The sequence below is a fragment of the Nonomuraea endophytica genome (assembly GCF_014203235.1).
In the GTDB taxonomy this organism is placed as follows: domain Bacteria; phylum Actinomycetota; class Actinomycetes; order Streptosporangiales; family Streptosporangiaceae; genus Nonomuraea; species Nonomuraea endophytica.
Window position 1 is genome coordinate 1 of sequence record NZ_JACHIN010000012.1, and the last position, 112,185, is coordinate 112,185.

Genomic DNA, 112,185 nt, shown 5'->3' on the forward strand with positions numbered 1-112,185 from the left:
CGTAGCCATGAGCACTGTGTTACAAGATCGCGACCCGCGCCAATACACCCGACCCGGTCGTCACGTTCAGTAACAGCTCCCCATTGATCGCGCCAGAGCCCAATAACGAGATCGTCCACAGGCAGCAACCCATTAAGAATCGGGGTTGCCCCGTAAGTGCTCTTATGTCTACCTCGCCGGGAGCCTTCGATTACTCTCCGTTACTTTGGGGCGTACCTCGCCGACCCGAGCGGCGAGCCCTCTACACCAACTCCGGTGGCCACCCGCAGCGGGCGACAGGGAACTGGGCGCCGGTGGGCGGCCAGTCCGTCGCCTACACCAGCGGTCACGTCACCTACTCGTGGGTGGAGAAGCGCGGCTGACCGGCGTCCTCCTCCTGAGGCTCCGCCACACCGCCGCCTGACCCAGACGCCCGGACATAAGCGGACGAATGTGCTTGCCTGCGGCCCCGTAATGAGAATCGACCCGGCCAACCTGCTGGACCAGCTGAGCGCGCTCGTGCCCAAGGCCCACGAGAAGGGAGCCGGGTTGGGTCGGACCGGGGCGCCCTGCCGTGATTGCTCACGGTGGATTGCCCGGCCCGCCCGCCGCACCCGGCGTGCTGCTGTGAGCGGTGCCAGCAGGGTCGCTTCTGCTCGGCATAGTCGACGGGCCTGTGTTGCCGGCTATGGCTTTGGCGGCAGGTCCAAGGCGCGGGCGATGGCGGTGGCGACTGCGCCGGCGTGGTCGGGCAGATGCGATGTGGCCCAGTCGGAGGCCAGGTCCAGGAAGTCGGTCAGGTCTTTTTCTGCTCCGGCGAGGAGCTGACGTAGGTCTGCCACGTTCATCTCGATCGAGGGGCTGTTGTTCTGCTCGGTGTCGACGGTCAAGCGGACGGTGTCGTCGATGCGTTCAACACCTGGCGCCGGATCGTGGCCGAACGAGACGACTGCGCCGTCGATGGCGAGGAACCAGTCGCGCCATTCCTCCAGACCGCTGCAGCATCCGGGTAGCACGATGACGCCGGTGCTGGTGTCCGTGACGCGCAGGCCACCGGAGGCGAAGAGGTCCTCCATCGTGAGCAGCCCGTGCAGGGAGGCTTCGAGTGGGTCGGCGGGGCGGGGTGGCTCGTCGGCGGTGGGGTCGACGTTGTTGCAGTCGGCTATGCGCATCACTGCGGTGCCGACTTCGGCTGGGCTGAGCTGACCGTTGAGCGGGAGGTAGCCGTATGACTCGACCTCGGCGACCGGCCAGAGTGAGAAGCCGTCAAAAGCGTAGACCTCCAGGACGGGCTGCATCACGATCACCTGTGCAGTCTTCCTCAAGTCGCATCGATCCATCTCGCTTGACGACGCGCTGATCAGCCTATGCCCCTGGCGAGGAGCCGGTCCTTCGTGATTACAGGCGGTCGGGGAACGCGAGGATCTTGGCGCTGGGCTGGTAGCGGCCAGACAGGGCGGAGGCTGGAAGCGGGTCTGGTGGTGGGGGGCCTTTGCGGGTGGCCTGGTGGTAGTACTGGCACCAGCACGGCGGCGCCCGTAGCCCCCGCCGAAGCAGTGCACTGCAGAGGGACTACGCCGACGGTTCAGGGCAGCAGGGCGCGCCCGACGTGTTCTCGCCATCACCTGGAGCGAAACAGCAGATCCTCCGTGGCCCGTGCGGCACGTGCTGACTCAGGCGTCGCCCTGCGGTTGGTCTCCGGTTGCTGGAGGTGTGCTTCGAAGGCTTCCTGGAGGGCCGGGAGCATGTTGCCTTTGTTGCTGCTATTGGTGCGTAGCCGCAGAGGGGTCGACACAGCAGATTGGTCAGGGCTTACTAAAGCTCGAGATCAGCCTGAAGGAGGAGCGGTGTACAGACCGATGCGTTACCTCATCGCGCCGCTGGCGGCGGCGCTCATCCTGCCCATCGCTGCGTCGCCGGCTGCAGCCGACAACGTCGAGGTCACACTCGGGGGTTTGGGGTACGGGGGGGTGTCCAACTACAACCGGACCGTCTATGCGTGCGACACGGCGCCGGGCGATGGCAGGGTTATCAGCACTCAGTACAGACTGAGCACCTCCGGCAGCGGGGAAGTGGTCGATGTCAGCGGCCCCGCGTGCGGGACCAAACAGACGCCCCGCAACGTCCGGCAGATCCGGGTCTGCCAAACCTGGACAGGTCCCACGAGCTGTACCGCTTGGCATTCGGCCTGACGAATACCAAGCCTGGACGACCCGACTTGGGCCTGTGTGCCCAAGCCAGGTCAGCGGAAGTCGGCCAACCCGGGCAGGCGCTGCGCAGGGGCGCTCGGTCGCGAGCGCCTGCGACGTAGGCGCGACGTGGATGTGCTGGCCTGTACGGCATGGGCGTGGTGCTGGTGTTGATGGGCGCGAGCGGGTCGGGGAAGTCGACGCTGGCGAAGGCCTTGGCCACGGCGACGGGCGCTCCGGTCGTCTCCTATGACCAGCACCAGCGCCCGAGGCCGGGAGACGACGGCGTGCAGGCGGTGAGCGCGCAGGCGCTCGCCTCGGCCTGGCGCGAGCTGGCCGCCTGCTGCGCCTGCGGGGGAGTGGTGATCGTGGACGGGACCCACTGCCAGCGAAGCCGGCGCGTCACCGTCCGGGCCATCGCGGCCGCACACCACCTGCCCACCGTCGTCATCGCCCTCACACCTCCCTTGGAGGTGTGTCTGCGGCGGCAAGGGCAGCGTGGCCGTCGCGTCCCGGCGGCCGACGTCGCCCGCCAGCACGCCGCGGTACTGGCCGCTCTGCCCGTCCTGGCGCAGGAGGGACACGCGGCCGTGCTGTTCGCCTCCGCGCGTGAACGATCTTCCCGTCCATGACGTCTCGGCTGCCACAGTGGACCGATGGAACAGCCAGCGTTGTAGGCGGCGCTGCTGGAGCGGCTGGGCGCCGAGGCCGCGCAACTGGCCTGGCCAGAAGAGCCGGTCCGGCCGGGCGAGCAGGTGAGCGTGCTGTTCGCCGGCGAAGTCGGCGACGACGACTTCACCGCCCAGATCACCGTCCGCCGCGGAGCACGGCTGGTACGCCAGCGCGTCTACGCCGGGTGGGATGGCGTCTCGTTCCTGCTGCGCTGGGTCGACAACATCCTCGAGTAAACCCCGGCCAGGCTGGGGCGTCAGGGCAGCAGGGCGCGGCCGACGTGTTCGATCGCCCGCTGCAGCGCGGCCAGGCGGGCGAGCTCGGCGCGGTGCACCTCCAGCACGGCGGCGATGGCCTTGGGCGGGACTGGGGCGTGCCGATCCCGCTCGACGGCTGGAGCGAGCAGGCCAACAAGCGGCTCTACGTCTGGTTCGACGCGGTCATCGGCTACCTCAGCGCGAGCATCGAGTGGGCCAGGCGCAGCGGCGACCCCGACGCGTGGCGCCAGTGGTGGCAAAATCCGGACGCCACCTTCAGGAAGTCCGGGAACGGCTCCTGCCACGCGACCGCGTTGCCGTACTCGGGCAGCCCGCTGGTCTGCTGCAGCAGCGTCCGCACCGTGAGCTTCCGCCCATCGATGCCGGCCCCATCCCCGCTGCCTTCGCAGCGCCCCCGGCAGATAGCGCTCCACCGGAGCGTCCAGCGATCCGCTTCCGCTCGACCAGCCGCAGCACGGTTGCCGCCATGATCGGCTTGGTCATGCTGGCGACCCGGAACCGCCCCTCAGCCCCGACCATCGCCTCCCCGATACGCAGAGTGACGGCCTCCCCGCCGGGACTCCGCGGCTTTGGCGGCGGCAAGCAGTTTCGTCATGTCCCCAATCTGCTGGGAAGATCGCCCACGATCAGTCACGCGCACTCGCCTCTCCCGGTGGGGTATTCCCTACCGGTCGTCGATCCGGATGATCCCTTGATCACGCTCACAAACTTGGGTAAAGGGAGAGAGTGGCCAACGTCGGCAGACGACTCCAGGGACTTGGCGGCGCGTTATCCGCGGACGCATGGGACATGCTAATCAGAGCTGGTGCGGCTCGGTCCTACGCGGCCGGGGAGGTGCTGATGCGGCAGGGCGAGGCGGGCGCGTTCGTCCTGTGCCTCACGTCAGGCAGGGTCAAGGTGACCCGCTGCGAACCGGACGGAGCGGAGCTGCTCCTCGCCATACGCGGGCCGGGCGAGGTAGTGGGCGCGATCGCGGTCATCGACGGAGGCCCGCGATCGGCGACAGTGACGGCCCTTCGGTACTGCGTCGCCTACGCGCTGCCCGCGACGCGGTTTCATGCGATCGTGGACAGCTGCCGCCTCACCGATCGGCTCATCCGCCACGTCCTCGACCGCCTCAGGGAAGGCGAAGACCTTCGCAGCGAGCTGGCACAGCTCTCCGCCAAGCGCCGGGTGATAGCCGTGCTCCTCCGCTTCGCCGCCTGCGACGAGTCAGCGACGCAGGCGGTGGAGATCAGCCAGGACGAACTGGCGGGCGCCGTCGGCCTGTCACGCGCGGCAGTGGCGGCTGAGCTGTCAGAGCTGCGCCAGGCCGGGCTGGTCGCCACTGGTCGCCGTCGCCTGGAACTTCTGGACACAAACGCGCTCCGGCGAATCCTCGTGGAACGCTGACGCGAAACATCCGGCCTGTGTCTGATTCCGGATGGTTCGCTCGCTCAATCTCCGTAATCGTGAAGGAGAACACAACGAGAGTGAGGGACACATGAAACTGCCGCCCTACAGGGCCCTTCTGGCCGTGGACATCGTCAAGTTCAGCCGCGCCAAGGGAATCTACCTCGGAGATATGCGAGAGCAGGTTCCCCGGGTCCTGGAACGTGCCATGAGCCTGTCCGGGCTCCAGGAGGCATGGGATTCACGCCGATTCCCCGCCAGCGCGGGAGACGACTACGTCTTCGGCACCGACCCGACGTGGTTGCCGCTCCTGATCTCTCCCCTGATGGGAAGCCTTCAGACCGTGCTCGAAGAGGTGGATCACGAACTGGCCGCGCGCGATCGGGACCTGCGGTTGCGTTTACGTGCCGCGCTCCACGTCGGTCCCGTCCACGATTCCGGCGATGAATGGCGCGACCGTATCGGCGAGCCGACGGTCACGACCTTCCGCCTGCTCAGTTCGACCGTGATCAGCGACGCGCTGGCACGTTCCCATCCGGGGGTGACCCAGATCGCGCTCATCGTTTCGCAGCGGGTGTTCGACGACGTCATTCGGCCGGGTTACGCGACGCTGCATCCCAGCGAGTTCACCCCGGTGACGGCCGAGGTTCCCGGAAAGGACTTCGCCGAGCCCGCGTGGCTGTATGTCCCGCGTCCCTCACGGCGAGAGGGCCGCGACGATGACACCGCCGCATCGGCGGCCTCCGGCGAGGAGAAGGCAGACCGGCCGAGCGCGGAGAGCGGCCCGCTAGCGGTCTTTCACGGACCGGTCGGTCAAAGCAATAGCGCTCACGAAATGCACGTGAGTCAAACGCTGCCCCCTGACTTCTTCGGCAAAGAGCCCAAGCGAGGTCACGATGACTGAGAACCCGGCGCGTACCGCGTTTTATGCTCCCGTAGCCCAGGCGAACATCGCGGACCGCATGTACCTGAACAGCTCCGCGATTCAATCCCACGCGCTCAACGAGAAAGAGATCGCGCGGCAGCGAGAACTGTTCGTGCGGACGCCGGTCATGGACGGCCTGGCCGATCGTCTCAAGGCGCACGGCGTAATCGCCTTGGTGGGCCCGAAAGGCAGCGGCAGGCGGATCACAGCCATCAACCTGCTGGCCGAGATCGGACTCAAGCCGCGTGAAGTCCCCCTCGACGAGGAGGACGCGGGTGAACTTCTCGGGCCGCCGGACATGGGGTACATCGTCTACGCCGACGATCTGGCGAACAAGCCCAAGCCCTTGCGCGACTGTATTAGTTCGGCGCGTAAGCGCGGTCTGCTGGTTTTCATCCGCGTCACTCCGGACGTTTGGCGTCGTATCGCCGTTGACGGAGTCCAGGAGATATCCGTGACTCCCGCGCCTGCCCTTCGCATCTTCGATCGGCACCTGGCCTGTACGTTCGGAGACGCGAAGGCTCGCGACTGGAGCGACAGCCCGGGCATCGTCGACTGCCTGCGGTCCGCCGGTCCCCGTGACGCCGTACGGCTCGCCGGACTGGCCGAGGAGGCCATGGCGAAGGCGCATGGTCTCCAGGAGCTGCCGGTGCACGAGGTGCTGCAGGCGTACAAGAACTGGGAAGAGGAGCTGGAACACATATTCTCCGCCCAGTCGGACGACGAGCACCGGGAGGGCAGGAATCGAGCTCTGCGCCTTGCCGCGGCGATACTGGAAGGGAGCAGCCCAGCGTCGGTGTTCGTGGCGGCCAGAGAACTCTCTAGCCTCCTCGACCTCGACGCGGAAGCGGGACACGGCCTGGTCGGCCCGAGCACCAGAAAACGCCTGGAGGACATCTCCGCGCGCTGCGACGACGGCCCCGTCGTATTCTCACGCACCGCATTCGCGTCCGCCACGCTCGACTTCGTCTGGACCCATTGGCCGCAACTCCACGACGATCTCCGGCAGTGGTTCCGCCAAGTCGCGCAGAAGCTCCCGGGCGACGGATCACTGATCGCGGACCGGGTGGCCGATCTCGCCATCCGGCAGCGCCATTTCGGGATGGTGCACTCACTGGCGACCGGTTACCTGGACGACTCGGGAACGTTTGACCTCGGCGTCGCGCTCGTGACCCGGGTGGCCATGAGCGACGAACTCGGCCGAACCGCTCGTCGCCTGCTGTACGACTGGTCCCGCGACACTCCGTCCCGGCATTCCGCCGTAGTGGTCGCCTGTTCGGGCCCGCTGGCCGAAGCGTTTCCCCGCATGGCTCTCACTAGGCTCAAGCACGTGGCCATCACCAATGACCCCGGCATCCAGAGGAAGCTGGTGGATGCACTGACAGACCTGGCCGGCAAGCCGCAGCTGCGTCGCGATGTCCTCGACGAACTCGTCCAATGGCTGAATCCGGATGCACCAGAACAGCGTCGCGCCGTAGCCGCCGAGGCCCTGCTGAGCATCCTGCGGCTCTGTGAGCCGGACGATGGCCGTCTCCTGATGGTGGCGGACTCCGATCCCGGATGGAGGCAGGTGCTTTCCGCCGCGTGGAGAGCACTGCTGAAGAGCCCGGCGTCGGAGAAGGACGTGGTGACGGGCGTGGGGCAGTGGCTGGAGACGGCGGCTCAGGCGGATGCGCCTGTCTCCACGGTGGTCGCCGTCCTGGGTTCTGTTCCTCGCAGCGCCATCGACGAGAGCGTGCTCTTCCGCGCCATATACGCCTGGGTTCGTGAGACGCCGGGGGAAGCAGTGGTCTCCCGGGAAACGATCTTCAAGGAGGTCATCGACAGCATCGTGGCAGGCAGTGGATCTGCCACCAGAGAGTCCATGTCCGTCGCGCTCATGATGGAGAACGGTGCCGATGATTAGCGGCTTCTGGCGACGGAGTCTCCGATGGCGAGGCAGTCACGCGGATGAGTACTCCTATCGGACCCGTCTTCCCAGCGAACTCCAGGGCGCCTACTTCGACGCGACCATCGAAGTCCACGGTCTGTTCGATCGCGAACGGCCCGCGCAAGAGGCAAAGGTGTACAGAAGGCTGGAGGAGCGAGCGTCCGCCATGAGCCTCGCGTTCTCGGTGCTCGAACTGGACAGAGCCGCCGCGGCCATCACCATCGAACTGAACGGCGAGCCGATCACGTCCATGCCGGACCTTCATGTGCGACTCGACAGCGTCCGGGTACGGCTATCGGCCGGCCCGGGAGCGGTTGAGGTGGCCCGATCGCACGAGGAGGCCATCCAGGAGACGGTGCTTGCCGAGGTGCGCAATCGGGAGAAGGCCCGGCGTCTCAGCTTCTTACGCGAACACTTCCTGGCGAGCCCGTCGATGGCCCGGCTCTGGTGGCTGAACGACGACCCAGGCCGCCTGATTGAACTCGCCAAGATCTGCGGCAAGAACGAACAGGACCCCTTTGAAACCGTGGTGAGGCTCCTCGGCGACGCGCCGGAGGCGGTGTCGGCGTCGGCGCGAAACGAGACCGCCGCCATTCTCGAGATTTTCGTCCGGGAGCTCCCAGCGGAAGCGAAGAAGTACCTTGTCTCCCAGCTCGCCCAGGTCCTCGGCAACTACGAGCGCCCGGACCTGGCCGAGCAAATGCTGGCCACCATGCACGTTAACGGGGCGTCATGACGAACACCATTCCCCCGCAGGCGGCCGCGGTCCTCGAACACACAAGAGAGGAACTCGGACGTGCCGACTCCAAGGCAGGAATCCTCCTGGCAGTGAACGGGATCGGCGTCGGCGCCGTACTGAACCGAGCCGCGTCCAGCGGCGCTCTTCCGTTCCATGTCCCTTTCCTTCTCGCAGTCTTCTGGTGGGTGGCGGTCATGGCGGTAATCGTCAGTTCAGGCTTCCTGATCGCGGCGATCAAGCCACGTGTAGACCGAGGCTACGCATCAAGAGCCGGGCGCATCGCGTATTTCGGCGACGTCCGAGAGTTGTCGGGTCCGGACGACCTTGCCAAGAAGTTGCGTAGGGGCCAGAACGACTGGCTTGACGCACTCGCCGACCAGATCTGGCACGTCAGTCACCTGTGCCAGATCAAATATCAGCACATCAACAGGGGCCTGTGGTTAATGGCGTCCGGCTGGGCTATTTTCGTAGGTGTGACGCTCGTGACCCTTGCGACACGACACTAGGTGGGCAGGTGAAATCACCCGCCCACTGGCCTCGCCGGATGCCGCCTTTAATCCGTAGGTTCCGGGTTCGAGCCCCGGGCGCCCTGCCCTTTGACCTGCAGATTCACCCACCTCTTGATCCAAGAATCAAGAGGTGGGTCATGTCTGGGACGCGCCGACACCACGGGGCCTTTCCGGTGAAGTGCTCAGCGTGGGGGTCGGTTCGTGGGGCGATGCCGGAGCTGAATCGTCCGCTTCTGGAGCCTGTGACCTGCTCTTCGCGCTGTGGTCAGGACCAGGCGTGCTGTTGCCTCAGACGCCGCGTGATGAAGTTCAGTCAGCACCGAGGTGTATGTGTCGGAGGTCAACACGTTGCTGGCGTGCCCGAGCTGGCTCTGGACCGTACGTAGGTCCACGCGCGCGCGGCCAACGCTGTAGAGGCAGCGCTGTGCCGCAGATCGTGCGGCCGCACTGGAGGTAGCCCGCTGGCCGCCACCAGGCGCCGGAACCGGTAGGTCAAGTAGTCCGGTCGTATCGGCTGGCCATCCTTGCGAGTGAACACCCAGCCGGCGGCGTCGAGCCCATGCAGGTGCTGGCTCCGCTGGTGACTGCGCAGGAGGCGGATCGTGTCGGCCGGGCGAGCCCGGCTGTGGACGATTCTCACCGAGCTGACGAGTCTGGTGATTGCGACGAGGAAAGAATGGCGCTGGCTGTGCCATAACAACTCAAGCGTTCCTGGTTTGTGCGTGGCTGCCGGATGAATGCAAAGGTATACGGCTTGGTGCCGCAGCTCTTGCTGAGGCTTCGCGAAGGTTACGCTGCGTGTCCATCTCGTCTGCGATCCGGTCTTGTCTGATGATCGTCCGCGGGTTACGCTGCGCCTGCCTAGTTATGACTCTGAACCATCGGGTGTACGAGTGCGGTCGCTTTGGGTGGGGCAGGGTGTCGTTACTTCCTACTTAAGACGCTCGTTCATTGTTGAGTTCGGAGTGTGACTACGCATGCGCCGGTATTCGTCATGGATTCGATCCCGCTGGGCTGTAGCCGGGCTGGCTGTGATGGCTCTACCGGGCTTGTTAGGCATGGAAGCCAGGCAAGCCATTGCGAATACGGCGGCGAAATCTGTTTCCTACGCTGGGACAAGTGAAACTCCGGCCCAGTTACGCGGTAGCGCAGCGGGCTTATCGCCGTTGACATCGCGTGAGGCGACCACAACTTCTGCGGTGGGGGATCCTGGCGCGGGGTGGCGGTCGAACCCGCAGGTACCCCAGGACGCGGTGCCGCTGGAGAAGCGCACCGATCCCCCGCAACTGAGCACCCCGCCTTCGGCGGGCGACGGGTTGCTTCCGGGGGTGGCGCGGGCGGAGGCGGCCGACGCGCGGGCAGCCGTCATGTCGATGACGTTGGTGGATGTGTATCCGCAGTCAGGCATGTTGGTGGACTCGTTGCGGCCAGTGTTGCGGGCGTGGGCGCAGGGGGCGTCGGCGTTGTCGTATCAGTTCGAGCTATGCGCTGTGGAAACAATGTCAGGCGCGACCTGCACGAACTCGGGGTACTTGGCCGGTAACAAGAACGCGTGGACCGTGCCAGCGGGCAAGCTGGTGTGGGGCAAGCAGTACTGGTGGCGGGTCACCGTCCGTGACACGGCGATGGTGACCGCCACCTCGCCCACGTTGACGTTCACCACGGGTGTGCGGCAGCCGACGGTCACCTCCGGGCTGGCTACCCAGGGGCCGGGCGGGCGGGAGTTCGATCCCCGTACCGGCAACTACACCACGACGGTGACGGATGTGTCGGTGCCCACGGCCGGGCTGCCGCTTCAGGTGTAGCGCACCTACAACAGCATGGACCCGCGCACCAGCGGCATGTTCGGCGCTGGCTGGTCGACCAGTTGGGACATGAAGATCCTTGCTGAGGAGCGCGGCGGCCGGACGTCGGCGGTGTTCACCGCGGCTGATGGGCGTCAGGCGCGGTTTGCTGACTTCGGCGGCACCGGGACGTTTCAGCCTCCGCCGGGGATGCAGGCCAGCCTGGTGCGGGTCCCGGCGTTGTGCTACGCACCCCCTGGCGTGTCGTGCCCGGCCGGGGGTGCGGCGACGTGGTGGCATCTGATGGACAAAACGGCCACCAAGTACATCTTCGATGACCTGGGCCGCCTGCGCCGCCTGATCGACAGCCGAGGCCGCCAGCAGGACGTCTCCTACGGTCCGGACGGCCTGCTCGCCAAGGTGACCGCCACCGGCGGCCGTTCGCTGACCTTCACCTGGTCCGGGGGTCGGGTGGCGGAGGTGGCCACCGATCCCCTTGATGGCGCGCCGTTGACGTGGACCTACACCTACGACGCCGGACGGCTGACGCGGGTGTGCACACCCGCCGCAGCGCCGAACTGCGCGGACTACAGCTATGGGAGCGGCTCGCAGTATCGCAGCCGGGTGCTGGATGCCGACCCGTTCGCCTACTGGCGGCTGGGCGAGGCCACGGGGACGGCTGCGGCGGATCAGACGCATGCCGAGCGCGAGGCCACCTACCAGTCGGTGACGTTGGGCGAGCCGGGCGCGCTGGCGGCCACGCCGGACACGGCGGCGAAGTTCACCACCGGGTCGGTGGTGAAGCTGCCGGGCAACATTGTGCCGCACCTGGGTGACCGGGTGTCGGTGGAGCTGTGGTTCAAGACCGCCGGTTCCGGTGTCCTGACCGCGGCAGGTACGCAGGAGACGAACGGGGCGGCGCATGGGCCGATGCTGTATGTCGGCACCGACGGCAAACTGCGCGGCGCGCTGGGCGCGGTCAGTAGCCCGATCACCTCGGCCGCGCCGGTCAACGACAATGCCTGGCATCACGCGGTCCTGACCGTTTCCGGTGCTGATCAGGCCCTGTATCTGGACGGCCAGCGGGTGGGTACCACGACCGGGACGGTGGCGGTGTGGCGGCAGTTCGCCAGCATCGGCAACGGCGTGGTCGATCCCGCCGTCTCTCCGGCGGGCCCGGCTACCAAGCAGGCGTTCCCGCTGCAGGGGGCGATCGATGAGGTCGCCCTGTACGGTCAGCCGTTGACCGAGGGGGAGATCGCCGACCACTTCGCCGCCCGCGCGGGCGGCGCGCACCAGTTGAGCGGCGTCAAGCTGCCGTCCGGACGCATCTGGGCGGCCAACACCTACGATCCGGTCACCGACCGGCTGGCCACCCACACCGACAGCAACGGCGGCACCTGGAAGGTCGGCCCGCTGGCTGTGGAGGTGCAGTCCGGTGAGTCCACGGTGACGGTCACCGACCCGGCCACCGAGACGTTGAAGTTCTACTACGACGCCTGGCGCGGCTACCGCGAGGTCGGCGAGGTCGACCAGCTCGGGCACACTACCTGGTACAACTACGACCAGGCCGGATACCTCCAAACCACCACCGACCGCAACAACATCGACACCCGCCGCTACCACGACGCGCGCGGCAACGTAATTGCCCGCTGGTACTGCCGCACCAGCACTGAATGCGCGGTCGAGCACTGGTCGTACTACCTCAACGCCAGCGACCCGTTCGACCCGCGCAACGACCGCATGCTCGCCCACCGTGACGGCCGCTCCGCCAGCGAGACCGACAACACCTTCGCCACCACGCGGACCTACAACACTTACGGCGAGCAGACCAAGCAGACCACCCCCCGCCACTTCGGACTTTCCGAACGGACGCTCGACGACGATCGCCTACACCGACGGCACCGAGCAGGCGATCGGCGGCGGCACCACCCCACCCGGTCTGATCGCCTCGCAAACCGACGCGCGGAACAGCACGTGGACTTACCGCTACACCAACGACGGCGATCTGGCCGAGCAGACCAGCCCTCTGGGCATGGTCGCCAAGCTCGGCTACGACACCCTCGGCCGCTTGAGTTCCAAGGGCGAGGTGTCTCAGGCTCATCCTGATGGCGTCACGACCACGTACACCTATGACCAGCTCGGACGACCGCTGACGCAGACCGAGCCGGGGATCAAGAACGAGGTCACCGGAGTCACCCACACCAAACGCGTCACCTTGGCCTATGACGCGGACGGAAACAAACTCAGCGAGAAGGTGGCCGACCTGACCGGCGGCGACGCCACCCGCGAAACCATCTACACCTACAACGGCCACGGCAAGACCGAGACCATCACCGGGCCAGAGGGCGGCATCGTCCGCCAGACCTGGAACGCGCACGGCCAGCCGGCGACGATCACCGACGCGCGCGGCACCGTGAGCGTCAACGGCTACAGCAAGCGCGCCGAGCTGATCTCGCGGACGGTGCAGGGCTGGACCGGCAGCCCGGTCAACCCGCAGCCGGCCCAGAACGTGGTCCTGGAATCGCTGTCCTACGATCCGGGCGGTCGGCTGGCCGCCCGGGTGGATGCGATGAACCGCAAGACCACCTACACCTACTGGGACGACAACCGGCCGTCGCAGACCATCGCCGACGACGCCAAACTGAACAGCTCGACCACCCCCCGTGACGTCGTACTGGATGCCCGCGAGTACGACCCGGTCGGCAGCTTGACCAAGCAGGTCACCGGCGGAGGCATCACCACCACCGTCTTCGACTACGACGCTGCCAGCCGCCTGATCACCCAGGTCGTCGACCCGGCAGCGCTGGAGCGCGTCACGGCCTTCACCTACGACGCCAACGGCAACACCCTCAAGGCCACCCGCGCTGGTGCCGGAACCGCTCGCACCGAAAGCACCGAATACGCCTACAACAAGCTCAACCAGCCGACCCGGGAAACCGTCGAGAACGGCGCCCAGGACCTGGTCTCCACCCTCACCTACGACGACCGCGGCCTCACCACTGCTGTCACCGATCCGCGCGGCAACGTCTCCGGCGCGACGGCGGCCGACTTCACCACCACCATGCGCTACGACGCACTCGGGCGCCTCGTTGACGCCACCGGACCGCAGGTGACAGTCGAGAAGGCCGGAACCAGCACGTCTGCGAAGCCGACCACCAGGATCGGCTACGACACCTTCGGCACCGAGACGCACAAGACCGATGCAGAGGGCCGCACGGTCACCTCGGTCTTCGACAAGGCGGGCCGTCTGACCAGCCAGATCGCACCTTCCTACACACCGCCCGGCGGCACCGCTGTCACGCCCGCCACCTCCCACACGTATGACGCGTCCGGTCAACTGATCAAGACCACCGATCCGCGCGGCAATGTCCGCTCCGTGGACTACGACCAGCTCGGCCGCCAGGTGCGCATCACCGACCCCGCACCCGCCGGTCAGCCAGCCGGGCAGAGCGTCATCGAATACGACCTGGCCGGGGAGAAACTGGCAACGGTCGACCCGACCGGGGCGCGGACCGAGGCGACCTACGACGACCTGGGCCGGACCATCACCACCACCCAGGTGGAGCGCAAGCCGACCGCCGCCGCGTACACGACGCGCCTGGAGTACAACGACGCCGGAGTGCTCACCAAGCAGATCGCGCCCGGCAACCGGACCACCGGCTTCGTGCCGAACGCGGCCGGTGAGGTCGTCAGCCAGACCGACCCGGCATTGAACAAGACTGTGCTGGCTTACGACTTGGCAGGCCGTCTGATCAAGACGACTGACCCCGAGGGCAATGCCGCAGTCGCCGAGTACGACCTGGCCGGCCGCCAGATCGCGGCCAAGGATCTGAACGCGAGCGGTGCTGTGGTGCGCAGCGCCAGCACCACCTACGACGGCGCGAACAACCCGATCAGCGCGACCTCACCCGAAGGGCGCGTCGCCAAGCAGACCTACGACGCCCTCAACCGGGTGACCTCCCTTATCGAACCGGTCACGGCCAGCGAGTCGATCACCACCACCTTCGGCTACGACGCCTCAGGCGCCCGCACCCGGCTCACCGACGGCCGCGGCAACGCCACCTGGACCAGCTACAACAGCCTCGGCCTGGCCGAGACGGTCACCGAACCGTCCACCGCAGCTCATCCGAACCTGGCCGACCGCACCTGGATCAGCATCTACGACCAGGCCGGCAACTCGATCGCCGCGCAGTTGCCCGGCGGGGTACGCATCGACCGCACCTTCGACCACCTCAACCGCCTGACCAAAGAGACGGGCACAGGCGGAGGGGCAGCCACCGCCGAGCGCACCATCAGCTACGACCTGGCCGGCCGCGCCACGGCCATGGGCAACCTCAGCGTGGACTACAACGACCGCGGCCTGCCCCTGGGCATCAAAAGGGACACCGTCCAGCAGACCAGCTACGTCTATGACGAACTCGGCAACCCCGCCCAGCGCGTCGACGCAGCCGGCACCGCGACCTTCACCTGGGACAACGTCGGCAGACTTGCCACAGCCGTGGATCCAGTCACCGGCCGCACCCTCACGTATGGCTACGACAAGTCCAGCCGACTCAAAACAACGACCGGCAAGACCAGCACCGGCGCGGTCAGCGACAGCCAGACGCACACCTACGACGCCGTCGACCGGCTCGAAACGCAGACGTTGAAGAACGGCACCGGCACCCAGCTGGCGAAGATCACCTATGGGTGGGACAAGGACGACAACCTCACCACCAAGACCACCGCAGGCACCGCCGGAGCAGGCACCAACACCTACACCTACGACCACGCAGGCCGCCTGACCTCCTGGACCGCCCCCGGTGGCACCAAGACCGACTACGGATGGGACGCCTCCGGCAACCGCACCAAAGCCGGCACCAAGACGTTCACCTACGACGAACGCAACCGCCTTATGAGCGGTGACGGTGTGGATTACACCTACACCCCGCGGGGCACCCAGGCCACCGAAACAAAGGCAGGCGCCACCACCCAGCTGACGTTCGACGCATTCGACCGGCTCATCGCCGACGGCGACAGCCTCTACAACTACGACGCCCTCGACCGCGTCACCTCCCGCACCCGCGGCACCGCCAAACAGACCTTCGCCTACTCCGGCCTCGGCAACGACCTGGCCACCATCGCCGACACCAGCGGCGGTATCCAAGCCAAGTACGGCCGCGACCCCTTCGGTGAACTGCTCGGCCTGCAAGAAGGCACCAGCCCGGCCGTAGGCGCCTTCACCGACCTGCACCGCGACCTGGTCGCCACCTTCACCACCACCGCTCTGGCCACCAGCACCGCCTACGACCCCTTCGGCGCCGTCACCACCCAAACGGGCCCCAAGCCCAACCTCGGCTACCAGAGCGAATACACCGACCCCGACACCGGCAAAACCAACATGCACGCCCGCTGGTACCAGCCCGGAACCGGCACCTTCACCAGCCGCGACACTGCCACGCTCAATCCCAGCCCCTCCGTCCAGGCCAACCGCTACACCTACGCCAACGCCTCCCCGCTCACCGGCATCGACCCCACCGGCCACGCCAGCGAATCCACCGGCCTCGAATACGGCTACTCTGGCAACCCTTGTGGCATCTCAAGTCCCATTCAACGCTGCGGCGGGCACGCGGGGAACGGCCAGATCATGCCCATCGGCGGTAGCGTCGGCAGTGATGGTGGGGCTACGGCCTGCAGCGGCGCGGCTCTTGACATCTGCGGCGCTGCTGACTTCAGCAGCGTCATGGAGATAGACCCCGAGTGGTACTACGCGAACTTCGTCGAGCCCACCCTCCCTTCCTTCGACGAGGAGGAGGCTAGGCGCATCGGCGCGATGACGAACGGCATGCCGGCCCCCCCAGGTTTCTGGGACAAGAGTGCGAAGGAGCGTGCGGAGTTCACGGCCCTCGCTTCGTGGGTGAACTTCCTCAATCCGTCAATCACAGAAGAAGAACTGCTCGGCACCACTACCCAGGCTGCAGCCGGAGCCCTCTCGCGCCCGGGCCAGTCAGCAAAGCGCCCGTCCTACTGGGACGCTTTCATATTCTTGCAGAACCACAAGAAGCAGATAGAAAGGGCCGCCAACTTCTACAAGGTCGACAAGATCTACCTCACTGCCGTTCTCATCTACGAGCTGAATCGCCTCGAGACGAAGATGTACGCCATCTCGCCGTACGTGGCGACAGGGATCACTAGCGCGACGAAAGGCAAGAACGGCTCGTACGGGTTGGCGCAGCTTGAGCCATCCAAGTTAAAACTTGCTCATATGCATGTCTTCAAGAAGGGAATCAGCACACAGGAGGCCATTCGCTGGGTGATTAAAGATCCCTTCGGTGCGGCTGCCGCGTACATGAAATATCTGAAGGACACGGTTAAAGTGACCTTCAAGGACGGCTCGAGTCGTGGTATAACATGGGCGGAAACCGCAGTAGCCTACTGCGGTTGTTCGGGAGTGACCATCCAAGCGAGCAACGGCAAGTTCGTGGACACGAAATTCACGGACTGGATCAGCTCCGGAGCTGATCGACCGCGGACGACGGATGGCGAGGAGGCACGCACACGCTGGCGGGCCATGCATGGTGGTTGGGCCGAGACAGCGGCCCTGAAGCTCTGGTACTGATTGACTCCTGATGCACGGCCTTAGGTGAAAGGGGTAGCGACCTCATGACGGTAGGTGCTGTCGTCAAGAACGTGGCGATCGCCTTATGCGTGTCGGTTCTAACCGCGGGCTGCGGCGCCTTAGGCAAGCAAACGATTAGAGCCGACGCGGGTGCCGTCCGCGAGGTATACGAGATTGGCCGTACAGTCGGGCAGACCTTCGAGGATCCCATTTACGGCAACGTCGTTCAGATCGATGACATCCTGGTCATGGACGTCGGTGCCGACTCCTTCAAGGAAGGCATGGGCCTGGCAAGCGATCGGCTCAAAAGGCTGGGCTGGGCTCTGGAATCCGAGGGTGACTGGTTGACAACCATGGCGTCCACCCGCTGGAAGGACGTGTATTTGACCGTCCGCCCGTTCGAAACTGGGGACAAGCCCGGTCTCGAACTGCAGAACCGTGCGGCAGAGCAGCTCAAGCTGACTCCCCCTGACCGGGGTAAGTACGTCGTCGTAACGGTCTCGCGAGCGCCCTCATAACGGCCGACTACATAGCTATCTGGGGCCGGAGGCAGGCGTTGCCAGAAGCAGGTTAGCCGACGACTCATGGCGGATCCCCAGGGAAACTCATGGCGGGACGTCAAAGGAGCCCGGGTTCTCGGTCACAAACGGCAGGCCAGGGCTCTCTCATCACCTCCACGGTCGTCTCTGTGCCTGTGCGGTGCCAAAACCGGTATCACGCGCCTGACCTGTGGCTTGGCGTCGTCTATGCAGCTCGGCGGTTGTACCGCTTCAAAACTCGTACACATGGTCGAGCTGGTGTTTCTTTGGGTCGGCTAGGCTGCTTGATGGAGGCGAAGCGGGGCAATGGTCCAGTTCGTGGCGATCGCAGGCTAGTTGGCTACCCGCGCCGATGATTCCACGCGCCTACGTCTGGCTGGACGAGATGCCTCTCAACCGCGCGGGCAAGATCGATCGTCGAGCGCTCGCCAAGATGCTCGATCCCGTACTTCCCCACCCGGACGCAACACGCAACCCTCACGTTGTGCCATTCACTGGCACGGGCAGGACGGATACGGGAAACTGTCCCAATGCCTGCTGAGTACACCCAAAGTGACCAGTTCCGTGGTGCCCGCATCCACCAGTGCGACCTCTCCGGCCTCGAGATTCGCGATTGCGACGTCACCGGCCTGAAGATCGTGGACTGCTATGGGGGCAACGTCTCCCTCGGTGGCGGCTTCGAGCGTGTTGTTGTCAACGACGTCGACGTGACCGCCTACGTCGAGGCCGAGCTCGACCGGCTGCATCCCAACCGGGTGCTGGCTCGTGAGGCCACGTCCGCCGCCGACTACCGGGCCGCTTGGGATGCCATCGAGAAGCAATGGGAGGAGACGCTCGAACGCGCCAGGCACCTACCCGAGGCGAAGCTGCACGAGCAGGTCGACGGCGAGTGGTCGTTCGTCGAGACGCAGCGGCATCTGCTGATGGCCGGCGATGCCTGGATCGGCAACGCGGTGCTCGAGGAGGACGCGCCGTACCACCCGTTGGGCCTTCCCGGCGGCGGGATGCCGGCCGAAGCATCGGCGAAGCTCGGGTTCACCCTCGATGCCACCCCGACGCTCGACGAGGTACTCGCGCCGCGGCTAGCCCGCATGGCCACGATGCGCCGAGCCGTCGACAAGCTCACCGAGGCCGAGCTCGACCGGGTATGTGGTCGCAAGCCGGCCGACCCCTACCCGGACAAGGACTACGTCGTACGCCGCTGCCTCAGCGTCGTGCTCAAGGAAGAGGCCGAGCATCACCGGTACGCGGTCCGCGACCTCACCGTGCTCGAGGCCGGTGCCCGAACCGAGTGAAGGCGCGTCCCGGCAATGGACGGCGATCTCGCGATCCTGCGCTTGACCAGCCCATCTTGCTGTCGGAGCCCCTCATCGCACCCGCGCTGCCCAGCCAGGGCGCGGTGCCGACCGGCGAGGTAGTCGCGACCGGTTACGGAAAGACCAGCAATGCGGGCTTCCCCAACGAACGACGCGAGGTCTTACCTGGATAGGCGGCAACGTGGGGAGGTAGCCGGCGGTTCATCCACCTGCCTTCAGCCGGAACGCGAGGCGGCGGGGCGCCTGCACGCGATAGCTGTCCGTCACCAGCTCGGCAACCTCGACCCAGTCCGTCTCGTCGTCCAGCACCATTCCCACGACATTCACACCCCAGTCGGCCCTGAAGAACGGAGGGCCGGCATGCGTTAGCGCGGCCAACTCCCCGGGCGGCGCCCGGAAGGTCATCAGGATGGCCGGATCGTCCAGATCGATGTACGCCGACCCCCTCTCGTCGGTGGTGTAGACGTGCAGGAACGTCCCCCGGCGAATCCGCCACCGCAAGCCGATCCACGCCGGCTCCTCGTACGCTTCGGGCAGCTCCCTGCAGATCACCCGGAGCCGGCCCACAACGGCGGGTGGAACGTCCGCGATGTCGCTCATCTGTACCTCCCGCGCCCATCCTGCCCGCCGGGTAGGACATCAGCACATCAGAGTCTCCGGGGTTGGCGGGGCCGCGCCGACGTTCATAGGACTATCGGGAAGGCGCTACCTCCCTCACTGGTGCACCATCGTCGTGTCGGTAGTTGAGACTGCTGATGCACCCGAGGTGCCGCCGGGTTACCGCCAACCTCCCTCGACCAGCAGGTCCGGCACGAGTTCTGCGGGATCCGGCGGTCCTCCGGGGCGTGCTGACCGCCGACAGGGCTGAGCGCCCTTGAGCGCCGAACAGTGAGGTGACTGGCTGCCGCGTCCCGGTACCGAAAGAGGGTGCCTCCCCACTGGGCTAGCAGCGAGGAGGCTGTTATGCAGTATGCCCCCACCACGTCCCTGCCAGCGTGCGCCCCGAACGATGTCACCGCGGGACTCGACTGGGCCAGCGCCGATCACGCCGTCTGCGTGGTCGATACGGCCGGAACGGTCACCACCCGCTTCACCCTCAACCACACCGATGCCGGGTTGAAGGACCTCACCCACCGCCTGAGCAAGGCCGGAGCGGCTGAGGTCGCCATCGAACGCGGCGACGGCCCCGTGGTCGAGGCCCTGCTCGCCGCCGGACTGACCGTCGTGGTGATCAGCCCAACCAGGTCAAGAACCTGCGCAGCCGGTACGGCTCCGTCGGCAACAAAGACGACCGGTTCGACGCGTACGTGCTGGCCGATACCCTGCGTACCGATCGTTCCCGGCTTCGTCCCCTGGCGCCCGACAGCCCGGCCACAGCCACCCTGCGGGCCACCGTCCGTACCTGACGCGACCTGGTCACCCACCGCGTCGCACTGTGCAACCAACTGCGCGCGCACCTGGCCACGGCCCTCCCCGGCGCCCTCGGCCTGTTCGCCGATCTCGACAGCCCGATCAGCCTGGCCTTCCTGGCCCGCTTCGACTGCCAAGACCGCACCGACCGGCTGACGCAGCGCCGTCTTACCGCCTGGCTCAAGAGCGTGGGCTACACCGGCCGCAAGGACCATGCCGTACTCCTGGCCCACCTCAAGAACGCCCCCCGCGGCGCGACAGGTGACGACGGAGCAGCCCGCGCCCATGCCACCCGTGCCATGCTCGCCGTCCTGACCAGCCTGGTCGAGCAGATCAAGGCCCTGGACGCGCAGATCAGCGAACAACTCACGCTGCACACCGACGCCCAAGTGTTCACCTCGCTGCCCCGCTCAGGCACCATCCGGGCAGCCCGGCTGCTGGCCGAGATAGGCGACTGCCGCGCCCGCTTCCCCGACCCGTCCTCGCTGGCCTGCCTCGCCGGCGTGGCGCCCTCCACCCGCCAGTCCGGCAAGCACAAGGCCGTCAGCTTCCGCTGGGCAGTCAACAAACAGCTGCGCGACGCGGTCTGCGACTTCGCGGCCGACTCCCGCCGCGCCAACCCGTGGGCCGCCAAGCTGTGCGACGACGCAATCGCCCGCGGCAAGGACCACCCACACGCCACCCTCGTTGGGCGGCTCATCCCCTCCCGAAGCCCTCTCCTTCCCGCTGCGGGGGAATGGGGAAGGGGAAAGGGGGAGGTAGGTTAGCGCACGGCTGGCCTACCTCCCCCTTTTTGGTTAGCTGCTTGCGGCTCCCCAGCTGGTGGGCAGGTGGATGGCCATCCCACCGGCCTCGCCGGATGCCGCACCCTTCGCTCCCGCACATGTGCCCCGGCGAGTCGGCGGTACCGGCCGGGGCGCGGGTGCGAGTGTGCGGTCAAGAAACCGGCGGTCGGCCCGACGCTCCCAGCCCAGCCGAGGCCAGCGACGCCTGCGGCCATCCGATGTGATCTGCTGTATTCATGGACATCGCCACCGCGCTTGTCACCGGCGCCAGCCGGGGCATCGGCAAGGAGATCGCACGGGAACTCGCCCGGCAGGGCCTGACGGTCTATGTCACGGCACGCAGCGCCGAGAGCGCTGCCGCGGTCGCGGCCGAGATCGGCGGAGACGCCCGGCCATTGCGCCTGGATGTGACCGACCCCGACAGTGTCGCCGCAGCTGCGAGCCAAGTCGAGGTGCTCGACGTCCTGGTCAACAACGCCGGGGTGGCAGGGGACCCTACGCCGGCACAAGACGAAGACCTCGATACGTTTCGCCGAATCTACGAGACCAACGTATTCGGGCCGGTCACCGTCACCAACGCGCTGGTGCCGACCCTACGTCGATCAGCGCACCCGAGGATCGTCAACATCTCCAGCGGGTCGGCGTCGCTGACCTGGGCGACCGGTCCGATGGCGAAGTTCAACGGTGTCTCGGCCTCCTATCGCTCCTCCAAGGCAGCGCTCAACGCGTTGACCGTGCTTTATGCCCAGAGCCTCGCCGACGATGGAATCAAGGTCAACGCGTTCGCTCCCGGATTTACCCGCACCGACCTGAACTCCGCAACCTCGGCCGCCGGCGGCGCCCCCGATCAGGCGGCCGTAGCCGCAGTGCGCCTTGCGCTGCTGCCCGATGACGGACCCACCGGAACGTTCGTGAACTGGGAAGGAACGACAGTGCCCTGGTAGGGCGCGGACCCACACCTCCGACGCCGCGGCCCACAGCTCCCAGCAGGCCTTCTGGTGGGCGGTCATCTGCTCACCGCACTGACCGCACCACGTGATCTTGCTCATGGCCGCCGAAACCAGGCTGCGCACTCCGAGCTCACCGCCCTGGCCTCCGGCGACCTGCACCGGGGATCTCCTCCGAGGTTGTGAGGCTCCCGCACGAGACGACCGCAGACTCCGTCCCGGGCCTGGACATCACCGACCTGGACCACGCCAACGAACGCGCCCGGATCACCGCGAAAGGCCACGTCGTCCGCTAGGTGCACTCCCGCCTCACCCACCTCGGCGAAGACGGCTGGTCCGCCGCCATGCTCATGGGACTGTCCGGCCACACCAACCTGCGCAGCCTCGGCATCTACACCAACCCCAGCCCCGAAGTTGTCGCCGCCGCCCTCGCCCAACACGACCCAGGCCGATGCCACCGGTAACCCCGGACCACCACGCGCATCCTAACGACCAATGGCGGTAACGCGGACCCCGACAGCCCGCTAACGCCACTGGCGGCAGGGTTGCTGCTCAAGCCCCGCGTCGTAGCCGTAGCCGTCACCGTTCAGCCTGCCGTCGGCCGTGTAGGCATATGTCGTGATCTCGGCGGCCGAGTCGTCGGCCGCCGGGCAGTTCTCCTCCGACGCCTGTACGGCCAGCCGTACCCGATTGCTCGAGCCGTCGTAGCCGTAACGGCGCAGCGTGCACAGCGGGAACGCCATCTCCGGCGCCGAGGAGAGCTGACCGGCCCTCCCGTAGCCGAGCTGCCGTTCATACCGTCCTTGGTGTAGATCCGGGGCGAAGTTCTGCCCGCGCTCGTCGTAGGCGGACCGCACGTGCAGCCCGCCGGGCAGGTCGCCTTCGATCTGGCGGCCTTCGGCGTCGCATGCGAACCTTGGGCGTCTTCATGATCTCTATTGCGCCCGCCGGGATACGGCACGTTCGTACAAGCTCTGACCGCGATCACGTCGCATTCTTGACACACGCGCAGAAACTCGAACTCTTCGAGGAAGGCGTTGTCCATGAGGAATGCGATCAAGGCAGCCGGTGCCGGCGCCGCCTCGGTGGTCATGGTGGCCATCTCCGTCGCTCCGCTAATGCCGATTCGGCGTGGGGACGGGAGTACAAGAACTGCAGCAACTACGTCGTGTTCGACCGCGAGGGCGGGCGCATGTTCGGGATCGGCATGATGAGCTGCAGCAAGCCGCAGGCGATCATGCGGCCGGAGATCGTCGTCTGGTACCGCAACAAGGCGTCCTACAAGGTCGAGGGCTGCGCCAAGGCCGGTCGGGGACCGACCTACTGCCAGACCGACAAGCTGTACGTGCCCTACGAGCCGGGCTACCGCTACCAGGCGTACAACGCCGGCACGACCAACTTCGACCACGTCTGGCCGACCTGGACCCACGCCCGCGTCTACGTGACCCGCTGATCATGGTTTTTGAACGTTTCGGAGAAGGGTGTGGCATGAGGCTCTTATCCATCGCCATCGCGGTAGTCCTCGTCTCTTTCGGCTCGGCGCCCGCCTCGGCCGCCGAGCCCCCCACCGTCTCGGCGGCGGAGGCGTACGAGCAGATCGAGAAGAACGTCGCGGACGGAGTCGGCGGGCGGCAACTGGCCGGCGGGGTCACGGTCTACGAATCCGATCCGTTCTTCTTCCACGTACGCGCGTACGCCGACTCGTACTGCCTGGACAACTTCGCCAACGGCGGCGGGGCGAACAACTCACCGGTCGGCATCTGGATCTGCAACGACGGCATCACCCAGCAGTGGCGGTGGCGGTACTACAGCTCCAGCGCCTCCTACCCGTGGGAGCTCGTCAACGTCGCCTCCGGACGCTGCCTCGACTACCCCGAATCCGCCAAGAGCAACCTGGGCTGGCAGTTCAACGTCTACGACTGCAAGGACGGCGACGCGGCCGGCCAGACCCTCAGGCGCTACAACAACGGCTCCAGTTTCGTCGTGACCTCTCCGGTGAGCCAGTGGTACGCCTGCCTGGACGGGTACTCCTCGCGCTGGACAGGCAGCGGCAGCCCGGTCGGATTGTGGCGATGCGACCCGAACAACCCCAACGACTACCAGCGCTGGTACTGACCCGGCACCGCGTCGTCCACCGGCAGCCCGCGCGCCACCGCCGTCGCGAAGGTGAGCACGGCCAGGTCGATGCCGCCGAACCCGGAGTGGTCGCCCTGGTATGCCGCCTCGTCAACGTCAGCAGCCACGCCGGGTCGCCGACCCTCACCGGCGACCCGGACAGGCCCTTCGCCGCGCTGCTGCCGTCGGCCGCGTACACGCCGTCGAAGGCCGCGCTGAGCGCGCTGACCGTCCAATGCGCCAACGAACTTCGTAAGGAGCACATCCTCGTCAACGCCGTCGCCCCCGGGTGATTCGAATGACGAGAAGTGCCCCCAGAAGACGCGCGCCCCGTCGGCGAATTGCGGCCCCACTTGGCGATCTTGGTGCCTTTGATCAGGGAAGATTCTTGGCCTCCCCGACATGACGGCTTGGGGGTTCAGAGATCGGATCGGCAGACTCCAGTCATGGCCGTCACGCAACAGCTCGCTCGAGTGTCAGCCGTCGAACTCGCCAAGGTTCGCCCGATGCCCGAGAGGCTGGAGCGGATCCTGTCGTTCGAGGCATGCGAACCGGACGACTACTTGAGGTGACGGTAAGAAGTGCGTTATACGCCCCAAACGGGCAACATCACCGTTGGACGCCCTCGGCTGACCAACGTGGGAGCCGGGCAGAAGGGGCCCCTCAGCACACGGCCGCACCCGAGCGGCCATCCCCTTCACTCCCAGCTCCCCCGATTCCCCTCTTCTAGCCGGGGATGTTGTCGTCGTTGCGGACCCACGCGTAGTTTCCGCCTTGGCCCCAGGCGCCGACGGCCCTCAGCCGCAGGCCGCTGCCGCGCCCGCCCCAGGTGTTGAGGCTGTTGTCCTCCCAGATGTCGGTGTCGCATTTGCGCCATTGGCCGACGAGCCATGCGCTGCCGATCCCGCACTCCATCAGCTTGATGTAGCGCCATTTGGTGCGGTCCCAGGCGTAGACCCAGGCTCTGGCCGCCGCCCAGCTCTGGCTGTCCGTCTTGGTGATGTAGAGGCCGTCGCCCACCTTCTCCCAGCAGGCGAGTGCGCCGTTGCCCGCGTGGCACTCGAAGTCGGCGCTGGCGAAGTCGGGTCCGGTGGGGTGCCTGACGCCGGTGAGGTATTCGGTTTCCCCGCTGGACCAGGGTTCACCCTCGGGGCCGGGATCGCCCGGCGGCGGGGACTCCCTGTCCAGGGCTTGCGCGGGGACGACGCGCGCGGGGGCGGCCTGTGCCGGGGCGGTGAACGCGGGGGCGAGCGTGAAGGTCAGCACGAGGGCGAGGCCGGAGGCGGCTAAGCGTCGCCGGCGGGCGAGGTGATCCATGTGAGCTCCCTCCGTTGATCACCTTGATCAACATTGTGAGCCTATGAATCGGCGGGCAGCGTGTCGTCTGCCGCGCGGTTGATTTCCGGCCTCGTCGTCACCCTTTCGCGGTACATCCTTACGCGGTATGCGGCAGGTGTCCTGGCCACCAGCCGTGATGCTGCCGTTTGGGCCGTGTGGCGTACTTCTGTCACCCCCACGAGCGCTTCCAGGGCCTGCAGGCCTCCGCCGCCGCCCACTCCGAACTGCTGTCGGCCAGCCTTGACGACACCACCAACGCCATGAAACTCGTCCAGGCCCAACTCGTCACCCTGCTGGCCCAAGCCGAGTAGCCAGGAGGCCCAGAGCGAGCGCCAAGTCGAGGATCAGGTCTTGTGCGCGATTTGGTCCAAGGTCTGGTCAAAGGCGATCACCCACGCCAGATGCTCTCCAGCGGTGTAGCTGTCCACCTTTCCCATGGCGGTGTTGCTGATGGGGGTCAGCAACGACAGTCTCCCGGCTACATGAGCGGTCGCGTAGGCGATCGCCGAGTCGAACCAGTCCGGCGGCGCGGTCGCGCGCTGTTGGGCGTCGCAGTAGGAGGAGGCCATCCGGTGTAGGTCTTGAGCCTTGATGGGGTTGTTCGAGCCAGCTTCGAGAGCGGCGCGTAGGACCGCACGTACATACAGGTGGGGGCTGCGCCAGCGCATCATCAACTGGGGTGTGCCGGCCAGCCACCGCGTCACCTGATGGGGGGCCTTTCGTCGTGCTGCCCTCAGCCGAGGGTCTGTCAGGGCCTGTGCCCGGGACACCTCCGCTGCGCTGAATGAGTCGCTGACGTGCATGGTCTCGGTTGCGGAAGGTGCAGCAACGGGCCGGGCTTTCCCTGAACCAGCCGGCCAGGCAGACCGAGGGCGAGGAGGCGCTCATGAGCCCGAACGCCCGAAGGGCATCGAGGTCGAGGCGATCATCCTCAACACCACCCCCACTCTGCTATCCGGCACCCATGGGCGCCCGCCGCGCCAGGACCCTGCGGTGGGTGATCCGCCAGCCGCGGTTCCCGCGCGCGATCGTGTCCTCGTAGGTCGCGCTTCCGCATGTGCCGTCCGCCATGATGCCGATGCCCTTGGACAGCGCACGTACGTGATCGTCGGCTACCTCGGTGAGGATGACGTTGGTTACGTGATGGCCGACCGGATTGCCCTCGCCCAGCGCGAGCGCCGCCTCGCGGATCGCGGTCAGCCCCTGCACGACCCCGAAGCCGAAATCGCTGACGTCGTAGACGACGTCGGCGGTGAACAGCTGGTCCAGCTGGTCGAGTTTGCCACCGTCGATGAGGTGACCGTGCATCAAGATCAGCTCGGTGACGGCGATACGGTCGTCGGCGGTAAATGCCATGAGTATCCTCCAGGAGCACGAACTGGGGACATCCCCGTTTGCGTCCTCGACAGTAACCGGGGATGTCCCCATTTACAACCTGGAGCGAGCTCATGGCACCCAGAGCGGATGCGGCAAGGAACGCCGAGTCGCTGATCTCGGCGGCGAGGGAGCTCTTCGACGAGCAGGGGTCCGACGTGGCGCTGGACGACATCGCGCGACGCGCGGGGGTAGGCAACGCCACCCTCTATCGCCACTTCCCCACGCGCGGAGACCTGCTCGTCGCCGTCTACGCCGAGGAGGTGGCCGAGCTGTGCGAGCAGGGCAAGACGCTGTTGCACAAGCCCTCGGCGGCCGACGCGCTCTTCGACTGGCTGGATTGCTTTGTCGTCCACGTCGCGACCAAACGCGCCCTCGCCATGGGCGCCACGGACGGTAGGCGGACGGAACTGTTCGACCGCTGGCACGAGGCGATGAGGTCGGCCGCCTTGGGCCTCCTGCTTCGCGCGCAGCAGGAGGGCGCCATCCGTTCCGATCTCGACGTGGCTGACCTGCTGGCCCTTACGAGGGCGGTGGCTATGACCGGCGCCGGCCCCGGCCACGCGCAGCGCCTCCTACGGATCCTGCGACACGGCCTGCAGGTCTAGTCGCTGCGGCCCGACAGCGCCCGTGAGATCACGGTAGGCGAGTACCCCGTCCTCCTCGCGAGCCGCGCCTGTGCCGGCCCGGGGATCTCGCGCAGCGGGATGTCGCGTCGTGACAGCAGGCGGTGCAGCGTCGTCTTGGGCACGGCGCGCGTCTCGTCGGGGTGCTCTTTGCGGCGTTCGGCCTCGCCCGGCACCGATGGCGCTCCCCACCGCTTCACGCTGAGGCACCAGGTCGGCCAGGAGGAGACGGCGGCCCGGTCGCGGTTGAAGGTCGCGGCCGCGTACCCGCCCCACAGCTCCGTCAGTGCCTGGCCGATCTCGTCGTCGGCGACGTCGTCCAGCAGCCGCTCCCGGCCGAGCGCGGTGATGGTGCGGTCGATAGCTGAGGCGTAGGCGCGGTGGGTGTTCGGGTTCGCGATCCGGGCCGAGGCGAGGAAGGCCTCCACCGCGGCGGCCAGATCGACGCCGTCGCCGCGCAGCGCGGCCACCTTCCGCGCGCCGGCGGCGCTCACGCCGGGCACCGCCGCCCGGCGCTGTATCCGAGCGCGGCTGGCGGTGCTCGCGTGAAGCGAAACAGACAGAGGTGGCGGTGACGGTGAGGACGTACCAGCGGGTGGCGGGCGCCGAGCACGAGACACGGAAGGTGGAGCTGAAGCGCCGGTACCTGGACGGAGAGTCGATGCGGTCGCTGTCGATCTCAACGGGTCGTTCGTGCGGGTTCGTTCACCGGCTGTTGGAGGAGGCCGGGGGCGCCGCTGCGGCCGGGGGCGGGGCGTGGACGTCGTCCGCGTGAGTTTGTGGGGCCCCACGGATACCGTGCCCGCCCCGCATGTGAGTGATTGTCCGCCCCGGTCAAAGCTGGGATAGCGGCTCTTGCCGGTAGGTTCTCGGCGGGCTTCAGAGCGGTGGTTGCGTTGTGCAGGGTGTTGGCAGACTCGCCAGAATCATTGCCGGATCAGCCGGTGACGGTGACGATGGCCCACGCCGATTGCGGCCAGATGAAGTCCTGATTGATGGTTCCCGCGTTCTGCGCCGTGTAGCGATAACCGGCTTGATATGGGACATAGAGCATCGGGGTTGCGCAGTAACTGACGGATGTACAGAGGTTGCCCTTGAAGTAGAACTTGTTGCGGTAGCCGACCGTGATCTCTGGGCGCAGGACGCTTCTGACCTGGTCGCACACCAGGACGCCCTGCCCGGCCATGCGCCCGGAGCCGTCGCGGGCGTAGTCGAAGATGACGTGGTTCCTGCAGCCCTTGAACACTTCGCCCCAATCGTGAGCCGCGTAGGCGGGGGATGCGGTCACGGCCACCGCAGTGATCGCGGCTAAGCCGGCGGCGAGTGCTTTCAGCCTTCTTCTCATGCTTTTTCCCTCTCTTGCGGGACTTTCTTGAGTCGCGGCCCCGCGCGCTGACTTGTTACAACCAAATTGCGTTACCAACGCCGTCAAGGCTTGTACGAACGTGTCGAGTTCGGGTGTGGCGCCAATGCCGGCCTGTGGGTGGCTTCGCCGGCAGGTGCATTCTTGGTGTCGCGTGATCGAGTGGCGATCTGGTGCGCCGTGCGTGTTGGTCCGTATCAAGATCGCTAATATAGGGGGTCCCGGTAGTAATGGCGGAAATCCAACGGATTTAACCTTGGCCTGCGGTAACTCGTTCCTTTGGGCAGGTCGAAGGGGCAGGCGGTCCATCCTGGGTTCGCATCGGACGCGAGTTTCACGCATCTGATGCCGAACTCAGGGATGCTCGCGGCGAAGATTCTTCAGCGAGGGTGAACCCGAGGGCGAAGGACATGCAAGCTGGTTTCGGCTCGAACACGGCAGGATAGATCGGGCACGATAACGATCACCGGTACGTTTCCCCAGGTCGCAGTGCTCGAGATCAGCCATATGTCAACCGGCCGCCCCTGCTCGGCGTACCTGGGCAGGGCCCGGGACAGACGGCGACGGCAGAGGAACCGTCGTGCATGGACCGGAGCTGGGGACACCAAGATCAAGGACTGAATCGTGCCGGGATAGCCTGACTTCCGGCGTGGGCCCGGCCCCCGGGGGCGGCGTGGCAACTGCCGCACGCCCCCCGGGGGCTGTGCGCCGGCCTGGGCCACCGACCGGTGGCCGTCCCGGGAGACGTAGGGGAGACATGCGATTTCTGGAGCGGGAACGCGCCACCGTGGCGAAGCTGCTGCCGGGGCTGGAGGAGGGCCTGCGGGCGTTACCCCTCATGGAGTGACAATCCCGGCCTCCAGCTCTTCCGCAGCAGCGGAGGCCCCGGACTGCTGGTGCCGCCGCGCTACGACGAAGGGCCGGGGACCACCGCCGTGGACGCCCTGCGGGTGCAGCGCGCACTGGGCGGCCGGGTACCGTCTCTGGCCGTGGCCGCCGCCTGGCACCACTTCTCGATGGTCACCCTGCTCCGCATGCCCGCCTCCTCCGACTACAAGCAAAGGAGGGTGCTCGGGGGTGAGCAGCCGAGGAAGCACCGTCGGGAGGGAGCGGGTCAACGCCGCCAAGAACGCGCCCGATCGGCCCAGTCCGGCTTCGGTGGGACGGCCCGGCGTTTCAAGACGGCCTCCTCGTGCCGGAGCATCATGAGCTCGACATCCTTGGATGCCTGATCACGCCCCAGCGCACCGCCCGAATCAAGGTCAGATGAACCGACGCGAGCCCCGATCTTGCCTACCCAGTTCGCTGGTCAAACCCGCAGATCGGGCAGTACAGGGATCTCGGTTGAGTGGGCAAGTCGTACCATAAGGCCGTGCACGCCGTTATTCGTTCCCTGTGGAATGAACCGCGTCCCCCGGATCCGCCCGCGCGAGTGCCGCGTGACTGGGTGCTTGTGGGCGTGCTCGTGCCGGTCGCGCTGCTCGAAGGTTTCCTCCGCCCCGACCTGCCCCACCGGGTCGTCGCCGTGACGCTCACCATCGTCCTGCTGCCCACGTTGCTGTGGCGGCGGACGCATCCGCTGCGGATGCTTCTGATCGTCTTCGCCGCTACGGCACTCGCGCCGCTGCTGACCGGTGGCGTGCCCTCGGAGGCCTACTCCCTGGCCTACCTGCTGATTCTCGTGTACGCGCTGGCCCGCTGGGGATCGGGGCGCGAGATCGCGATCGGACTGGCCGCCATGATCGCGGTGGTCGGGCTTTCGACCGCCTTCGGCCGCATGGTGCCTTCCGACGTGGTCGGCTCGTTCGCCGTGATGTCGGCGGCCACCACGCTCGGCATCGCCCTGCGCTACCGGGCCAGGGCCCGCTCGCGTGAGCTGGACCAGGTCAAGCTGCTCGAACGCGCCCAGCTCGCCCGCGACCTGCACGACACCGTGGCCCATCATGTCTCGGCCATGGCGATCCGCGCGCAGGCCGGGCTGGCCACCTCCGCGTCGCGGCCGGACGCGGCTACCGACGCGCTGAAGGTGATCGAGGAGGAGGCGGCTCGGGCGCTGGCCGAGATGAACAGCATGGTCCGCGTGCTGCGCCAAAACCAGCCGCCCGGACTGGCGCCCGGACTGGCGTCCGAACTGGCGCCTGAACTGGCGCCCGGACGTGGGGTCGCCGATCTCGCGGAGCTGGCCACGCGGGGCTCTGCCGTACCGGCTGTGAAGGTGAATCTGTCCGGCGATCTTGGCGAACTGCCGGCGTCGGTCGGGGCGGCGCTCTACCGGATGGCGCAGGAGTCGGTCACCAACGCCAGGCGGCACGCGCGCCACGTCGGCCTGATCGAGGTGAGTGTCAGCGCGGAGGAGGACTGTGTACGGCTGAGCGTGACCGACGACGGCTCACCACCGGCCGCCCCCGGGCTCGGCTCCGGCTACGGCATCATCGGCATGATCGAACGTGCCGAGCTGCTCGGCGGCACCTGCCAGGCTGGTCCCGGTCCCGAGCACGGGTGGACGGTCACCGCCGTTCTCCCCCGGGCGGGGAGGCGGTCGTGAGCGTGCGGGTGCTCGTCGCCGACGACCAGGAGATCGTCCTCACCGGCCTCACGATGATCCTCGACGCCCAGCCCGGCATCGAGGTCATCGGCCAGGCCGGCGACGGCAGGCGCGCGGTCGAGCTGGCCCGCCGCCTGCGTCCCGACGTCTGCCTGTTCGACATCCGCATGCCCGGCCTCGACGGCATCCAGGCGACCCGTTCCCTGGCCGGGCCGGACGTCGCCGACCCGCTGGCGGTGGTCGTCATCACCACCTTCGACCTCGACGAGTACGTCTATGCCGCGCTGCGCGCCGGGGCCAAGGGCTTCCTGCTCAAGAACGCGGGCGCGGCCCTGCTCTCGCAGGCCGTCCACGCCGCCGCCAGCGGCGACGCGCTCATCGCGCCCAGTGTCACCGCGCGGCTGCTCGGCGTCTTCTCCCGCACCGGGCCCGCCTCTCCGCCCGTGCGGCCGATCGAGACGCTGACGGAGCGGGAGGAGCAGATCTTGCTGACCGTGGCGCGCGGACGTACCAACGGCGAGATCGCCGACGAGCTGCACATTTCGCTCAGCACGGTCAAGTCGCACATCGCCAGCCTCATGGCCAAGCTCGGCGCCCGCAACCGCGTCGAGATCGCCATGTGGGCCTACGAGACCAACCGCGTCTAGGGCCTGTGGATGACCCACTCGGCGACCGCCAGATTGATCAGCCAGCCCGCGGCCATCAGCAACGCCTTGGGAAGCTGTCCAGGCGTGCCGGCGATCAGAAACCACGGCATCAACGTGAACGCCTGCGTGCCCGCGCCCAGGCCGATCGCGTAGGCGCGCATCATCCAGGCCCGGTGGGCGGCGATGTCACGGCGCCGGATGGCGAGCAGGCCGAGGGCCAGCGAGGCGGCCATGGCCGTACCGAAGATCACGCGAAAGACGCCCAGCAGCGTGCCGTCGGTCTCGGGCAGCGGGCTGAACAGCGTCATCCACATCCCGGCGAGCGCCGCCACCAGCCCCGCGGGCACCAGCACCCGCCCGGCGGCGCGATGCCAGCCGGGACGGCTGCGCCGCAGACCGGGCGCGAACTGGAAGGCGCCGACCACGGTATAGACGGTCGCGCCCGCTATGTGCAGGCTCACCGGAAGCGGCGCGGCGAAGAAGCGCGCGTTGTCCGGCGTGATCGCCGCCCCCACGGACAGCTCGGTCATGCGGATCGCGCCCGCGACGATCGGAACGGCACTGAGCGCCAGCAGCGCGGCCGGGATGGTACGACTCCTCATACCACCGATCGTGGCGAGCCGAGCCGCGCCCGGCATCGCGCCTGAGGCTCCCTTGGAGGCGTCCTATCAGCCGCCAATCAGGCGTACTTTCGGCTGATGAGCGGCGCGAGCGCTGTTCTTACCCTGACGAGTGTGATGAGAGCATTCCTCCTGAGCTCGTACGGCTCGGCCGACGCGCTACGTCTCACCCGGATCCAGAAGCCCGAACCCGCTGCCGGCGAAGTCCTGGTCAAGGTGCACGCCACCTCGGTCCAGCCCTACGACTGGCACCTGATGCGCGGCCAGCCGTACATCGCCCGCCTGATGGGTGGCGGCCCCGGCCTGCGCCGGCCGAAGATCTCCATCCTCGGCGCCGACGTCGCCGGCACGGTCGAGTCGGCCGGCGATGGCGTCACCGCCTTCCAGCCGGGCGACGAGGTCTACGCCATGCCCAAGCGGGGCGGCTTCGGCGAGTACACCTGCGTGCCCGCCGGCGAGCTGGTCCCCAAACCCCGCAACCTCTCCTTCTCCCAGGCCGCCGCGGTCCCCATGGCGGCCAACACCGCCCTGATCGCCCTGCGCGACTGCTACCCCGGCCAGAACGTCCTCATCAACGGAGCCTCCGGCGGCGTCGGCACCTTCGCCGTCCAGATCGCCAGGGCGCTCGGCGCGAAGGTCACGGCCGTCTGCGGTCCCCGCAACCTCGCCATGGTCGCCGCACTCGGCGCGGATGAGGTCGTCGACCGTACTCGTGAGGACTTCACCCAGCGCCGTCAGCGCTACGACCTCCTGCTGGACATCGCCGGTGGTCCCTCCACCGCCGCCTGCCGCCGCGCCCTGACCCCCAAGGGCGCGCACGTGCTGGTCGGGGGCCCGGGCGGCCGCTGGCTCAGCCCGGCGGGCCGGATGCTCGCCACGATGCTCGCCGGGCCGTTCGTCTCCCAGCGGGTCGCGGTGGCCGACGTGGTCCGCTGCACCGACAACCACCGCAACCTGACCACGCTGACCACCCTGCTCGAATCCGGCCAGATCACTCCGGTGATCGATCGCAGCTACCCGTTCGAGGAGATCCCGGACGCGATCCGCTACCAGGAGCAGGGCCGCTCAGCGGGCAAGGTCGTCATCACGTTCGGGGATTCGTGATCTGTGAGCGCCGTTTCGCGGGTCGCGGCCGGGTGCGTCCAGACGCAGTGGTTTGGCGCCATCCACCGAACGGCTGATTCGAGGTTCAGCCGCGGGCGGCCCGTGGTGTGGCCGCGCGGTCGATTCGGGAAAAGCGGCGGATCGCGATGCTTTTGCCATGGCAATCATCGAAGTCACCGACCTCCGCAAGAGCTACGGACAGCTGAGCGTGCTGGAGGGTGTGTCGTTCTCCGTGGCGGAGGGCGAGATCTTCGGCATCCTGGGCCCCAACGGCGCAGGCAAGACCACCACCGTGGAATGCGTGGAAGGGCTGCGCAAGCCCGACGGCGGCACGATCAGGGTGCTCGGCCTCGACCCGGCCACCGACGGCCGGGCGCTGCGTGAGCAGGTCGGCGTTCAGCTCCAGCACACCCAGCTGCCCGACACGATCAAGGTGTGGGAGGCCCTGGACCTCTACGCCGCCTTCTACTCCCGGCCGCGCGACTGGCGGGAGCTGCTGGAGCAGTGGGGGCTGGCCGACAAGCGCAACGCCCGCTTCGGCAAGCTGTCCGGCGGCCAGAAGCAGCGGCTGTTCATCGCCCTCGCGCTGATCGGCAACCCGCGGGTGGCGTTCCTCGACGAGCTGACCACCGGCCTGGACCCGCAGGCCCGCCGAACCACCTGGGAACTGATCAAGCAGGTGCGCGACAGCGGTGTCACCGTGGTGCTGGTCAGCCACTTCATGGACGAGGTCGAAGAGCTGTGCGACCGGGTCGCCGTGGTGGACCGGGGCCGGGTCGTGGCGCTGGACACTCCGGCCGGCCTGGTCGACGGGCTCGACGCCGCCCACGAGATCCGCTTCACCCTGATGGCCGCCTGCGACCCGGTGGCGTTGCTGGCCGACCTGCCCGGCGTCGCGGAGGTCACCGTGACCGCCGACCGCGTGGTCGTCAGCGGCCGGGGCGACTTCGCCACCGCCGTCACCGCCCAGCTCGCCCGCCACCACGTGCTCGTCAGCGACCTGCGCATCGACAAGCGCACCCTAGACGACGCCTTCGTCGCCCTGACCGGCCGCTCCCTCTGACTCCGACTCTGATTCCGCGAAGGGCTTCCGCCATGACCGCTCTCACCAAGCTCGCCACCGTCGAGGTCAAGCTGCTGGCCCGTGAGCCGGGCTCGATCGTCTCGATGCTCATCCCCCTGTTCGTTCTGCTGGTGTTCGGCAGCTCGATCCAGCCCGGTGACACCACGCTGCTGCCGATGACGCTGGCCATGTCGGTCGGCCTGGTGGGCTTGTACCTGCTGCCGACCACCCTGGCCTCCTATCGCGAGCGCGGGATCCTGCGCCGGATGTCCACGACGCCGGTCCGGCCGTACACGCTGCTGGTCGTGCAGTTGACCTTGCAGTTGGTGCTCGTGGTCATCGCCTGCGCGTTGCTGGTGTCGGTCGCGGGCAGCGTGATCGGCGCCCACGTTCCCGGTGCCGCGCTGCCGCTGGCGGCGGCGCTCACGCTCGGTGTCGCGGCGATGTTCTCCGTCGGCCTGCTCATCGCCGCCCTGGCCAAGACCGGCCGTTCCGCCAACGGCGTCGGGGTTCTGCTGTACTTCCCGATGGCCTACCTGGCCGGTCTGATCCAGCCTGTCGATCAGATGCCCGCCTTGGTGGCGAGGATTGGCGAATACACTCCTCTGGGTGCTTTCAGGCAGGTGCTCGGGCAGGTCTGGACGGGCCAGTCGCCGAGCCTGACGCTACTGGTCGTCCTGGCGGGATATGCCGTGCTCATCGGTACGGCGGCGGCCAAGTTCTTCAGGTGGGAGTAGGGCATGACGACGGCGGATGGGCGCCTGGAGCGGTGGGAGCGGCTGGTCGCCCGCCAGCTTGAGGCCGCGCCGTACCTCTTGCTGGTGGTCTCCGCGGTCCTGGCCTGGCAGAACGAGTCGCAGGGGCGGATGCTGACGCTGGGCCTGGCGGCGCTGGCCGCCGTCTGGATCGCGGTGATGTCCCGCTTCAGGGCCGTCTACGTGATCGGGCTGGTCATCCTGATCGGGGTGCTCTGCACCCGCAGCATATGGTTCGCGAGCTTCTTCGCCTTCACCGGCTACCTGCACTCCTGGAGCCACCTGCGGGGGCTGTGGCGGTTCGCCGGGGTGACCGCGACCGCCGCGATCAGCGTCACCGCCTACCAGGGCGGGCTCCCGCAGAGCGCCGGAGACGTCATCTCCTTCCTGTTCTTCACCGCCGCGATCGTCGCGGCGGTCGGGCTGTTCAGCTTCGTCGGCGAGGTCACCACCGAGCGCAGCGCCGAACGCAAGCGCATGGTGGCGCAGCTGGAGGAGACGATGCGGGAGAACGCAGGCCTGCACGCCCAGCTGCTGGTCCAGGCCAGGGAAGCGGGCGTGTTCGACGAGCGGCAGCGCATGGCCGGCGAGATCCACGACACCATCGCCCAGGGCCTGACCGGTGTGGTCACCCAGCTTCAGGCCGCCGTACACGCCCGCGAGAGCGACACCGACTGGCAGCGGCACGTCGGCAACGCCATGACCCTGGCTCGCGAGAGCCTGGCGGAGGCTCGCCGCACCATCCACGCCGTCGGGCCCGCGCAGCTGGAGTCCACGCCGCTGCCGGAAGCGCTGGACGAGCTCACCGCCCGCTGGGCCGCCCTGCACGAACTGCGCGCCGACTTCACCGCCACCGGTACGGCCCGGCCGTTGCATCCCGAGGTAGAGGAGACCCTGCTGCGCACCGCCCAGGAGGCGCTGGCCAACATCGCCAAGCATGCCGGGGCCGCCAGGGTCGGGCTCACCCTGTCGTACATGAACGACACCGTCACCCTCGACGTGCGCGACGACGGCTCGGGCTTCGACCCGCTGCTCGCCGCCGACGGCGGCGGCTTCGGACTGACCGCGATGCGCAAGCGGGTCACCCGCCTGGCGGGCACGCTGGAGATCGAGTCGGAGTACGGCGGCGGCACGGCCGTGTCGGCCAGCGTGCCGGCCATCACACGGAGGGACACAGGTGTCTGACACCCCGATCAGGCTGCTGATCGCCGACGACCACGTCATCGTGCGGGACGGGATCCGCGGCATGTTCACCGGCGACCCCGGCTTCGAGGTGCTCGGCGAAGCCGGCGACGGGGCGCAGGCCGTGCAACTCGCCCGCACCCTCGACCCTGACGTGGTGCTCATGGACCTGCGGATGCCCGTGATGGACGGCGTCACGGCCATCAAGGAGCTGGCCAGGATCGGGGCGCGTGCCCGGGTGCTGGTGCTGACCACGTACGACACGGACAAGGACGTCCTGCCCGCCATCGAGGCCGGGGCCACCGGGTATCTGCTCAAGGACGCCGGGCGTGACGACCTCATCCGGGCGGTGCGCTCGGCCGCCCGCGGTGAGGCCGTGTTGTCACCGTCTGTCGCCACCCGGCTGCTGGGTCGGGTGCGGGCTCCGGCCGATCCGTTGAGCGCCCGGGAGCTGGAGATCCTCCGCCTCATCGCCGACGGCGCGACCAATCGTGAGGCCGCCGCGCAGCTGTTCATCAGCGAGGCGACGGTCAAGAGCCATGTGCTGCACATCTACGCCAAGCTCGGGGTCAACGACCGGGCCGCCGCTGTGGCGGTCGCCTTCCGGCGGGGGTTGCTCTCCGTCGACGGCGCTTAGCCTGAGGCGCAGCCCATGTGACAAGCTCGGGGGATGCTGCGACTCACCGACTTCATCATCGACTGTCCGGACACGATGAAGCTGGCGGCCTTCTACTCCGAGGTGACGGGTCGCCCGGTCAAGGAGGGCAGCCACGAGAACTGGGCCGGTATCCAGTTCGGCGAGATCGAGCTGGCCTTCATCCGGGTGGATGACTACCGCGCCCCGCAGTGGCCCGACGGCGAGCACCCCAAGCAGTTCCACCTCGACTTCGAAGTCGACGACATCGAGGCCGAACAGGGCCGCGTCCTGGCACTCGGCGCGTCCCTGCAGCAGGACTCCATCGGCTCCGACGGCTACGGCTGGCGCGTCTACACCGACCCCGTCGGCCACCCCTTCTGCCTCTGCCACAACAAGGGTGTCGTCTGGACCGACCAGGGCCTCATCTGGCCCAAGCGCGGCTAGGCCCGGCGATCACTGACGCAGTTGGGGCACAGTCTGGAACACGTGCGGCTTAGGTGCGAAGGGGATCAGGAGAGCGCCCGCGGTGGTGGCGTTTACGGGGCGAGAATGGTGATGGGCACGTGACCGCGATCACCTCCCGCCTCCCGTTTCACGATCCGCTCACCAAGGTCATGGCCTTGGGGATCGGCCTGATCATCGTCGGCGTCCTGTTCGTCGAACTGGGCGCTGCCCACTGACGGGCCGCCACCATCCCAACCGTCCGTTCTCGGCGGGCCGCAGCTTGAGCATCGCGCGGGACATGGCCGTCGCTTGTCCGGTACGGCAGGCCGCCCGCCGCCTGGTGCGCCGCGGCGAAACCCTGCTCAACCGTCAAGCGCCCGGGGGTACTCGGTATCCGCCCGCGACGGTCTCGACCAGCGCCGGGTCTCCTCCGGCCTTGCGCAGCGCGGTGTTCCTGCGCTGCGTTGGAGGATCCGCGGCCTAGGCGGTGATATGGCGCGTGCCGGCTTGCTCGCCGACCCGCGGCTCGTATGCCGTCTGCGGGAGCAGGTCCTCCTGGCGGGCCGTGCGTACCTTCTTGTCCACGCGTGCGGCCAGCCGGATTCCCGCCGCCGCGGCGACGCCCAGGAGGGCCACGATCTCGAACAGGCCCAGCCTGAGCAGGTCGGCGCGTTCGAAGGCGAGGGTGCCGAGGTGGTGGATGAGGAAGCCGGTCGTGAACAGCCACGCCATCAACGCGGCCGCCGGCGCGGCGAACGCGCGGCGCGCGAGCCAGGCGAAGCAGAACACCACCCACGCCATCGCACCGACTCTCGCCGCCGTGTCGTGGAACACGAGCGCCGTCACGGCGCTGGCGAGCACCATGGTGCAGAATCCGCCGGCCAGCAGGAACGAGAGGGGTGTCTTGCTCGTCTCCATTCCTTGATTGAAACCCGATCCGTGGCCATTGCCCCGGCCGGTCTACAGATCTGTGCGGGCAAGGCCCCAAACTCTGGCACCTTCGCCAGGCCGGCAAGCGCCGTGGAGCACGAGCGCCTGTGCCGAATCCGGGAAACCCCACGACGTCATCGCTGTCTTACCCGATGGGGCTCACTTCGCCGACGGCGCCTGCCCCAAGGGAGCAGTGCGGCGGGCGTACGAGCGGGCGCGGTCTTCCGGGAGCCCTGGCCGGCGGGTGGTGCCCTCCATGCGGGTCACCGTACAACCTGATCGGACAGGTGGTCGGCTACTCCGGGCCGGGCTCGCCGAGCAACCGGCGCAGGACCTCCTCGTCGCCCGCGTCCAGTTCGCTCACGAAGCGACGCAGCACATTGGCGTGGTCGGCTTCGGCATTCAGCAGGGCACTCATCCGCTGGGCGACCATCCCGGCCGCATCCACCAGGGCGCCGTAGCGGTAGGAGCGGCCTTCTCGGCGCCGCGTGACGGCCTGCTTCTTGTGCAGGCGTACCAGCGTGGTCACCACCGCGCTGTAGGACAGCCCGCCCTCGGGTGCGATCAGGTCCCGGACCTGTCCGGGGGTGAGCGAGCGACCGGCCGCCCGCAAGGTCGTCAAGATTGCCGCCTCAAGCTCTCCCGGCCGTCGACGGGCACCGCGATCAGGGGTTTCGCTCCGAGCGGCGCGCTCGTCCCCGTCGCTGTCCATCGCAACCACCCTATCGGGATCCATCGGATCTCATGGCAGGCTGAAACCACGCCATAACCCCCGGGGAGCGACAGAATGTTCGATCACTTCGTGTGGTCGGTGGTGGTCAGCCCGCCGCTGATCGTCCTGGCCGCCTTCGCCGTCGCCGGCAGGCTCGCGCCCGCGCTGGCCGCGCGCGTGCTGGCCTGGTCGGCCGCGATCGTGGCGGCGGCCGGCATGGCGAACCTGGCGGTGTTCGCCATGAAGGCGGTTGCCGAGGTGCCCGCGGTGGCCCAGGCCATGGGCTGGTCGGCTGCGGTCGTGCGCGACGACACTGCTCGGGTCCCCTGGGTGTCGTGGGGTTCACTGGTGTTGCTGATCGTCGCGACCGCGGCGGCGGGATGGGCGCATCGCCGCCACCGGCGAGATCTGCGGACGGCGCGCTCATTCCCGCGTCCGGAAGGCGATGTTCTGCTGGTGGACGACCCGGCGGTGACGGCCTTCGCCGTACCCGGTCGATCGCCGGGCCGCGGCCTGCCGCGCGATCCGGGCTGGGTGGTGGTCACCACCGGCATGCGCGAGGCGTTGAGCCGGGAGCAGTACACGGCGCTGCTCGCACACGAACGCGCCCATCTGGCCGGCGCCCATCATCGCCTGGTACGGCTGGCGGAGCTGGCCGGGGCGGCGCATCCCGCGCTGCGCTGGGTGAGCGGGCAGGTCGGGTTCCTGGTGGAACGGGCGGCCGATGAGCAGGCGGCGGCCGAGGTGGGGGAGCGCCGCCTGGTGGCCCAGGCTGTCGGCCGGGCCGCGCTGGTGGCGGCACGCGCCCGAGCGGGTTCGCGGGGCGCCCTGACTCCGGCGTCGAGCATGTTGCACGCGGCGGGCCCGTCCAGGCCGGGTGTGGTCCCGCGGCGGGTGGCCGCGCTGCTGCGTCCGGTACCCGGCACGACCGCCCTGCTGTGGCTGGTGCCCGCCCTGGTGGCGGCGGGAACCGTGGTGTGGACCGGCGAGGCGATCTATGACCTGCAGGAACTGCTCCGCTTCGCCTACCTCGGGCGGCCATAAACAGCTCACCTGGTTAGTTAGGTGAGCCTATGTTAACTTCTACAGCAAGTAGCGGAGCCTGGGTCCGGGCTTCCCTCCAACGGCCCCTGAGGAGCTTGCTGTGCTCGCCCCCCGAAGCTCTGCTGTGCGCGCGCCGGTCACCGCGCTCGGGCTCAGCCTTCTGGCCGCGTGCGGCGGCCAGGGCGGCCCCGCCGATCCCGCGACCTCCGCCGCCGGGCCCGGCACCGCAACGTTGGCCGCGTCCGACAAGAAGATCACCGTCTACAGCGGCCGCAGCGAAGAACTGGTCAAGCCGCTCCTGGACCACTTCACCCGGGAAACCGGCATCGCCGTCGAGGCCCGCTACGCCGCGACCGCCGCCATGGCCACCCAGCTCGTCGAAGAAGGCGAACGCTCTCCCGCGGACGTGTTCTTCGCCCAGGACGCCGACGTCCCTTCACCGTCTGGCGCACGACCACTCTGCCCGGCATCGGGGCGGGCGCCACGTTGGTGCTACTCACCTGCATGAAAGAGCTGCCCGCCACGGTGTATCGCCGGCCGGTCGACGCCTGGGTAGCGGGGTTCATCGGCGAAGCCAACCCGCTTCCCGGCCATGCCGAGAGCGCGACGGCCGTTCCCGGCAGCACGCACGTCGCCGTCGGCGACAGCGTGCCGATCCACTGCAGCGGCCCCGCTCATCACTGGCCGTCCGCGATCGTCCCCGCCCATCCCGATCCGACCTACCAAGAGATGGAGCACTAGTGTTCGCCAGCTTCCTCATCGGCCTGCGCGAAGGGCTGGAGGCCACGCTCGTCGTCTCCGTCCTGGTCGCCTTCCTCGTCAAAGGCGACCGAAAGGACAAGCTGCCGCACGTCTGGACCGGCGTACTCGCCGCCGTGGTGCTGTCGGTCGGCTTCGGCGCGGTCCTGACCTTCACCGCCGCCCGGCTCGGCTTCCAGCAGCGAGAACTGTTCGAGGCGATCACCTCGCTGCTCGCCGTCGTCTTCGTCACCTGGATGATCTTCTGGATGCGGCGGGCCGCCCGCGCCCTGTCCGGCGACCTGCGCGGCAAGCTGAGCGATGCGCTGGAGCTGGGCTCGCTCGCCGTCGTCGTCATGGCGTTCCTGGCCGTGGCCAGGGAGGGGCTGGAGACGGCGCTGCTGTTCTTCGCCTCCGTCCAGGGCGCCACCATCTCGGCCCAGCCGCTGATCGGCATCAGCCTGGGCCTGCTCACCGCGATGGCGCTCGGCTACGGGCTCTACCGCTCGGCCGTGCGCGTCAACCTGACGAAGTTCTTCACCTGGACCGGCCTGCTGCTCATCCTGGTCGCCGCGGGGATCTTCAAGTACGGCGTGCACGACCTGCAGGAAGCCAACATCCTGCCCGGCCTGACCAGCTACGCCTTCGACATCAGCACGATCCTTCCGGCCGACTCCTGGTACGGCACCTTGCTGGCCGGGATGCTCAACCTCACCCCACAGCCCACCGTCTTGGAGACCGTGGCGTGGGCCGTCTACCTGCTACCCACCCTCTACTTCTTCCTGCGTCCTTCCCGCACCCAGCCAACCTCTGCCGCAGCCGCGCCCGCGGCCTGAACAGGAGCACACCGCCATGTCCGCCGTGTCCGCCCTCACCCGTCTCACCATCGGCGCTCTCGCCCTGGCCGCGCTGACTGCGTGCGCGGCCGAGACCCCCACCAGCAGCAATGGCGCGAACGGCACCGCCGTACCGCAGCAGCCCGGCAAGGTCGCCGTGGCGGCCAGTGACACCGAGTGCAAGGTGGCCGTCGCCGAGGTCGCGGCGGGCACCAGCACGTTCACGATCACCAACGGCGGCAGCAAGGTCACCGAGTTCTACGTCTACGCGCCGGGCGACCGCGTCATGGCCGAGGTGGAGAACATCGTGCCCGGCCTCACCCGCGACCTCATCGCCGAACTGCCCGCCGGGACCTACGAGACCGCCTGCAAACCCGGCATGGTCGGCAAGGGCATCCGCGGCCCGCTGAAGGTCACCGGCGAGCACAAGCCGCTCAACGCCGACGCCAAGCTCGCCGAGGCGACCGCCAGCTACAAGCGCTACGTCAAGAGCCAGAGCGACACCCTGCTGATCAAGACGCAGGAGTTCGTCGACACGGTCAAGGCCGGGCAGATCGACAAGGCCAAGGAGCTCTTCCCGATCTCGCGTACCTACTGGGAGCGCATCGAGCCGGTCGCGGAGATCTTCGGCGACCTCGACCCGGCCATCGACGCCCGCGAGGCCGACCTCGCCGAGGGCGAGGAGTGGACCGGCTTCCACAAGATCGAGAAGGATCTGTGGATCACCAAGGACATCAGCAAGGACGGTCCCGTCGCCGACAAGCTGCTCGCCGACGTCAAGACCATCGTCGAGAAGGCCAACGCGACCGAGCTGACCCCGCTCAACCTGGCCAACGGCGCCAAGGAACTGCTCGACGAGGTCGCCACCGGCAAGATCACCGGCGAGGAGGACATCTGGTCGCACACCGACCTGTGGGACTTCGCCGCCAACCTCCAGGGCTCCAAGGCCGCGGTCCAGTCGCTGCGCCCGGTGCTGGAAGAGCGCTCTCCCGCCCTGGTCAAGACCCTGGACGAGAAGTTCGCCGCCGCCGAGGCCGAGCTGGGCACCCACCAGAAGGGCGACGGCTGGCGCCTGCACAACGAGCTGTCCAAGGCCGAGCTGAAGAAGCTGTCCGACGTGATCAACGCGCTCGCCGAGCCGATCAGCGAGATCGCGCCCATCGTGGCGAAGTAGGGAGCCCGCCGTGAGCGAGCACATCAGCCGCAGGAAGATCTTCGGGCTCGGCGCGGCCGGGGTCGCGGCGGCGGGGGCCGGGGCGATCGCCGCCCGCTCCCTGCTCGCCGAGCCGCCGGTCGTGCACGCCTCCTCGACCTCCGGCGCCTTCCCCTTCTACGGCGAGCACCAGGCGGGCATCGTCACCCCTGCCCAGGACCGGCTGCACTTCGTCGCCTTCGACGTCACCACCACCCGGCGCGAGGAACTGACCGGCCTGCTCCAGGAATGGACGGCCGCCGCCGCCCGGCTCACCCAGGGCCGGGACGCGGGCGCGTCCGGCGCGGTCGGCGGCCCGCCCGAGGCCGCGCCCGACGACACGGGCGAGGCGCTCGGCCTGCCCGCCTCCGGGCTGACGCTGACCGTCGGCTTCGGCGCCTCGCTGTTCGACGACCGCTTCGGCCTGGCCGCGCGCCGCCCCGCAGCCCTGGCCGACCTGCCCAGGTTCCCCGGCGAACGGCTCATCCCGGAGATCTCCGGCGGCGACATCTGCGTCCAGGCCTGCGCCCACGACCCGCAGGTGGCGGTGCACGCCATTCGCAACCTGGCCAGGATCGGCTTCGGCAAGGTCACCGTGCGCTGGTCGCAGCTCGGCTTCGGCCGTACCTCCTCGACCTCGCGCGCGCAGACCACCCCGCGCAACCTCATGGGCTTCAAGGACGGCACCAACAACATGAAGCTCGAAGACGACGATCTGGTACGCGACCAGCTGTGGGCCGCGGCAGAAGACGGTGCGGACTGGATGGCGGGCGGCAGCTACCTGGTCACCAGGAAGATCCGCATGACCATCGAGACCTGGGACCGCACCTCCCTGCGTGAGCAGGAGGACATCTTCGGCCGCGACAAGAACGAGGGCGCCCCCGCCGGCAAGAAGAACGAGTTCGACCCCGTGGACCTGGCCGCGATGAAACCCGACGCCCACGTCCGGCTGGCCCACCCGACGGCGCACGCCAACGCGCATCTGCTGCGCCGCGGCTACAACTACGTCGACGGCTCCGACGGCCTCGGGCGGCTCGACGCCGGGCTGTTCTTCATCGCCTACCAGCGCGACCCTCGCCGCCAGTTCGTGCCCGTCCAGATGAGCCTCGCCAAGAACGATCCGCTGAACGAGTACATCAAGCACGTCTCCAGCGGCATGTTCGCCTGCCCGCCCGGCGTGCGCGACGCGGGTGACTACTGGGGCAGGCAGCTGTTCGCCTGACCAGGACCTGGCATGACGCCGCAGCAGATACGGGACGTCCCTGGCACGCACACCCGCGAGCGTGCCGGGGAGGTGTAGTCATCTCGGGCGCGACGTCCGGAGCAGTCGGGGAAATGTCTGACGGGCCGCCCGCTCAAGGTGAAGGGGCGGCCCTTTCACGTTGTTGTGGCCTGGCGGCGTCGTTTGGCGAAGCGGAGGTAGAGCGGCGGTGTGACGAAGAGGTTGAGCAGGGTCGAGGTGACCAGCCCGCCGAGGACGACGACGGCCAGGGGGTGCTCGATCTCGTGTCCTGGCAGGTCTCCCATGATGACCAGCGGGAGCACCGCGAGCCCGGCGGCCAGGGCGGTCATGAGGATCGGCGAGAGCCGTTCACGGGCGCCGCGCAGGACCAGGGGCACGCCGAAGGGTTCGTTCTCGTGTTCCTCCAGATGCTGGAAGTGGTTGATCATGAGGATGCCGTTGCGGGCGGCGATGCCCATGACGGTGAAGAAGCCGACCAGGGCGCCCAGGGAGATGATGCCGTCGCCGAGGTAGGCGGCCAGGACGCCGCCGATGAGCGCGACCGGCAGGGTGGCCAGGCTGAGGATGGCCAGCCGCCAGCTGCGGAAGGACAGGTTGAGCAGGATGAGCACGACCAGCAGGGCGATTCCGGCGTAACCGAGCAGCCGGTTCTGGGCGGCCTGGCGTTCGGCGTACTCGCCGAGAACTTCGGCGTGGAAGCCGCGCGGGAAGCTCACCTCGGCGAGCGCGGCCTCGACGTCGCGGGCGACGGCGCCGAGGTCGCGGTCGCGGACGTTGGCGCCGACGTCGATACGGCGTGAGCCGCCTTCGCGTTCGATGACGTTGGGGGTGGGTTTGATCTGGACGGAGGCGACGTCGGCCAGGCGCACGGTCGTGCCGTCGGGTTTGTCGATGGGCAGGTTCTTGATCGCTTCGGGGTTGGAGCGGGAGGCGGGGACGCTCCAGACGCGCACGTCGTAGACGCGGCCCTCCCAGTAGGTGTCGCTGACCTCCTCGGTCGCCACGAGCGCGCCGGTGGCGCGGCGGACGTCGCCGGGTTTGAGCCCGTGTTCGCGGGCGGCCTGCAGGTCGACCTGGACCTCGATCTGCGGGATGTCCTTCTGGAGGGAGGCCTTGGCTTCGACGATTCCGTCGATCTTGGCGATGCGTTCCTGGATCTTGGCGGCGGTTTCGCGCAGGCCGGTCAGGTCGTCGCCGTAGATGCGCACGACGATGGTCTCGCTGGCGCCGGTCAGCACTTCCTTGATGCGTTCCTTGAGGTAGGTCTGCACGTCGCGTTGCAGGCCGGGGTAGCCGTCGACGACTTCCTGGATGGCGGCGACCGTCTTGTCGTAGTCGGCGGACGGGTCGACGCTGACCCAGTTCTCGCCGAAGTACATGCCGACCACCTCGTCGGCGTTGACGGCCTGGCCGATGTGGGCGCCGAAGTTGCGCACGCCGGGGATGGCACGCAGTTCCTTGCTGGCGGCGGTGCTGATGCGGACCATCTCGGGGTGTGAGGTGCCGGGCTGGGCCAGCCAGTGCATGAGGAAGTCGCGTTCCTTGAAGGAGGGCAGCAGCGACTGCCCGAGGAACGGCAGGACGGCCAGGCCCGCGGCCATGACGACGGCCACCGCCGAGTAGGCCCAGCGGGGTCGTCTCATCGTCGTGGCCAGGGCTCGCTGATAGCCGTTCTGCAACCACACGACCAGCGGCGACTGCCTGCGCTCGACCGCTGCCTTGCCCAGCAGCATGAGGGACATGGCCGGGGTGACGGTCAGCGCGACCAGGAGGGAGGCGCCGACGGCCAGCGCGTAGGAGATCGTCAGCGGGTTGAAGAAGGCGCCGGCCAGGCCGTCCAGGTAGAGGATGGGCACGGCGGCGGCGATGATGATCAGTGTGGCGTAGATGATGGGCGAGCGCACTTCCATGGAGGCGTCGAGGATCACCCGCGCGGTGGAGCGGCCGGTGTCGGCCGCGCGGTGCTGGCGCAGGCGGCGCATGATGTTCTCGACGTCGATGATCGCGTCGTCCACGACGACGCCCAGGGCGATGACCAGCCCGGCCAGGATCATGGTGTTGATCGTGTCGCCGCGCCACTGCAGCACCAGGACGGCGGCCATGAGCGAGATGGGGATGGTGATGAGGCTGATCACCGCGGCGCGCCATTCGAACAGGAATGCGCCGATGATCAGGACGACGAGGAGGAAGCCGAGCAGCAGCGAGAGGTTGAGGTTGTCGAGCGCGACTTCGACGAAGGTGGCCGGGCGGAAGATGGTGGTGTCGATGTCGACGCCGGGCAGGCCGGGCTGGAGCTGGGCGATGGCGGCCTCGACGCCTCGGGTCACCTCCAGGGTGTTGCCCCATGGCAGTTTCTCGACGATGAGCATGAGGCCTTCGCCGTCGTTGATGACGGCGTCGCCGATGAGCGGCTGGTGACCTTCGACGACGTCGGCCACGTCGCTGAGCGGCACCACGTCGCCCTCGTCGTTGGTGATGGGGATCTTGGTGATGTCCTGGCCGGTGGTGATCGGCAGGACGTGCCGGATGGGCAGGCGCTCCTCGGCGGTCTCCACCCAGCCACCTGTGCCGACCATGGTGCCGTTGGTGTGCTTGAGCAGCCCCGCGTCGAGCGCGTCGCCGGAGGCGGCCATCACCTGTTCCAGCGTGACGTCCTTGGCCGCCATCTTGTCCGGGTCCACCTGCACGAGCGTCATCTGCTTGCGCTGGCCCCAGATGGCCACGTTGGCGACGCCGGGCACCTTCAGCAGCCGGTTGCGGATCGTCCAGTAGGAGATCATGGACAGCCGCAGCACGGAATGCTGCTCGGAGGAGATGCCGACCTTCATGACCCGGCTGGTCGACGACAGCGGCTGCAGGATGACGGGCGGGGTCGCCCAGCTCGGGATGGTGGGGGTGATGGTGGCCAGCCGCTCCTGTACGAGCTGGCGGGCCTTGATGAGATCGGTGCCGGGCTTGAAGATCATGAGGACGGACGACAGCTGCGGCACCGACTTCGAGCGCAGCACGTCGAGACCTTCGATGCCGTTGAGCGTCTCCTCCAGCGGCACCGTGATGAGGCTCTCCACCTCCCCGGCGGTCAGCCCGATGCAGGCGGTCTGCACCTCGACCCGCGGCGGCGCGAACTCGGGGAAGACGTCCACCGCCATGTCGCGCAACTGCCCGGCGCCGAACACCATCATCCCGGCGGCCAGCGCGAGCACGATGTAGCGGAAGCGCAGGCTCCAACCGACGATCCAGCGCATCAGCCCCTACTTCCCGATACCGAGTTCGGCGCCGTACAGTTCGGCGGCGCCGGTGGACACGACCGGCGTGCCCGCCGGCGGCCCGGCCGTCAGGTAGGCGGTGCCGTCCTTCATCGATTCCACGGTGATCTGCGCCCGCTGGTAGGTGCCGGGTGCGGGGTTGACGAAGAGCCATGCCTGGCCCTTGGTGTCGTAGACGACCGCCGAGTACGGCACGGCCAGCAGCTTGCCCGACTGCAGGGCGCGGGCCACCTGGATGCCGAGCCGTTCGACGGCTTTGCCGGTCAGGGTGAGCTTGCTCAGCTCGGACCCGGCCAGTTTCTCCACGGTGGCGGGGCTGACCTTGGGGCCGGTGCTCGCCTTGTCGGTCGCGGCGCAGCCCGACAGGGCCAGCGCCGCGGTGAACAGCGCGACCGCGGCCCGTCGCGGGTCCGCGCTCATACTCCTGCTCCGACGAGTTCGCGCAGGTCGGCATCGGGGTCGGCCTCGGCTTTGCGGGGGGCCAGGCTGAGGTAGAGCGCGGGCAGCACCGCCAGCCCCCACACCACGGTGGTGACCAGTCCGCCGAGGACGCCGATGACCAGGGGGCGAGCCACCTCATGGCCCGGGACACCGCCCAGCAGGAGCAGCGGCAGGACCGCGACCGCGACGGCGATCGCCGTCGTGATGACCGGCACGAGGCTCTGTCCGGCTCCACGCACGATCTGCTCGACGGTGGTGGTTCCGCCGTTCTCGCTGGTCAGGCGGCGGAAGCTCGCGAACATCAGCAGCGCGATCCGCACCGCCAGCGCCAGGACGGCGAGCATCGCCGCCAGCACGCTCACCGACAGCGCTCCGTCGCCCAGCAGCGCCACGACGGCCGTCCCGGACAGCGCCACCGGCAGGCTCAGCACGATCAGCGCTGCCAGGCGCCAGCTCGACAGCGCCGCCTGCAGCAGCAGGACGATCGCCACCAGCGCGGCCAGCGCGGGGCCGAGCACGGCCATCCAGTCCGCTTCGCCCTGGTCGCCCCGGTCAAGTACCTCGGCGTGGTACTCCATCGGGAAGGAGATCCCGCGCACGGCGGCGCCGACGCCGTCGATGACGGCCTCGCGGTCGCCTCCCGACAGCTCGGCCACCACGTCGTAGTAACGGGCCGTGCCCTCGTGCTTGAAGACGTTCTGGTTCGGCTGGACCCGGACCTCGGCGACCTCCGACAGGCGTACCTGCTCGCCGTCCGGGGTGTCGACCTTGATCTGGCCGATACTGTCGAGGTTCTGCCGGGTGGCGGGCGCGCCGACCACGACGACCTCGAACACCTTCTGGTTCTCGAACAGGCTGCCGACCTCGATGCCCTGCATCCAGGTGGCGGCGGCGCGGCGTACGTCGCCGGGTTTGAGGCCCTTCTGCTGGGCGGTGGCGACGTTCACCTCGACCTCGACGGCCGGTTCCTTGGGCTGAAGCTCGACGCGGGGATCACGGACTCCGGCGACGCCGGCGATCGCCGTGCGTACCTTCTCCGCCTGGGCGGCCAGCTGGGTGAGGTCCTGGCCATAGACGCGCACGACCACGTCACCGCCGGCGGGCGTCAGCACGCCGCCGATGCTCTCGTCGTGGTACGTGCGCACCTGCCGGTCGAAGCCGGGATGGCGCCTGACCACGTCGCCGATCGCGGCGAGGGTCGCCTCATAGGGAGCCTCGGGCGTCAGGCCCACCCACAACATGCCGGAGTTGATGCCGACGACCTGGTCCGAGGCGACGGCGCGGCCGACGTGGGCGGCGACGCCGCGTACGCCGGGGATGGCCTTGAGCTCGCTTCTGACCTGTTCGCCCGTCTTGACCATGGCAGGTTGCGAGGTGCCCGGCGGCGCCTGCCAGCCGATGAGCAGGTCACGGTCCTGGAACGCGGGCAGCAGCGCGCCGCCGATCCTGGGCACGACGGCCAGGGCGGAGACGGCCAGGCCGAGGATGAGGATGACGCCGCCGAGGGCGTAGGCCACGCCGGGGCGCGGAACACTCCATCCGAGCACGCGCCGGTAGGCCCGGTGCGCGCGGCCCTCGCGCGGCTCCGCCGTACGCCGGAACAGCAGGCAGGCCAGCGCGGGCGTGACGGTCAGCGCCGCGAGCAGGGAGGCGGCGACGGCGATCAGGTACGACAGCACCAGCGGACCCAGGAACCGCCCGGCCAGGCCCGGCACCAGCAGCGCGGGTACGGCGGCGGCCGCGGCGACCAGCGTCGCGTAGAGCAGAGGCGAGCGTTGTTCGTGCACGGCGTCGAGAACGGACTGGCCATCGCGGCGCTGCCCGACGTGATGGACGTCGGCGACCGCGTCGTGCACGACGACGGCCAGCGCGATCACCAGCCCGGCCAGCATCACGGTGTTGAGCGGCTCGCCGCGCCACTGCAGCACCAGCAGCGCGGCCGCCAGGCTCACCGGCACGGTGACCAGCGTGACCAGCGCGGCGCGCCAGCTGAGCAGGGCCGCGCCGACGATGAGCACGAGCAGCGCGAGGCCGGCCGACAGTGACAGGGCGAGGTTGGCGCGGGCGGACTCCACGAACGTGGCCGGCCGGTAGATGCCGGAGTCGAGCTCCATGCCGGAAAGGCCGGGACGCAGCGCGGCGAGCGCCTCCTCCACCCCTCGCGTGACCTGCAGGGTGTCGGCGCCGGGGAACTTCTCCACCACGAGCATCAGGCTCTGGCCGTCACCGGCGAGGCTGTCGCCGATCAGCGGCTGGTGGTCTTCCACCACGGTACCGACGTCGCCGAGCGTGATGCCGGTGACCGGCTTGCCGTCGTCGTCGTCGCCAGGTTCGACGGGTATCTTGGCCAGGTCCTGAGCGGTCTTGATGGGCGAGATGTGCTGGATGCCGAGGCGCTGCTGCGGGGTGTCGATGAACCCGCCGGAGCCGGGCGTGGAGGCCTTGACGAAGCTCAGGGGCGAGGACCACAGCGCGTTGCCGGTGGTGGAGATGACCTGGTTGAGGCTGACGCCGTGCTTGGCCAGCCGGTCGGGGTCCACCTGCACCTGAAGCTGGCGCTCGCGCTGTCCCCAGATGGCGACGTTGGCGACGCCGGGCACGCCCATCAGCCGGGGCTTGATGTTCCATCTGGCCAGCACGGACATCTCGATGAGGGACAGTGCCTCGGCCGACAGGCCCACGATCGCCACGCGGTTGGCCGACGACAGCGGCTGCAGCATCGTCGGCGGCTTGGAGACGTTGGGCAGGATGCCCGCCTGACCCAGCCTCTCCTGGACCATCTGGCGGGCCTGGAGCAGGTCGGTGCCCGGCTCGAAGATCATCTCGACGGACGACAGCCCGGCCACGGAGTTGGAGCGGATCTCATCCAGCCACGCCACGCCGTTGAGCAGGTTCACCTCCAGCGGGACGGTGATCAGCTGCTCGACCTCGTACGCCGACAGGCCCAGTGCCTCGGTCTGCACTTCCACGTAGGCGGGAGAGAACTCGGGCAGCGCCTCTACGGAAGCCCCCCGCAATTGCCCGATGCCGACGGCCAAGAGGGCCAGTGCGGCGATGAGCACAAGGCCGCGAAATCGCATGCTGAGATTGGCTAACCAGCGCATCGTCGCCTTTTTCGCCGAAGAATTAAACGGCAGAAATGCCGTCATCTGCCGCAATTCTGGACAGCCCCGAACAGGTGTCAACCCCTCCGTTTTCCGCTGCAGACGATACGGCTGAGCCGTATCTCGCCTGCATTGCAGACCTAACTCGCGACGCTGGCGGCAAAGGCCATGGACACGCCGAATATCTGTAACAGGTTCCAGGAATGAGGAGGACTTAACGCGCCTTGAGACGTGGCCGCATCCGGACTCGGCTATCTCCGAGATTTGGCGGTTGCTGTTTCTTCATCCTCGGGAAAAGGGCACCTTGTGCACTATCCGCCGGCAATCCCCTCTTCTACGGTGGTGGGCCATGGGCGAGGCAGGGCACAGGGAAACCGGTCTGCGCCGGGAGTTCCTCGGATCGTGCGCTCTGCTCCTGTCCGGTGTCGTCCTGGGGTTCATCACGCGGACCACCGGCTGGACAAGCGGCGATCTCGCCGCCGGAGCGATGGTTCAATCGGTGCGAACAGCCTGGCTGACGAGCGTGGCGCAGGCCCTGAACGCGAGTTTCCGTATGGTCCCCGGCCTGCTGATGACGGGCATTCTGGTCGGGACGCTGTTCGTGTCCGGACGGCGACGGGCCGCCCGCCTGGTGCTGACCGTGGTCACCGCGGGCTGGATCGTCAGCCCCGTCACCAAGGCCCTGGTCGCCAGGCCCCGCCCGCCCGCGTACCTGGCGCTGGTTCAGAAGGTGGATCCGGGCAGCTTCCCCAGCGGCCACGTGTGCCTGACCCTGTCGATCGTCGTGGCCGTCGTGATGGCCTGCCGCCACGTGTGGACGGGGACCGGATACCTGGTGGTGGGGTGCGTGGTGGCGGGATGCGTGCTGGTGCTCGCGCAGATGCTCGCCCGCGTCTACCTCGGCGTGCACCATCCCACCGACACGCTCGGCTCACTGCTGCTCAGTGGCGGCGCGATCGGCCTCGCCCTGTCCGTACGCCGACCGCAGCCGTGACGCCGGGAAAACGCGGTGAGGGCACGCGGGTGTCGAGCGCGGTGCGACTGGTCGTCATCGCCTACGAGAACGGCGTGATGCCTCCAGGAAAGTTGTGTTTAGCGTAAGTGTGATGACGTGCCCAGGCGTGTAGAGAGTGTGGAGCAACTGGAGTTCGAGGAGTTCTACCGCGACAGCCGGGATGCGTGCCTGCGCGCCGTACTGGTTGGCACGGGCGACCCGCAACTGGCCGAGGACCTGGTCGCCGAGGCCTACACGCAGGCGTGGAGCGCTTGGCGCAAGGTGCGGGCGCACCCCGCCCCCCGCGCCTGGATAGTGCGCACCGCGCTCAACACCCGCGTCTCGTGGTGGCGCCGACGCCGCCGCGAGATCGCCTTGGCCGGGCACGACGCCGAAGGGCACCAGCACACGCAGGGCATGGACCCGGCACTGATGGCCGCCCTGCGAGGCCTGCCCCGGCGGCAGCGGGAGGTGGTGGCGCTCCGGGTCTTCCTGGACCTGGACACCGAGGCCACCGCCAAGACCCTCGGCATCGCTCCCGGCACCGTCACCGCGCACCTGGCGCGGGCCGTCGCCACGCTGCGCGACGACCTCGCCTCCACCGTCACTCAGGAGGGCCCATCATGAACGACGTCTTCGACACGATGCGCGAGTCGATGGAAGGCGTGCGCATGCGCACCCCCGTCGAGCGGATCGTCGCGGCCGGGCGGGCGCGCCGCCGCAGGAAGGTCACGGCGATCGCCACGGGAGCCGCCATGGCCGGTGGCCTGTCGTTGGTCGTAGCGACCGGCTTCCCTCAGATGAACGCGCCCTCGGCCAACGCGCCTGCCAGGGACGTGCACATCCAACTCGCCGCCTTCTCCGTCAACAGCAACGCCGACGGTACGGTCACCGTCAAGCTCACCAAGGAGCAAACCCTCGACCCGGCCACCCTGGAGAACGCCCTGGCCCAGGCGGGCATCCCCGCGGACATCCGGATCAACGAGTTCTGCAACTCCCCGGCCGACATCCCGGGCTTCGACCAGGTCATGTCCAGCGACAAGGAACAGGACGGGCGCGTGGTCATCACCATCGACCCGGCGGCCATGCCCGCGGACACGAAGCTCATCGCCGGGATCAGGACACCCGACTATCTGCCGGATAACCCCAGCCGGTTCGGCGCCGTCTTCGGGCTGGCCCGTACCGGGGACGAGCTCGAGTGCACCACCGACCTGCCCCGGTAGATCGGACGCGGCTGATTCGGACCCCTTTCTTGGACTGGGTGCTTCATGCCCGGCTTGAGATTCCTGATACGCAGATGGAGAAGGGCGACGCCCTGGAACGGGCGGGAGGTTGTGCGGGTCCCGGCGACTGACCGTTCGTTCCTGCGCCGAAAATGAGCAGGGTGTACTCAGGCGCTCACAGCTGGTTGGTGTGACGGTGTTCCCCTGTCAACGAAAAGGGGAGCGACATGAACGGCAGACTCTTAGGAGCCATCGTCGGGATCCTCTGCCTGCTGACGGTGAGCCTCGTCTCGGCCACTTCGGCCCAGGCCATCGCCACGCGCACGGTCACCCTCACCATCACCCACGTCGAATGCATCGACAACTGCAGGAACGAAGGGCTGGAGGCCGCGGGGGAGGGCCCGGCAGACCTCTACGCCAAGGTGTGGATCAACGGCCAGAAACAGCCGCCGGGGAGCAGCGACGACGATCCCTCGACACCGCACGAGGACGACAAGTCGCTCGTCACCCCGTTCTGGGTGCTCAGCGCGCAGGTGCCGGACACGGTGCTGAACATCCCGGTCGGCATCCAGATCTGGGACCACGACAGCACCTCGGGCGACGACCTGGGCGACATCAGCCCGCGTAACGGCGACAACAACCTCGACTTCCGGGTCGACCACCTCACCGGCAAATGGATCGACCACACCGGCCAGGAGGACAAGGTCAGCTGGCCGCAGTCCTGTTCGGTCGGCGACGGTGACGATGACGATGAGCCCCGCGTCAAGGTGTGCTTCGACGTCAGCATCGACTCCAGCAACGGCGACACCGACGGAGACTTCCTGCTCGACGGCTGGGAGCGCTGGGGCTACAACGCCGACGGCGACGCGACCATCGACGTCGATCTGCCCGCGATGGGGGCCAACTTCCGGCGTAAGGACCTCTATCTGGAGATCGACTGCCTGTTCGGCGCCAACCACGACCACTGCCCTGTGCAGGGCGCGGTGCGGGCGGTCGTGCAGTCGTTCGCCGACGCGCCGGTGGTCAACGCCGACGGCTCCTCGGGCATTCAGCTCCACGTCGACATGGGCAACTTCTACGGCCAGGCCGCCGGCGTGGCCACGAACGTGCCCAGAACCGGGGGCGGCCCTGCCGGCACCTTCGGCAACTACGGCGGTGGCGGCGACCAGATCAACGAGGCGGGCAACCAGATCATCGACTGGGACGGCGCCGCGGGCCGCGCCGGGACGGACTTCTTCACGCTGAAGAACATGAACGCCGCCCGCGACTTCGTCTTCCGTTACGCGCTGTTCGGCCACCAGACCAACTACCGCGCGGCGATCAACGACTGCACGACGGGCTGGGCCAAGGGGATTCCGGGCGTCAACTTCATGGTCACGCTCGGCGGCACCCGGGGCACCACGGGCAACCAGTGCTGGGGCGCCAACGCCAACGGGCTGTCGGTCGGCACCCAGAACGAGCAGGCCGGCACGCTCATGCACGAGTTCGGCCACACGCTGGGTCTTCACCACGGCGGCCAGGACGAGGACAACAACAAGCCCAACTACCTGAGCGTCATGAACTACACCATGCAGGACTGCCGCGTCACCGCGGTGGCCGCGGCCGGTCTGCCCGGCGGCTGCGACTTCTCGCGGATCGTGGCCGGGCCGCTGAACGAGATGCTTCCTCCCGGTCTGGACGAGTGCCAGGGCAACGGCATCCCCGCCCTCGGCTCGGTCGACTGGGACGGCGGCGGCATATCCGGCGCGACCTGCGCACCACCGCTGCCGACCGCGAACGTCTCGGCCAACATCAACGACGACACCACCAACGACCTCAACAACGACGGCGACTGGGACCCGGGCGAGCCGCCGCGCCTCAGCCGCCTCGACGGCTTCGAGGACTGGAACCGGCTCGACTACGGCTTCCGCACCAGGGAGAACTTCCGCACGGCCGGAACCCCCACCGAGAACGAGCCGGACTGGGACATCATCCAGTCGGCCCGCACCAACCTGGCCACCCTCGTCAAACCCGAGCTCAAGGTGGATCTCACCGGACCGGCCGACGCCACCCCCGGCGACACGCTGACCTACGCCACCACGCTCGCCAACCCCGGCCGCGGCCCGTCGCTGCAGACCCGGCTGGGTACCGAGGACCTGGACACGCTCGTCGTCGGCGAATCCCACACCAGGACCGCGACCGTCGAGGTGCCGTGCGACACCGCCGACGGGACCGTGCTGACCCGCGAGGCGTCGGCCGGCGGCGAGGACATGCTGGGCAACCGGGTGACCGGCGAGGACTCGCTGTCCACCACGGTCCACGCGCCGCGCCTGACCGCCGGCAAGACCGCCACGGCCACGGTGAACGCGGGTGAGGCGATCACCTACCGGATCTCCTACGAGAACACCGGCAGCGGGGACGCCTCCGGGATCGTCGTCACCGACGTACTCCCGAAGAACGTCTACTACAGCAAGGCCCTGGACACCGGCGCGGGCCCCAAGCCTTCGACGGTGGTGCGGAACCCCGACGGCACGACCACGCTCACCTGGCAGATCGGCGCCGCGGCGGGCGGATCGGGCAAGAAGACGATCGAGTACACGGCCCGGCCCAGCCTGCTGTTCCTGCCGGGCGCCGAGATCACCAACGCGGCGACCCTGACCTTCACGAACGCCAACGGCTGCACGTACGAGCCGGTGAAGGCGTCGGCCACCACCGAGATCACCGAGGTGCCCGCCACGGGGAACCCGCGCAGCCAGGGTTACTGGAAGACACATCAGCAGGAGTGGACCGGCGAGGTCCTGGCCCGGATCCAGGCGACCGACCAGCGCTTCGACACCGGAGGCGACGGCGCGCTGTCGGCTCCCGAGGTCACGGCCGTGTTCGGGCCCGGGGCTCCGCACGTGAGGATCCTGCGGATCCAGCTGCTCGGAACGTACTTCAACCTGGCCACGAGGAAGATCAACGCCTCGACCGCCATCAGCTCCGAGACGGCCGATCGGCACAACCTCCGCAACGTCCGCGACGCCGCCCTGTTCGGCATCAGCACGCTGACGCTGCCGGTGAACGGCAACACGGCCACCTACAGCGACGCGACCCGCGTCCTGGACGAGATCAACAACGACGAGAGCTGACGGTACGTCGTCTCATCTCCCTCCGTGACCGCCAGGCCATGGAGGGAGCATGGGAGTGACGTCTGCCGAGTCGGATACAGGGTGATGTGCGAGAGATTGACATGCGCCGGCCGGGCCGCCGTGAACGCGATCACCTCCGCCACGTCCTGGGCCGTCAGCACCTCGATGCTGCCGATCAGCCCGTCGAGCCACTCGTTGACCGCGGGATCGGTGACGTGCCCCTGCAACTCGGTGGCGACGACCCCCGGTTCGACGGCGGCCGGCCACGTGCTGGTGGCCTACGCCGCCGAGCCCGGCTCGGCCTCGCAGGAGGCGCTGCGGTTGCCGGCGAGCTGGGTGCCCGCCGTACCGGCCTGAGCCGGGACGGCAAGCGCGGCGAGGGTCTTGGCGAAACGCGTGAAGGGGAGATTAGAAGTCGGCGGCGTGGTCGGCGGCCCACTGGGCGTACGTGCGGGGCTTGTGGCCGGTGATCCGCTCCACGGTGTCGTTGACCTCGGCCGGATGGCCGACGGTGGCCGCCATCAGGGCGAACAGCGCGCTCAGGAAGGCGGGATCCATGAAGGCGCTCATCTGCTCCAGCACGGGCCGCGGGTCGAGGTCCTCGGTGGTGAGCGGGCGGCCGAGCGCCTGGCCGAGGATGCGGACCTGGTCGGCCTGGGTGAGCGACTCGGGGCCGGTCAGGGTGTAGGTCCGTCCGACGTGGCCGTCTCCGGTCAGCGTCGCGACCGCCACGTCCGCGACGTCCCGCTCGTGGATGGCGCTGAAGGCGGCGTCGATGTACGGCGCGCGGATCACGTCACCGCCGGCCAGTTGCATCGCGAACGTCAGCGAGTTGATCGCCGGGAACAGCAGCCGCAGCACCGTCCATTCGAGTCCGGACTCGTGCACGGCCCGCTCCACGTCGGCGTGGTACCGGGCGATCACATCCGGCTGCACGCCGGCACCGTCCACGACCGCGCCCGACGACAGGAAGACGACCCGCGCGACACCGGCCTGCCGGGCGGCGGCCAGAAGCGGCGCCGGGTCCATGCCGTACTGCAGGACCAGCAGGATCGCGGTGACGTCCCGGAGGGCGACGGGGAGGGTCTCCGGTTTGGTCAGGTCGGCCTGGGCCGGCTCGACACCCTGCGGCAGACCGGCCCGCTCGGGGTCGCGGGTCAGCGCCCGGACGGGATGGCCGGAAGCGTGCAACGCCTCGACGGCCTGACGGCCGAAGTGGGCAGTGGCACCGGTAACCAGATACATGAGAGTTCCCCTTCAAGAGATGACCGACAGAAATGTCTGTTCCAGGGCCCCTGATCAGCGTCTTCTGGCCAGGGTGACGCCGTCGCGGACGGGCAGCATGACCACGTCCAGTCGCTGGTCGCGGGCGAGGGCATCGTTCACGCGCCGCATCGCCTGGTGGTCGTCGCCCTGGAAGGCCGGGTCGAGCACCCTGCCGCCCAGGAACACGTTGTCAAGGACGAGCAGGCCGCCGGGCACGAGCCGCGGCACGATCTCCTCGTAGTAGCCGGGGTAGTTGCCCTTGTCCGCGTCGATGAAGGCGAAGTCGAAGGCCGGCTCAGCGGGCAGCGCCCGGAGCGTGTCGAGTGCCGGGCCGATCCTGAGGTCGATGCGGTCATCGACATTCGCGCGCTGCCAGTACGGCCTGGCGATGGCGGTCCATTCGGTGCTCACGTCGCAGGCGAGCAGGTAGCCGTCGGCCGGCAGCGCGCTGGCGATGCACAATGACGAATACCCGGTGAACACGCCGACCTCGATGGCCCGCCGGGCGCCCGACAGCCGGACCAGCATCTCCAGCAGCGTCCCCTCGTCGGCCGCGATCTGCATTCCGGCGGCGCGCCCTGTCGCCTCTCGCGTCGTTTCGGCCAGCTCGGTCAGCAACTGGCCGGCCGGGGTGCAGTGCGCGCGCAGGTAGTCCTCGGCGGCCGGAGTGACGATCTCGAGAGCGTCGCCGGAGACCGGGTCGCTCCAGTCGACGCGGAGCTCCTCCTGGGCGGCGAAGCGCAGCAGGTGGCGGGTGATGACGTCCTGTATGCCGGTCAGCGAGTCGAGGTCCGCGGCGGCGGCGATCAGGACGAGTTCCTGCGGGGAGGAGAGCAGGGAGCAGGTGCCGGAGCGGAAGGTGATCGTTCCTCTGCCGGTGCCGGTGTGCTCCGCGGCGGCCTTGTGGCCCAGGTGCGAGATCAGCTGTTTGACGTAGCGATCGGGGCGATCGGTTACGACATGTGCCGTTGACAGGGGCATGCGAGTCCAAGTATCTAGATTCTTCGACGCTTTCGACGCCGGGCAGTCTGTCAACGGCGTGGGTGATTTGTCAAAAGCATCGAAGATCCTAGACACTTACCTCATGACCGATGAGCAGCTCCTGCCACTGCGCTCATCCGCGCAGTACAAAGCGCTCGGACATCCCCTGCGCCACCGCATCGTGAACCTGCTACGCCAGCGCCCGGCCACCTTGGGCGAGCTGACCACGGCACTCGGCTCCACCAAGGGAACGGTCGGCTACCACGTGCGCATCCTCCGCGAAGCCGGGCTCGTCCGCCTCGCGAGCACCCGGCACGTACGCGGCGGCACCGAACAGCGCTTCGAGCTGATCAGCAGGGGATTCCGGCTGGATGAGGAGACCGGGGCCAGGTTCCTGCACGATGCGGCACTGGCGGAGATGTCGCCCGTCGGTCCCGGCGACCCCGGCCATACTGTGCTGTACCACCTTTGGCTCACCCCCGAAGAGGCCCGCGCCCTGGCCGAACGGCTCGAAACGTTCGACCACGGCCATCACGAGGACGCCGAGCCCGGAGCCGAGGCCTACGGAGTGCTCCTCAGCCTCTACCGGGCCGACATCCCCCGCCTGCCTCCCGAAGATCACATGAGCTAGCGCGGCCGGCACCCTGCACCACCTGGCTTTTCGCCCGAGGCCTTGGGGTGGCGGACCGGCCGGATCGTCAGGCGGCGGGCGCCTCCTGGAGGGCACGTACCTCGACCCTGCTTCGCAGCGCCCGCGAGGCCTGCTTGGTCCATTCGATCGCGACGTCGTCGTTCTCCGCCTCGATGATCCAGAAGCCGCCGAGATACTCCTCGGCCTTGACGAAGGGGCCCGAGGTGAGGACCGGGCTGTCGCCGGAGTAGTCCACCGTGGTCGCGGTCGACGGCGGCTGCAGGCCTCCGGCGGTCACGAACGCGCCCGCCTCCTGAAGGGCGGTGTTGAACGCGCCGACCTCGGCCATCATCCGCTCCAGCTCCGCGGGGTCCATGCCCTCCATCGTCGGCTCCTCGGCGGAGTCGTGGGGGAGGCTCAGAAAGTACTGCGTCATGGTCGTCTCCTTGTCGTCGCGGCCGGTGGCCGCTGTCTGAACGCTGGAAACGCTAGGCGGGGGCTCTCCGGTGACGCATCGGTCATCGTGACCGGTGTCCGGCAAGCCGATGACTGACGTTACTTGCCGGTGCCGCGAGTCTCGGTGCGACAGGGCGCGCTGTTGCCCGAGGAAGTGACCCCGGATCGGACTCGGGGTCTCCAGCGGGCTAGACGAGGTCAGTCAGCTCGGCGCGACCGGTGACGCCGAGTTTCGGATACGCCTTGTAGAGGTGGTGGCCGACGGTCCGCGGGCTGAGGAACAGCTGTGCGGCGATCTCCTTGTTCGTGTGACCGGTGGCGGCCAGCCGTACAACCTGGAGTTCCTGCGGGGTCAGCAGGGTGAGCGGGCCGCTGCGCTGAGGCTCGTCGCCGCGTTCGCCGAACGCGGCGAGCTCGCCGCGCGCCCGCTCGGCCCAGAGCGGCGCGCCGAGGCGCTCGAACGCGGACACCGCCGCCGCGAGATGGGCGCGGGCCTCGGTACGGCGGCGCCGGCGGCGCAGCCACTCGCCATAGACCAGCTGGGTACGGGCGTGCTCGTAGGGGCCGCCGTGCCCCTCGTGGAGCCGCAGTGCCCCGGCGTAAAGCGCCTCGGCGTCGCCGTCGTCGGCCAGCAAGGCCCGGCAGCGTCGTTCGAGCCCGGTGGCGACCGGGCGGTCGACGTGCTCCGCCCAGTGGCGGAACGCCGCCAGTGGTCCGTGGGCGCGATCCGGCATGCCGCCGCGCACGGCCGCTTCCACCAGATCCGGCACCGCCCGGACCAGGAGGTCTCGGCTCGCGGGTCCCCGGGCCACTTGCTCAAGCCGGTCGCACGCTTCCCCGAACCGCCGGGCGGAAAGGTCGAGCATGCCCAGACCCCAGGCCGCGATCTCGGCGTTGACCCGGTGCCGGGCCAGCGCTCGCGGGAGCACCTCCTCGGAAAGGGCCCGGCAGCGTGCCTCGTCACCCGCTACGGCGTGCAGCCACACCTCCACCGACCGGTGTGCCAGGCTCTCGGTCGTGTTCCCGAGTTCGTCGCTCACGGATGCGCCTTCCGCCACGCACGCGCGGGCGTCCGCGAACTCGCCGCGCAGCAGCCGCGCCACCGCGAGCACGTTCAGGGTGTACGGGACCCACCCCAGCGCCCCGTTGGCCCGCACCTCGGCCAGCATGTCCTCGATCCCGGCGACGACCCTGTCGTCGTCGGCGATCATGAGCCCGCCGAACCCGGCCGTGATCTGATGCGTCAGGTCGTTCCCGGCGCCGCGGGTGGCGGTGTGGAGCGCGCGCATCGGGCCGACGGCCAGCTCCGGGCGTCCGGCGAAGAGCTCCGCCCACCCGAGAAGGGCGGCGACCACGGGTGCCCAGTGCTCCGGCGGGGTGAACCCGCGCATCAGATCCGCCGCACGCCGCAGGAGGTCGTGCGCCGCTCCGTGCCGGGCGGCGTGCGCGGCCTCGTAGAGGGTGAGCGCGGCGCGCTCCGGATCGCTGTCGCGCACCAGCGCGGCGGCCTCGAGCGTCAGCTCCGCATCGGCCCGCGGCGAGGTGCGTTCGTACTCCACGGCGCCACGGGTGTAGATGGCCGCGGCCCGGATGCCGGGGTCGGTGGTGAGCGAGAGCGCTTCGGCCGCGAGCCGGGCGGCGCGGTCGGCCTTGCCGGCGTCGAACGCGGCCTGGCTGGCCCTGGCGATACGCCGGGCCTTCAGCTCCCGGTCGGCACTGAGCCGACCGGCGCGGTCGTAGGCAGCGGACACCGCCATCGCGCCGCCTCGATGCCAGGCCCGCTCCGCCGCGTCTTCCAGCTCGGCGGCCACGGCCTCGTCGGGAGTGATGGTGGCGGCAGCGAGGTGCCAGGCCCGGCGGTCGGCATCGGCGTCCGCGCGCATCGCCTCGGCGTACGCGCGATGAACCTCGATCCGCCGGTGCAGCGTCGCGTCCTGATAGGCGGCAGCACGTACCAAGGGATGGCGGAACGTGATCCGGCTGCCGATCCAGACCAGCCGGTCGCGTTCGGCGGGCGCCAGGTCGCCGGTGGCGCCACCGAGGGATTCGATCACGTGCAGGATCGTCGCGAGAGGCGCCGCCAGGTCGGCCGCCGCCACCAGAAGCGCGCGCTGGGTGGGCTCGGGAAGCCCCACGATCTGGTGGCGGAACGCCTCCTGTACGCGGCGGGTCACTGGCAGCGGGCCGACCTGCTCGGCCGGATCGGACTCGTCCGCCGCGGCCCGCGACGCCCCGAGCTCGATGATCGCCAGGGGATTGCCGCCGGACTCCGCGAGGACCCGGGTCCGCACCGGTTCGATGAGTTCCGGCACGTGCTCGTCGAGCAGCCGGGCGGCGTCGGGCGCGGCGAGGCCGGGCAGATCCACCACCTCGACGCCCGCGATGTGGAACGGCATCGACGTCTCGCGCAACGCGAACAGCACCGCGACCGGATCGGCCACGAAGCGGCGGGCCGCGAACAGCAGTGCCTCCACCGAACCCTGGTCGAGCCATTGCAGGTCATCGATCACGCACAGCAGCGGGGCCTTCTCGGCCAGATCGGCGAGCAACGACAGGGCGCCGGCGGAGATCAGGAACCGGTTGGCTTCGTCCCCCTCTGACAGGCCGAAGGCACAACGCAGTGCCCTGGCCTGGGGAGCGGGGAGGGCGTCCAACCGATCCAGGTGGGGAAACAACAGGTGGTGCAGGCCGCCGTAGGCCAGCTCGGAGTCGGACTCGACCCCCGCTCCGCGGACCACGCGCATGCCGCCCTCTTCGGCGATCGACACAGCATGATCGAGAAGAACCGATTTCCCGATGCCCGCCGCGCCCCGCAGCCCCAGGACGCCGCTGCGTTCGTCGCGCGCGTTCGCCAGCAGGCGTTGAATCCGCGCTTGCTCAACCTCCCTGCCCACCAGTGGCATGTGTTGCTCCTATGTCACGCCGCTGCCGGGCGTGCGGTCGGGTGAACGGCCCTGTCAGCCACGGCCGTGACGGCTTTCGGCCGGCCATGGACGCCGGGTAGGGGCAAGCATGTCAGTCTCCGGTGGTTGGTGCCGCGGCGGTGCGCCAGGTGCGGGGGGTGGTTCCGTAGGCGCCTCGGAATCTGCGGGTGAAGTGGGCTGGGCTGGTGAATCCCCAGGCGCGGGCGATGGCGTCGATGGTGCGGTGGGCGTGTTCGGGGGCGGTCAGGTCACGGCGGGCGCCTTCGAGGCGGCGGCGGATGATCCACTGTTCGAGGCTGAGGCCGCCGTCCTCCCACAATCGGTAGAGGGAACGCAGGGAGATGTTGTGGACGGCGGCGATCCGGGCCGGGGTGAGGTCCGGGTCGGTCAGGTGAGCCCGGATGTAGGCCAGGACCCGCACCAGAAGCGTCTCGTCGGCGATCGCGCGCCGGGTGCGGTCCTCGGTGATGACGGAGGCGATGAGAGCACGGACGAGGGCGAGGGTCGCCTGCCCGATGTCGTCGGCTCCCGCGTCGGATTCCAGCCGGTCGGCGTCACGCCGTAGGCCGTGGATGTGGGTGAGCAGCAGCGGGGTGATGGGGCTGCGAGCGATGCGCGGCACGGCGGTGTGGATCATGCTGTCGGGCAGCGCGATCTGCTCCGCGTCGATCATGAGAGCGATGTTCGAGCCGACGCCGGACCAGGTCCGTTCCCAGTAGCCGGCCGACTTGGTGGCGACGACCAGGTCGCTGGCGGTGAGGACCTGCTGGTGATCGTTCCAGACGAACTGACCGGGGCCGGCGACCTGGGCCAGGACCGAGACGGTGTTCCTGGAGTCCATCCGCAGGTGGCGTGAGGTCTGCCAGTACCGCATCCCGGTGCCGGAATTGAGGTACATGGCGACGGGCCCGAACCGCCAGCCCTCCAGCCGCTTGCTGAACAGACCGTCCGGGCCGGGTTCGTGTTCCACCCCACAGCTGCCGGTCTCGCCGAGCACCGTCGCCTCGAAGACCTCGATCCGGTCCTCCGGCCGAATGTCGGCGGTGTCCAGGAGCAGCACTGTTTTCCTCCCGGTGGGGGGTATGAGCGGGGATGAATTATCCCTCCGTGCCGGATTCTCGCTGATCATCCGGCGCTGTGGCCAGCCATGGCGCCGCCGGGGCGACGGTCAAGGTCATGGCGGTCCATGCGGTTGATCAGACTGGCGCGCACAGCAAAGACCGTGGCACGCACGGGCAAGACCGGATGGCCCGGCTCCGGTGACGATCTGTCCGCGAGCAACCGACAGGAGACGCACACATGCCTTTCGCGACCACCACCGACGGAACCGAGATCTTCTACAAGGACTGGGGCACCGGGCAGCCCGTCGTGTTCAGCCACGGCTGGCCACTCAACGCCGACGCCTGGGACCCGCAGGCCCACGCCGTCGCCACCGCCGGCTACCGGGCGATCGCTCACGACCGGCGCGGCCACGGGCGCTCGTCCCAGCCGTGGAACGGCAACGACATGGACACCTACGCCGACGACCTCGCCACCCTGATCGAGACCCTGGATCTGCGGGAGGTCGTCCTGGTCGGCCACTCGACCGGCGGCGGCGAGGTCACCCGCTACATCGGCCGCCACGGCACCTCCCGGGTGGCCAAGGTGGTGCTGCTGGGCGCGGTGCCACCGCTGATGCTCAAGACCGAGGACAACCCGCAGGGCCTGCCGATCGAGACCTTCGACGCCATCCGCGCCGGAGTGGCGGCCGACCGGTCGCAGTTCTACTACGACCTGTCCTTCCCCTTCTACGGGTTCGACCGGGAAGGCGCCCAGATCTCCGAGGGTGTCTCCCGTGCCTTCTGGGCCCAGTCCATGCAGGTCGGCATCAAGGGGGCGTTGGACTGCATCCGTGCCTTCTCCGAGTCCGACTTCCACGAGGACCTCAAGAAGATCGACGTGCCCACCTTCATCGCCCACGGTGACGACGACCAGATCGTCCCGATCGTCGCCGCCGCCCTGGAGTCCGCGAAGATCGTCAAGGATGCGCGGCTCAAGGTCTACCCCGGCGCGCCGCATGGGCTGGTGGGCGCGTTCGAGCAGGAGTTCACCGCCGACCTGCTCGCCTTCCTGGCCTCCTGACCCGCACAAGGAATCCCCATGCGTATCCCGTCTCTCCGGCGCGTCCTGACCGTCGTGGTCGGCGCCGCCCTCCTGGTCTGCGGGTCCGCCGCCGCCCAGGCTTCGGCGGCCGGCCGTACACCGAAACCGACTGTGGTGCTTGTGCACGGCGCGTTCGCCGACGCGTCCGGCTTCAACGACACCATCGCCCTGCTCCAGGCCGCCGGGTTCCCGACCATCGCGCCCGCCAACCCGCTGCGGGACGCGGCGGGTGACGCCGCCTACATCTCCAGCGTCCTGGACACCATCACCGGCCCGGTCATCCTGGTCGGCCACTCCTACGGCGGTGTCGTCATCACCAACGCCGCCCGCGGCCACACCAACGTCAAGGCCCTCGTCTATCTGGGCGCCTTCGCTCCCGACCAGGGCGAGAGCGCGCTTCAGCTCGCCACGAGCGTGCCCGGCAGCCTGCTCGGCGAGGCGCTCGTCAAGCGTCCATACCCGCTGCCGGACGGCACGATCCCGCCTGACGGCAGCGGCCCGATCGACGGCTACATCGACCCCGCCAAGTTCCGGCAGGTGTTCGCCGCCGACCTGCCCGAGCACAAGACCCGGCTGATGGCCGCCACCCAGCGTCCGGGCAGCGTCGCCGGGCTCGCCGGGCCCAGCGGCGCCCCGGCCTGGAAGACCATTCCCTCCTGGTATCTCATCCCGACGCAGGACAAGGTCATCCCCCCGGCCGTCCAGCGTACGATGGCCGAGCGGGCCGGCAGCCAGGTCCGGGAGATCCGCTCCTCCCACGTGGTCATGATGTCCCACCCCGCCGCCGCGACCGCCACGGTCCTCGCCGCCTACGCCGCAACCCGCTGAGGAGCCCCGATGTCCGCGACCAAACCTGACACGATCGTCCTCATCCACGGCTTCTGGGTCACCCCCCGCAGCTGGGAGCACTGGGTCGAGCACTACAAGGCCAAGGGTTTCCGCGTCCTGGCTCCCGCCTACCCCGGCTTCGACGTCGAGGTCGAGGCCCTCAACGCCGACACCACCCCGATCGAACGACTCGAGGTCCCCGCGATCATCTCCTCGCTGGAGGAACTGATCCAGGGCCTGGACACCGAACCGATCCTCATCGGCCACTCCGCCGGCGGCGTGTTCACCCAGATCCTGCTCGACCACGGCTACGGTGCCTGCGGAGTCGCGATCAACTCCGCCCCCACCGAAGGCGTCAAGATCATTCCGCTGTCGCAGGTACGCGCCTCGTTCCCGATGCTGCGCAACCCCGCCAACCGCCACAAGGCAGTCGGGCTCACCTACGACCAGTGGCACTACACCTTCACCAACACCTTCCCCGAAGACCAGGCCAGGGCGACCTACGAGCGCTACCACATCCCCGCCTCCGGCCACGTCTTCTGGGGCAGCGCGCTGGCCAACATCCACCCCGGCCACGACGACACCTACGTCAACTACCGCAATCCCGACCGCAAGCCGCTGCTGTTCATCTCCGGCGAGAACGACCACCTCATGCCCCCGAAGGTGCAGATCTCCAACGCCAACCACTACAAGGCGCCCGGAACCATCACCGAGCAGGTCACCTTCCCCGGCCGCTCCCACCTGATGCCCGCCCAGAACGGCTGGGAAGAGGTCGCCGACCACGCCCTCACCTGGGCGCTCGACCACTCCTGACAACTCCGGCCCCGGCCGCGCGGGGCACGGCCGGGGCCTTCCCGGGCGGTGAGTCCTCAGCCCGCCCAAAACTGCAGGGTGAACAGATCCAGCCGGTAGATCTCGCGAGGGAACGTGGTCTCCCGATCGTTGTCCACGAACTTGGACAACACCCTGGCCGCCCAGATCGTCCGGATCCGGCCGAGGTTGAAGACGGTGTAGAAGCCTGAATCGCCCTGGTTGTCGCCGACCGCGCAGAGTCGGCCCGATTCGAGATAGACCGGCCCGCTCCACGGCTCCGCCCAGGAAGGATCGGGTGACGGCGGCCTGCCGTTCCACAGCTCGCCGGTTTTCTTGGCCTTTTCACAGGCGACTAATGCGGGGTCGCCGGGATGTGGTCAGGCGTTCAAGGAGAGCGACACCGTTGAATAGGCCTGTCGGCGCGGCATCAACCGATCGGTTGATGCCGGAATCCACCATCCCGAACTCCGGCCGGACGATCCGCCACCCGCCGCCCCACGCGATTCTCAAGGCATGCCAACACACCAGGAGCCCGCCCTCCGCACCATCGGACTCCGCAAAGCCTTCGGCGACCACGTGGCCGTCGACGACATCGACCTCACCGTCCCCGCCGGGTCCTTCTACGGCCTGGTCGGCCCCAACGGCGCAGGCAAGACCACCACCCTGGCCATGGCCGTCGGCCTGCTCCGCCCCGACGCCGGCAGCGCCGAGATCTTCGGCGTCGACGTCTGGCGCGACACCGTCCGGGCCAAGGGACTGATCGGCGTGCTGCCCGACGGCAACGCCATGCCGGAGCGGCTCACCGGCCGCGAGGTCCTGACCTATCTCGGCCTGCTGCGCGGCCTGCCGCCCGCCGTCGTCGCCGAGCGCACCGAGGAACTCCTCCAGATCCTCGAGCTCGACGCGGCGGAGCGGACCCTGGTCATCGAGTACTCCACCGGCATGCGCAAGAAGATCGGCCTGGCCGTCGCCCTCCTGCACGCGCCCCGCCTGCTCGTCCTGGACGAGCCCTTCGAGGCCGTAGACCCCGTCTCGGCGGCCACGATCAAGACCATCCTGCGCAGGTTCGCCGACAGCGGCGGCTCCGTGATCATCTCAAGCCACGTGATGGCCCTGGTCGAGCAGCTCTGCGACCACGTGGGCGTCATCTCCGACGGCCGCGTCGTGGCCGCCGGGCCGCTGGACGACGTACGCGGCGCCGTCACCCTGGAGGACGCCTTCGTCGAACTCGTCGGCGCCCGCACCGGAGGAACGGAGGGGCTGGCATGGCTCACGGCCTGACCCTCGGCCCGGCTGCCCTGGCGCAGCACATGATCCGCATGCGGCTGGCCCTCATGCGCAACTCCCTGCGCGGCGACAGCGCCACCAACCTCTACACCGGAGTCTCGGCCGGGCTGATCCTGGCCTTCGCGACGATCGCCGTCGCCGTCCTGTGGCCCGCCTACCTGCCGCTCACCCTGGCCGTCTGGCTCTGCGGCTGGATCTTCGGCCCCATCTTCATCGGGGGCGGCAACGAGGCCCTGCGCCCCGAATACTTCTCCATGCTCCCCGCCACGCCGGGGCGGATCGCGGCGGCCCTGCTCGCCGGGGCCTTCGCGGGCCCCGCACCCGCCGTCAACCTCATCGCCCTGATGTCCCTTCCCGTGTACGGCTGGCGCTTCGGCCCGGCCGGAGTGCTCATCGGCCTGGCGGCAGCGGTGACCACGCTCATCACGATGGTGATGATCTCCCGCGTCATCGTGGCGCTCATCGGCCTGTTCGTGAGATCCCGCGCCACCGCGGCCGCCGTCGGCATCGTGACCGGCACCGCCATCGCCCTGTGCAGCAACGGCTGGGCGCCCGCCGTAGCTCTGGGCGGCGCCGACACCGCCGCCTGGTCCCAGATCCTGGTGCGCGTCCTGCCCTCCGGCTGGGGCGTGGCCGCCATCGAGGCCCCCTGGCCCCTCGCCCTCGCGATCCTCGTCGCCGGCGTCGGCGTGATCGCCCTCCTCCTGGCCGCGTGGGCCGCTCTGCTGTCACGCCGCGTCGTCTCGGCCGCACGCGGCGGCGTGCCGCCCCGCCGGGGTACGCCCCGCCCCTTCCCCAGCACCGGCGGCGCCCGCATCGCCGCCGCCAAGGAACTGCGCGCCTGGTGGCGTGACCTGGTCCGCATCCAGCTGCTCGCCACCGCCTTCTCCTACGCCGTCGTCACCCCCCTCCTGCTCCTCGCCCTCGACGTCTGGGTCATGGTGCCCTTCGCGGGACTCATCGCGACCGTGATGGCCGCCGCGTCCTCGGCCAACCTCTACGGCGCGGACGGCACCGCCCTCTGGCTCACCCTCATGACCCCCGGCGCGGAACGCGCCGACGTCCGCGGCCGCCAGCGGGCCTGGCTCCTCATCGTCGGCCCGGCCGCCGTCATCCTCTCCCTGGCCGGCACCCTCATCAGCGGCCTGACCTGGGCCTGGCCGTGGGTACTCGGCCTGCTCCCCGCCCTCCTCGGCGGCGGCGCCGGGGTCATCGTCCTGCTCGCCGTCACCTCGCTCGTCCCCGGCACCGACCCCCACAAGCGCGGCGGCAACCCGCTCAGCACCGGCGCCGACGAAACCGCCGAAACCAGCCTCGCCTGGCTCGTGCTCATCGCGGTCCCCGCCACCGCCCTGCCCGCGGCCGGCGCCATCCTCCTTCACCCGTGGGCCGGGATCGCCACCGGTGTGCTGACCGGTGCCCTCTGCGCCTGGGGGCTCGGCAGGATCGCGTACCGCAGACTCGAGAACCACGGGATCGATCTGCTCAACCTCATGAAGCACGGCCCGTCACCCCAGGCGGACAAACCCACCACCGCCGACCTGCCCATCCAGCACCGCATCGGCGTCACGATCAGCTACGTCATCGCCTGGCTTCCCCTGTTCCCCCAGGGCCTCGTGCCGCTGGTCATGAAGACCTTCGGCATCGGGGACCGCTCCTGGTTCCTCGCCCTGCATCTCCCGCCGATCTGGCAATGGCCCACCATCATCTTCATGATCGCCCTCGGGCTGCTCATGTACGGCTACGCCATCCTCATCCCCATGCGCCTAAACTCGCCCTCACCCACCACTACCAGGTGAAACCCAGTCATACCCCGAAAGGAGGGCGCGCCCAGGATGAACGATCCCTTCCCGCTCTCCGCCTGGGAACGACGCTTCGAGCGTGCCGTCGAGATCGTTCCTTACATCACCCTCGCCGCTTCCCTGGTCATCAGCCTGGCCTCACGCGATCAGGCCGACGGCGGGATCCCGCGTACCCTCGCGCTCACCGCCCTGGCCCTCGCCTGGATTCTCGGCGCCCACACCCTCATCCCCGCCGACGTGCGCCGGCGCCGGGTCGTCGTCACCGTTCACTTCGCCGGCGTCCTGGCCACCGCCGCACTGCTGACCGTCCACCACCCGAGCTTCATCATCTACTGCATCTCCGGCTTCTTCCTCGCCGCCCACTTCGCCCCCTCCAAGTGGACCTTCGCCGCCGTCGCCGCCACCTCCTTCGTCCTGTACGGCGCATCGCTCGACTGGGCCCAGGCCACCATCCAGCTCATCGTCTTCTATTTGGCGATCATCGCCGTGCAGACGGTCGCCATCGGCGGCGGCTCCATCGCCGGCATCAAGATCGAGGACCGGCAGCGCAAATACCGCAAGGCGGTCAGCGACCTTCAGACCGCCATGGAGGAGAACGCCGAACTCCACGCCCAGCTCCTCACCCAAGCCCACGAGGCCGGCATCCTCGACGAACGCCAGCGCATGGCCCGCGAGATCCACGACACCCTCGCCCAGGGCCTCACCGGCATCATCACCCAGCTACGCGCCGCCCAGCGCGTCAAGGACTCCGACACCCACGTCGAACTCGCGCTCAACCTCGCCCGGGACAGCCTCACCGAAGCCCGCCGCTCCGTCGCCGCCCTGCAGCCCCACCAGCTTGACGACGCCCACCTCCCCGAAGCCATGACCACCCTGGCCCGCAACTGGACCCAGACCACCGGCGTCGACCTCCACGTCGAAGTGACCGGCGACCGCGTCCCCCTCAGCCCCGCCATCGAGGTCACCCTGTTCCGCGTCGCCCAGGAAGCCCTCGCCAACGTCGCCAAACACGCGGGCGCCACCCGCGCGGGCCTCACCCTCTCCTACACCGGCACCGTCGTCCTGCTCGACATCCGCGACGACGGCACCGGCATCCACAACCCCGGCGGCAAAGGATTCGGCCTCAGCAGCATGAGACAACGCCTGCGCGGCGTCGGCGGCACCCTCGAAATCGAGAGCACACCCGGCGAGGGCACCGCCGTCAGCGCCACCGTCCCCGCACTCCAAGGAAGCCCCCGGTGATCCGCCTCCTCATCGTCGACGACCACCCCATCGTCCGCGACGGCCTGCGCGCCGCCTTCGAAGCCGAACCCGACATCCACGTCGCCGGCGAAGCCGCCAACGGCCGCGAGGGCATCGACCGCGCCGCCGTACTCGATGTCGACATCGTCCTCATGGACCTGCGCATGCCCGAAATGGACGGCGTCAGCGCCATCACCGCCCTGCGCCGCTCCCACCCCCACATCAAGACCCTCGTCCTGACCACCTTCGACGGCGACTCCGACGTCCTGCCCGCCATCGAAGCCGGCGCCACCGGCTACCTCCTCAAAGACGCCCCCACCGACGAACTCCTGCGCGCGGTCCGCGCCGCCGCCGCGGGCGAGCCGGTCCTGTCACCCTCGGTCGCCGGCCGTCTGATGGGCCAGGTACGCCGACCGGTCAAGGCCGCCCTCACCGACCGCGAACTCCAAGTCCTCGCCCTCGTCGCCGATGGCGCCTCCAACCGCCAGGCGGCCGCCAAACTCTTCATCAGCGAGGCCAGCATCAAGACCCACCTGCTGCACATCTACGACAAACTCGGCGTCCGCGACCGCGCCGCCGCCGTCGGCGAGGGGTACCGGCGCGGCCTGCTCAAATAGCGCACATGTGCGTACGCGGCTCAGCCCGCGAGAGCCGTCTGGGCGAGCTTGAACAGCAGCTCCCAGCTCTTGGCCTCGGTGTTGGTGTGGAAGGCGACCGCGCGCTCGCCGTCGGGCGTGGCCAGGGCGCCGAACATGTGCCCCCAGTAGCTGCCCGCCACACCACGCACGGTGACCCCGCCGGTCATCGCCGGGTCGAGCTCGAAGGAACCGAGCCCGTAGCGGGTGTGCGGCAGCCAGTTGGCGCCCTCGGTGGAGACCGTGGTCCACATCTTGCGGTACTGCGCGGACGGCAACAGGGAGCCACTGGCCACCGCGCTGATGACCCGGAGCATGTCACCGGTGGTCGAGACGATGTTGCCGGGCTCCCAGGACGTGTCGAACTCGGTGACGTCGAGCGGAGCGAGTCCGGGCTCCTCGACCATCGACTCCCAGTTCTCCGGCGTGACGTCCGCGGGGTCGACGCCGTCCTTGTAGAACTGGGTCGAGTACGCGCGCGGGTGCGGGCCGGGGAAAGTGGTTTCCCCCTCGGGCCGCACATAGGTGGAGCTCAGGCCGAGCGGCCGGAAGACCGTGCGCTCGACTTCCTGGGCGTAGGTGTTGCCGGTGACCTTCTCGATGAGCGCCACGGCCACGGCGAAGCCGCCGTTGGAGTAGACGAAGCGCTCACCCGGCCGGCCGACCGGCGGCTGGGAGACCGCCAGCCGCAGCAGATCCTGCTGGCTCCAGGCGTCGAAGCGGTGCTGGGTGAACGTGGCCCGGCTCGTGTATCTGGCCACCAGCTCCGGCGCCAGGCCCGTGGAGAACAGGCCCCCGGTGTTGCTGAGCAGATGCCTGATGCTGATCTCGGTACCGTCATAGCCGCCGGTGTCCAGCACGCCGGGCAGCCACTTGCCGATCGGGTCCTCGATGTCCAGCCTGCCCTCGGCCTCCAGGGTGAGGATCACGGTGGCGATGAAGGCCTTGTCGCCGCTGCCGATCGGCACCAGTTCCCCCGGCACCCGCTTGGCGCCGCTCGTCAGGTCTGCCACCCCGGCGGTGCCGAACCAGGTGGACCCGTCGGCGTTCTTCACCTCGGCGACGATGCCAGGAATGTCCACCTCGGAGACGGCCCATTCGAGCACCTGCTGCGTCTTGTCGTACATGTCACGCCTTTCGCCCATCCATCGTTTGACGTCCTCCACGATGCGGGCCGGCGGTGACAGCACTCTTACAGCGCTACGACAGACAGCACCCAGCCTGTCAGCAGCACCCGCCCGGCGCTTTTCCGCGCCACCCGCACACCGGGGTCACGATCGGGGTTGCCTCAGGAGTGGGGCGAAGGCTTTTTCGGCGGCGCCCACGAGGGTGGCATGGTGAAGGGCGCCTGGGATGATGGCGATCCGGGCGGTGCGGGCGACGGCCGAGGACGCCATCAGCCCGTCGTGTACGAGGTCGGCGGCGGCCCGATACAGGTGGGCCAGGAAGCCCATGAGCACCACGCGCTCCGGGGCGAGGGTGTTGACGAGGCTGGTCAATCCCGTCACCAGATGGCCGGCGGTGAGGCGGATCGCCTCTTGTGCGGTACGGTCACCGGCCGTGGCGGCATCGAAGATCTCGGTGACGGCGTCTTGGGGGCGCCGATCGGCGGCACGTAGCAGGGCACGCGAGTCGGCGTACATTTCCAGGCAGCCGCGCGCACCGCACGGGCACTGCAGGCCCCCTGGCTCGACGATGATGTGGCCGGCGTCCAGGGCGTGGCCGCCTCCGGTGAGCGGTGTGCCCGCGTCGATGAACCCGCCGCCGATGCCGATGCGCTCGCTGCTCAGGGCCAGCATGGTTACGGCGTCGCGGCCGGCCCCGTATCGGAACTCGGCCAGGGCGGCCAGCGTGGCGGCCCGCCCCACGGCGATGGGGGCGTCGATCGGCGACATGCTGGCCAGTCGCTGTGCTAGTGGCACGTCGTTCCAGCCCAGGTGCAAGGCGGATCGCACGAAGCCATCGGATTCCCTGATGAAGCCCGGCATGGCCACGCATACTCCGACGCATCGCCGCTCGGTCCGCCCTGCCGTATCGGCGATGGCGTCCGCCAGCGCCGGTATGAGGGTGGCGGGGTCCGTCGCGGAGCCGTCCAGAACGCGAACGTGACTGATCTGGCGATCCAGGCCGACGAGGCCGACCGTCAGCCGGTCCGCGGTCAACTGGACGGCGATGGCCACGGGCCCGTCGGGATTTACCTCGACGACGGGTGACGGCCTGCCGCGTCCGGTCGGGGCGCCGGAGGGGTCACTGATGCGGACCAGGCCCATCGCCGTCAGGTCGCCCAAGGCGTTGCCCACGGCACTCGCGGCCAGGCCGAGTTCAGCCGTGACGGCCGAGCGGGTCAGCGGGCCATGTCGATGCAGCAGCGTAAGGACGCGTCCTGCCGCCGACCCGGCGTCCGGCACATCGATCGCAGCCAAGGGTCCTCGTCTCCGTGTTAGGTTATTTTCTCATTGAGAAAATAATACAGGGAAAGGGAGCCTGATGGTCATGATCCTCGCCAACGCCCGAGTGGTGACACCCGATCGGGTCCTGGATCCCGGCTGGGTCGCGCTGGACGGTCACCGGATCCTGGCCGTGGGAGCCGGGGAGCCGCCCCGGTCGGCCGACGCCGAGGTTCACGATCTCGGAGCGGACTACGTGTTGCCCGGGTTCGTGGATCTGCACATGCACGGCGGCGACGGCGCTCAGGTCACCACGGAGGATCCACAGGAGATCCTGCGCGCGATCGCGTTTCACCGCCGGCACGGAACCACGCGGACACTGGCCAGCCTTGTGACCTCACCGGTCGAGGAGATGGCGGCCGCGGCCCGTACGGTGGCCGACCTCATGCGCTCATCCGACCCGCTGCACCGGTCGATCGCCGGAATCCACCTCGAAGGGCCGTTTCTCAACCCGAACCACCGGGGCGCCCATCACAACGACTACGTCCTCGCCCCGGACGTCAACGCGTTGCGGCACCTGCTCGCCAGCGGCGGCGGCGCCGTACGCACCGTGACCCTCGCCCCCGAGCTGGACGGTGGGATGGATCTCGTCCGCGAGGTCGTCGCCGCCGGCGCGGTCGTGGCGGTGGGGCACACCGACGCCAGCTACGACGAAGCACACCAGGCGTTCGAGGCCGGCGCCAGCATGGCGACCCATCTGTTCAACGCCATGCGACCGTTCCACCATCGGGAGCCGGGGCCCGCCGGCGCCGCGCTCACCCACGACAACGTGACCTGCGAGCTCATCAACGACGGTGTTCACCTGCACAGCGCGACCACGCGTCTCGCGTTCGCCGCCGCCGGGGCCGACCGCATCGCGCTGGTCACCGATGCGACTCCGGCGGCGGGGGTGAACGACGGGCGGTTCAACCTGGGCCCGTTGCCCGTGCTCGCCCGGGACGGCAAGGTCACGTTGCTCGACGGGGTCACCAACGCGGGCAGTACCCTCACGATGGACCGAGCGGTACGGCACGCCGTGCGGTGCGTCGGAATCCCCATCACCCAAGCCGTCATCGCCGCCGCCACCACGCCCGCGCGCATGCTCGGGCTGGCAGAACAGACCGGGAGCATCGAGGCCGGGAAGGACGCCGACCTGGTCGTTCTCACGGACGACCTGCGGGTACGCACGGTCATCGCTCACGGCGCGGTCGTGCACGGAGCACTGACAACGAAGGCGGACCTCGCCCGGTAGCGACCAGGTCAGGTGGGTCCTTGTGCGCCTGCACATCTACGGGGCCGCAGAGGGATGCGCCGGAATCTGGACCCTGGCAGCGGCCCGGCGCACGATCTCCTCAATCCAACAGCGGATCGGAGGAGATCGTGAGATCACGAAGGTGGGCTGCCGTGGCGGTGGTGCTGCTGGGGATGGCGGTCCCGAATGCGGCGCGCATCCCGGCCGGGCAACTGGGTGGTCCCGGGCCGTGTACGGCGGCGGCGCCGGTCATCGCCGGCAATCCAGCCGCATCGGGCCAGAAGGTGTACGTCTACCAGCCAACCGGCTCCGGCCAGCCCAGAATCGGCGGCACATGCGGTGACTCCTCCAGGCCCGTCGCCTTCTGGACCCACGCCTACGGCGGCAACCCGGGACCCGCGACCTTCATCGACAACCTGGTGTCGAACGGCTTCATCGTCATCGCCTCCGGCTACGCCAGCCTCGACAGCGCGGCGTACGCGAAGCGATACGCGACCAACGACGCGGGCAACGCGTTGGGCACCACGCTCACGAACAGGGCGGACCTGACCAGGGTCGGCTTCTTCGGCCACTCCCAAGGCGGCGGGATGAGCCCGGGCATCCTGCTCCGCGGCGTCGCCCGCGGCTGGGGCGCGAACGCGTTGTGGCTGGCGATGTTCGCACCGGCCGGGATGGAGGGCGTCGGAACCGCGCCCGCGATCGATCTGCCCGCCCATACCCGGGTGCTGGTGACGACCTACTCCGAGGACTACGTGGTCGACAGCCGCATCGGCATCGAGGCGTGGACCGCCTTCGACGTGCCGGCCGCGAGCAAGGAGTATCTCCTGGTCCGCTCCAGCGACACGCTCAAGGCCGAGCACTTCACGTTCGGCGCCGACAACGCGCTCGGCTGGTACGGCACCCATCGGAACACGCAGGCATTGGCCGAGTGCGCCATCCTCGGCAGCGGCTGTGCCGCCGACAACACGTACATGGGCAGCACGCCGAACGGCGTCGCGGTCAAGCCGGCGCTGTCCAGCAGGAACGCTCCGCCGACCGACGTCGACGCCTGGCCAGGCCTGGTGAGCTGCACCGACGCGAGCTACCCCCGGCGCGTCTACTGCGTCGCCGGGGACTGAAGCGTGGATGTGATCATCCGTCAGGGCAAGGTCCGGGGCAGATCGTACGACGGAGTCACGGCGTTCCTCGGCATCCCGTACGCCGAGCCGCCCACCGGCGCGAACCGATTCCGGGCACCGGTTCCGGCTCGTGGCTGGGATGGAGTCCGGGACGCACTGGAGTTCGGCCCGACCGCCCCCCAACGCCCCTATCCCGAGCCGATCGCCCGCTTCCTCCCCGACGACCCCATAGAGGGCGAGGGATGCCTCAACCTCAACGTCTGGACCCCTTCACCGGTCGGATCCCGGCCGGTCATGGTGTGGATCCACGGCGGCGCGTTCCGCAACGGCTCGTCCGCACGGTCCATGTTCGACGGCCGCGCGTTCGCCCGCGACGACGTCGTCCTGGTCTCGCTGAACTACCGGCTCGGGGTGGACGGCTTCGGGTTCTTCCCCGACGTACCCGCGAATCGTGGTCTGCTCGATCAGATCACCGCGCTGGAGTGGGTGCGCGACAACATCACCGCCTTCGGCGGGGACCCGGGCAACGTCACGGTGTTCGGCGAGTCGGCCGGAAGCATCAGCGTGGCCGCGCTGATGGACATCGATCGCGCCCGCGGCCTGTTCCAGCGGGCGATCATGCAGAGTGCCGCACCGGCGGCGGTGCCGCCCGAACGTGGTGGGGAGATCGTCCGGCGGGTCGCCAGGAAGCTGGGCGTCGCGCCGACGGCTGCGGCCTTCTCGGCCGTCCCCGTCGACCGGGTGCTGGACGCGCAGGAGAGGGTGAACGGGCTGGCCGGGCCCGGTTTTCACGTGGTGGTCGACGGCGAGCTGGTCCGGCGGCAGCCGGTCCCCGACCCGCGCGTCAGTCTCATGCTCGGCGCGACGAGCGAGGAGTACCGGCTCTGGTTCGTGCCGACCGGGCGGGTCGACTCGATGGGCCCGGTCATGCTCAGGCTGGCCATGCGCAGGATGAAGATCAGAGGCTCGATCCTGCCCGCCTATCGGGCGAACCGTCCGCAGGCGACACCCGGCGAGTTGCTGGGCGCCATGGTCACCGATCAGCTCCTCCGTGTCCCGCTGCAGAGTCTGGCCGACACGCGGCCCGCGAATACCTGGATGTATGAGTTCGCCTGGCGGTCGCCGGTGGAGCGGCTTGGCGCGGCTCATGTCATGGAGGTTCCGTTCGTCTTCGACACGCTTCACACGGACGGCGCCCGGCGGCTGGCCGGCACCGGTGCTCCGCAGCCGCTCGCCGACAGGATGCACGCGGCCTGGGTCAGGTTCGCCAGGACGGGCGATCCGGGCTGGCCGTCGTGGGATGCGGACAAACGGCCCGTGATGGTCTTCGACCACCCGGTGTCCTGCGTCGTCCACGACCCGCGTGGCGACGAACGCCGCCGCTGGTTGAGCTGACGACATGCTGCTGGCCGTACCGTGCATGACCCTCAAACGGGAGCCGCACCAGTGATCTCCTTCGACGCCGGGCGCGGCCTGTGGCTGCTCTCCACCCCGGCGACCTCCTACGCCTTCCGTCTGGCGCCCGGCGACGCGCCGCAGCACGTCCATTGGGGTGTACGGCTGCCGCCCGGCCAAGCCGCCCAGGTGGCGGAGCTGCTGCCGGAGCCGCTGCGTTTCCTGGACAGGGGAGCGGACGAGGAGATCGTCGTGGACGGGGGAGACCGGTATGCCGTCCCCTCGCTGCAGGTGCGCTTCGCCGACGGCGCGCGGGCGCTGGAGTGGCACTACGCCGGTCACCGGATCGACGGCGGGCAGCTGGACGTGCGTTTCGAGGACCGGGGGCTGGAGATCACGCTGGGGTACCGGGTGCGCGACGACACCGATGTCATCGAGCGCCGGCTTTCCCTGCGCAACACCGGCCACGAGCCCGTCACCCTGCTGCGCTGTGACTCGGCGAGCTGGACGCTGCCGCCGCGCGAGGACTACCGGGTCAGCCACGTCGCCGGGGACTGGGGGGAGGAGTTCCAGCTCGCGCGCTTCGCCGTACCGCGTGGCGAGACCGTGTTCGCCAGCCGGCGCGGGATCACCAGCGCCCAGGCCAACCCGTGGGTGATGATCGACGAGGGAGCCGCCACGGAGGAACACGGCGAGGTGTGGAGCACCGCCCTGGCCTGGAGCGGGAGCTGGCGGATCACGCTGCGTCGCACGCTCAGCGGGCCGGTCTCGGTCACCGGCGGGTTCGGGCAGGACGGCCTGAGCTGGGAACTGGCCCCGGGCGAGGAGTGGCGGACCCCGGTGTTCGCCGGGCTGTACTCCACCGGCGGATTCGGCGCGACCAGCCGGGCCTGGCACGACTACGCGGTGAAGCACGTGCTGCCAAACCCGGAGGAACTGCGGCCCATCGTCTACAACTCCTGGGAGGCGACCGGGTTCGAGGTCACCTCGGCGGGGCAGCGGCGGCTGGCCGGGCTGGCGGCGGAGCTGGGCGCCGAGCTGTTCGTGGTGGACGACGGCTGGTTCGGGGCGCGCGACAACGAGCACGCGGGGCTGGGCGACTGGAACGTCAACCGGCGGAAGTTCCCCAACGGACTGAACGAGCTGATCGACGAGGTCCACCGGCTGGGCATGCGGTTCGGGATCTGGGTCGAGCCGGAGATGGTCAACCCCGACAGCGATCTGTACCGAGCCCACCCCGACTGGATCGTCCACATGCCGGGCCGTATCCGGACCCTGAGGCGCGGCCAGCACGTGCTCGACTTCAGCAGGCCCGACGTGGCCGCCTGGGCGCACGAGTGGCTGGACCGGCTGGTCAGCGACCACGCGATCGACTACCTCAAGTGGGACATGAACCGGCCCTTCACCGAGGCCGCGGCACCGGTCCACGCCGGGCACGTCACCGCCGTCTACGCCCTGCTCGACCGGCTCCGGGCCGACCACCCTCACCTGCGCGTCCAGGACTGCTGCAGCGGCGGCGGCCGGGCCGACCTCGGCATGCTGGCCCGCACCGACGAGGTCTGGACCTCCGACAACACCGACGCCCTCGACCGGATCGGCATCCAGCACGGCTACAGCCAGCTCTACCCGGCGCGGACCATGGGCGCCTGGGTCACCGACGAGCTGAACCCGATCACCCGCCGGAGGATCCCGCTGCGCTTCCGCTTCCACGTCGCCATGGCCGGCGTGCTCGGGCTGGGCGGCGACCTGATCGCCTGGAGCCCCGAGGACCTCGCCGAAGCCGCCCGGCTGGTGGCCGACTACAAGCGGATCCGGCCGGTCGTCCAGCACGGCGCGCTCCACCGGCTGCGCGGCGGCGTGCAATACACGCTGGGCGACGAAGTGGTCGTCCTGGCCTTCCGGCCGCAGGTGCGCCGGTTCGGCGACCCGTCACCCCGGATCCGGCTGGCCCGCCTCGACCCGGACGCGTCCTACAGATCCACACGTCAGGAGTACGGCGGGGCCGTCCTCACCAGCCATGGCCTGCCGCTGGAGCCGATCCACGGCGAGTACGCGAGCTGGCTCGTCCACCTTGTGCGCGCCCCGTAAACTCCCCGCATGCCGGATCTGCTGGTGGCGCGACTGTCCAAGGAGCTCCTTGACGAGCTGCCCGAGCTGGCCGAGCGCATGTTCCGGGCGATCGTCGCGGAGGACGAGGCCTACGCCCTCCTCGATGCCGCGGTGCTCGCCGACGTACGCGACTTCAACGAGCGCAACCTGCGCGACCAGCTCACCGACATGGCCGGCGACCAGGCCGTGCCGACGGAGCTGTCCCGGGAGACGGCCCGGCGGCGGGCGGCCCAGGGCGTCCCGCTGGAAGCGATCCTGCACGCCTACCGCATCGGCTTCCGGGTGGTGTGGCAGGCCATGGTCGAGCGGGCGACCGAAGATCCCGACGTCTCCATGGGGCAGCTCGCGAACTCGATGACCTTCGTGTGGTCGCTGATCGACGCCTACTCGGTGGCCGTCACGGCGAGCTACCGGGAGACGTTGACCGATCTGGCCAGGCGGGACGAACGTCAACGCCTGGTTCTCCTGGACGCGCTGATCGAGGGACGGAGCTCGGACTGGACCACGCTGGGCGGCACACCGCACGCGCTGGGCCTCGCGGAGCGTGGCCCCTACGTCTGCGTCCTGGCCGACGCGGACGCCGGCCCGAGGCTTCCGGCGTTCCGCTCGGTCTGGCGGCTGCGGATCGAGGACCAGGTGGGCATCGTCTCGGGCGACCCCGGCCGGATCCTGGCGGCCCTGAGCCAGGCGCCCTCCGGCCGGATCGGGGTGAGCCCGCCGTTCGCCCTGCTCACCGAGGTGCCGGTGGCACTGCGCCTGGCGACCATCGCACGGGCCGCCATCCCGGTGGGCGGCCGGCAGGCCATGACCGTGGACCGTTCTCCGGTGCGCGCCCTGCTGGCGGCCAGCCCCGAGCTGAGCGAGCGGCTGGTCATGACCGCGCTCGGCCCGCTGATCGAGCACCCCGAACTCCTTGAGGCGCTGTCCGCCTGGCTGGACACGGGCGGCTCGACCAGCGCGATCGCCGAGCGGCTCTACTGTCACCGCAACACGATTCGCAACCGCCTCGACCGGGTCCAGCACCTCACCGGCCGCTCCCTCGACGACCCCGGCGACATCGCCACCTTGTACGCGGCCGTCTGGGCACATCGGCTGGCCCGGTCTGTGCCGGTGAACATCTCTCAGAGGTAAGACAGGGTCGCCGGCCCAGTGACGGGGCGCCCGCCGTACCCCACTATCGGGATATTTCCGACCGTGATGAGGTGGCCCATGTCCACGATCTCGCCCGTCCCCAAGGTCGAGGGGCGCTGGCGGAGCCTCAGCTCCTTCGGCGTCGCCCTGGTCATGGACGGCGTCGAAGGCGGCGTGGTGACGACGCTCTTCCCGATGATCCGCTCGGCCCTGGGGTTGTCACTCAGCTCGCTCGGCCTGCTCACCGGCATCGGCCGCTTCATCGGGGTGATCTTCGGACCGTTCTGGGTCTGGGTGGCCCGCCGGTGGAGCCGCAAGGGCGTGCTCGTGCTGTTCACCGGCTTCTGGGGCGTCTGGGCCTTCGCCGCCGGCCTGTCCCAGAACTTCACCCAACTGGTGATCTTCACCACGATCATGGCCGCGGGCAACGCCGGTGGAACGCCGCTCATCATGGAGATCATCTCCGACCTGTTCGACGACGGCGCCCGCGGACGTGCCATCGGCGTCCTCTACGGCCTCAACGCGCTCGGCGTCGGCGTGCTCACCCCGGCGCTCGCCGTGCTGTCCGAGGTGGAGAACGGCTGGCGCATCGGCTTCTTCATCGCCGGCGGGGTGAGCGTGCTGTCCGGCGTGCTGATCCAGCTCTTCTTCACCGATCCCGGGCTCGGCGCCACCGAGCCGCTGATGTCCGCGCTCACCGCCGAGCAGCGCAACGAGAACGCCAAGCTGACCTGGGCCAAGGCCGCGAGCATCCTGCGGGTGCCCACCTTCCTGATCATCATGGGTTATCGGGTCCTCTGCGGGCACCTGGTCGTGCTGGCGTTCCTCGTGGTCTTCCTGGTGGACGTCTACGGCTTCAGCACCCTCAAGGCCAGCTCGGTCGTCCCGGTCTACGCGCTCGGGTACTTCGCCGGCACCATCCTGGGCGGCTTCCTCACCGACTCCCTGCACCGCAGATGGCCGCGGACCGGCCGGATCGGGCTGTTCCAGGGATCGGTCTTCACGATCGCGCTGGTGGGCTACTTCGCGACCCAGCTCGACTGGAGCCTGCCCCTGATCATGGTGTTCTTCGCGCTGCTGGCGGTCTTCCAGGGCATGCAGGGCCCGGTCAACCGGCCGATCGTGATGTCCGTCATGCTGCCCGAACTGCGCGGCGCCGCCTTCGCGATCTGGCTGTCCATCTTCGAGGCGCTGGTCGCGGGCGTCTATCTGCTCGCCTTCGGGTACTTCGGCGACGCGTACGGGCTGCGGGTGGTCTTCCTCTGGATGGTCGTGATCACCACCGTGCTGAACGGGATCTTCCTCACCCTGCTCTACCGGCCCTACCTGCGCGACTCGCAGAAGGTCCAGGACGTTCTGGCCGCCCGTGCGGGAGTGCGGTGACGTCTAGATCTGGGCGGCTCGGCAGGCGAGCTGGAGGGCCAGGCGCTGCTGGGGGTTGCTCAGGTCGGCCTTCAGCAGGGTCTCGATGCGGCGGATGTTGCGGCTGACGGCGTTCCTGTGGAGGTTCACCTCTTCGGCTGCTTTGGCGGGGGAGCCGTGGTGGTCGAGGTAGGCGCGCAGGATCGTGATCAGCCGTTTGGGCTGGCCGCCGGGCAGGTCGAGCAGTGGTTGGAGCAGGTCTCTGACCGCCTGCTGGGCGCTGTCGGAGGAATACCACTCCTCCAGCATCCGGTCCAGCCCGGCCAGGTCGTACGTGGCCAGCGCTTCCGTCTTGTCCCTGCGCAGCGCGGTCCGGGCCTCGGAGGCGCAGGTGCGCAGGCCGAGCACGCCCTCGTGGCAGGTGGACACCCCGCACCGCACCTTGGCGCCGGCGGGCCGGACCCGCTCCAGCAGCGCCCCGGCCTCGCGCACCGCCTGCCGGAGGCCCGTGCTGCCCTGGTCACGCGGCACCGTGCGGACGACCACGAGCGCGTCGCCCGCCAGGGCGGCGTTCCACGCGGGGCCGACGAGCTCGCGCACGGCCCTGGCGGTGCGCGAGGCGAGGGTGTCGAGTACGGCGTAGCGGTCCGGCCCCTCGTCCATCTCCGGCTCGAACCGCAGGATCACGTGCCAGTCGTCGATCGGCAGCCCCAGGGCCCTGGCACGCGGAGCAAGCTCCTGAGCCTGTTTCTCCGGGGCGGCGAGCAGTTCGGTCAGCAGGTGGGCGCGTGAGCGGGCGGGCAGTTCGTCGACGGCGCCCGCGGCCGCGGCCAGCGCGGCGAGGCGGAGCACGATCGCGGTGGCGGCGGCGCGATGTCCACCGGGGCCTTCGGCGGTGGTGAAGTCGGGGTCGACGGCGACCCCCATCGCGGCGCTGACCTCCTCGGCGATCCGTTCGGGCACGCCGCCGGACCTGGCGATGCCGTCGACCGCCCGAGCGGCTCTGGCCAGCGAGTCGGCGGCGTCGCCCGCGAGCGCGCCCTGGACGGCCACCACCAGCCCGGCCAGATCCCCGCGATTCTCGCGGAACGCGGTCGCGACCACGTCGCCGAGCGGGCCGATGCCCGAGGTGCGCGTGTCGAGGAGCTCGACGCCCACCCGCTCGGCCAGGGACCACGCGCTGCGGCTGATGGTGATCGGCGCGGTGAGCACCATGGCCACCGCCCCGGCCGAGGCGGCGTCACGCAACGCCACCTCGAGCCGGTATCCGACGGCCTGCGCGCAGGCGGCCGTGGTGAGGACGAGTACCGAGCCGGGTGGCTGGCTGACCACCTCGCCCAGGCTCTCGATCAACCGCACACTCATCCTTCAAGTGTGCCATTAGCACATAGATCACCCATAATGATGCTTTCAGCACACCTATCCCTTGTCTACAGGTTCGTAGCCTGAGCAGGTGGACATCGACACCGACACGCTCCCCGCGTTCGCGCGAGGTTGCGCCGTGCTCGGCTCCGGAGGCGGCGGGACCGTCGCGATCGCCAGCGTCGCCGCGATGCAGGCGCTGGAAGATCACGGTCCCGTACGCGTGGTCCAGGCGGGCGACCTCGACCCCGACCTGCTGGTCATGCCGGCGGGCACGGCGGGCTCGTCCGCCGTCATGCTGGAACGCGTCACCGGCACCGAGGAGCCCGTGCACCTGCGCGACAAGGTCGAGCAGCTGTACGGGACGCGCGTCGGCGCGCTGATGGCCAGCGAGATCGGCGGCGCCAACGGCTGCATGGCGGTCGCCTGGGCCGCCCGCCTGGGCCTGCCCCTGGTCGACGCCGACGGCATGAGCCGCGCCTTCCCCGGGATGAACCAGACGGTGATGCAACTACGCGGCATCACCCCGACCCCGGCCGTGGTGTGCGACGAGCGCGGCAGAGTCCTCGTCATCGAGCACGTCACGGGGAGCTGGCTGGAGCGGCTGGTGCGCTCGTCGCTGGAGGCGTTCGGCGGGCAGGTGGCCAGCACCGAGTACGTCCTGCGCGGACGCCAGGTCGCCACCGCCACCGCGCTGGGCTCGGTCAGCCGCGCGGTCCACCTGGGCACCGAACTGCCCGCGCCGCTGATCACCGGCAAGATCGCCGAGGCGGTGGACGGGATCCTCGTCGAGGGGCTCGGCGCCGACCAGGGTCGGCTGGTCCGGCTGGAGGCGGGCAGCGAGTTCGTCGCCGTGCTGGAGGACGGCCGGCCGCTGGCGTGCGTGCCCGACGTCATCGCCCTCATCGACACCAGGACCGGCGAGGTGGTGCAGGTCGAGCAGGTCCGTTACGGCCTGCGCGTCAGCGTCGTCCGCCTGCTGTGCGACCCGATCTGGTACACCCCCGAAGGCCTGCGCCTGGCCGGCCCGGAAGCCTTCGGCCTGACCGGTCTGCACAGTCCCCCTCCGAGCCCGCCCGGATTCCCCTGCCGGGCGGGTACAGGGGAGGCGTCATGAAGGCCGGGGTGGACGTCGGGCCGACCAACACCGACGCGGCCCTCCTCGACGACGACGGCCGGGTGCTGGCCACGGTGAAGGTCCCCTCGCGGCCCGACATGCCCGTGGCCAACGTCCGGTCGGCGCTCGAAAAACTGAAGGCCACCGACCTCACCCAGGTCGCCGTGGGCCTGCGCGGCAGCGCCACCTCGGTCACCAGGCGGCGCGAGCTGCGCCGGGTCGCGGTCCTGCGCATCAGCGGCGACTCCGCCCGCGCCGTACGCCCCCTGTTCGGCTGGCCGGCCGACCTCCGTGACGCGGTCAACGCCGGCGCGGTGATCGTGGACGGCGGCGGCGGCCTTGAACGCGATGACTGGACACCTCTCGACCGGGCCGCCGTCAGCCGCTTCGCCGCCGCCATGGCCGGTACCGCCGAGGCGTACGCCGTCGTCGGCCTGTTCTCGCCCCTGGACGCCGAGCAGGAGCAGGAGGCGGCCGAGCTGATCAGGGCCGAGGTGGGCGACATGCCCATCGCCCTGTCGGCCGACCTGGGCTCGCTCGGCCTGCTGGAACGCGAGAACGCCACCATCCTGGACGCCGCCCTCTCCGGGTTCGCCCAGACGGTGGCCGATGGCCTGGGCACGCTCTGCCCGGGCGCCGCCGTTTTCGTCACCCGCGGGGACGGCACGCTGATGAGCCTGGAGCACATGTCCCGCCACCCCGGCCTCAGCCTGGGCAGCGGACCGGCCAGCGTGTTGCGCGGCGCCGGAGCGTTGACCGGGCTGGAGGACGCCGTGGTCGCCGACGTCGGCGCCCGCCGGGTCAGGGTCGGCGTGCTGTCCGGCGGCTTCCCCGAGGAGGCCGTCGGTGGGGCGCGCATCGGCGGGGTCCCGGTCGGCTTCCGCATCCCGGGGCTGATCAAGGTGGACCGGCCCGTCGACGACGCCGAACTGGCCGAGGCCGTGGATCGCCTGCAACCGGGTGCCGACCGGTTGCCGCTGGTGACCGTTGGTGGCGGGGCGCAGGCCGTACAGCAAGGCATTCATCCCGAGCACGGGCTGGCGGCGGGCGCGATCGGCGCGGCCGTCAGTCCGGTCGGCGGCTTCTACGAGCGGATCGTCCGGCTCCCGGACCGCGCCGCGGTGGCCGCCGCCATGGACGCGGTCATGGAAGAGGCCAGGGCGGTAGCCGTCCTGGCCGGGGCCGACCCCCGGCAGACAGTGATCATCCACGCCGACGAGACGCAGCTGGACTATCTGCCCGGCCCCTTCGTCAAACTCCGCGCGAGAGCGGCAGGTCCGCCGTCGCGCTGGTGAACACCCCCCCGCAGAGAGGCAAGATCGATGGTCGACGAGGACTACCCCCTCGAAAGGGTGCCCAAGAGCGCCCGTTTCCCCTGGTTCAACGTGGCAGTGCAGCGGTTCGGGCAACTGTCGGATCTGACGCAGTTCCTGCTCGGCGCCACCCTCGGCGCCGGGCTGTCCTTCTGGGACGCGTTCTGGGCGTTCACGCTCGGCTCGGTGATCCTTGAGGTCGTCTGCATCTTCGTCGGCATCGCCGGCATGCGCGAGGGCATGTCCACCTCGCTGCTGGCCCGCTGGACCGGGTTCGGCCGGTACGGGTCCACGATCATCGGCGTGATCATCACCTTGAGCCTGTTCGGCTGGTTCGGGGTGCAGACGGGCGTGTTCGCCGCCGGACTGCACGCGATCATGCCGTGGCTGCCCTTCTGGCTCTGGGCGCTGGTCGCGGGGCTCGGGGTGACGCTGCTGGTGATCAAGGGGTTCAAGGCGATGGGGATGACGGCGTTCATCACCGTGCCCGCGTTCCTCGGCCTGGCGGGCTGGGCGATCTGGGTGGAGCTCTCCCGGCACGACCTCGGGACGCTGGTGGCGTCCACGCCCTTCGGCGAGCCCATGACGATCGCGACCGGCGCCACCATCGTCGCCGGCTCCTACATCGTCGGCGCGGTCACCACGCCCGACATGACCAGGTTCAACCGCAGCACCGGTGACGTGGTCAAGCAGACGCTCGTCGGCATCTCGCTGGGCGAGTACGTCCTGGGCCTGGCGGGGGTGCTGCTGGCGTACGCGGTCAAGTCTTCCGACGTGATCGCGATCATCACCGCGTCCTCCGGCGTGATCGGGGTCATCGTGCTGATCTCCGCCACCGTGAAGATCAACAACTGGAACCTGTACTCCGCCGTGCTCGGCCTGCTCAACGCGGTCGAGTCGACCATCGGCATAAGGCTGCACCGGGTCGCGGTCACCGTCGGCGTCGGCGTGCTGGGCAGTCTGCTGGCCGCCGCCGGGATCCTGGAACGTTTCACCGACTTCCTGCTGATCCTCGGCGTCGTCACCCCGCCGATCGCCGGGATCATGGTGGCCGAGTACTTCGTCGTCAGACGCTGGCGGCCCGTCCTGGACGCCTCCCGCGAGCGGGGCACGCTGCCGGAGACGGAGCCCACGTGGGTCCCGGCCACGCTGGTCATCTGGGCGGTGTCGGCGCTGACCGGCTGGCTCAGCGAGCACTACCAGTGGTTCGGCATCCCGGCGCTCACCTCCCTGATCCTGGCCGGGGCGCTCTACATCGCCGCGGGCAAGCTCGGCCTCGTACGCGGCACCCGCGAGCAACAACTCCTCACCACCTCATAGATCAGAAGGTTCCTCTCCCCATGCGCATCGGCATCGACGTCGGCGGGACCAACACCGACGCAGCCCTCATCGACGACGACGGCAAGGTCCTGGCCACCGTCAAGTCGCCCACCACGCACGACGTCACCGGCGGCGTCGCCGCGGCGCTGGCCGGGCTCGGCGCCACCGAGGTGACCGCCGTGATGATCGGCACCACCCACTTCGTCAACGCGCTGGTCGAGGCGGCCCGGCTGGAGCCGGTCGCCGCCGTCCGGCTCGGCCTGCCCGCCACCGCCGCCCTGCCGCCTCTGGTCGACTGGCCGGTACGGCTGCGCGAGGTCGTCGAAGGCGCCACCTACCTGTGCCACGGCGGCCACGAGTACGACGGCGCCCCGATCTCCGACCTCGACCCCGGCGAGCTCAGGAAGGTGGCGGCCGACATCCGCCGCCGCGGGCTGCGCTCGGTCGCGATCTCCTCGGTGTTCTCGCCGGTCAGCGCCGGCTCCGAGGTCGAGGCCGCCAAGATCCTGGCCGCCGAGCTCGGCCCCGGAGTCCACCTGTCGGTCTCCAGCGAGATCGGCCGCGTCGGGCTGCTGGCCAGGGAGAACGCCACCATCGTGAACGCCGCCCTGAGCAGGCTGGCCGAACGCACCGTCGAGGCGTTCGGGCAGGCGCTGCGGGTGGCGGGCATCGACGCGCCCCTGTTCCTGTCACAGAACGACGGCACGCTGATGGACGTCGCGCACGCCCGCCGGTATCCGGTGCTCACGTTCGCCTCCGGGCCGACCAACTCCATGCGCGGCGCGGCGTACCTGTCGGGGCTGAGCGACTGCGCGGTGGTCGACATCGGCGGGACCACCACCGACGTCGGCATCCTGGCCGGGGGTTTCCCGCGTGAGGCCGCGGGGGAGGCGCTGGTCGCCGAGGTGCGGACCAACTTCCGCATCCCCGACGTGCTGTCCATCGGCATCGGCGGCGGCTCGATCATCTCGTCCGACGGTACGGCGGGCCCGCGCAGCGTCGGCTACCGGCTCACCGAGCAGGCTCTGGTGTTCGGCGGGTCCACGCTGACCGCCACCGACCTGGCCGTGGCCGCCGGCCGGGCGGCGATCGGCGACCCGGGACACGTGTCGGAGGTGTCGTACGCGGGACCGCTCAAGGACATCGAGGCGCGGGTGGCCGAGGCCGTCGACCGGATGCGCACCTCGTCGGCCCCGCTGCCCGTCGTCCTGGTGGGCGGCGGCAGCATCCTCATCGACACCCTGCCCGGCTTCACCGACGTGCGGCGGCCCGACCACTTCGAGGTGGCCAACGCGGTCGGCGCCGCCATCGCCCAGGTGGGCGGGGAAGTGGATCGCGTGTTCTCGGGGCCGCGCGAAGCCGTACTCCAGGAAGCCAAGGACGAGGCCACCGGCCGCGCCGAGCGGGCGGGCGCGCGCACGGGCAGCGTGCGGATCGTGGACGTGGAAGAGATCCCGCTCGCCTACCTGCCCGGCGACGCCACCCGCATCCGCGTGAAGGCCGTCGGCGACCTGGACCTGGAGAAGATCAATGCGTGAGATCACCGAAGACCTGCTCGACGACATGGCCAGGGGAGCTGGCATCCTCGGCACCGGGGGCGGCGGCGACCCCTACGTCGGCAAGCTGCTGGCCCGCGAGGCGATCCGCCGGCACGGCCCGGTGCCCCTGTACTCGATCGACGAGGTGCCGGCCGACGCCACCGTCGTGCCGATCTCCACGATGGGCGCGCCCACGGTGATGCTGGAGAAGCTGCCCGCCGGGACCGAGGAACTGGCCGTCCTGCGCGCCCTGGAGGCCGTGATCGGGCGGCCCGCCACGCACATCGTGCCCATCGAGATCGGCGGCATGAACTCGCTCATCCCCATCGCCGCGGCCGCCCAGGCGGGACTGCCCCTGGTCGACGGCGACGCCATGGGCCGCGCCTTCCCCGAGGCGCAGATGGTCCTGCCCACGCTCATGGGGGTGCGCAACACGCCGATGGCGCTGGCCGACGACAAGGGCAACACGCTCGTCGTGGACGCGGTCTCCAACCACTGGGCCGAGAAGATCGCCAGGGCGGCGTGCGTACGGATGGGCTGCCAGCTCTCCTCCGCCGACACCGTCCTGCGCGGGTCGCAGCTGCGTGACGGGCTGGTTCCCGCCACACTCACCCTGGCGGAAGACCTGGGCCGTGCCGTACGGCTGGCGCGCGCCGCGCACAGCTCGCCGGTCGGGGCCGCGCTGGCCGTACTGGATGGGACGGAGCTGTTCGCGGGCAAGGTCGTCGACGTCGAGCGCCGCACGACCGGCGGCTTCGCCCGCGGCACGGCGCGCCTGGAGTCGTCGCACGGGGCGCTGGAGCTCAGCTTCCAGAACGAGCATCTGCTGGCCAGCCGCGGCGGCAGGACCGTGGCCACCACCCCCGACCTGATCTGCGTCCTGGACACCGAGTCCGGCGAACCGGTCACCACCGAGGCGCTCCGCTACGGCCTGCGGGTCACCGTCATCGGCGCGCCCTGCGACCCGCGCTGGCGCACGCCCGAGGGCCTGGAGCTGGCCGGGCCGCGCTACTTCGGTTACGACTGCGACTACGAGCCGCTGGCGGGCCGTCCGTCTTGACATGCAGCCGGATGGCTGCCTAAATTAAAGGCAGCCAAACGACTGCATATCGACAGGGCGAGCATGGACGAGGTCTTCAAGGCACTGGCCGATCCGAGCCGTCGCGCACTGCTCGACTCGCTCAACGCCCGCAACGGGCAGACGCTGCGCGAGCTGTGCGCCGGACTCGACATGGCCAGACAGTCCGTCAGCAAGCACCTCGCGGTGCTGGAGGAGGCCGAACTCGTCGCCACCGTGCGGCGGGGGCGGGAGAAGCTGCACTACCTCAACGCCGCGCCCGTGCACGAGATCGCCCATCGGTGGATCAGCCGCTACGACCAGCCCAGGGTCCAAGCCCTGGCGGACCTGAAACTCGCCCTGGAGGAGACCCCGATGGACGCCCCGACCTTCGTCTACACCACCTACATCCGCACCACCCCGCAGAAGCTGTGGCAGGCGCTGACCGACCCCGCCTTCACCCGCCGCTACTGGGCCACGGAGTTCACCACGGACTGGTCCGCCGGCTCGCCGATGACCTGGGACAACCACGGCGTGCTGCTCAGCGACCCGGAGCAGGTCGTGCTGGAGGCCGAGCCCTACACGCGGCTCTCCTATACCTGGCACGCCATCACCCCGGAGCTCGCCAAGCGCTTCGGCTGGGACGACGAACTCCTCGCCCGGCTCTCCGGCGAGCCCCGCTCGAAGGTCACCTTCACGATCGAGGAGAACGCGCAGGTCGTGAAGCTCACCGTCGTGCACGACGGCTTCGAGCCCGGATCGAGCCTGGCCGAGATGGTCAGCCACGGCTGGCCGAACGTGATCGCTAGCCTGAAGACGCTGCTGGAGACGGGCGAACCGCTGCCGGAAGACGCGTGATGTACACGTTCATGCCGGTGAAGTCGAGGGTGACGCTGTAGGGCTTGTAGAAGGCGTGGGCGAAGTCGGCCAGCTTGTAGAACCCTTCGTCGCCGAGCGTGCTCTTCCCGCCCGCGTAGCAGTAGGCGCCCTTGGCGGTGGCGTCGCCGAGGCGTACCTCCCTGGGATAGCACGGGTAGGCGACGACCGGCTGCCCTCCGGCATAGCCGTCCATCGGACGGTCGCGGTCGACGCCGATCCCCAGCCGCTTGGCGGTATCCGCGGAGATGCCCGCCACCTGCTCGCCGGTGCCTCCGAGGTTCAGCGCCACCACCCCGGTCTCTGAGCCCGCGACACTGCCCTCGGTGTGCAGCAGATGCTCACCGGCCAGCCACAGCGGCAGCGGCTTCACACCCGCTCGTGCGGCTGTTTCGGGGGTACGGCGGCGCAGAATCAGCGACCGGCCCGCGTAATCGAACGTGGACAGGAAATGGTAGAAGATCCACGTGCCGATCATGCCGTCGATGTCTTCGTCCGAGTCCGGCTCCGACCACCCCACGGGGATGTTGCGTAGTTCGATGCCGCCCAGCTTGAAGGACTCCAGCACCCCGTAATACAGCCAGATGACGTCGCCGAAGGCCTCGATCTTCTGCTTGGCCACAGCGCGCAGCCCGGCCTCCTTGGCGACTTTCGCGCTCACCCCCAAACCGCCGACGCGCGTGTAGAACGAGAACCTCTTGGGTGGTCCGCCATTGACCGAGGCCTCTACCAGCGGAAACGGATCCGTCTCCAGCCACGGCAGCCGCGCGACGTCGCCGTGGATCTGGTACGGCCGGCCGCGGAAAGCCGCGAACTGTTTGGCGTAGGCCTCCTCGCCGGCTGTTTTCCAGCAGGGTGCGGCGAGGGCGAACTTGTCCTGCCGCGTGTAGCAGTCGGCCAGCAACCGGTTGGTCCGCTTGTCGCCGGGGGCCAGGTGGAGGGCCATCGTGAGGTACTTCTCGGCGTTGGCGAATTCGTTGCCGAGCAGGGCCACGTAGCCGCGTTGCCGTACGGCGTGGAGGTTCTTGGGGTCCTTTTTCAGCAGTTCCTCATACGCGCGGCCGGCCCGCTCGAACTTCCCGGCCCTGAACAGCGCGTCCGCGGCTAGAGCAGTAACCAAGGCCGTCTCCTTCTTTGTGATCGCACCCACCCACTATTGGCAAGCCGTGTTCCCGCTTCGTCCTCGCCGTGTCATGGCTGTGTCACCGGTGGTTTGCGGCCCGATCCTGCGGACAGGGGAAAGGTCCGAGACGAAGAGACCTAGGGGAATCGATATGGGCCTGGACGACAAGGTTTCCAACAAGGCCGAGGAAGTCGGCGGCAAGGTCAAGGAGGGCCTCGGGCGCGCGACCGACGACAAGCGCCTTGAGGCCGAAGGGCGGGCCGACCAGAGCAAGAGCAAGCTCAAGCAGGCCGGCGAGAAGGTCAAGGACGCGGCCAAGAACGTCAAGGACGCGATCACCCCTGACTCGAAGGACCGGCGCTAGGAACACGAACCCGCAGAAGGCGGCATCCATCGAGGATGCCGCCTTCTGCCGTCTCAGCCGAGGCCGGTCAAGCGCCATCGGGTGGCGCTGAACCCGTTCTCCTTGCCGAACGCGAACACCCGCGCCGGCTCGACCGCGTAGACGTGCCGAGGGTCGGTGTCGGCCGGGTCGTAGAACTCGCCGTCTCTGACGACCGGATGCCACCACGGATACTTGGGCGGAAACAGCTCCGCGATCTGGCCCAGCCGGTCCGTGTCCCGGACCCGATGGGCGGTGCCTTCGAGGACCAGGTCGACCTCAGGACCGGGCACCGTGATCGCGCAGCCGTCGTTCCGCGTGAGGTTGCGGGCCTTGCGGGCCTGACTGAAGGTGACGAAACAGACCGTATCTTCGAGCCAGACAGCCAGCACCGGCACCACGTGCGGCCGCCCGTCCCGGTCGGTGGTGGCGAGCAGGTAGTCGCCCGCTCCGGCCACCCGCGTGCGTACGTCGGCCCAGCTGAGAGCTGTCAGCGGTGTGCCGTGAGGACTGGACAGTTGCTCGGGGACGGGCGTGTAGGTCGTCATACCCATGACGCTAGGCGGATCGGCTCATTACGAAAAGCGATGGTTTCCGATCGAGGCAATCGTAGTGAGCGATGCTCCTATCGGCTGCCGGCGATCTGGGTGACGAGGAGGTCGAGCCGCTCCGTCTGGCCGTCCGGGCGGATGCGGCCGCCGGCCGACAGGGCGGCCATGCCGTGCAACGCGCTCCAGGTGACCTCGGCGAACAGTTCGCGGCGCGGGTTGTCCGGGCGGAAGCAGTTCACGAACTCGTCGAAGCCTGCGCGCAGCGGGGGCGGAGTCTCGGCGTGCGCGAACTTCACGTCGGTCGGCAGGACGAACATGGCCTGGTAGAGGGCGGGATGCTCGGCCGCGAACTCCAGGTAGGCGCGGCAGACGGCATGCAGTGCCTGGGGCGGCTCGGGGGTGGCCGGCCGGGCGTCGCGCAGGCGGACCGCGAGTTCGCCGAAGCCCTCGATGGCGACGGCGCGCAGGATGGCGTCCTTCCCGTCGAAGTGGCTGTAGAGCACGGGCTGGCTGTACTCGACGCGCTCGGCCAGCCTTCGCGTGGTCACCGCCTCCCATCCTTCGGCCTCCGCCAGTTCGCGGGCGGCCGTGATGATCAGCTGATGGCGTTGGGCACGCTCGCGTTCGCGGCGATTGGTGATAGCGGACATGACATCAGCATAGCAACGCTAGAAATCGTGTCCACGATAGGTGTATCGTCGCTATCACTTCTAGCGCCGCTAGATTTTGAGAGAGGGACCACTCATGCTCAGCACCATCGCCACCGTGCTCGCCGGACTGATCGGCGCGGGCGTCATCTTCATGGGCGCCCACTTCTTCTGGGCGCCTCACTCCGCGGCCGGCTTCGGCATCCCCGGCACGCCGACCGAGGACCCCGGCTTCCGCGCCTGGCTGTCGGTCAAGGCGATGCGCGACATCGTCGCTGGAGTCCTCATCCTCATCGTGCTGGTCGGCGGGACCACCCACCTGCTGGGCTGGATCATGCTGGCCGCCGCCGTCATCCCCGTCGGCGACGCGGTGATCGTGCTGCGCAGCAAGGGGCCCAAGGCGACCGCCTACGGCGTCCACGCCGCCACCGCCGCGGTGATGCTGGTGATCGGCGCACTCCTGCTCATCGCGTGACCGGCTACGCGATGGATCCGAGCACCAGGGCAGCGATCACCGGGCTTCACCGCCGACCTCGCCAAGGACCTCGACCCGGACACTCTCGCCGTGGTACGCGCCATGGACGCCCTGCTCGCCCTCTCTATTACCGGGCGGTCTTCACCGACCAGACGCCCACTCCCGAATGGGCGCGCACCCTCGTGTCGCATCTGCCGGGAGTCATCACTTCTGGCGATTGAGTTGATCGGAAACAATCGCTTTTCGTGATGACTGTCCGGCCCCTAGCGTGGACGTCATGAGCACATTCGTATTGATTCACGGTGGCGGAGACGTCGGGTGGTCCTGGCACCTGGTGGAGGCCGAGCTGCGCGCCCGGGGCCACGACGTGCTGGCTCCCGACCTCCCGGGCGATGACGAGTCGAAGACCCTGACGGACTACGCCGACGCCGTGGTCGAGGCCGTCGGTGACAGGCGGGACCTGGTCGTCGTGGGCCACTCCTTCGGCGCGTTCACCGCCCCGCTGGTCGCCGACCGGCTGTCCGCCGACGTGCTGGTCCTGCTGGCCGGCATGATCCCGACACCGGGCGAGTCGCCGGACGAGTGGTGGGCCAATACCGGCTACCAGAACGCGGCTGAGGAGCAGGCCAAGCACGATGGCGGCCTGACCGGCAACGCGGACCCGTACGTGAGCTTCTACCACGATGTGCCGCGAGAGCTGGCGCGGGAGGCGATGAGCAAGGAGCGCGCGCACCCGTCGAGCGCCGCGTCAGCCGCTCCGTGGCCGCTGGCCGCATGGCCGGACGTGCCGACGAGGTTCGTGCTCTGCACCGAGGACCGCTTCTTCCCGCCGGACTTCATGCGCCGCCTGGCGGCCGACCGTCTGGGCATCGTCCCCGACGAGATCGCGGGCAGCCACTGCGTCGCGCTCGGCCGCCCCAAGCAGGTGGCGGACCTGCTGGTGGGCTACGCGACCTGAGCATCACAACTGGCCAGGTGGGGTTGTCCCTACTGTGGGTTGGCCTGCTGGCATGATCACCCAGACAAAGACGGACATATAGCTTCATAACGTCATAAAAACCCGACGAAGGGGCTTTGTTCGTGTCTGGCACCACCTCGTTCCGCCGTGTCGTCTCCCGCTCCGCCGTCGTCGTGCTGGCCGGAGCGGCCTGCCTCGCGGCCACCGCCGGGAGCGCCGGAGCGATCATCAACGGCTCCAAGCCCACCGAGTCCTACCCGTTCATGGCATCCATCTCGATCACCGCCCCACTCCTGGGCCTGAAGGACGGCAACTGCGGCGCGGCCCTGATCGACCCGCGGTGGGTCGTGACCGCCGCGCACTGCCTCGACATGGAGATCGGCTCGATCCCGGCGGGAACGGTGCGCGTCGGCAGCGACGAGCGCAAGTCCGGCGGGGTCGTCCGCAAGATCGCCCAGGCGTTCAAGCACCCCGGCTACGCCCAGAACACCCCGAACAAAAACGACATCGCGCTGGTACGCCTGGACCGGCCGGTCACCGTCCAACCCATCAAGATCGCAAACCAGGCGGGCAGGCCCGGCACCCCGACCCGGATCATGGGCTTCGGCATCACCAGGTTCAGCACCAACCCGGCCGAGTGGAAGATGCCCAACGGGCTCCGCCAGCTCGACACCCGCCGCGGCGCCGTCTCCGAGTGCGGCACCGGGTACGCCGACGCCACCCGCCTGTGCACGGTCAGCCGGAAGCCCCGGGCCATGGCCTGCAACGGCGACTCCGGCGGCCCGCAGATCCAGCGCGGCCGCGGCGGCCGCTGGGAGCTGATCGGCGTCACCTCCGGCCCCGGCGCCAAGAGTCCCTCCTGCGACCAGGGCCCCGGCCTCTACACCAACGTGCCCGCCTACACCGACTGGATCAACAAGACCATCCGCGCGGGAGGTTAGTCGAGGGCGGTGTGAAGTCGCCTGTCAGCCTGATCGCGGAAGTCCGCGGCGTGGTCGTGCGCCCACTGGGCGAAGGTCCGCGCCGATCGGCCGGTGACGGCCTCCGCGGTGGGCAGCGGGCCCAGATCCGCCGGGTCGAAGTCCGCGGCCTCCTCCGGGTCGGCGGGGTTTCCGGCGTAGTCGGTGAAGCCCAGCAGGAAGTCCGCGGCCTCCGCGGCGAACCCGCCCTGCGCGAGGTACACCTTCCTGGCCTCGACCGGGCTGAGCTCCTCGAAGCGGATCTCCTCGCCGATCGCCGCCGCGATCGCGCGTACCTGGTCGCGGAGGCTGATCAGCGACGGCCCGTTGACGTCGTAGACCCTGCCGACGTGGCCGTCTTCCAGCAGTGCCGCGAGTGCCACGTCGGCGATGTCCTGCTCGTGCACGGGGAACCAGCCCGAATCGGGATTGGCGTCCCGGACCACCCGCTCGGCCCGGATCGACGGACCCCACAAGGACAGCTTGTTCGCCGCGAACTCGCCCGGCCGTACGTGTGTCCACTCCAGGCCGGACTCCTCGACCGCCCGCTCCACGGGCAGGTGGAACGTCGTGTCGTAGCCGCCGGTCACCGCCCCTGAGGACAACACCACCACGCGCCGCACCCCCGCTCGCGCCGCCAGCGCGACCACTTCCCGTGCGGTGGAGGCCTCGGGGAAGAGGTACATCCGGTCGACGCCGGCCAGGGCCGGTCGCACCGTATCCGGTTGGGTGAGGTCGCCCGCCACGACTTCGACGCCGGCCGGCAGCTTGGCCCTGGCCGGGTTCCGTGTCAGGGCGCGCACCTCCACCCCGGCGTCTACCAGTCCCTTTGTCACAAGCCGTCCTACATTGCCGGTCGCGCCGGTCACCAGCACTCGCATGCTCAGAGCCCTCCTCGAATTTCCGTACTGCCTACGGTTAAACAATACCGTAACGTATACGGAAATTGGACGCGAGGAGATGTGATGGAACGCAGCGGCGGCGGCGATCCCGGCGCGACCCTGCGGTTGCTGTGGCGTGGCGCTGCCGTGGGGACCGATCGGCCCGCCCGGGGGCGGCCGCCGAAGATCAGCCTCGGGCAGATCGTCACCGCGGCGATCACCGTGGCCGACCGTGACCAGCTTGAGGCCACGACCATGGACAAGGTCGCCGGTGAGCTGGGCGTCGGCACGATGTCGCTGTACACGCACGTCCCCGGCAAGGCCGAGCTGATCGACCTCATGGTGGACGCCACGTGGTGTGAGCTGGCTCTGCCGTACGGCACGGACCCACGGCCGGACGGCTGGCGGGCACAGGTGGAGCTGTACGCGGGCCGGGCCTCGGCGCTGCACGAGCGTCATCCCTGGCTCCGGGAGATCTCGACCGTGCGTCCGCCGCTGGGCCCCGGCCTGCTGGCCCGGCAGGAGTACCTGCTGTCCGCGCTGTCGGGCACCGGCCTGGATCCCGCTGAGACGACGGCGGCGGCCGACGCGATCGTGACCTTCGTGGACGCCGCGGCCGGGGCGCGAGCCGAACACGCGTACGCCGAGCGGGTCAGCGGGCAGTCCGATCCCGACTGGTGGGCGGCTCGGCAGGCGTTCTGGACGGAGATCTTCGACGCCGGCCGGTATCCCTCCATCGCGCGCTCCTGGTCGGAGGGCGGTCTGAGCCGCAGCGCCGCCGAGGCTTCCGCGATGGCGTTCGACCTCGGCCTACGCAGCCTGCTGGACGGGATCGAAGCGCGGGTGACGCCTGTGTCCGGTTTCGCTTGAGTGAAGGCCGTGGGTGCTGTTAGCTTCGCACGGTGGACGACAGGCGTGCACGTGCGGAGGCGATCGAGGACTTCGCGGCGACCCTGCGGGAACTGCGCAACTCTGTCGGCAACCCACCTTTTCGGGAAATGTCCGGCCGGTCGGGGGCGATCTCCCACACGACGTTGCACGAAGCCGTCAAGGCAAACCGGCTCCCCAGCTGGGAGACCACCGTCGAGTTCGTCAAGGCGTGCGGCGGGGATCCGGCCGCGTACCGCGAAGAGTGGGAAAGAGCGAACCTGGCGGTCAGATCCGTGAGCGCCGTGGAGCTCCGCGCGGGCCTCGCCACCGAGCCGCAGGTGGAGGCCCGTGCGGGCCTCGCCACGGAGCCGCAGGAGCCTTGGCCCGCGGGCGACGTCGTGCCGCCGGTCTCCGTGCGGGGGAGCGGCGGGCGATTGCGCGCGGCGGTGATCGCGGGCGCGGGGGCCGTGGTGCTGGGGGCGGTGGTCGTCGTCGTGGTCGTGGTCAGTCGCGGCTCCACACCCGGCCCGAACCCCTCGGTCGATGGCGCGTCCGTGGCGCTGTCCTCGGCCGGTTGCCCGGTGGGGCGGAGTAATCCGCCGCCCGCTTCGCCGTTGTACAAGGGCGACGCGGCGGTGTTCGTCGCGGATGTCACGCTTCCCGACTGCATGCATGTCGGCGCCGGTGAGACCCTGACCAAGGTGTGGCGGCTCAAGAACGCCGGAAGCGTCCTGTGGAAGGGGTATTCGCTCCAGCGCCTCGACCCCGCGCAGCAGGCCGATCAATGCCGGACCGTGGCCGCTGTGCCGATCCAGGACACGCTGCCCGGTGAGATGGTCGAGATCCAGACCGTCATCACGACGCCGATGAAGCCGGGGCTCTGCTACGCGCGGTTCAAGATGGTGAACGCCGAGGGGAAGGTCGTGTTCCCCGGAAGCCGGCCGGTCACCTTCCAGATCATCGTCAACAAACGTTAGTTCCCCGCCGCGCGTGAGCACGGCGGGGAAACCGAGTTCAGGAGCCGATGGCGATCCCCGTGTAGTAGGCCCGGAGGATCCTGGCGTAGCTCCAGCCCGCTCTGGCCTTGTCGCGAGAGCCCTTCTGCGACATCCAGTCCCCGGTGACCCAGTTGCCGCACGCCGTAGTCGTCGAGCAGTACTGGGCCTTGAAGATCTTCCCGCCGCGGGTCAGCCGGGTGCCCCAGGTCGCGTCCACCGCGGCGCTGGTCGCCGGCTTCGCGGAGCCGGGCTTGTACACCTGGCTCGACGTGTGGTCGTAGACGTCGAAGCACTGGCCGCTCGGGGTCTTGCGGTTCGAGCGCATCGCCCAGTACCAGCCGAAGTTCTTCACGGCCAGCGCCCCGGCCTTGAGGGACTCCCCGGGCCAGCTCGACACCCACTCGTTCGGCAGGACGTTCTTGACGTACGTCTTGAAGTCCACCCGTTCCACGCGGTTAGCCGACTTCCGGTACACCAGGATCGTCGTGGGCAGCCTGGTGTCCGTGCCGTCGCTCTTGCACCCGGTCGGCGGCGCCGAGGTCAGGAAAAGGTGGGAGGCGTTCTGGTTTTTGAGGGTGGGGTTCAGGTTGCCTCTGGCGCCCGCGGCGAAGTCTTGGAACTTGCCGGTGTGGCCGGTGTTGAAGTAGACGCGGACGGTTTTGGCGCTGCGGTTCCAGACGGAGGCGGCGGAGTTCTTGATGCATTTGCCTTTGCCGGTGCCGGGTCCTTTGAAGTCGTAGCAGGAGGGCTGTTTGGTGGCGTAGTCGGTGACCGATCCGGTGAAGTCGGAGACCGATCCCTGGTTGTTGCTGTTGAAGTAGTAGCAGAACTCGCCGGTCTCGCAGACGCCGTTGCGGTTGGCTGCCGAGGCGGGTGTGGCGGTGGCGAGGACGGTTCCGCCGAGCGCCATCGCGGAGATCAGCCGTACGGTTCGGGTGAGCACAGGTGTCTTCCTCATCGGACGGTGTAGCCCTGGGAGTTCCAGAACGGGGTCGGGTTCGGGTTCTGCAGGTCCCAGTCCCTGACGCTCTTGGCCGCCCGCAGGTGGCGTCCGGGGCGCATCTCGACGTGGGTGTGCGCGGACGACTTCTTCGACACCCCGTGCCAGGACTCCGTGCCGAGGAGCTGGCCTCGCTTGACCTGCTGGCCCACGTGCAAGGAACGCAGTGGAGCGGTGTGCAGGTAGACCACCGTCTTGTTCAGTGAGGGCATGTAGATGGCGATGGTGGAAAGGCCTGAGCCGCCGGGCGCCCCGTCCACGACGTTGATGATCTGGCCTGACACCAGCGAACGGACGTTCGCGCCCAGGCCCCGGACGATGTCGATGCCCTCGTGCCGGCCGGGGGTGTTCCTGTAACCGTCGTAGCCGGTGGAGATCCGGCCGCTGGCCGCGTACAGGGAGAACGACATGATGGCGCGCGGCGTCGACGACGACGGGCCGAACAGGTGGGAGGCGTTCTGGTTTTTGAGGGTGGGGTTCAGGTTGCCTCTGGCGCCCGCGGCGAAGTCTTGGAACTTGCCGGTGTGGCCGGTGTTGAAGTAGACGCGGACGGTTTTGGCGCTGCGGTTCCAGACGGAGGCGGCGGAGTTCTTGATGCATTTGCCTTTGCCGGTGCCCGGGCCTTTGAAGTCGTAGCAGGAGGGCTGTTTGGTGGCGTAGTCGGTGACCGATCCGGTGAAGTCGGAGACCGATCCCTGGTTGTTGCTGTTGAAGTAGTAGCAGAACTCGCCGGTCTCGCAGACGCCGTTGCGGTTGGCTGCTGCTGCTGCGGGTGTGGCGGTGGCGAGGACGGTTCCGCCGAGCGCCATCGCGGCGGTCGCCGCGGTGAGCATCCTGGTGAGCGTTGACATCCTGTTTCTCCCTGTGTCCGTGGTGTCGGGGTGGCGTGGTTTCGGCGGAGTCAGCGGCGCTGGTACTCCTCCCAGGTGCGGATCGTCACCTTCGGCCCGTCGTCGGGACCACGGCCGGCGAGGCCGTTCAGGCCGAGGTAGTAGTCACCGACCTGGTGCTGGGCCTGGCCGGAGAGATCGGTGTCGCTGATCGCGACAGCGTGGATGTGCCACGGCCAGTCATCCTGCTGGGGATTGCGCACCCAGGCGGCGAAACCCACCAGGCGCAACCCGCGCACGACCGAGGTACGGGTGGCGGAGTTCATCCCCTCCACCGAGATGTCGACGACGCCACCGCCGTCGTGGGTGCCCGCGGACGTGGGGTCACCGCCCGGGTTGTACGAACCCTGATCCAGCTTGAGGTCACGCCCGAGCAGCCGCTCAGCCTCGGCGAGCATGTTCCGCGTACGGGTGTTGACGACGAAACCGCCGGTGGACACCCGGGGGCCGGGTGCGACGACGTCGGTGACCTTGAAGCGGCCGGCGCCGAGCTTGGTGAGCGACGACTTGCCCGGCATGCCGTTCGCGGCGAGACCGCTGAGGCCGAGCGACTTCTGGAAGCTGGCGTAGGCGGTGACGGTCGTGGTGCCGAAGTACCCGTCCACCCACTTCGGGTCGAGCAGGCTGCGGTCGCGCAGCGCCCGCTCGACGAGGAGCACACTGGCCTTGGCGCCCGGGGTCAGCGTGTTGTCAGGCCGCCGCGGGTCGATCTGGGCCGCCTTGACGGCGGCCTCCATCTTCAACGCCGGAAGAGCCTCGGCGTGTGCCGCCGGCATCCCGGGCGCTCCGGTCAGGGGAGCGAGCAGGAAGGCCGCCGTGAGGCCGGCGGCGGCGGAGGACAACTTCATCGATACTCCCGGTCAGCGATGGGGGCGATTCTCGGTGCGGCGAGAATCAAGCTCCCGGATCGCTGGCGTGTCCGGTAGGAGATCGGTGTTGTCAGCCTGTACGGCCGGCCTGCCCGTACGGCCTGTCTGACAGGTGATCCGTGATTACTGCTCTTCGGTCTCGGCGTCCTCCAGCGCGTAGCCGCAAGCCTTGACCTCGCCGGTCTCGGGATCGGAGAAGTCGGGATCGAACTCGATCATGCCGAGCGTGGTGCCCTCGACGGAGCGGCGGAAGGTCTCCTGCTTGCCGCAGTCATAGAGGACGTACGCGCCCTCCTTCTCGCCCAGGAGCAGGAACCTCTCCTCCGGGCTGTCCTTGTGCAGCGGCTTGCCGTCGCCGTCGCCCACGGTGGCCCACTGGTTCTGGAAGCCGACGGTCTGCAGCAGGGCGTTGCCGTTGCCGTTGTCGGCGATGTCGACGGCGCCCTGGACCATCTGGGCGACCAGCATCAGGCCCAGCCCGATGCCGAGCAACGCGCCGGTGAGCACCTTCATGCCGGCCCGGCCGGTGTTTCGCCGCCGCATCAGGCGGAACGGCACCAGCAGTCCGAAGATCGCGACGAGTGCGACGGCCACCAGGAGGGTGCCGCCGGACAGTTCCCACAGCGTGCCGAAGTAGGCCCAGTAGGCGACGATCGAGATGAGGGCGCCGGCCGTGGCCGCGATCCACGGTTGCTCGCGGAGCTTGTGCAGGAGGCGGCCGACCGATCTGCGGGTGGCGAGGTTGAGCAGCCAGCCCAGCCCGACGAGCAGCCCCACTCCGGGCAGGGCCACCAGGAAGAGCTCGATCAGGGTGCCGATGAGCCGGCCGAAGATCGTCGCCTGGTCCAGCCCGGCCTGCTCGGGGGTGATGCCGAAGACCTTGTAGACCTGGGCCAGCCCCAGATACAGCATGGCGTACATGCCCACGGCGATCGGCACGGCGACCGACCCGATCTTCTCGAAGATCTCGAGCACGTTGCCCTTGGCTGATTCCTGCTCCGGTTCGGGGGCGGGCTGTTCAGGTGGAAGAGGCTGATAAGTCATGACAGCAGAGAGTGGATGGTGCGCGTCGACACCTGGTTGACAGGAGATGACCGCCGGTCGCGGATGGCCCGGTTGGGGGCGGGCGCGGTGCGTACGCCTGCCTGCCGGGCCACGACCGTCAGGCCGGTCTGATGTTGTGGTTGACGCGGAACAGGTTGAGGGGGTCGTGGACCCGCTTGAGCCGTGTCAGCCGCTTGTAATCAGCCGGTGTGTAGGCCGCGCGGACCTGTTCGGGGCCGAGGTCGGCGCTGCTCATGAAGTTGGCCGCCATGCCGCCGGTGAGGTGCGGCTTGAGGCCGTCCATCAGCCCCTGTTGCAGCTTGCGCACCGATGCGGCCGCCGAGGCGGGCGCCGGGTTCGCGATGAAGAGCAGGCCCGCGGCGTCCCGGTGTCCCACGGCGTTGGGCACCGCGGCCGGACGGGCGAAGGCGCCGCCGAGCTGCCTGAGCTCGATCACCCCGAACGGGAGCTTGACGCTCGGGCCCGCCAGAGCCAGCAGCCGCTCCACGACGGCGGCGTCCAGGGTTCGGAGCAGCCCGGTGCGCTCGTAGACGGGCAGCGGCGCCACGGGCGGATCATTGGAGATCGTCCCAATTTTCTCGTACGGCAGCGTGCCCATGGTGTTGAGCTCCGGCCCGGCGGCCAGCATCGGCGCCAGCAGCCGCCTGGCCTCGTGGTCCCGGCCGAGGTATGCGGCGGTCAGCCGTACCGCCACCCGCTCTTGAAGGGGTGGGGGCACGGACGGCGACTTCGGCAGGCGCATGAACGCCAGCGTGGTCGTCATCTCCTCGGGCAGCCGGGCCGCCCAGGCGGGGTAGGCGCGGGCCACCCGCTGGGCCGCGTCTCCGAAGAAGAAGAGCGCGCCGCCGTAGACGGTCGCCAGCCTGACCAGGTCGATCTCCAGCTCGGTGACCACCCCGAAGTTGCTCTTGCCCCCTCGGACCGCCCAGAACAGGTCCGCGTGCCTCTTCGGCGACAGGCGGAGCGGGCGGCCGTCCGGTGTGATCAGGTCGATGGCCCGCACGTGGTCGGCGGCGTAGCCGTACTTGCGGCCGAGGGGGCCGAGACCGCCGCCCAGCGTGTAGCCGACCGCGCCCACGTCGAGCGAGGAGCCGTTGATCGTCGCCAGGCCGTGGGCCGCGGCGGCCTGGACGAGCGTCCGCATCCTGGCTCCGGCGGAGACCTTGGCGATGCGTTTGGCCGGGTCTATCCGCACCGAGCTCAGCAGCCGGGTGTTGATCAGGATCCCGCCGTCGGCGGCGGCGCTGATGCCGTGCCCGGTGGCCTGCACGGCGACGGGCAGCCCGAGAAGGGCGGCCACGCGGACGGCGCCGCGGACGTCGCCGGCGTCGGCGGGCACCACGACCGCCTTGGGCGCGTGCCGGACGACCGGGTTGTATCCGGCGTGTTCCGCCGCGAAGCCGGGGTCGCGGGGGAACAGCACGGTGCCCTTCACCGCTGACCCGAGCCTGGCCGCGAGGCGGTCGCCGGGGTCGCGAGGCGCCACCGCGCTCCCCGCGGCGAGCGCGGCGCCCGCGCCCTTGATGATGGTTCGTCTGCTCAACATGGTTCCCCCGATCAGGCGGCGCAGGCGGAGTTCAGCTTCGACACGGTCGCGGTGGCCTGGTCGGTGTGCTCGTCCGCCTCTTCCGGCGTGCTGATCTGCGACAGCTCCTCGTAGAGGGAGACGACCGCGGCCTGGGCGTCCTTGGCCTTCGCGTCGACGTCGAGTCCCTTGATCTTCTCTGCGCTGTCGCTGTAGAGCTGCTTCATCGCCTCAAGGTCCCCGGCCCTCTTCTGGAGCTCGGTCACCGTGGACCCCATGACGGCCTGCATCTCCTTGCAGCCCTTGGTGTCGGCCACGGCGGCGGTCTCGCTGCCCGAGCCGCCCGAGCCGCAGGCCGCCGTACCCAGGGTGAGGAGGGTGAGGGCGGAGACGCTCAGGGCGAGTTTGTACCAGGACATGTTCTTTCCTCCGTGCTGTCGCAATAGGTCACGACAGCCTCCACGGAGGCCATAGACAGCCGATGACCAGCCGATGAACCGCGGTCAGGAGATCCCGAGCCGGTGGCGGACGGCGCGTCCTTCGGCCATGTCGTAGGGGCCGAGGATCGCGTCGGCCTCCTTCCAGCAGCGCAGGGCTCGTTCCGGGTCACCGAGGTCGGACCACGCCTGGCCGAGGCGGTTCAGGATCCTACCGGTGAGCAAGGGGTCGTTCATCGACTGGTAGAGCGGCAGCGCCTCCTCGCCGACCTTCACCGCCTCTTCCGGACGGCCCAGCGCGCGGTAGGCGTCCATGAGGCGATGCGACGCCCACGCCGCCCTGAGCGGCAGCCCGCCCTCGCGGTAGGCCTGAACGCTCTTGAGCAGGCTGTCGACGGCCTCCTCCATGTCGCCGGAACGGAACGCCGCCGCCGCGGCGCCCAGGTGGTTGACCCCGATGCCCTGGGTGTCGCCGATCGCGTGCGCCAGCCGGAGCCCCCGCGTCACGTGCGCCCTGGCCTCGCCGACGAAACCGGCGTCGCCCAGCGCCATGGCGAGCAGGCCGTGCGCGCTGGCCGCCAGCCGGGGGCTGTCCTGCGCCTCCGCGACGGCCAGCGCCGCCGACAGCAGGCTGATCGCCTCGTCGACGCCGCGCACCCGAAGCGCCCCCAGGCCCAGCGCGTGCAGGACGGCGCCGAGGATGAGCCGGTCGCAACCTCGCCGAACAGTCATCAAGCAGTCTGCCCCCACCGATTGACAGCACATTGACGGAGCCGCCGGTCATCCATCTAGCTCCCGGAGACCGGCCGTCCATCGTTCATCAAGATCGGGTCTGCAGGATCCAAGGGTTACTTCGACCTGGAGACTCTTGATGAAGTGGAATCAGCTCACGATGGGCGCCGGCGTCCTGCTCGTCGCCACCATGCTGTCCGCCTGTGGCAGCACGGACGTACCGGCGGTGGCCAAGGAGAGCGCCGCCCCCGAAACGACCGCCCCCGCACCCGCACCAAAGGGAAAGTTCATCGCCGAGTACGGCAAGGCGGACACCGAAGTCGCCATCGAGGGACTGGAGCGGCTGAAGCCCGGCAAAGTGCTCGAAGGCTTCGCCACCACCCTCAACGGGATGCTCAAACTGCCGCACGACGTCACCCTGGCCGGTGAGCAGTGCGACCAGGTGAACGCCTACTACAGCCCGGACGAGAAGAAGATCACGATGTGCTACGAGCTCGTGGCCGACGGCTTCTCCCGGTACCGCGACAAGGCCGAGACCGATGAGGAGAACGACCAGCACGGCCAGGCCAACCTCATCGACACGCTCTTCCACGAGCTCGGCCACGCCGTGATCGACATCTACGACCTGCCCGCTCTCGGCAAGGAGGACGACGCGGCCGACCAGTTGTCCGCGTTCATCATGTCCCAGGGCGACGGCGACGACTCCGCGAGCATCCAGACGATCAACTACTACTTCGCGTCGGCCGGCGACCAGGACCGGGCCGCGCTGCCGTTCTATGACGAGCACTCGATGGACGAGCAGCGGGCGTACAACTACATGTGCTGGATCTACGGCTCCGATCCCAAGGGCTACGCCGACTGGGTCGGCGAGGACGGGTTGCCGGAGGAGCGTGCCGCGAGATGTCCGGGCGAGTACGAGAAGCTCTCCAACTCCTGGTCGAAGCTGCTGGAGCCGCACATCAAGGACTGAGGGCGAACTGCGGGACACCGGCCCGCACGCCTTCGATGACGGCCTGCCGTACGACGGGCTGGTTGAACCGCAGCGGCGACTCGTCGCCGAGGATTCCCATGCCGACCAGTGCCGACAGGGCGGCGGCCGCCTGGCTGTCCGGCAGACCCGCGAGGTCGGCCACGGCATGGAACTCGGCCGCGTGGTCGAGCGTCGCGACCGCCCTGGCCAGCGCGGCGGCCCCGGGACCGGCGTGGCGCAGCTGGCCGGCCACCCACCGCTCGATGGAGGTGGACCGCTTGCCCGCACCCCGCGCCTTCATGTGCTCGGTGAGCAGAAGCGTGTTGCCGCCCGTCTCCCGCAGGCACGCGGCGATGAACGCGGGCTCCGGTTCCGCGCCGAGCAACTCCGCGGCCAGGGCCGCGGCCGCCTCGCCGGGCAGGCCGCCCAGGGGCACGAGGCCGAAGAGCGCGCAGAGCGACTCGAGCAGCTGGTCGTCGCCGGACGGCACGCCGGTCGCCCTGGTCGCGGTGACCAGGAGAGGAACGTGCTCGACGCGCCTGGCCAGGTAGGCCAGCCAGCGCAACGAGCCGGGGTCGCACCACTGCAGGTCGTCGATGGCGATCAGCAGCGGCACCCGCTCCGCGAGCCGTACGGCCAGCCGGTAGAGCGCGTGCAGCGCGTCGGGACCACCCGACGACGGCCGGTTGTGCCAGACGATGTCGGCCGCGGGTTCGAGCGTCCCGCTGAGCAGGTGCCGCCGCTCCTGCGCGGGCAGGCAGTACAGGATCGGCTCGAAGATCTGCCGGGCCACGCCGTACTCGTACTCGCGTTCCAGCGGGTGCCCTTGCGCCCACGCGGTCTGGAATCCGCGCATGTCGGCCAGTGCCTCCACCCCCCGCAGCAGCTGCGTCTTGCCGGCGCCCGGCACGCCGTCGAAGAGCAGGCTGCCGCCGGTGCCGGACTCGGCGGCAGCCATGGCCGCTCCGGCGGTCGCGAGCTGGTCGTCGCGGCCGAGGCAGCGCAGCCGGACGATCGGCTTCCTGATCGCCACCGGCGCCGGCGGCAGGTCGAGCTCGGAGGTCTGCGAGAGGATGTCCGCCTCAAGCTTGCGCAGCTCGGGCCCGGGATCGACGCCCAGCTCCCCGGCCAGATAACGACGTGCCTCGCTCAGCACGGCAAGGGCGTCACCCTGCCTGGACGAGCGATACAGGCCCAGTGCGAGCAGCCGCCAGCCCTCCTCACGGATGGGCTGGGCGCGCGCGTGCGCTTCCAGCTCGGGTACGGCCTCGGCGTGTCGGCCCAGGGCGAGCAGGGTGTCGAGCCGGTGTTCCGTGGCCCCGAGCCGGAGTTCCTGCAGCCTGGCCACCTCTCCCCGCGCCCACAGGGTGTGCGCGAACTCGGCGTAGGCCGGCCCCCTCCACAGCTCGGACGCCTCGTCGATCAGGGCGAGCGCGGTACGCGGATCGGCGGCCACCCTCGCCTGCCGTAGCAACTCCTCGAACCTGGCCGAGTCGAGCGCCGCCTCGTCCACCCGGAGCACGTAGCCGCGCGGCTCGGTGATCAGCACGGACGGGCGGCCAGGCTCCTGAGCGGGCGGCTCGACCACGCGACGCAGCCGGCAGATGAACGTACGCAGCGAGGACAGCGCCTGCGGCGGCGGGCAGCCCTCCCAAAGGTCGTCTATGAGCTGGTCGACGGGGTTGACCCTCCCGGGCGACAGCAGCAGCCGGGCGAGAACCGCCCTGTTGCGCGGCGTCCCCACATCGAGGCGATCATCTCCCCGCCACACCTCAACAGTTCCGAGCACGCCGAAACGCATCGGCCTCATCGCTGACCCCCCAACGGTTCTGATCTGGTCGGAGGCCATGGTGGGGGAGGCCGGTAGACGTTTCGTAGACGAAGTGTCGACGACCTCAGGACGGTGGGTCCTCGGCGGCGGGCATCGTGAAGAAGCGCAGGAAGACCGGCCGCGCCCCGGGTGAGGCGTCCTCCGGCGCGCGCCCGAACCTGGACAGCAGCGCCATGTACGCCTCGAAGAACTCGTCGAGCTCCTCCGCGTTCAGGTGAGTGAGCCCGCGGGAGGCCCTCGCCCACTCCCCGTACCGCTGATGGTCACGGAAGAAACGGCGGGCGAGTTCCAGCTCCTCCTCGACCTTGAACTCGGTGATGTCGTCCAGGAGCTGCCGCGACTCCTCGTCCAGCTCGCTCGCCGAGGGCCAGCGCAGGTCGCGGCTGATCTGCCGCCACCAGCGTTCCCTGCCGGTCGACCGCTCGGGGATCTCCTCGATGAACCCGTTGTGCTCCAGCTGGCGCAGGTGATAGCTGAGCGTCCCGGTGTTCTCGCCGAGCGCCCGGCTGAGCGTGGTGGACGTGGCGGGGCCGTGGATGCCGAGATGCTGCAGGATCCGCTGTCGCAGCGGATGGCCGAGCGCCTTGAGCGCACCTGGGTCGCTGAGCTGCCGGATCGGCGGTCTGTTCGCCACGCCGAGAGCCTACAGCCTCTCGCGTCCACATTGCAGAATTTTCGCTGCAGCATTTCTTCTGCAATACTCCACGGCAACCTGACACAGGAGTGAACGAGGATGACAACAGCAGCCGCGGACCAGCCCGCGCCGGGAAGCCGGCGCTCACTCGCTGCCGGACTCATGGCCCTGTGCGTGCTCCTCCTGATCGCCGTGGGCGCGATCTGGGACACCACCCCGACCGAGGTGAGCCCCGCCGACGCCCCCGGCCGGGAGTTCAGCGCCCAGCGGGCCTTCGCCCAGATCGAGCGCTTCGCCGTAAAACCCCATCCAGTCGGTACGGCGGAGCACGCCCGCGTCCGCGACTACCTGGTGGGCGAGTTAAGGCGGCTGGGCCTGCGGCCCGAGGTGCACGAGGCGGTGGGCGTCTCACCGATCGACGAGCAGGGCGACCCCGTCACCGCCGGGCGCGTCTTCAACATCGTCGCCGTGATCCCCGGGACCGCCCCCACCGGCCGCGTCCTGGTCACCGCCCACTACGACTCGGTCCCCGAGGGACCGGGCGCCAACGACGACGGAGCCGGTACGGCGGCCGCCGTCGAAACGGCCAGGGCGCTGACAGCGGACGGCACCCGGCTGCGCAACGACGTGGTGTTCCTCATCACCGACGCCGAGGAGGCCGGGCTCCTGGGCTCGGAGGCGTTCGTCAAGGACCACCCGCTCGCGCGCGGCCGGAACGTGGTGCTCAACAACGAGGCGCGCGGCGCCAAGGGGCCGGTGCTGATGTTCCGGAGCACGGAGTCGAACTCCGGCCTGATCTCCACGTTCGGCTCGGCGGCGCCCATGCCCGTGGCCGACTCCGTGTACGCCGAGCTGATGAAGCTGCTCAACAACGACACCGACTTCACCGCCTTCAAACCCGGCGGGATGGCCGTGCTCGACTCCGCCTACGCCAACGGCGGCACCCTGTACCACAGCGTTCTCGACGACCCCGCGCACGTCGATCTCGCGGCGCTGCAGCAGATGGGCGACAACACGCTGGCGCTCGTACGTTCGTTCGGCGGCGCCGACCTGGCGCGGCTGAGCACCGGGGGCGACCTGGTCTACTTCAACGTCCCGCCCGGCCTGCTGGTCCGCTATCCGACCTGGGCGGCTTCGCTGCTGGGCGGGGTCGCGCTGCTCGCCGTACTGGCGCTGATCTTCCTGGCCCGCCGCCGGGGCGCCGTCACGGGGCGGCGCACGCTCCTCGCCACCGCGCTCGCCCTGGTCCCGATCGGCGCCGGGGCCGCCGTCGGCGCCTTCTTCTGGGACCTGCTCAAGGTTCTCCGACCCGGACTCAGCGGCACCGCCACCACGACGCCGTACCGGCCTGAGCTGTTCTGGCTCGCCGTGCTGATGCTCGCGGTGACGATCCTGGTCACCTGGTACGCGCTGCTGCGCCGCCGCGTCGGCCCCGCCGAACTGGCGCTGGGCGTGCTGACCTGGGCGGGCCTGATCGCTCTCGGCCTCGGCATCGTCGCGCCCGGCGCGTCGCACCTCGCCGCCTGGCCCGCCCTGGGCGCCGCGCTGGGCGGGCTGGCCGCGCTCCGCTGCCCGCCGCGGTGGCGCGTCCCCGTCCTCACCGCCGCTCTCGTGCCGGGCGCCCTGATCCTACTGCCCAGCGCGTGGAACACGCTGCCGATGGGCCTGCGGTACGCGGGCTACGCGCCCATACCGCTGACGATCCTCTTCGGCGGCCTCCTGCTACCGGTGATCGAGACGCTCTGGCCGCGGCGGCGTACCCCGCTGATCCCGCTGACCGCGCTGGTCGTCTCACTCGCCCTGGTGGCGACGGGCCTGCTGGCCGAGCCGATCGACAAGCGGCACCCGCGACGGACCAGCCTGGCGTACGGCCTCGACGCGGACACCGGCAAGGCCGTCTGGCTGACCTCGAACAAGCCCGACCCATGGGCTCGCCGGTACGGCGGCGCCCCCGCGACCGGCCACCCCCTGGCGGAGCTGTGGGGCGGCGGCGCCGACCTCCTCAGCCCCGCGCGGACCGCCCCGCTTCCGGCGCCCACGCTGCGGGTGCTCGAGGACACCACCCGGCAGGGCCTGCGAACCCTGCGCGTCCGGCTCCACTCCGCGCGCGGAGCGACCATGGTCGGCCTGCGCGTGGCCGGGGACACCACGACCGTGACCTCGCTGACCGTCGAGGGCCGTTCCCTGACACCCGATCCGGTGGGGTTCGTCTTCGACGCCGCCGGGCCCGGGGGCGTGGAGGCGTCGCTGACGGTCAAGGCTCCGGCCGGCAAGATCCGGCTCCTGGTCACCGACGTCAGCCGGAATCCCGGTGAGCTGTCGGCACTTCCCGGCTTCATCCCCCCACCGGACTGGCTGTTCCTGGGCGACACCAAGATCTCCGTCACCAGGTCGTACACCGTCTGACCTCACCACGACCCGGCGCCGTGCGGATCCGTCACGCGCGGATGCCGCTCCCCGCCGGGGCGGCGGTCGTGGCCGTGGGACGCATGCGGAAGGCGTCTCCGGCAGCAGCCTGGTGATGGCGACGATCGAGAGCACGGGTATCGCGGCCGCGCCGGCTCCCATCACGACCCGGCCGAGCACGAGCACGAGGAGATCCGGGGCGAGGGCGCAGATCAGGCTGCCGGCGGCGTACATGAGCAGGGCGAAGACGAACAGCCGCCGCAGGCTGACCCGGTCGGAGACGCGGCCGTAGAAGGGGATGCCGATCGAGAACATCAGCAGGAAGCCGGTGACAACCCACGCGAGCTCCGCCTCTGCTCGGTCAGCGAGTGGGCAACGCGAGTTCGCGCTCGATGTCCAGCGTCCGCTGGACCAGGTGGGCGATGGTGGTGCGGCCGAGCCTTTCCTCCATGGCCCGCTCCGCGTCCTGGAACTCCACTTCGAGCAACGCCTGGATGTTGCGCCCCACCTCGCACTGGGAGCTGGGCTCGTGGGGGTGCCGGGACAGGATCGGCCCCGCCTCGACGGCGCGGTAGGCGTCGTACAGCGTGATCTCGCGGGCCGGGCGGGCGAGGGACCAGCCGCCGCCGCGCCCCTCGGTGGCCCACACCAGCCCGGCGTCCCGCAGGCTGCCGAGGATGCGGCGCACGAGAACCGGGTTGCTGGCCAGGCTGTCCGCGATCTCCGCGGAGGTCAGCGTGCGCTCGCCCCAGCGCGCCAACATCGTGAGCGCGTGAATCGCGACCGCGCTCCTGCTGCTGAGACCCACCGCCACCCCTTCGCGTCCGTCCGAACTGTAATGACAGTAGTTGCAGTTAAGGGTGATCGTCAATCCCCGGAGACGTGTCAGCGGGGGTGTCAGGGCGGTGACGGCCCGGTATCAGAGCGGTCGGCGAAGGTTGGGGACATGAACAGGCCG

General features: G+C 69.2%; 107 protein-coding genes and 3 pseudogenes. 72 read left to right on the forward strand and 38 right to left on the reverse strand.

From position 1 onward, the window contains the following. Nucleotides 1-665: 665 nt before the first annotated feature. Nucleotides 666-1,277 (reverse strand): hypothetical protein, encoded by a 612-nt coding sequence (locus HNR40_RS36410; protein WP_246509865.1) that lies wholly within the window; start codon nucleotides 1,275-1,277, stop codon nucleotides 666-668. Nucleotides 1,278-1,838: 561 nt separating this feature from the next. On the opposite strand from HNR40_RS36410, the gene HNR40_RS36415 reads away from it, so the two are divergent. The 9 genes and pseudogenes from HNR40_RS36415 to HNR40_RS36460 all read left to right on the forward strand — a co-directional run bounded on the left by HNR40_RS36415 (nucleotide 1,839) and on the right by HNR40_RS36460 (nucleotide 8,610). Continuing rightward, nucleotides 1,839-2,171, forward strand: coding sequence for a hypothetical protein (locus tag HNR40_RS36415; RefSeq protein WP_184969640.1), 333 nt, complete (start codon nucleotides 1,839-1,841; stop codon nucleotides 2,169-2,171). 149 nt (nucleotides 2,172-2,320) lie between these two features. Further along, complete coding sequence (locus HNR40_RS36420) at nucleotides 2,321-2,800, forward strand: ATP-binding protein (RefSeq protein ID WP_184969641.1); 480 nt, start codon at nucleotides 2,321-2,323, stop codon at nucleotides 2,798-2,800. A gap of 123 nt (nucleotides 2,801-2,923) precedes the next feature. After that, nucleotides 2,924-3,076 carry a hypothetical protein gene (locus tag HNR40_RS36425; RefSeq protein WP_184969643.1) on the forward strand — a complete coding sequence of 51 codons (153 nt, stop codon included), beginning with the start codon at nucleotides 2,924-2,926 and terminating at the stop codon, nucleotides 3,074-3,076. 128 nt (nucleotides 3,077-3,204) lie between these two features. Continuing rightward, nucleotides 3,205-3,369: pseudogene (locus HNR40_RS36430) on the forward strand (class I tRNA ligase family protein); the annotation flags it as partial. A 538-nt stretch (nucleotides 3,370-3,907) separates the two neighbouring features. Beyond that, the gene (locus tag HNR40_RS36440) at nucleotides 3,908-4,510 is read left to right on the forward strand and encodes a Crp/Fnr family transcriptional regulator (protein ID WP_281395671.1); all 603 of its coding nucleotides are present in this window, start codon (nucleotides 3,908-3,910) and stop codon (nucleotides 4,508-4,510) included. Nucleotides 4,511-4,601: 91 nt separating this feature from the next. Then, complete coding sequence (locus HNR40_RS36445; protein WP_184969647.1) at nucleotides 4,602-5,414, forward strand: hypothetical protein; 813 nt, start codon at nucleotides 4,602-4,604, stop codon at nucleotides 5,412-5,414. After that, nucleotides 5,407-7,341, forward strand: coding sequence for a hypothetical protein (locus tag HNR40_RS36450; protein WP_184969649.1), 1,935 nt, complete (start codon nucleotides 5,407-5,409; stop codon nucleotides 7,339-7,341). The genes HNR40_RS36445 and HNR40_RS36450 overlap by 8 nt, the downstream gene beginning before the upstream one ends. 190 nt (nucleotides 7,342-7,531) lie before the next feature. Further along, a complete protein-coding gene (locus HNR40_RS36455; protein WP_221341290.1) occupies nucleotides 7,532-8,101 on the forward strand; it encodes a hypothetical protein in 570 nt (189 codons plus the stop codon). Then, the gene (locus HNR40_RS36460; protein WP_184969653.1) at nucleotides 8,098-8,610 is read left to right on the forward strand and encodes a Pycsar system effector family protein; all 513 of its coding nucleotides are present in this window, start codon (nucleotides 8,098-8,100) and stop codon (nucleotides 8,608-8,610) included. Before HNR40_RS36455 ends, HNR40_RS36460 begins: the two co-directional genes overlap by 4 nt. Before the next feature lie 343 nt (nucleotides 8,611-8,953). Here HNR40_RS36460 and HNR40_RS57960 read toward each other — a convergent pair whose 3' ends face one another. Beyond that, nucleotides 8,954-9,253, reverse strand: a complete 300-nt coding sequence (locus tag HNR40_RS57960; RefSeq protein ID WP_221341291.1) for a tyrosine-type recombinase/integrase — start codon at nucleotides 9,251-9,253, stop codon at nucleotides 8,954-8,956. A 919-nt stretch (nucleotides 9,254-10,172) separates the two neighbouring features. On the opposite strand from HNR40_RS57960, the gene HNR40_RS36470 reads away from it, so the two are divergent. From HNR40_RS36470 to HNR40_RS36490, 6 genes and pseudogenes are all read left to right on the forward strand, one after another. Continuing rightward, nucleotides 10,173-10,418, forward strand: a complete 246-nt coding sequence (locus HNR40_RS36470) for a hypothetical protein (RefSeq protein ID WP_184969655.1) — start codon at nucleotides 10,173-10,175, stop codon at nucleotides 10,416-10,418. 12 nt (nucleotides 10,419-10,430) lie between these two features. Further along, nucleotides 10,431-10,553, forward strand: a pseudogene (locus HNR40_RS57505) (DUF6531 domain-containing protein); the annotation flags it as partial. Nucleotides 10,554-10,700: 147 nt separating this feature from the next. Beyond that, on the forward strand, nucleotides 10,701-12,506 hold the full coding sequence (locus HNR40_RS36475; RefSeq protein ID WP_312896667.1) for a LamG domain-containing protein: 1,806 nt from the start codon (nucleotides 10,701-10,703) through the stop codon (nucleotides 12,504-12,506). Beyond that, complete coding sequence (locus tag HNR40_RS36480) at nucleotides 12,433-16,998, forward strand: RHS repeat domain-containing protein (RefSeq protein WP_184969658.1); 4,566 nt, start codon at nucleotides 12,433-12,435, stop codon at nucleotides 16,996-16,998. Before HNR40_RS36475 ends, HNR40_RS36480 begins: the two co-directional genes overlap by 74 nt. Before the next feature lie 71 nt (nucleotides 16,999-17,069). Then, on the forward strand, nucleotides 17,070-17,516 hold the full coding sequence (locus HNR40_RS36485) for a hypothetical protein (RefSeq protein WP_221341292.1): 447 nt from the start codon (nucleotides 17,070-17,072) through the stop codon (nucleotides 17,514-17,516). Between the two features lie 551 nt (nucleotides 17,517-18,067). Further along, on the forward strand, nucleotides 18,068-18,832 hold the full coding sequence (locus HNR40_RS36490) for a DinB family protein (protein ID WP_184969661.1): 765 nt from the start codon (nucleotides 18,068-18,070) through the stop codon (nucleotides 18,830-18,832). A gap of 222 nt (nucleotides 18,833-19,054) precedes the next feature. Here the strand turns inward: HNR40_RS36490 and HNR40_RS36495 are convergent, their stop codons facing one another. Beyond that, complete coding sequence (locus tag HNR40_RS36495) at nucleotides 19,055-19,453, reverse strand: MmcQ/YjbR family DNA-binding protein (protein ID WP_184969662.1); 399 nt, start codon at nucleotides 19,451-19,453, stop codon at nucleotides 19,055-19,057. A gap of 363 nt (nucleotides 19,454-19,816) precedes the next feature. On the opposite strand from HNR40_RS36495, the gene HNR40_RS36500 reads away from it, so the two are divergent. From HNR40_RS36500 to HNR40_RS36515, 4 genes are all read left to right on the forward strand, one after another. Continuing rightward, nucleotides 19,817-20,419: an IS110 family transposase gene (locus HNR40_RS36500; RefSeq protein WP_221341293.1), complete on the forward strand. Its 603-nt coding sequence runs from the start codon at nucleotides 19,817-19,819 to the stop codon at nucleotides 20,417-20,419. A gap of 32 nt (nucleotides 20,420-20,451) precedes the next feature. Beyond that, the gene (locus HNR40_RS36505) at nucleotides 20,452-21,030 is read left to right on the forward strand and encodes a transposase (RefSeq protein WP_221341294.1); all 579 of its coding nucleotides are present in this window, start codon (nucleotides 20,452-20,454) and stop codon (nucleotides 21,028-21,030) included. Nucleotides 21,031-21,284: 254 nt separating this feature from the next. Further along, nucleotides 21,285-21,992, forward strand: a complete 708-nt coding sequence (locus HNR40_RS36510; RefSeq protein WP_184969664.1) for an SDR family NAD(P)-dependent oxidoreductase — start codon at nucleotides 21,285-21,287, stop codon at nucleotides 21,990-21,992. Nucleotides 21,993-22,291: 299 nt separating this feature from the next. After that, nucleotides 22,292-22,459, forward strand: a complete 168-nt coding sequence (locus tag HNR40_RS36515) for a hypothetical protein (protein WP_184969666.1) — start codon at nucleotides 22,292-22,294, stop codon at nucleotides 22,457-22,459. A gap of 60 nt (nucleotides 22,460-22,519) precedes the next feature. Here the strand turns inward: HNR40_RS36515 and HNR40_RS36520 are convergent, their stop codons facing one another. Next, nucleotides 22,520-22,852, reverse strand: coding sequence for a hypothetical protein (locus tag HNR40_RS36520; RefSeq protein WP_184969668.1), 333 nt, complete (start codon nucleotides 22,850-22,852; stop codon nucleotides 22,520-22,522). A gap of 311 nt (nucleotides 22,853-23,163) precedes the next feature. Between HNR40_RS36520 and HNR40_RS36525 the strand changes: the two genes are divergently transcribed. The 3 genes from HNR40_RS36525 to HNR40_RS53860 are packed head-to-tail and all read left to right on the forward strand — an operon-like array spanning nucleotide 23,164 to nucleotide 24,403. Next, nucleotides 23,164-23,448 (forward strand): hypothetical protein, encoded by a 285-nt coding sequence (locus HNR40_RS36525; protein WP_184969670.1) that lies wholly within the window; start codon nucleotides 23,164-23,166, stop codon nucleotides 23,446-23,448. 35 nt (nucleotides 23,449-23,483) lie between these two features. Then, nucleotides 23,484-24,110: an RICIN domain-containing protein gene (locus tag HNR40_RS36530; RefSeq protein ID WP_184969672.1), complete on the forward strand. Its 627-nt coding sequence runs from the start codon at nucleotides 23,484-23,486 to the stop codon at nucleotides 24,108-24,110. Next, nucleotides 24,068-24,403, forward strand: coding sequence for an SDR family NAD(P)-dependent oxidoreductase (locus tag HNR40_RS53860; protein WP_221341295.1), 336 nt, complete (start codon nucleotides 24,068-24,070; stop codon nucleotides 24,401-24,403). Before HNR40_RS36530 ends, HNR40_RS53860 begins: the two co-directional genes overlap by 43 nt. Nucleotides 24,404-24,836: 433 nt before the next feature. On the opposite strand, the gene HNR40_RS36540 is transcribed toward HNR40_RS53860, so the two are convergent. Next, entirely contained in the window at nucleotides 24,837-25,427 is a 591-nt protein-coding gene (locus tag HNR40_RS36540; protein ID WP_184969675.1) for a hypothetical protein, read from the reverse strand. 176 nt (nucleotides 25,428-25,603) lie between these two features. Between HNR40_RS36540 and HNR40_RS36545 the strand changes: the two genes are divergently transcribed. Further along, nucleotides 25,604-25,759 (forward strand): DUF6744 family protein, encoded by a 156-nt coding sequence (locus HNR40_RS36545; RefSeq protein ID WP_184969677.1) that lies wholly within the window; start codon nucleotides 25,604-25,606, stop codon nucleotides 25,757-25,759. Nucleotides 25,760-25,792: 33 nt separating this feature from the next. On the opposite strand, the gene HNR40_RS36550 is transcribed toward HNR40_RS36545, so the two are convergent. Both HNR40_RS36550 and HNR40_RS36555 read right to left on the reverse strand, forming a co-directional pair. Further along, nucleotides 25,793-26,152 (reverse strand): hypothetical protein, encoded by a 360-nt coding sequence (locus tag HNR40_RS36550; protein WP_184969678.1) that lies wholly within the window; start codon nucleotides 26,150-26,152, stop codon nucleotides 25,793-25,795. A gap of 247 nt (nucleotides 26,153-26,399) precedes the next feature. Beyond that, nucleotides 26,400-26,804 (reverse strand): nuclear transport factor 2 family protein, encoded by a 405-nt coding sequence (locus HNR40_RS36555; protein WP_184969680.1) that lies wholly within the window; start codon nucleotides 26,802-26,804, stop codon nucleotides 26,400-26,402. A gap of 92 nt (nucleotides 26,805-26,896) precedes the next feature. Between HNR40_RS36555 and HNR40_RS36560 the strand changes: the two genes are divergently transcribed. Next, nucleotides 26,897-27,430: a TetR/AcrR family transcriptional regulator gene (locus tag HNR40_RS36560; RefSeq protein ID WP_184969682.1), complete on the forward strand. Its 534-nt coding sequence runs from the start codon at nucleotides 26,897-26,899 to the stop codon at nucleotides 27,428-27,430. Here HNR40_RS36560 and HNR40_RS55355 read toward each other — a convergent pair. After that, the gene (locus tag HNR40_RS55355; protein ID WP_184969684.1) at nucleotides 27,427-27,942 is read right to left on the reverse strand and encodes a site-specific integrase; all 516 of its coding nucleotides are present in this window, start codon (nucleotides 27,940-27,942) and stop codon (nucleotides 27,427-27,429) included. The two genes, HNR40_RS36560 and HNR40_RS55355, sit on opposite strands and share 4 nt — an antisense overlap. 101 nt (nucleotides 27,943-28,043) lie before the next feature. Between HNR40_RS55355 and HNR40_RS55360 the strand changes: the two genes are divergently transcribed. After that, nucleotides 28,044-28,223 (forward strand): helix-turn-helix domain-containing protein, encoded by a 180-nt coding sequence (locus HNR40_RS55360; RefSeq protein WP_376773563.1) that lies wholly within the window; start codon nucleotides 28,044-28,046, stop codon nucleotides 28,221-28,223. Nucleotides 28,224-28,385: 162 nt separating this feature from the next. Here HNR40_RS55360 and HNR40_RS36570 read toward each other — a convergent pair whose 3' ends face one another. Then, nucleotides 28,386-28,793 (reverse strand): hypothetical protein, encoded by a 408-nt coding sequence (locus HNR40_RS36570; protein WP_184969686.1) that lies wholly within the window; start codon nucleotides 28,791-28,793, stop codon nucleotides 28,386-28,388. 1,465 nt (nucleotides 28,794-30,258) lie between these two features. On the opposite strand from HNR40_RS36570, the gene HNR40_RS36575 reads away from it, so the two are divergent. After that, on the forward strand, nucleotides 30,259-31,356 hold the full coding sequence (locus HNR40_RS36575) for a sensor histidine kinase (RefSeq protein ID WP_446685794.1): 1,098 nt from the start codon (nucleotides 30,259-30,261) through the stop codon (nucleotides 31,354-31,356). After that, entirely contained in the window at nucleotides 31,353-32,003 is a 651-nt protein-coding gene (locus HNR40_RS36580; RefSeq protein WP_184969691.1) for a response regulator, read from the forward strand. Before HNR40_RS36575 ends, HNR40_RS36580 begins: the two co-directional genes overlap by 4 nt. Here HNR40_RS36580 and HNR40_RS36585 read toward each other — a convergent pair. Beyond that, nucleotides 32,000-32,605 (reverse strand): DUF2306 domain-containing protein, encoded by a 606-nt coding sequence (locus HNR40_RS36585; protein ID WP_184969693.1) that lies wholly within the window; start codon nucleotides 32,603-32,605, stop codon nucleotides 32,000-32,002. The two genes, HNR40_RS36580 and HNR40_RS36585, sit on opposite strands and share 4 nt — an antisense overlap. A gap of 135 nt (nucleotides 32,606-32,740) precedes the next feature. Between HNR40_RS36585 and HNR40_RS36590 the strand changes: the two genes are divergently transcribed. From HNR40_RS36590 to HNR40_RS36615, 6 genes are all read left to right on the forward strand, one after another. Next, nucleotides 32,741-33,727 carry an NAD(P)-dependent alcohol dehydrogenase gene (locus tag HNR40_RS36590; RefSeq protein ID WP_184969695.1) on the forward strand — a complete coding sequence of 329 codons (987 nt, stop codon included), beginning with the start codon at nucleotides 32,741-32,743 and terminating at the stop codon, nucleotides 33,725-33,727. Between the two features lie 157 nt (nucleotides 33,728-33,884). Then, nucleotides 33,885-34,790, forward strand: a complete 906-nt coding sequence (locus HNR40_RS36595; RefSeq protein ID WP_184969697.1) for an ABC transporter ATP-binding protein — start codon at nucleotides 33,885-33,887, stop codon at nucleotides 34,788-34,790. 32 nt (nucleotides 34,791-34,822) lie between these two features. After that, nucleotides 34,823-35,527 (forward strand): ABC transporter permease, encoded by a 705-nt coding sequence (locus tag HNR40_RS36600; RefSeq protein WP_184969699.1) that lies wholly within the window; start codon nucleotides 34,823-34,825, stop codon nucleotides 35,525-35,527. Nucleotides 35,528-35,530: 3 nt separating this feature from the next. Further along, nucleotides 35,531-36,730, forward strand: a complete 1,200-nt coding sequence (locus HNR40_RS36605) for a sensor histidine kinase (RefSeq protein WP_184969701.1) — start codon at nucleotides 35,531-35,533, stop codon at nucleotides 36,728-36,730. After that, nucleotides 36,723-37,364, forward strand: a complete 642-nt coding sequence (locus tag HNR40_RS36610; RefSeq protein ID WP_184969703.1) for a response regulator — start codon at nucleotides 36,723-36,725, stop codon at nucleotides 37,362-37,364. Before HNR40_RS36605 ends, HNR40_RS36610 begins: the two co-directional genes overlap by 8 nt. A gap of 33 nt (nucleotides 37,365-37,397) precedes the next feature. Next, nucleotides 37,398-37,808 carry a VOC family protein gene (locus HNR40_RS36615; RefSeq protein WP_184969705.1) on the forward strand — a complete coding sequence of 137 codons (411 nt, stop codon included), beginning with the start codon at nucleotides 37,398-37,400 and terminating at the stop codon, nucleotides 37,806-37,808. A 480-nt stretch (nucleotides 37,809-38,288) separates the two neighbouring features. On the opposite strand, the gene HNR40_RS36620 is transcribed toward HNR40_RS36615, so the two are convergent. Together HNR40_RS36620 and HNR40_RS36625 are read right to left on the reverse strand one after the other, a co-directional pair. Further along, nucleotides 38,289-38,726, reverse strand: a complete 438-nt coding sequence (locus HNR40_RS36620) for a hypothetical protein (protein ID WP_184969707.1) — start codon at nucleotides 38,724-38,726, stop codon at nucleotides 38,289-38,291. 307 nt (nucleotides 38,727-39,033) lie between these two features. After that, nucleotides 39,034-39,474 (reverse strand): BlaI/MecI/CopY family transcriptional regulator, encoded by a 441-nt coding sequence (locus tag HNR40_RS36625; RefSeq protein ID WP_312896656.1) that lies wholly within the window; start codon nucleotides 39,472-39,474, stop codon nucleotides 39,034-39,036. Nucleotides 39,475-39,525: 51 nt separating this feature from the next. Between HNR40_RS36625 and HNR40_RS36630 the strand changes: the two genes are divergently transcribed. From HNR40_RS36630 to efeB, 6 genes are all read left to right on the forward strand, one after another. Further along, on the forward strand, nucleotides 39,526-40,494 hold the full coding sequence (locus HNR40_RS36630; RefSeq protein ID WP_184969711.1) for a M56 family metallopeptidase: 969 nt from the start codon (nucleotides 39,526-39,528) through the stop codon (nucleotides 40,492-40,494). A 100-nt stretch (nucleotides 40,495-40,594) separates the two neighbouring features. Then, on the forward strand, nucleotides 40,595-41,002 hold the full coding sequence (locus HNR40_RS55365; RefSeq protein ID WP_246509856.1) for a substrate-binding domain-containing protein: 408 nt from the start codon (nucleotides 40,595-40,597) through the stop codon (nucleotides 41,000-41,002). Next, a complete protein-coding gene (locus HNR40_RS55370; RefSeq protein WP_184970336.1) occupies nucleotides 40,999-41,235 on the forward strand; it encodes a hypothetical protein in 237 nt (78 codons plus the stop codon). The genes HNR40_RS55365 and HNR40_RS55370 overlap by 4 nt, the downstream gene beginning before the upstream one ends. Further along, the gene (efeU, locus tag HNR40_RS55375) at nucleotides 41,235-42,068 is read left to right on the forward strand and encodes an iron uptake transporter permease EfeU (RefSeq protein WP_184969712.1); all 834 of its coding nucleotides are present in this window, start codon (nucleotides 41,235-41,237) and stop codon (nucleotides 42,066-42,068) included. Before HNR40_RS55370 ends, efeU begins: the two co-directional genes overlap by 1 nt. A 16-nt stretch (nucleotides 42,069-42,084) precedes the next feature. Further along, on the forward strand, nucleotides 42,085-43,242 hold the full coding sequence (gene efeO, locus HNR40_RS36650; RefSeq protein ID WP_184969714.1) for an iron uptake system protein EfeO: 1,158 nt from the start codon (nucleotides 42,085-42,087) through the stop codon (nucleotides 43,240-43,242). A 10-nt stretch (nucleotides 43,243-43,252) separates the two neighbouring features. Beyond that, on the forward strand, nucleotides 43,253-44,482 hold the full coding sequence (efeB, locus tag HNR40_RS36655; protein WP_312896657.1) for an iron uptake transporter deferrochelatase/peroxidase subunit: 1,230 nt from the start codon (nucleotides 43,253-43,255) through the stop codon (nucleotides 44,480-44,482). A gap of 155 nt (nucleotides 44,483-44,637) precedes the next feature. On the opposite strand, the gene HNR40_RS36660 is transcribed toward efeB, so the two are convergent. From HNR40_RS36660 to HNR40_RS36670, 3 genes are read right to left on the reverse strand one after another with little or no spacing between them, the layout of a single operon-like run. Continuing rightward, nucleotides 44,638-47,748: an efflux RND transporter permease subunit gene (locus tag HNR40_RS36660; protein ID WP_184969716.1), complete on the reverse strand. Its 3,111-nt coding sequence runs from the start codon at nucleotides 47,746-47,748 to the stop codon at nucleotides 44,638-44,640. A gap of 6 nt (nucleotides 47,749-47,754) precedes the next feature. Then, the gene (locus HNR40_RS36665; protein WP_184969718.1) at nucleotides 47,755-48,189 is read right to left on the reverse strand and encodes a hypothetical protein; all 435 of its coding nucleotides are present in this window, start codon (nucleotides 48,187-48,189) and stop codon (nucleotides 47,755-47,757) included. Continuing rightward, complete coding sequence (locus tag HNR40_RS36670) at nucleotides 48,186-51,290, reverse strand: efflux RND transporter permease subunit (RefSeq protein ID WP_184969720.1); 3,105 nt, start codon at nucleotides 51,288-51,290, stop codon at nucleotides 48,186-48,188. Before HNR40_RS36670 ends, HNR40_RS36665 begins: the two co-directional genes overlap by 4 nt. A 373-nt stretch (nucleotides 51,291-51,663) precedes the next feature. On the opposite strand from HNR40_RS36670, the gene HNR40_RS36675 reads away from it, so the two are divergent. The 5 genes from HNR40_RS36675 (at nucleotide 51,664) to HNR40_RS36695 (ending at nucleotide 56,998) form a co-directional block, all read left to right on the forward strand. Next, nucleotides 51,664-52,308, forward strand: coding sequence for a phosphatase PAP2 family protein (locus HNR40_RS36675; protein WP_184969722.1), 645 nt, complete (start codon nucleotides 51,664-51,666; stop codon nucleotides 52,306-52,308). A gap of 117 nt (nucleotides 52,309-52,425) precedes the next feature. Further along, a complete protein-coding gene (locus tag HNR40_RS36680) occupies nucleotides 52,426-52,935 on the forward strand; it encodes a sigma-70 family RNA polymerase sigma factor (protein ID WP_184969724.1) in 510 nt (169 codons plus the stop codon). After that, complete coding sequence (locus tag HNR40_RS36685; RefSeq protein WP_184969726.1) at nucleotides 52,932-53,531, forward strand: hypothetical protein; 600 nt, start codon at nucleotides 52,932-52,934, stop codon at nucleotides 53,529-53,531. The genes HNR40_RS36680 and HNR40_RS36685 overlap by 4 nt, the downstream gene beginning before the upstream one ends. Before the next feature lie 227 nt (nucleotides 53,532-53,758). Continuing rightward, the gene (locus HNR40_RS36690) at nucleotides 53,759-56,641 is read left to right on the forward strand and encodes a DUF11 domain-containing protein (RefSeq protein ID WP_184969728.1); all 2,883 of its coding nucleotides are present in this window, start codon (nucleotides 53,759-53,761) and stop codon (nucleotides 56,639-56,641) included. A 120-nt stretch (nucleotides 56,642-56,761) separates the two neighbouring features. Beyond that, a complete protein-coding gene (locus HNR40_RS36695) occupies nucleotides 56,762-56,998 on the forward strand; it encodes a hypothetical protein (RefSeq protein ID WP_184969730.1) in 237 nt (78 codons plus the stop codon). A 51-nt stretch (nucleotides 56,999-57,049) separates the two neighbouring features. Here HNR40_RS36695 and HNR40_RS36700 read toward each other — a convergent pair whose 3' ends face one another. After that, complete coding sequence (locus HNR40_RS36700; RefSeq protein WP_184969732.1) at nucleotides 57,050-57,886, reverse strand: NAD(P)H-binding protein; 837 nt, start codon at nucleotides 57,884-57,886, stop codon at nucleotides 57,050-57,052. A 54-nt stretch (nucleotides 57,887-57,940) separates the two neighbouring features. Then, nucleotides 57,941-58,888 (reverse strand): DUF2218 domain-containing protein, encoded by a 948-nt coding sequence (locus tag HNR40_RS36705; RefSeq protein WP_184969734.1) that lies wholly within the window; start codon nucleotides 58,886-58,888, stop codon nucleotides 57,941-57,943. 103 nt (nucleotides 58,889-58,991) lie between these two features. On the opposite strand from HNR40_RS36705, the gene HNR40_RS36710 reads away from it, so the two are divergent. Next, nucleotides 58,992-59,519 (forward strand): ArsR/SmtB family transcription factor, encoded by a 528-nt coding sequence (locus HNR40_RS36710; RefSeq protein ID WP_184969736.1) that lies wholly within the window; start codon nucleotides 58,992-58,994, stop codon nucleotides 59,517-59,519. 67 nt (nucleotides 59,520-59,586) lie between these two features. On the opposite strand, the gene HNR40_RS36715 is transcribed toward HNR40_RS36710, so the two are convergent. The 3 genes from HNR40_RS36715 to HNR40_RS36725 form a co-directional block, all read right to left on the reverse strand. Continuing rightward, complete coding sequence (locus tag HNR40_RS36715) at nucleotides 59,587-59,955, reverse strand: YciI family protein (protein WP_184969738.1); 369 nt, start codon at nucleotides 59,953-59,955, stop codon at nucleotides 59,587-59,589. A gap of 208 nt (nucleotides 59,956-60,163) precedes the next feature. Beyond that, nucleotides 60,164-62,878 carry a helix-turn-helix transcriptional regulator gene (locus tag HNR40_RS36720; RefSeq protein WP_184969740.1) on the reverse strand — a complete coding sequence of 905 codons (2,715 nt, stop codon included), beginning with the start codon at nucleotides 62,876-62,878 and terminating at the stop codon, nucleotides 60,164-60,166. Between the two features lie 112 nt (nucleotides 62,879-62,990). Beyond that, nucleotides 62,991-63,959 (reverse strand): helix-turn-helix domain-containing protein, encoded by a 969-nt coding sequence (locus tag HNR40_RS36725; protein ID WP_184969742.1) that lies wholly within the window; start codon nucleotides 63,957-63,959, stop codon nucleotides 62,991-62,993. 239 nt (nucleotides 63,960-64,198) lie between these two features. Between HNR40_RS36725 and HNR40_RS36730 the strand changes: the two genes are divergently transcribed. From HNR40_RS36730 to HNR40_RS36760, 7 genes are all read left to right on the forward strand, one after another. Next, nucleotides 64,199-65,020 carry an alpha/beta fold hydrolase gene (locus HNR40_RS36730; protein ID WP_184969744.1) on the forward strand — a complete coding sequence of 274 codons (822 nt, stop codon included), beginning with the start codon at nucleotides 64,199-64,201 and terminating at the stop codon, nucleotides 65,018-65,020. A gap of 18 nt (nucleotides 65,021-65,038) precedes the next feature. Further along, nucleotides 65,039-65,869 carry an alpha/beta fold hydrolase gene (locus HNR40_RS36735; RefSeq protein WP_184969746.1) on the forward strand — a complete coding sequence of 277 codons (831 nt, stop codon included), beginning with the start codon at nucleotides 65,039-65,041 and terminating at the stop codon, nucleotides 65,867-65,869. A gap of 9 nt (nucleotides 65,870-65,878) precedes the next feature. Then, a complete protein-coding gene (locus tag HNR40_RS36740) occupies nucleotides 65,879-66,682 on the forward strand; it encodes an alpha/beta hydrolase (RefSeq protein ID WP_184969748.1) in 804 nt (267 codons plus the stop codon). Nucleotides 66,683-67,195: 513 nt separating this feature from the next. Further along, nucleotides 67,196-67,963, forward strand: coding sequence for an ABC transporter ATP-binding protein (locus HNR40_RS36745; RefSeq protein WP_184969750.1), 768 nt, complete (start codon nucleotides 67,196-67,198; stop codon nucleotides 67,961-67,963). Beyond that, nucleotides 67,948-69,768 carry a hypothetical protein gene (locus tag HNR40_RS36750; protein ID WP_184969752.1) on the forward strand — a complete coding sequence of 607 codons (1,821 nt, stop codon included), beginning with the start codon at nucleotides 67,948-67,950 and terminating at the stop codon, nucleotides 69,766-69,768. The genes HNR40_RS36745 and HNR40_RS36750 overlap by 16 nt, the downstream gene beginning before the upstream one ends. A gap of 36 nt (nucleotides 69,769-69,804) precedes the next feature. Further along, complete coding sequence (locus HNR40_RS36755) at nucleotides 69,805-71,013, forward strand: sensor histidine kinase (RefSeq protein WP_184969754.1); 1,209 nt, start codon at nucleotides 69,805-69,807, stop codon at nucleotides 71,011-71,013. Further along, the gene (locus HNR40_RS36760; RefSeq protein ID WP_184969756.1) at nucleotides 71,010-71,630 is read left to right on the forward strand and encodes a response regulator; all 621 of its coding nucleotides are present in this window, start codon (nucleotides 71,010-71,012) and stop codon (nucleotides 71,628-71,630) included. The genes HNR40_RS36755 and HNR40_RS36760 overlap by 4 nt, the downstream gene beginning before the upstream one ends. 20 nt (nucleotides 71,631-71,650) lie before the next feature. Here the strand turns inward: HNR40_RS36760 and HNR40_RS36765 are convergent, their stop codons facing one another. Then, entirely contained in the window at nucleotides 71,651-72,838 is a 1,188-nt protein-coding gene (locus tag HNR40_RS36765; protein WP_312896658.1) for a serine hydrolase domain-containing protein, read from the reverse strand. Nucleotides 72,839-72,919: 81 nt separating this feature from the next. Beyond that, complete coding sequence (locus HNR40_RS36770; protein ID WP_184969758.1) at nucleotides 72,920-74,071, reverse strand: ROK family protein; 1,152 nt, start codon at nucleotides 74,069-74,071, stop codon at nucleotides 72,920-72,922. A gap of 64 nt (nucleotides 74,072-74,135) precedes the next feature. Between HNR40_RS36770 and nagA the strand changes: the two genes are divergently transcribed. From nagA to HNR40_RS36800, 6 genes are all read left to right on the forward strand, one after another. Continuing rightward, the gene (gene nagA, locus HNR40_RS36775) at nucleotides 74,136-75,326 is read left to right on the forward strand and encodes an N-acetylglucosamine-6-phosphate deacetylase (RefSeq protein WP_184969760.1); all 1,191 of its coding nucleotides are present in this window, start codon (nucleotides 74,136-74,138) and stop codon (nucleotides 75,324-75,326) included. Nucleotides 75,327-75,478: 152 nt separating this feature from the next. Continuing rightward, nucleotides 75,479-76,444, forward strand: a complete 966-nt coding sequence (locus HNR40_RS36780) for an alpha/beta hydrolase (protein ID WP_184969762.1) — start codon at nucleotides 75,479-75,481, stop codon at nucleotides 76,442-76,444. Between the two features lie 3 nt (nucleotides 76,445-76,447). Further along, the gene (locus HNR40_RS36785) at nucleotides 76,448-77,839 is read left to right on the forward strand and encodes a carboxylesterase/lipase family protein (RefSeq protein ID WP_184969764.1); all 1,392 of its coding nucleotides are present in this window, start codon (nucleotides 76,448-76,450) and stop codon (nucleotides 77,837-77,839) included. Between the two features lie 51 nt (nucleotides 77,840-77,890). Then, nucleotides 77,891-79,927: an alpha-galactosidase gene (locus HNR40_RS36790; RefSeq protein ID WP_184969767.1), complete on the forward strand. Its 2,037-nt coding sequence runs from the start codon at nucleotides 77,891-77,893 to the stop codon at nucleotides 79,925-79,927. A gap of 9 nt (nucleotides 79,928-79,936) precedes the next feature. Further along, a complete protein-coding gene (locus HNR40_RS36795; protein WP_184969768.1) occupies nucleotides 79,937-81,079 on the forward strand; it encodes a PucR family transcriptional regulator in 1,143 nt (380 codons plus the stop codon). 78 nt (nucleotides 81,080-81,157) lie between these two features. Then, on the forward strand, nucleotides 81,158-82,462 hold the full coding sequence (locus HNR40_RS36800; RefSeq protein WP_184969770.1) for an MFS transporter: 1,305 nt from the start codon (nucleotides 81,158-81,160) through the stop codon (nucleotides 82,460-82,462). A gap of 3 nt (nucleotides 82,463-82,465) precedes the next feature. On the opposite strand, the gene HNR40_RS36805 is transcribed toward HNR40_RS36800, so the two are convergent. Next, entirely contained in the window at nucleotides 82,466-83,806 is a 1,341-nt protein-coding gene (locus tag HNR40_RS36805; protein ID WP_184969772.1) for a PucR family transcriptional regulator, read from the reverse strand. An 88-nt stretch (nucleotides 83,807-83,894) separates the two neighbouring features. Here HNR40_RS36805 and HNR40_RS36810 point away from each other — a divergent pair, with 88 nt between their 5' ends. The 6 genes from HNR40_RS36810 to HNR40_RS36835 all read left to right on the forward strand — a co-directional run bounded on the left by HNR40_RS36810 (nucleotide 83,895) and on the right by HNR40_RS36835 (nucleotide 91,006). Then, nucleotides 83,895-84,920 carry an S-methyl thiohydantoin desulfurase family protein gene (locus HNR40_RS36810; RefSeq protein ID WP_184969774.1) on the forward strand — a complete coding sequence of 342 codons (1,026 nt, stop codon included), beginning with the start codon at nucleotides 83,895-83,897 and terminating at the stop codon, nucleotides 84,918-84,920. Further along, nucleotides 84,917-86,215, forward strand: coding sequence for a hydantoinase/oxoprolinase N-terminal domain-containing protein (locus HNR40_RS36815; RefSeq protein ID WP_184969776.1), 1,299 nt, complete (start codon nucleotides 84,917-84,919; stop codon nucleotides 86,213-86,215). The genes HNR40_RS36810 and HNR40_RS36815 overlap by 4 nt, the downstream gene beginning before the upstream one ends. Nucleotides 86,216-86,242: 27 nt before the next feature. Further along, entirely contained in the window at nucleotides 86,243-87,553 is a 1,311-nt protein-coding gene (locus HNR40_RS36820; RefSeq protein WP_184969778.1) for a purine-cytosine permease family protein, read from the forward strand. Nucleotides 87,554-87,573: 20 nt separating this feature from the next. Further along, nucleotides 87,574-89,091, forward strand: a complete 1,518-nt coding sequence (locus tag HNR40_RS36825) for a hydantoinase/oxoprolinase N-terminal domain-containing protein (protein WP_184969780.1) — start codon at nucleotides 87,574-87,576, stop codon at nucleotides 89,089-89,091. Further along, on the forward strand, nucleotides 89,084-90,151 hold the full coding sequence (locus HNR40_RS36830) for an S-methyl thiohydantoin desulfurase family protein (RefSeq protein WP_184969782.1): 1,068 nt from the start codon (nucleotides 89,084-89,086) through the stop codon (nucleotides 90,149-90,151). The genes HNR40_RS36825 and HNR40_RS36830 overlap by 8 nt, the downstream gene beginning before the upstream one ends. A gap of 63 nt (nucleotides 90,152-90,214) precedes the next feature. Continuing rightward, nucleotides 90,215-91,006 carry an ArsR/SmtB family transcription factor gene (locus tag HNR40_RS36835; RefSeq protein ID WP_184969784.1) on the forward strand — a complete coding sequence of 264 codons (792 nt, stop codon included), beginning with the start codon at nucleotides 90,215-90,217 and terminating at the stop codon, nucleotides 91,004-91,006. On the opposite strand, the gene HNR40_RS36840 is transcribed toward HNR40_RS36835, so the two are convergent. After that, on the reverse strand, nucleotides 90,954-92,144 hold the full coding sequence (locus HNR40_RS36840) for a tetratricopeptide repeat protein (RefSeq protein WP_184969786.1): 1,191 nt from the start codon (nucleotides 92,142-92,144) through the stop codon (nucleotides 90,954-90,956). The two genes, HNR40_RS36835 and HNR40_RS36840, sit on opposite strands and share 53 nt — an antisense overlap. Before the next feature lie 154 nt (nucleotides 92,145-92,298). Between HNR40_RS36840 and HNR40_RS36845 the strand changes: the two genes are divergently transcribed. Continuing rightward, nucleotides 92,299-92,511: a CsbD family protein gene (locus HNR40_RS36845; RefSeq protein ID WP_184969788.1), complete on the forward strand. Its 213-nt coding sequence runs from the start codon at nucleotides 92,299-92,301 to the stop codon at nucleotides 92,509-92,511. 53 nt (nucleotides 92,512-92,564) lie between these two features. Here HNR40_RS36845 and HNR40_RS36850 read toward each other — a convergent pair whose 3' ends face one another. Next, nucleotides 92,565-93,077 carry a pyridoxamine 5'-phosphate oxidase family protein gene (locus tag HNR40_RS36850; protein WP_184969790.1) on the reverse strand — a complete coding sequence of 171 codons (513 nt, stop codon included), beginning with the start codon at nucleotides 93,075-93,077 and terminating at the stop codon, nucleotides 92,565-92,567. 77 nt (nucleotides 93,078-93,154) lie between these two features. Then, nucleotides 93,155-93,730 carry a TetR/AcrR family transcriptional regulator gene (locus HNR40_RS36855; RefSeq protein WP_184969792.1) on the reverse strand — a complete coding sequence of 192 codons (576 nt, stop codon included), beginning with the start codon at nucleotides 93,728-93,730 and terminating at the stop codon, nucleotides 93,155-93,157. A 94-nt stretch (nucleotides 93,731-93,824) separates the two neighbouring features. Here HNR40_RS36855 and HNR40_RS36860 point away from each other — a divergent pair, with 94 nt between their 5' ends. The 3 genes from HNR40_RS36860 (at nucleotide 93,825) to HNR40_RS36870 (ending at nucleotide 96,101) form a co-directional block, all read left to right on the forward strand. Then, a complete protein-coding gene (locus tag HNR40_RS36860) occupies nucleotides 93,825-94,202 on the forward strand; it encodes a DUF4267 domain-containing protein (protein WP_184969794.1) in 378 nt (125 codons plus the stop codon). Between the two features lie 277 nt (nucleotides 94,203-94,479). Next, nucleotides 94,480-95,160 carry an alpha/beta fold hydrolase gene (locus tag HNR40_RS36865; RefSeq protein WP_184969796.1) on the forward strand — a complete coding sequence of 227 codons (681 nt, stop codon included), beginning with the start codon at nucleotides 94,480-94,482 and terminating at the stop codon, nucleotides 95,158-95,160. Between the two features lie 122 nt (nucleotides 95,161-95,282). Beyond that, a complete protein-coding gene (locus HNR40_RS36870; protein WP_184969798.1) occupies nucleotides 95,283-96,101 on the forward strand; it encodes a S1 family peptidase in 819 nt (272 codons plus the stop codon). Here HNR40_RS36870 and HNR40_RS36875 read toward each other — a convergent pair. Further along, nucleotides 96,098-97,000, reverse strand: a complete 903-nt coding sequence (locus HNR40_RS36875; RefSeq protein WP_184969800.1) for an SDR family oxidoreductase — start codon at nucleotides 96,998-97,000, stop codon at nucleotides 96,098-96,100. The genes HNR40_RS36870 and HNR40_RS36875 overlap by 4 nt on opposite strands. A gap of 84 nt (nucleotides 97,001-97,084) precedes the next feature. Between HNR40_RS36875 and HNR40_RS36880 the strand changes: the two genes are divergently transcribed. Both HNR40_RS36880 and HNR40_RS56710 read left to right on the forward strand, forming a co-directional pair. Next, nucleotides 97,085-97,870, forward strand: a complete 786-nt coding sequence (locus HNR40_RS36880; RefSeq protein ID WP_184969802.1) for a TetR/AcrR family transcriptional regulator C-terminal domain-containing protein — start codon at nucleotides 97,085-97,087, stop codon at nucleotides 97,868-97,870. 32 nt (nucleotides 97,871-97,902) lie between these two features. Then, complete coding sequence (locus tag HNR40_RS56710; protein ID WP_184969804.1) at nucleotides 97,903-98,847, forward strand: NBR1-Ig-like domain-containing protein; 945 nt, start codon at nucleotides 97,903-97,905, stop codon at nucleotides 98,845-98,847. Nucleotides 98,848-98,884: 37 nt separating this feature from the next. On the opposite strand, the gene HNR40_RS36890 is transcribed toward HNR40_RS56710, so the two are convergent. From HNR40_RS36890 to HNR40_RS36920, 7 genes are all read right to left on the reverse strand, one after another. Continuing rightward, on the reverse strand, nucleotides 98,885-99,811 hold the full coding sequence (locus HNR40_RS36890; protein ID WP_221341299.1) for a SpoIID/LytB domain-containing protein: 927 nt from the start codon (nucleotides 99,809-99,811) through the stop codon (nucleotides 98,885-98,887). 11 nt (nucleotides 99,812-99,822) lie between these two features. Continuing rightward, on the reverse strand, nucleotides 99,823-100,719 hold the full coding sequence (locus tag HNR40_RS36895; RefSeq protein ID WP_184969808.1) for a peptidase inhibitor family I36 protein: 897 nt from the start codon (nucleotides 100,717-100,719) through the stop codon (nucleotides 99,823-99,825). Between the two features lie 50 nt (nucleotides 100,720-100,769). After that, nucleotides 100,770-101,606 (reverse strand): peptidoglycan-binding domain-containing protein, encoded by an 837-nt coding sequence (locus tag HNR40_RS36900; protein ID WP_184969810.1) that lies wholly within the window; start codon nucleotides 101,604-101,606, stop codon nucleotides 100,770-100,772. Nucleotides 101,607-101,750: 144 nt separating this feature from the next. Then, nucleotides 101,751-102,671: a hypothetical protein gene (locus HNR40_RS36905; protein ID WP_184969812.1), complete on the reverse strand. Its 921-nt coding sequence runs from the start codon at nucleotides 102,669-102,671 to the stop codon at nucleotides 101,751-101,753. Nucleotides 102,672-102,789: 118 nt separating this feature from the next. Then, on the reverse strand, nucleotides 102,790-104,238 hold the full coding sequence (locus HNR40_RS36910; protein WP_184969814.1) for an FAD-binding oxidoreductase: 1,449 nt from the start codon (nucleotides 104,236-104,238) through the stop codon (nucleotides 102,790-102,792). Nucleotides 104,239-104,249: 11 nt separating this feature from the next. Next, complete coding sequence (locus HNR40_RS36915) at nucleotides 104,250-104,636, reverse strand: hypothetical protein (protein ID WP_184969816.1); 387 nt, start codon at nucleotides 104,634-104,636, stop codon at nucleotides 104,250-104,252. Between the two features lie 84 nt (nucleotides 104,637-104,720). Then, the gene (locus HNR40_RS36920) at nucleotides 104,721-105,386 is read right to left on the reverse strand and encodes a tetratricopeptide repeat protein (RefSeq protein WP_184969818.1); all 666 of its coding nucleotides are present in this window, start codon (nucleotides 105,384-105,386) and stop codon (nucleotides 104,721-104,723) included. Nucleotides 105,387-105,525: 139 nt separating this feature from the next. On the opposite strand from HNR40_RS36920, the gene HNR40_RS36925 reads away from it, so the two are divergent. Beyond that, entirely contained in the window at nucleotides 105,526-106,356 is an 831-nt protein-coding gene (locus tag HNR40_RS36925) for a DUF4344 domain-containing metallopeptidase (RefSeq protein WP_184969820.1), read from the forward strand. Here HNR40_RS36925 and HNR40_RS36930 read toward each other — a convergent pair. Then, nucleotides 106,346-108,166 (reverse strand): ATP-binding protein, encoded by a 1,821-nt coding sequence (locus HNR40_RS36930; RefSeq protein WP_184969822.1) that lies wholly within the window; start codon nucleotides 108,164-108,166, stop codon nucleotides 106,346-106,348. The two genes, HNR40_RS36925 and HNR40_RS36930, sit on opposite strands and share 11 nt — an antisense overlap. An 85-nt stretch (nucleotides 108,167-108,251) precedes the next feature. Then, nucleotides 108,252-108,821, reverse strand: a complete 570-nt coding sequence (locus HNR40_RS36935; protein WP_184969824.1) for a helix-turn-helix domain-containing protein — start codon at nucleotides 108,819-108,821, stop codon at nucleotides 108,252-108,254. A gap of 99 nt (nucleotides 108,822-108,920) precedes the next feature. Here HNR40_RS36935 and HNR40_RS36940 point away from each other — a divergent pair, with 99 nt between their 5' ends. After that, nucleotides 108,921-111,227 (forward strand): M20/M25/M40 family metallo-hydrolase, encoded by a 2,307-nt coding sequence (locus tag HNR40_RS36940; protein ID WP_184969826.1) that lies wholly within the window; start codon nucleotides 108,921-108,923, stop codon nucleotides 111,225-111,227. Nucleotides 111,228-111,335: 108 nt separating this feature from the next. Here HNR40_RS36940 and HNR40_RS57965 read toward each other — a convergent pair. Both HNR40_RS57965 and HNR40_RS36950 read right to left on the reverse strand, forming a co-directional pair. After that, nucleotides 111,336-111,572: pseudogene (locus HNR40_RS57965) on the reverse strand (MFS transporter); the annotation flags it as partial. A 16-nt stretch (nucleotides 111,573-111,588) separates the two neighbouring features. Further along, nucleotides 111,589-112,035 carry an Rrf2 family transcriptional regulator gene (locus HNR40_RS36950; RefSeq protein ID WP_184969828.1) on the reverse strand — a complete coding sequence of 149 codons (447 nt, stop codon included), beginning with the start codon at nucleotides 112,033-112,035 and terminating at the stop codon, nucleotides 111,589-111,591. Nucleotides 112,036-112,185 lie beyond the last annotated feature (150 nt).

What these genes read in the sequence shown, in the direction of transcription:
- HNR40_RS36510 (WP_184969664.1), top strand. Translation starts at nt 21,285, where the DNA reads ATGGACATCGCCACCGCGCTTGTCACCGGCGCCAGCCGGGGCATCGGC.
- HNR40_RS36820 (WP_184969778.1), top strand. Translation starts at nt 86,243, where the DNA reads ATGGTCGACGAGGACTACCCCCTCGAAAGGGTGCCCAAGAGCGCCCGT.
- HNR40_RS36625 (WP_312896656.1), bottom strand. Translation starts at nt 39,474, where the DNA reads ATGGATCCCGATAGGGTGGTTGCGATGGACAGCGACGGGGACGAGCGC.
- HNR40_RS36495 (WP_184969662.1), bottom strand. Translation starts at nt 19,453, where the DNA reads ATGAGCGACATCGCGGACGTTCCACCCGCCGTTGTGGGCCGGCTCCGG.
- HNR40_RS36630 (WP_184969711.1), top strand. Translation starts at nt 39,526, where the DNA reads ATGTTCGATCACTTCGTGTGGTCGGTGGTGGTCAGCCCGCCGCTGATC.
- HNR40_RS36735 (WP_184969746.1), top strand. Translation starts at nt 65,039, where the DNA reads ATGCGTATCCCGTCTCTCCGGCGCGTCCTGACCGTCGTGGTCGGCGCC.
- HNR40_RS36595 (WP_184969697.1), top strand. Translation starts at nt 33,885, where the DNA reads ATGGCAATCATCGAAGTCACCGACCTCCGCAAGAGCTACGGACAGCTG.
- HNR40_RS36410 (WP_246509865.1), bottom strand. Translation starts at nt 1,277, where the DNA reads ATGCAGCCCGTCCTGGAGGTCTACGCTTTTGACGGCTTCTCACTCTGG.
- HNR40_RS36670 (WP_184969720.1), bottom strand. Translation starts at nt 51,290, where the DNA reads ATGCGATTTCGCGGCCTTGTGCTCATCGCCGCACTGGCCCTCTTGGCC.
- HNR40_RS36830 (WP_184969782.1), top strand. Translation starts at nt 89,084, where the DNA reads ATGCGTGAGATCACCGAAGACCTGCTCGACGACATGGCCAGGGGAGCT.
- HNR40_RS36460 (WP_184969653.1), top strand. Translation starts at nt 8,098, where the DNA reads ATGACGAACACCATTCCCCCGCAGGCGGCCGCGGTCCTCGAACACACA.
- HNR40_RS36920 (WP_184969818.1), bottom strand. Translation starts at nt 105,386, where the DNA reads ATGACTGTTCGGCGAGGTTGCGACCGGCTCATCCTCGGCGCCGTCCTG.
- HNR40_RS36690 (WP_184969728.1), top strand. Translation starts at nt 53,759, where the DNA reads ATGAACGGCAGACTCTTAGGAGCCATCGTCGGGATCCTCTGCCTGCTG.
- HNR40_RS36475 (WP_312896667.1), top strand. Translation starts at nt 10,701, where the DNA reads ATGGACAAAACGGCCACCAAGTACATCTTCGATGACCTGGGCCGCCTG.
- HNR40_RS36570 (WP_184969686.1), bottom strand. Translation starts at nt 28,793, where the DNA reads ATGAGAAGAAGGCTGAAAGCACTCGCCGCCGGCTTAGCCGCGATCACT.
- HNR40_RS36590 (WP_184969695.1), top strand. Translation starts at nt 32,741, where the DNA reads ATGAGAGCATTCCTCCTGAGCTCGTACGGCTCGGCCGACGCGCTACGT.
- HNR40_RS36730 (WP_184969744.1), top strand. Translation starts at nt 64,199, where the DNA reads ATGCCTTTCGCGACCACCACCGACGGAACCGAGATCTTCTACAAGGAC.
- HNR40_RS36445 (WP_184969647.1), top strand. Translation starts at nt 4,602, where the DNA reads ATGAAACTGCCGCCCTACAGGGCCCTTCTGGCCGTGGACATCGTCAAG.
- HNR40_RS36490 (WP_184969661.1), top strand. Translation starts at nt 18,068, where the DNA reads ATGCCTGCTGAGTACACCCAAAGTGACCAGTTCCGTGGTGCCCGCATC.
- HNR40_RS36740 (WP_184969748.1), top strand. Translation starts at nt 65,879, where the DNA reads ATGTCCGCGACCAAACCTGACACGATCGTCCTCATCCACGGCTTCTGG.
- HNR40_RS55370 (WP_184970336.1), top strand. Translation starts at nt 40,999, where the DNA reads ATGAAAGAGCTGCCCGCCACGGTGTATCGCCGGCCGGTCGACGCCTGG.
- HNR40_RS36825 (WP_184969780.1), top strand. Translation starts at nt 87,574, where the DNA reads ATGCGCATCGGCATCGACGTCGGCGGGACCAACACCGACGCAGCCCTC.
- HNR40_RS36755 (WP_184969754.1), top strand. Translation starts at nt 69,805, where the DNA reads ATGAACGATCCCTTCCCGCTCTCCGCCTGGGAACGACGCTTCGAGCGT.
- HNR40_RS36795 (WP_184969768.1), top strand. Translation starts at nt 79,937, where the DNA reads ATGCCGGATCTGCTGGTGGCGCGACTGTCCAAGGAGCTCCTTGACGAG.
- efeO (WP_184969714.1), top strand. Translation starts at nt 42,085, where the DNA reads ATGTCCGCCGTGTCCGCCCTCACCCGTCTCACCATCGGCGCTCTCGCC.
- nagA (WP_184969760.1), top strand. Translation starts at nt 74,136, where the DNA reads ATGGTCATGATCCTCGCCAACGCCCGAGTGGTGACACCCGATCGGGTC.
- HNR40_RS36940 (WP_184969826.1), top strand. Translation starts at nt 108,921, where the DNA reads ATGACAACAGCAGCCGCGGACCAGCCCGCGCCGGGAAGCCGGCGCTCA.
- HNR40_RS36705 (WP_184969734.1), bottom strand. Translation starts at nt 58,888, where the DNA reads ATGCCCCTGTCAACGGCACATGTCGTAACCGATCGCCCCGATCGCTAC.
- HNR40_RS36850 (WP_184969790.1), bottom strand. Translation starts at nt 93,077, where the DNA reads ATGACGACCTACACGCCCGTCCCCGAGCAACTGTCCAGTCCTCACGGC.
- HNR40_RS36710 (WP_184969736.1), top strand. Translation starts at nt 58,992, where the DNA reads ATGACCGATGAGCAGCTCCTGCCACTGCGCTCATCCGCGCAGTACAAA.
- HNR40_RS36420 (WP_184969641.1), top strand. Translation starts at nt 2,321, where the DNA reads ATGGGCGTGGTGCTGGTGTTGATGGGCGCGAGCGGGTCGGGGAAGTCG.
- HNR40_RS36925 (WP_184969820.1), top strand. Translation starts at nt 105,526, where the DNA reads ATGAAGTGGAATCAGCTCACGATGGGCGCCGGCGTCCTGCTCGTCGCC.
- HNR40_RS36835 (WP_184969784.1), top strand. Translation starts at nt 90,215, where the DNA reads ATGGACGAGGTCTTCAAGGCACTGGCCGATCCGAGCCGTCGCGCACTG.
- HNR40_RS36675 (WP_184969722.1), top strand. Translation starts at nt 51,664, where the DNA reads ATGGGCGAGGCAGGGCACAGGGAAACCGGTCTGCGCCGGGAGTTCCTC.
- HNR40_RS36500 (WP_221341293.1), top strand. Translation starts at nt 19,817, where the DNA reads ATGCAGTATGCCCCCACCACGTCCCTGCCAGCGTGCGCCCCGAACGAT.
- HNR40_RS53860 (WP_221341295.1), top strand. Translation starts at nt 24,068, where the DNA reads ATGCGACCCGAACAACCCCAACGACTACCAGCGCTGGTACTGACCCGG.
- HNR40_RS36745 (WP_184969750.1), top strand. Translation starts at nt 67,196, where the DNA reads ATGCCAACACACCAGGAGCCCGCCCTCCGCACCATCGGACTCCGCAAA.
- HNR40_RS36605 (WP_184969701.1), top strand. Translation starts at nt 35,531, where the DNA reads ATGACGACGGCGGATGGGCGCCTGGAGCGGTGGGAGCGGCTGGTCGCC.
- HNR40_RS36440 (WP_281395671.1), top strand. Translation starts at nt 3,908, where the DNA reads ATGCTAATCAGAGCTGGTGCGGCTCGGTCCTACGCGGCCGGGGAGGTG.
- HNR40_RS36700 (WP_184969732.1), bottom strand. Translation starts at nt 57,886, where the DNA reads ATGTATCTGGTTACCGGTGCCACTGCCCACTTCGGCCGTCAGGCCGTC.
- HNR40_RS36665 (WP_184969718.1), bottom strand. Translation starts at nt 48,189, where the DNA reads ATGAGCGCGGACCCGCGACGGGCCGCGGTCGCGCTGTTCACCGCGGCG.
- HNR40_RS36800 (WP_184969770.1), top strand. Translation starts at nt 81,158, where the DNA reads ATGTCCACGATCTCGCCCGTCCCCAAGGTCGAGGGGCGCTGGCGGAGC.
- HNR40_RS36905 (WP_184969812.1), bottom strand. Translation starts at nt 102,671, where the DNA reads ATGACTTATCAGCCTCTTCCACCTGAACAGCCCGCCCCCGAACCGGAG.
- HNR40_RS36530 (WP_184969672.1), top strand. Translation starts at nt 23,484, where the DNA reads ATGAGGCTCTTATCCATCGCCATCGCGGTAGTCCTCGTCTCTTTCGGC.
- HNR40_RS36540 (WP_184969675.1), bottom strand. Translation starts at nt 25,427, where the DNA reads ATGGATCACCTCGCCCGCCGGCGACGCTTAGCCGCCTCCGGCCTCGCC.
- HNR40_RS36720 (WP_184969740.1), bottom strand. Translation starts at nt 62,878, where the DNA reads ATGCCACTGGTGGGCAGGGAGGTTGAGCAAGCGCGGATTCAACGCCTG.
- HNR40_RS36915 (WP_184969816.1), bottom strand. Translation starts at nt 104,636, where the DNA reads ATGTCCTGGTACAAACTCGCCCTGAGCGTCTCCGCCCTCACCCTCCTC.
- HNR40_RS36560 (WP_184969682.1), top strand. Translation starts at nt 26,897, where the DNA reads ATGGCACCCAGAGCGGATGCGGCAAGGAACGCCGAGTCGCTGATCTCG.
- HNR40_RS36480 (WP_184969658.1), top strand. Translation starts at nt 12,433, where the DNA reads ATGGTCGCCAAGCTCGGCTACGACACCCTCGGCCGCTTGAGTTCCAAG.
- HNR40_RS36615 (WP_184969705.1), top strand. Translation starts at nt 37,398, where the DNA reads ATGCTGCGACTCACCGACTTCATCATCGACTGTCCGGACACGATGAAG.
- HNR40_RS36585 (WP_184969693.1), bottom strand. Translation starts at nt 32,605, where the DNA reads ATGAGGAGTCGTACCATCCCGGCCGCGCTGCTGGCGCTCAGTGCCGTT.
- HNR40_RS36900 (WP_184969810.1), bottom strand. Translation starts at nt 101,606, where the DNA reads ATGAAGTTGTCCTCCGCCGCCGCCGGCCTCACGGCGGCCTTCCTGCTC.
- HNR40_RS36685 (WP_184969726.1), top strand. Translation starts at nt 52,932, where the DNA reads ATGAACGACGTCTTCGACACGATGCGCGAGTCGATGGAAGGCGTGCGC.
- HNR40_RS36715 (WP_184969738.1), bottom strand. Translation starts at nt 59,955, where the DNA reads ATGACGCAGTACTTTCTGAGCCTCCCCCACGACTCCGCCGAGGAGCCG.
- HNR40_RS36855 (WP_184969792.1), bottom strand. Translation starts at nt 93,730, where the DNA reads ATGTCCGCTATCACCAATCGCCGCGAACGCGAGCGTGCCCAACGCCAT.
- HNR40_RS36660 (WP_184969716.1), bottom strand. Translation starts at nt 47,748, where the DNA reads ATGCGCTGGATCGTCGGTTGGAGCCTGCGCTTCCGCTACATCGTGCTC.
- HNR40_RS36555 (WP_184969680.1), bottom strand. Translation starts at nt 26,804, where the DNA reads ATGGCATTTACCGCCGACGACCGTATCGCCGTCACCGAGCTGATCTTG.
- HNR40_RS36895 (WP_184969808.1), bottom strand. Translation starts at nt 100,719, where the DNA reads ATGTCAACGCTCACCAGGATGCTCACCGCGGCGACCGCCGCGATGGCG.
- HNR40_RS36865 (WP_184969796.1), top strand. Translation starts at nt 94,480, where the DNA reads ATGAGCACATTCGTATTGATTCACGGTGGCGGAGACGTCGGGTGGTCC.
- HNR40_RS36930 (WP_184969822.1), bottom strand. Translation starts at nt 108,166, where the DNA reads ATGAGGCCGATGCGTTTCGGCGTGCTCGGAACTGTTGAGGTGTGGCGG.
- HNR40_RS36860 (WP_184969794.1), top strand. Translation starts at nt 93,825, where the DNA reads ATGCTCAGCACCATCGCCACCGTGCTCGCCGGACTGATCGGCGCGGGC.
- HNR40_RS36620 (WP_184969707.1), bottom strand. Translation starts at nt 38,726, where the DNA reads ATGGAGACGAGCAAGACACCCCTCTCGTTCCTGCTGGCCGGCGGATTC.
- HNR40_RS36600 (WP_184969699.1), top strand. Translation starts at nt 34,823, where the DNA reads ATGACCGCTCTCACCAAGCTCGCCACCGTCGAGGTCAAGCTGCTGGCC.
- HNR40_RS36910 (WP_184969814.1), bottom strand. Translation starts at nt 104,238, where the DNA reads ATGTTGAGCAGACGAACCATCATCAAGGGCGCGGGCGCCGCGCTCGCC.
- HNR40_RS36455 (WP_221341290.1), top strand. Translation starts at nt 7,532, where the DNA reads ATGAGCCTCGCGTTCTCGGTGCTCGAACTGGACAGAGCCGCCGCGGCC.
- HNR40_RS36880 (WP_184969802.1), top strand. Translation starts at nt 97,085, where the DNA reads ATGGAACGCAGCGGCGGCGGCGATCCCGGCGCGACCCTGCGGTTGCTG.
- HNR40_RS36750 (WP_184969752.1), top strand. Translation starts at nt 67,948, where the DNA reads ATGGCTCACGGCCTGACCCTCGGCCCGGCTGCCCTGGCGCAGCACATG.
- HNR40_RS36875 (WP_184969800.1), bottom strand. Translation starts at nt 97,000, where the DNA reads ATGCGAGTGCTGGTGACCGGCGCGACCGGCAATGTAGGACGGCTTGTG.
- HNR40_RS36815 (WP_184969776.1), top strand. Translation starts at nt 84,917, where the DNA reads ATGAAGGCCGGGGTGGACGTCGGGCCGACCAACACCGACGCGGCCCTC.
- HNR40_RS36845 (WP_184969788.1), top strand. Translation starts at nt 92,299, where the DNA reads ATGGGCCTGGACGACAAGGTTTCCAACAAGGCCGAGGAAGTCGGCGGC.
- HNR40_RS36805 (WP_184969772.1), bottom strand. Translation starts at nt 83,806, where the DNA reads ATGAGTGTGCGGTTGATCGAGAGCCTGGGCGAGGTGGTCAGCCAGCCA.
- HNR40_RS36415 (WP_184969640.1), top strand. Translation starts at nt 1,839, where the DNA reads ATGCGTTACCTCATCGCGCCGCTGGCGGCGGCGCTCATCCTGCCCATC.
- HNR40_RS36450 (WP_184969649.1), top strand. Translation starts at nt 5,407, where the DNA reads ATGACTGAGAACCCGGCGCGTACCGCGTTTTATGCTCCCGTAGCCCAG.